General features: G+C 67.9%; 92 protein-coding genes, 5 pseudogenes and 1 riboswitch (2 of these 98 running past the window's edge). Of the genes and pseudogenes, 62 read left to right on the top strand and 35 right to left on the bottom strand.

Annotated features, from left to right (window positions below; genetic code table 11):
- The 4 genes from FBY35_RS05555 to FBY35_RS37955 form a co-directional block, all read left to right on the top strand.
- Positions 1-73: the end of a carbohydrate ABC transporter permease gene (locus FBY35_RS05555; RefSeq protein ID WP_142212707.1), read on the top strand. It extends 863 nt beyond the left edge of the window; the window shows 73 of its 936 coding nt (coding positions 864-936); the start codon falls outside the window, past its left edge; its stop codon occupies positions 71-73.
- Positions 70-969: a carbohydrate ABC transporter permease gene (locus tag FBY35_RS05550; RefSeq protein ID WP_142212706.1), complete on the top strand. Its 900-nt coding sequence runs from the start codon at positions 70-72 to the stop codon at positions 967-969. Before FBY35_RS05555 ends, FBY35_RS05550 begins: the two co-directional genes overlap by 4 nt.
- A gap of 96 nt (positions 970-1,065) precedes the next feature.
- The gene (locus tag FBY35_RS05545) at positions 1,066-3,903 is read left to right on the top strand and encodes a GH92 family glycosyl hydrolase (RefSeq protein WP_142212705.1); all 2,838 of its coding nucleotides are present in this window, start codon (positions 1,066-1,068) and stop codon (positions 3,901-3,903) included.
- 72 nt (positions 3,904-3,975) lie between these two features.
- Positions 3,976-4,260 (top strand): transposase, encoded by a 285-nt coding sequence (locus FBY35_RS37955; protein ID WP_222123107.1) that lies wholly within the window; start codon positions 3,976-3,978, stop codon positions 4,258-4,260.
- On the opposite strand, the gene FBY35_RS36360 is transcribed toward FBY35_RS37955, so the two are convergent.
- Positions 4,185-4,436 carry a hypothetical protein gene (locus tag FBY35_RS36360; protein WP_186357009.1) on the bottom strand — a complete coding sequence of 84 codons (252 nt, stop codon included), beginning with the start codon at positions 4,434-4,436 and terminating at the stop codon, positions 4,185-4,187. The two genes, FBY35_RS37955 and FBY35_RS36360, sit on opposite strands and share 76 nt — an antisense overlap.
- 366 nt (positions 4,437-4,802) lie before the next feature.
- Between FBY35_RS36360 and FBY35_RS36940 the strand changes: the two are divergent.
- From FBY35_RS36940 to FBY35_RS05475, 11 genes and pseudogenes are all read left to right on the top strand, one after another.
- Positions 4,803-5,193: pseudogene (locus FBY35_RS36940) on the top strand (hypothetical protein); the annotation flags it as partial.
- Positions 5,194-6,854: 1,661 nt separating this feature from the next.
- The gene (locus FBY35_RS36040; protein ID WP_160159236.1) at positions 6,855-7,361 is read left to right on the top strand and encodes a helix-turn-helix transcriptional regulator; all 507 of its coding nucleotides are present in this window, start codon (positions 6,855-6,857) and stop codon (positions 7,359-7,361) included.
- 395 nt (positions 7,362-7,756) lie between these two features.
- Positions 7,757-8,728, top strand: a complete 972-nt coding sequence (locus FBY35_RS05525; protein ID WP_260848525.1) for a 3-oxoacyl-ACP synthase III family protein — start codon at positions 7,757-7,759, stop codon at positions 8,726-8,728.
- 2 nt (positions 8,729-8,730) lie between these two features.
- Complete coding sequence (locus FBY35_RS05520; protein ID WP_260848524.1) at positions 8,731-9,699, top strand: hypothetical protein; 969 nt, start codon at positions 8,731-8,733, stop codon at positions 9,697-9,699.
- Positions 9,699-11,666, top strand: coding sequence for a fatty acid CoA ligase family protein (locus tag FBY35_RS05515; RefSeq protein ID WP_142212702.1), 1,968 nt, complete (start codon positions 9,699-9,701; stop codon positions 11,664-11,666). The genes FBY35_RS05520 and FBY35_RS05515 overlap by 1 nt, the downstream gene beginning before the upstream one ends.
- On the top strand, positions 11,663-12,700 hold the full coding sequence (locus FBY35_RS05510; RefSeq protein WP_142214916.1) for an NAD(P)-dependent oxidoreductase: 1,038 nt from the start codon (positions 11,663-11,665) through the stop codon (positions 12,698-12,700). The genes FBY35_RS05515 and FBY35_RS05510 overlap by 4 nt, the downstream gene beginning before the upstream one ends.
- A gap of 70 nt (positions 12,701-12,770) precedes the next feature.
- Positions 12,771-13,346, top strand: coding sequence for a GNAT family N-acetyltransferase (locus FBY35_RS05505; RefSeq protein ID WP_142214915.1), 576 nt, complete (start codon positions 12,771-12,773; stop codon positions 13,344-13,346).
- A 398-nt stretch (positions 13,347-13,744) separates the two neighbouring features.
- Positions 13,745-16,474: a non-ribosomal peptide synthetase gene (locus tag FBY35_RS05500; protein ID WP_160159235.1), complete on the top strand. Its 2,730-nt coding sequence runs from the start codon at positions 13,745-13,747 to the stop codon at positions 16,472-16,474.
- Positions 16,475-16,812: 338 nt separating this feature from the next.
- On the top strand, positions 16,813-17,049 hold the full coding sequence (locus FBY35_RS05490) for a hypothetical protein (protein WP_142212700.1): 237 nt from the start codon (positions 16,813-16,815) through the stop codon (positions 17,047-17,049).
- A gap of 760 nt (positions 17,050-17,809) precedes the next feature.
- The gene (locus tag FBY35_RS05485) at positions 17,810-19,483 is read left to right on the top strand and encodes a subtype B tannase (RefSeq protein ID WP_142212699.1); all 1,674 of its coding nucleotides are present in this window, start codon (positions 17,810-17,812) and stop codon (positions 19,481-19,483) included.
- Positions 19,484-20,178: 695 nt separating this feature from the next.
- Complete coding sequence (locus tag FBY35_RS05475; RefSeq protein WP_142212698.1) at positions 20,179-22,506, top strand: LuxR C-terminal-related transcriptional regulator; 2,328 nt, start codon at positions 20,179-20,181, stop codon at positions 22,504-22,506.
- A 339-nt stretch (positions 22,507-22,845) separates the two neighbouring features.
- Here the strand turns inward: FBY35_RS05475 and FBY35_RS05470 are convergent, their stop codons facing one another.
- The 4 genes from FBY35_RS05470 to FBY35_RS05455 all read right to left on the bottom strand — a co-directional run bounded on the left by FBY35_RS05470 (position 22,846) and on the right by FBY35_RS05455 (position 28,443).
- Positions 22,846-23,709 (bottom strand): carbohydrate ABC transporter permease, encoded by an 864-nt coding sequence (locus tag FBY35_RS05470; RefSeq protein WP_142212697.1) that lies wholly within the window; start codon positions 23,707-23,709, stop codon positions 22,846-22,848.
- Positions 23,706-24,563, bottom strand: coding sequence for a carbohydrate ABC transporter permease (locus FBY35_RS05465; protein ID WP_142212696.1), 858 nt, complete (start codon positions 24,561-24,563; stop codon positions 23,706-23,708). The genes FBY35_RS05470 and FBY35_RS05465 overlap by 4 nt, the downstream gene beginning before the upstream one ends.
- Positions 24,564-24,818: 255 nt before the next feature.
- Complete coding sequence (locus FBY35_RS05460; protein ID WP_142212695.1) at positions 24,819-26,129, bottom strand: ABC transporter substrate-binding protein; 1,311 nt, start codon at positions 26,127-26,129, stop codon at positions 24,819-24,821.
- 340 nt (positions 26,130-26,469) lie between these two features.
- Positions 26,470-28,443 carry a glycogen debranching N-terminal domain-containing protein gene (locus FBY35_RS05455; protein ID WP_160159234.1) on the bottom strand — a complete coding sequence of 658 codons (1,974 nt, stop codon included), beginning with the start codon at positions 28,441-28,443 and terminating at the stop codon, positions 26,470-26,472.
- Between the two features lie 152 nt (positions 28,444-28,595).
- On the opposite strand from FBY35_RS05455, the gene FBY35_RS05450 reads away from it, so the two are divergent.
- Both FBY35_RS05450 and FBY35_RS05445 read left to right on the top strand, forming a co-directional pair.
- Positions 28,596-29,654 (top strand): LacI family DNA-binding transcriptional regulator, encoded by a 1,059-nt coding sequence (locus tag FBY35_RS05450; protein ID WP_160159233.1) that lies wholly within the window; start codon positions 28,596-28,598, stop codon positions 29,652-29,654.
- A gap of 1,270 nt (positions 29,655-30,924) precedes the next feature.
- The gene (locus tag FBY35_RS05445) at positions 30,925-33,381 is read left to right on the top strand and encodes a hypothetical protein (protein WP_142212692.1); all 2,457 of its coding nucleotides are present in this window, start codon (positions 30,925-30,927) and stop codon (positions 33,379-33,381) included.
- Positions 33,382-33,452: 71 nt separating this feature from the next.
- Here FBY35_RS05445 and FBY35_RS05440 read toward each other — a convergent pair whose 3' ends face one another.
- From FBY35_RS05440 to FBY35_RS36930, 3 genes are all read right to left on the bottom strand, one after another.
- Complete coding sequence (locus tag FBY35_RS05440) at positions 33,453-33,650, bottom strand: hypothetical protein (RefSeq protein WP_142212691.1); 198 nt, start codon at positions 33,648-33,650, stop codon at positions 33,453-33,455.
- A 343-nt stretch (positions 33,651-33,993) separates the two neighbouring features.
- A complete protein-coding gene (locus FBY35_RS05435; RefSeq protein ID WP_142212690.1) occupies positions 33,994-36,330 on the bottom strand; it encodes a LuxR C-terminal-related transcriptional regulator in 2,337 nt (778 codons plus the stop codon).
- Positions 36,331-36,734: 404 nt separating this feature from the next.
- The gene (locus tag FBY35_RS36930) at positions 36,735-36,866 is read right to left on the bottom strand and encodes a hypothetical protein (RefSeq protein WP_260848523.1); all 132 of its coding nucleotides are present in this window, start codon (positions 36,864-36,866) and stop codon (positions 36,735-36,737) included.
- Positions 36,867-37,016: 150 nt separating this feature from the next.
- Here FBY35_RS36930 and FBY35_RS05430 point away from each other — a divergent pair.
- Positions 37,017-37,526: pseudogene (locus FBY35_RS05430) on the top strand (SigE family RNA polymerase sigma factor).
- Positions 37,527-38,052: 526 nt separating this feature from the next.
- On the opposite strand, the gene FBY35_RS05425 reads toward FBY35_RS05430, so the two are convergent.
- The 6 genes from FBY35_RS05425 to FBY35_RS05400 all read right to left on the bottom strand — a co-directional run bounded on the left by FBY35_RS05425 (position 38,053) and on the right by FBY35_RS05400 (position 44,539).
- Entirely contained in the window at positions 38,053-38,736 is a 684-nt protein-coding gene (locus FBY35_RS05425; protein WP_260848522.1) for an HAD family hydrolase, read from the bottom strand.
- A 50-nt stretch (positions 38,737-38,786) separates the two neighbouring features.
- Positions 38,787-39,593, bottom strand: coding sequence for a DeoR/GlpR family DNA-binding transcription regulator (locus FBY35_RS05420; protein ID WP_260848521.1), 807 nt, complete (start codon positions 39,591-39,593; stop codon positions 38,787-38,789).
- Positions 39,594-39,910: 317 nt separating this feature from the next.
- The gene (locus FBY35_RS05415; protein WP_142212687.1) at positions 39,911-40,945 is read right to left on the bottom strand and encodes a zinc-binding dehydrogenase; all 1,035 of its coding nucleotides are present in this window, start codon (positions 40,943-40,945) and stop codon (positions 39,911-39,913) included.
- A gap of 290 nt (positions 40,946-41,235) precedes the next feature.
- Complete coding sequence (locus FBY35_RS05410) at positions 41,236-42,132, bottom strand: carbohydrate ABC transporter permease (protein WP_142212686.1); 897 nt, start codon at positions 42,130-42,132, stop codon at positions 41,236-41,238.
- Positions 42,129-43,097 (bottom strand): carbohydrate ABC transporter permease, encoded by a 969-nt coding sequence (locus FBY35_RS05405; protein WP_142212685.1) that lies wholly within the window; start codon positions 43,095-43,097, stop codon positions 42,129-42,131. Before FBY35_RS05405 ends, FBY35_RS05410 begins: the two co-directional genes overlap by 4 nt.
- Positions 43,098-43,186: 89 nt before the next feature.
- A complete protein-coding gene (locus FBY35_RS05400) occupies positions 43,187-44,539 on the bottom strand; it encodes a sugar ABC transporter substrate-binding protein (RefSeq protein WP_142212684.1) in 1,353 nt (450 codons plus the stop codon).
- A 332-nt stretch (positions 44,540-44,871) separates the two neighbouring features.
- On the opposite strand from FBY35_RS05400, the gene FBY35_RS05395 reads away from it, so the two are divergent.
- A complete protein-coding gene (locus tag FBY35_RS05395; protein ID WP_142212683.1) occupies positions 44,872-45,858 on the top strand; it encodes a carbohydrate kinase in 987 nt (328 codons plus the stop codon).
- 141 nt (positions 45,859-45,999) lie between these two features.
- Here the strand turns inward: FBY35_RS05395 and FBY35_RS05390 are convergent, their stop codons facing one another.
- The 4 genes from FBY35_RS05390 to FBY35_RS05375 all read right to left on the bottom strand — a co-directional run bounded on the left by FBY35_RS05390 (position 46,000) and on the right by FBY35_RS05375 (position 50,925).
- Positions 46,000-46,503 carry an ATP-binding protein gene (locus FBY35_RS05390; protein WP_160159232.1) on the bottom strand — a complete coding sequence of 168 codons (504 nt, stop codon included), beginning with the start codon at positions 46,501-46,503 and terminating at the stop codon, positions 46,000-46,002.
- Between the two features lie 220 nt (positions 46,504-46,723).
- The gene (locus tag FBY35_RS05385) at positions 46,724-48,256 is read right to left on the bottom strand and encodes an FGGY-family carbohydrate kinase (RefSeq protein ID WP_142212681.1); all 1,533 of its coding nucleotides are present in this window, start codon (positions 48,254-48,256) and stop codon (positions 46,724-46,726) included.
- A 4-nt stretch (positions 48,257-48,260) separates the two neighbouring features.
- Positions 48,261-49,412 (bottom strand): NAD(P)-dependent oxidoreductase, encoded by a 1,152-nt coding sequence (locus tag FBY35_RS05380; protein ID WP_260848520.1) that lies wholly within the window; start codon positions 49,410-49,412, stop codon positions 48,261-48,263.
- A gap of 556 nt (positions 49,413-49,968) precedes the next feature.
- The gene (locus tag FBY35_RS05375; RefSeq protein ID WP_142212680.1) at positions 49,969-50,925 is read right to left on the bottom strand and encodes an FAD-dependent oxidoreductase; all 957 of its coding nucleotides are present in this window, start codon (positions 50,923-50,925) and stop codon (positions 49,969-49,971) included.
- A gap of 66 nt (positions 50,926-50,991) precedes the next feature.
- Between FBY35_RS05375 and FBY35_RS05370 the strand changes: the two genes are divergently transcribed.
- Complete coding sequence (locus FBY35_RS05370) at positions 50,992-52,017, top strand: oxidoreductase (RefSeq protein ID WP_142212679.1); 1,026 nt, start codon at positions 50,992-50,994, stop codon at positions 52,015-52,017.
- Between the two features lie 41 nt (positions 52,018-52,058).
- Here FBY35_RS05370 and FBY35_RS05365 read toward each other — a convergent pair.
- Positions 52,059-52,334: pseudogene (locus FBY35_RS05365) on the bottom strand (integrase core domain-containing protein); the annotation flags it as partial.
- A 390-nt stretch (positions 52,335-52,724) separates the two neighbouring features.
- Between FBY35_RS05365 and FBY35_RS05360 the strand changes: the two are divergent.
- The 7 genes and pseudogenes from FBY35_RS05360 to FBY35_RS36920 form a co-directional block, all read left to right on the top strand.
- The gene (locus tag FBY35_RS05360; protein WP_260848665.1) at positions 52,725-53,525 is read left to right on the top strand and encodes an alpha/beta fold hydrolase; all 801 of its coding nucleotides are present in this window, start codon (positions 52,725-52,727) and stop codon (positions 53,523-53,525) included.
- 62 nt (positions 53,526-53,587) lie between these two features.
- On the top strand, positions 53,588-55,957 hold the full coding sequence (locus FBY35_RS05355) for a ricin-type beta-trefoil lectin domain protein (RefSeq protein ID WP_160159231.1): 2,370 nt from the start codon (positions 53,588-53,590) through the stop codon (positions 55,955-55,957).
- Between the two features lie 97 nt (positions 55,958-56,054).
- A complete protein-coding gene (locus FBY35_RS05350) occupies positions 56,055-56,615 on the top strand; it encodes a discoidin domain-containing protein (RefSeq protein WP_260848519.1) in 561 nt (186 codons plus the stop codon).
- Between the two features lie 92 nt (positions 56,616-56,707).
- Positions 56,708-58,210: an SGNH/GDSL hydrolase family protein gene (locus FBY35_RS05345; protein WP_142212676.1), complete on the top strand. Its 1,503-nt coding sequence runs from the start codon at positions 56,708-56,710 to the stop codon at positions 58,208-58,210.
- Positions 58,211-58,426: 216 nt separating this feature from the next.
- Positions 58,427-58,555 (top strand): hypothetical protein, encoded by a 129-nt coding sequence (locus tag FBY35_RS36925; RefSeq protein ID WP_260848518.1) that lies wholly within the window; start codon positions 58,427-58,429, stop codon positions 58,553-58,555.
- Between the two features lie 95 nt (positions 58,556-58,650).
- Positions 58,651-58,974, top strand: coding sequence for a glycoside hydrolase family 3 N-terminal domain-containing protein (locus FBY35_RS36035; RefSeq protein ID WP_160159230.1), 324 nt, complete (start codon positions 58,651-58,653; stop codon positions 58,972-58,974).
- Positions 58,902-59,289, top strand: a pseudogene (locus FBY35_RS36920) (transposase); the annotation flags it as partial. The gene FBY35_RS36035 and the pseudogene FBY35_RS36920, both read left to right, overlap by 73 nt.
- Positions 59,290-59,320: 31 nt before the next feature.
- Here FBY35_RS36920 and FBY35_RS05330 read toward each other — a convergent pair.
- On the bottom strand, positions 59,321-60,472 hold the full coding sequence (locus FBY35_RS05330; protein ID WP_142212673.1) for a chromosome segregation ATPase: 1,152 nt from the start codon (positions 60,470-60,472) through the stop codon (positions 59,321-59,323).
- A 1,001-nt stretch (positions 60,473-61,473) separates the two neighbouring features.
- On the opposite strand from FBY35_RS05330, the gene FBY35_RS05325 reads away from it, so the two are divergent.
- The 3 genes from FBY35_RS05325 to FBY35_RS05315 all read left to right on the top strand — a co-directional run bounded on the left by FBY35_RS05325 (position 61,474) and on the right by FBY35_RS05315 (position 64,389).
- Positions 61,474-62,178, top strand: coding sequence for a SigE family RNA polymerase sigma factor (locus FBY35_RS05325; protein WP_142212672.1), 705 nt, complete (start codon positions 61,474-61,476; stop codon positions 62,176-62,178).
- A 544-nt stretch (positions 62,179-62,722) separates the two neighbouring features.
- Positions 62,723-62,890 carry a hypothetical protein gene (locus FBY35_RS36030; protein ID WP_160159229.1) on the top strand — a complete coding sequence of 56 codons (168 nt, stop codon included), beginning with the start codon at positions 62,723-62,725 and terminating at the stop codon, positions 62,888-62,890.
- 311 nt (positions 62,891-63,201) lie between these two features.
- The gene (locus FBY35_RS05315; RefSeq protein WP_142212671.1) at positions 63,202-64,389 is read left to right on the top strand and encodes a discoidin domain-containing protein; all 1,188 of its coding nucleotides are present in this window, start codon (positions 63,202-63,204) and stop codon (positions 64,387-64,389) included.
- A gap of 274 nt (positions 64,390-64,663) precedes the next feature.
- Here FBY35_RS05315 and FBY35_RS05310 read toward each other — a convergent pair whose 3' ends face one another.
- From FBY35_RS05310 to FBY35_RS05300, 3 genes are all read right to left on the bottom strand, one after another.
- Entirely contained in the window at positions 64,664-64,927 is a 264-nt protein-coding gene (locus FBY35_RS05310) for a hypothetical protein (RefSeq protein ID WP_142212670.1), read from the bottom strand.
- Positions 64,928-65,389: 462 nt separating this feature from the next.
- Entirely contained in the window at positions 65,390-67,777 is a 2,388-nt protein-coding gene (locus FBY35_RS05305) for a Tex family protein (protein WP_142212669.1), read from the bottom strand.
- Positions 67,778-67,906: 129 nt separating this feature from the next.
- Positions 67,907-68,770: an SCO6745 family protein gene (locus FBY35_RS05300; protein WP_142212668.1), complete on the bottom strand. Its 864-nt coding sequence runs from the start codon at positions 68,768-68,770 to the stop codon at positions 67,907-67,909.
- A 113-nt stretch (positions 68,771-68,883) separates the two neighbouring features.
- Between FBY35_RS05300 and FBY35_RS05295 the strand changes: the two genes are divergently transcribed.
- Together FBY35_RS05295 and FBY35_RS05290 are read left to right on the top strand one after the other, a co-directional pair.
- Complete coding sequence (locus FBY35_RS05295) at positions 68,884-69,846, top strand: GlxA family transcriptional regulator (RefSeq protein ID WP_142212667.1); 963 nt, start codon at positions 68,884-68,886, stop codon at positions 69,844-69,846.
- Positions 69,847-69,939: 93 nt separating this feature from the next.
- A complete protein-coding gene (locus FBY35_RS05290) occupies positions 69,940-70,581 on the top strand; it encodes a DJ-1/PfpI family protein (protein ID WP_142212666.1) in 642 nt (213 codons plus the stop codon).
- On the opposite strand, the gene FBY35_RS05285 is transcribed toward FBY35_RS05290, so the two are convergent.
- Positions 70,565-71,308, bottom strand: a complete 744-nt coding sequence (locus tag FBY35_RS05285) for an enoyl-CoA hydratase/isomerase family protein (protein ID WP_142212665.1) — start codon at positions 71,306-71,308, stop codon at positions 70,565-70,567. The two genes, FBY35_RS05290 and FBY35_RS05285, sit on opposite strands and share 17 nt — an antisense overlap.
- Before the next feature lie 205 nt (positions 71,309-71,513).
- On the opposite strand from FBY35_RS05285, the gene FBY35_RS05280 reads away from it, so the two are divergent.
- Positions 71,514-71,981 (top strand): ATP-binding protein, encoded by a 468-nt coding sequence (locus tag FBY35_RS05280; RefSeq protein ID WP_142212664.1) that lies wholly within the window; start codon positions 71,514-71,516, stop codon positions 71,979-71,981.
- A gap of 18 nt (positions 71,982-71,999) precedes the next feature.
- On the opposite strand, the gene idi is transcribed toward FBY35_RS05280, so the two are convergent.
- From idi to FBY35_RS05255, 5 genes are all read right to left on the bottom strand, one after another.
- Positions 72,000-72,602: an isopentenyl-diphosphate Delta-isomerase gene (gene idi / locus FBY35_RS05275; protein ID WP_142212663.1), complete on the bottom strand. Its 603-nt coding sequence runs from the start codon at positions 72,600-72,602 to the stop codon at positions 72,000-72,002.
- A 132-nt stretch (positions 72,603-72,734) separates the two neighbouring features.
- Positions 72,735-73,676 carry a cation diffusion facilitator family transporter gene (locus FBY35_RS05270; RefSeq protein WP_142212662.1) on the bottom strand — a complete coding sequence of 314 codons (942 nt, stop codon included), beginning with the start codon at positions 73,674-73,676 and terminating at the stop codon, positions 72,735-72,737.
- Between the two features lie 317 nt (positions 73,677-73,993).
- Positions 73,994-74,761, bottom strand: a complete 768-nt coding sequence (locus FBY35_RS05265) for an FAD:protein FMN transferase (RefSeq protein ID WP_260848517.1) — start codon at positions 74,759-74,761, stop codon at positions 73,994-73,996.
- Positions 74,754-75,197, bottom strand: coding sequence for an FMN-binding protein (locus FBY35_RS05260; RefSeq protein ID WP_142212661.1), 444 nt, complete (start codon positions 75,195-75,197; stop codon positions 74,754-74,756). The genes FBY35_RS05265 and FBY35_RS05260 overlap by 8 nt, the downstream gene beginning before the upstream one ends.
- 12 nt (positions 75,198-75,209) lie before the next feature.
- Positions 75,210-76,574 carry a ferric reductase-like transmembrane domain-containing protein gene (locus tag FBY35_RS05255; protein ID WP_142212660.1) on the bottom strand — a complete coding sequence of 455 codons (1,365 nt, stop codon included), beginning with the start codon at positions 76,572-76,574 and terminating at the stop codon, positions 75,210-75,212.
- Positions 76,575-76,744: 170 nt separating this feature from the next.
- On the opposite strand from FBY35_RS05255, the gene FBY35_RS05250 reads away from it, so the two are divergent.
- A complete protein-coding gene (locus FBY35_RS05250; protein WP_142212659.1) occupies positions 76,745-77,497 on the top strand; it encodes a response regulator transcription factor in 753 nt (250 codons plus the stop codon).
- Positions 77,494-78,915 (top strand): cell wall metabolism sensor histidine kinase WalK, encoded by a 1,422-nt coding sequence (locus FBY35_RS05245; RefSeq protein ID WP_142212658.1) that lies wholly within the window; start codon positions 77,494-77,496, stop codon positions 78,913-78,915. Before FBY35_RS05250 ends, FBY35_RS05245 begins: the two co-directional genes overlap by 4 nt.
- Positions 78,916-79,146: 231 nt before the next feature.
- Here the strand turns inward: FBY35_RS05245 and galE are convergent, their stop codons facing one another.
- Complete coding sequence (gene galE, locus FBY35_RS05240; RefSeq protein WP_142212657.1) at positions 79,147-80,130, bottom strand: UDP-glucose 4-epimerase GalE; 984 nt, start codon at positions 80,128-80,130, stop codon at positions 79,147-79,149.
- Between the two features lie 241 nt (positions 80,131-80,371).
- Here galE and FBY35_RS05235 point away from each other — a divergent pair, with 241 nt between their 5' ends.
- From FBY35_RS05235 to FBY35_RS37950, 18 genes and pseudogenes are all read left to right on the top strand, one after another.
- Positions 80,372-82,204 (top strand): DUF5941 domain-containing protein, encoded by a 1,833-nt coding sequence (locus FBY35_RS05235; protein WP_142212656.1) that lies wholly within the window; start codon positions 80,372-80,374, stop codon positions 82,202-82,204.
- Positions 82,201-82,938 (top strand): sugar phosphate nucleotidyltransferase, encoded by a 738-nt coding sequence (locus tag FBY35_RS05230; RefSeq protein WP_142212655.1) that lies wholly within the window; start codon positions 82,201-82,203, stop codon positions 82,936-82,938. Before FBY35_RS05235 ends, FBY35_RS05230 begins: the two co-directional genes overlap by 4 nt.
- Positions 82,926-83,987, top strand: coding sequence for an iron-containing alcohol dehydrogenase family protein (locus FBY35_RS05225; RefSeq protein ID WP_142212654.1), 1,062 nt, complete (start codon positions 82,926-82,928; stop codon positions 83,985-83,987). Before FBY35_RS05230 ends, FBY35_RS05225 begins: the two co-directional genes overlap by 13 nt.
- Positions 83,965-84,744: a CDP-alcohol phosphatidyltransferase family protein gene (locus FBY35_RS05220; protein ID WP_142212653.1), complete on the top strand. Its 780-nt coding sequence runs from the start codon at positions 83,965-83,967 to the stop codon at positions 84,742-84,744. Before FBY35_RS05225 ends, FBY35_RS05220 begins: the two co-directional genes overlap by 23 nt.
- A 41-nt stretch (positions 84,745-84,785) precedes the next feature.
- The gene (locus FBY35_RS05215) at positions 84,786-85,658 is read left to right on the top strand and encodes a glycosyltransferase family 2 protein (protein ID WP_142212652.1); all 873 of its coding nucleotides are present in this window, start codon (positions 84,786-84,788) and stop codon (positions 85,656-85,658) included.
- 99 nt (positions 85,659-85,757) lie between these two features.
- Positions 85,758-86,687 carry an ABC transporter permease gene (locus FBY35_RS05210; protein ID WP_142212651.1) on the top strand — a complete coding sequence of 310 codons (930 nt, stop codon included), beginning with the start codon at positions 85,758-85,760 and terminating at the stop codon, positions 86,685-86,687.
- Positions 86,680-87,465 carry an ABC transporter ATP-binding protein gene (locus tag FBY35_RS05205; RefSeq protein ID WP_142212650.1) on the top strand — a complete coding sequence of 262 codons (786 nt, stop codon included), beginning with the start codon at positions 86,680-86,682 and terminating at the stop codon, positions 87,463-87,465. Before FBY35_RS05210 ends, FBY35_RS05205 begins: the two co-directional genes overlap by 8 nt.
- A 435-nt stretch (positions 87,466-87,900) precedes the next feature.
- Positions 87,901-88,830 (top strand): squalene synthase HpnC, encoded by a 930-nt coding sequence (gene hpnC / locus FBY35_RS05200; protein WP_142212649.1) that lies wholly within the window; start codon positions 87,901-87,903, stop codon positions 88,828-88,830.
- An 8-nt stretch (positions 88,831-88,838) separates the two neighbouring features.
- Positions 88,839-89,777, top strand: coding sequence for a presqualene diphosphate synthase HpnD (hpnD, locus tag FBY35_RS05195; protein WP_142212648.1), 939 nt, complete (start codon positions 88,839-88,841; stop codon positions 89,775-89,777).
- A gap of 100 nt (positions 89,778-89,877) precedes the next feature.
- The gene (gene hpnE / locus FBY35_RS05190) at positions 89,878-91,248 is read left to right on the top strand and encodes a hydroxysqualene dehydroxylase HpnE (RefSeq protein WP_142214911.1); all 1,371 of its coding nucleotides are present in this window, start codon (positions 89,878-89,880) and stop codon (positions 91,246-91,248) included.
- Between the two features lie 38 nt (positions 91,249-91,286).
- Positions 91,287-92,363, top strand: coding sequence for a polyprenyl synthetase family protein (locus FBY35_RS05185; RefSeq protein WP_142214912.1), 1,077 nt, complete (start codon positions 91,287-91,289; stop codon positions 92,361-92,363).
- Positions 92,364-92,506: 143 nt separating this feature from the next.
- Positions 92,507-94,522 (top strand): squalene--hopene cyclase, encoded by a 2,016-nt coding sequence (gene shc / locus FBY35_RS05180; RefSeq protein ID WP_142212647.1) that lies wholly within the window; start codon positions 92,507-92,509, stop codon positions 94,520-94,522.
- The gene (locus FBY35_RS05175) at positions 94,522-95,178 is read left to right on the top strand and encodes a 1-hydroxy-2-methyl-2-butenyl 4-diphosphate reductase (protein WP_142212646.1); all 657 of its coding nucleotides are present in this window, start codon (positions 94,522-94,524) and stop codon (positions 95,176-95,178) included. The genes shc and FBY35_RS05175 overlap by 1 nt, the downstream gene beginning before the upstream one ends.
- A gap of 5 nt (positions 95,179-95,183) precedes the next feature.
- Complete coding sequence (gene hpnH / locus FBY35_RS05170) at positions 95,184-96,206, top strand: adenosyl-hopene transferase HpnH (RefSeq protein ID WP_142212645.1); 1,023 nt, start codon at positions 95,184-95,186, stop codon at positions 96,204-96,206.
- 4 nt (positions 96,207-96,210) lie between these two features.
- Entirely contained in the window at positions 96,211-97,377 is a 1,167-nt protein-coding gene (gene ispG, locus FBY35_RS05165; protein WP_142212644.1) for a flavodoxin-dependent (E)-4-hydroxy-3-methylbut-2-enyl-diphosphate synthase, read from the top strand.
- Positions 97,378-97,403: 26 nt separating this feature from the next.
- Positions 97,404-99,284 (top strand): 1-deoxy-D-xylulose-5-phosphate synthase, encoded by a 1,881-nt coding sequence (dxs, locus tag FBY35_RS05160; RefSeq protein ID WP_142212643.1) that lies wholly within the window; start codon positions 97,404-97,406, stop codon positions 99,282-99,284.
- Positions 99,281-100,666: an aspartate aminotransferase family protein gene (locus FBY35_RS05155; RefSeq protein ID WP_142212642.1), complete on the top strand. Its 1,386-nt coding sequence runs from the start codon at positions 99,281-99,283 to the stop codon at positions 100,664-100,666. Before dxs ends, FBY35_RS05155 begins: the two co-directional genes overlap by 4 nt.
- A 67-nt stretch (positions 100,667-100,733) precedes the next feature.
- Positions 100,734-100,901 (top strand): annotated as a pseudogene (locus tag FBY35_RS37950) (XRE family transcriptional regulator); the annotation flags it as partial.
- Here FBY35_RS37950 and FBY35_RS05145 read toward each other — a convergent pair.
- Positions 100,868-101,680, bottom strand: coding sequence for a tyrosine-protein phosphatase (locus tag FBY35_RS05145; RefSeq protein WP_142212641.1), 813 nt, complete (start codon positions 101,678-101,680; stop codon positions 100,868-100,870). The pseudogene FBY35_RS37950 and the gene FBY35_RS05145 sit on opposite strands and share 34 nt — an antisense overlap.
- A gap of 181 nt (positions 101,681-101,861) precedes the next feature.
- Between FBY35_RS05145 and FBY35_RS05140 the strand changes: the two genes are divergently transcribed.
- The 3 genes from FBY35_RS05140 (at position 101,862) to FBY35_RS05130 (ending at position 106,412) form a co-directional block, all read left to right on the top strand.
- Positions 101,862-103,982: an alpha-galactosidase gene (locus FBY35_RS05140; protein WP_142212640.1), complete on the top strand. Its 2,121-nt coding sequence runs from the start codon at positions 101,862-101,864 to the stop codon at positions 103,980-103,982.
- A 338-nt stretch (positions 103,983-104,320) separates the two neighbouring features.
- A riboswitch (cyclic di-AMP (ydaO/yuaA leader) is annotated at positions 104,321-104,479 on the top strand.
- Positions 104,480-104,481: 2 nt separating this feature from the next.
- Positions 104,482-105,447, top strand: coding sequence for a LysM peptidoglycan-binding domain-containing M23 family metallopeptidase (locus FBY35_RS05135; protein WP_142212638.1), 966 nt, complete (start codon positions 104,482-104,484; stop codon positions 105,445-105,447).
- Between the two features lie 173 nt (positions 105,448-105,620).
- Positions 105,621-106,412, top strand: a complete 792-nt coding sequence (locus tag FBY35_RS05130) for an SGNH/GDSL hydrolase family protein (protein ID WP_142212637.1) — start codon at positions 105,621-105,623, stop codon at positions 106,410-106,412.
- A gap of 46 nt (positions 106,413-106,458) precedes the next feature.
- On the opposite strand, the gene FBY35_RS05125 is transcribed toward FBY35_RS05130, so the two are convergent.
- The 4 genes from FBY35_RS05125 to FBY35_RS05105 form a co-directional block, all read right to left on the bottom strand.
- Positions 106,459-107,397, bottom strand: coding sequence for a carbohydrate kinase family protein (locus FBY35_RS05125; RefSeq protein ID WP_399208234.1), 939 nt, complete (start codon positions 107,395-107,397; stop codon positions 106,459-106,461).
- Between the two features lie 29 nt (positions 107,398-107,426).
- Complete coding sequence (locus tag FBY35_RS05120; protein WP_142212636.1) at positions 107,427-108,047, bottom strand: TetR/AcrR family transcriptional regulator; 621 nt, start codon at positions 108,045-108,047, stop codon at positions 107,427-107,429.
- A 364-nt stretch (positions 108,048-108,411) separates the two neighbouring features.
- A complete protein-coding gene (locus tag FBY35_RS05110; protein WP_142212635.1) occupies positions 108,412-109,593 on the bottom strand; it encodes a Glu/Leu/Phe/Val dehydrogenase dimerization domain-containing protein in 1,182 nt (393 codons plus the stop codon).
- A gap of 335 nt (positions 109,594-109,928) precedes the next feature.
- On the bottom strand, positions 109,929-110,507 hold the full coding sequence (locus FBY35_RS05105; RefSeq protein WP_142212634.1) for a carboxymuconolactone decarboxylase family protein: 579 nt from the start codon (positions 110,505-110,507) through the stop codon (positions 109,929-109,931).
- Between the two features lie 134 nt (positions 110,508-110,641).
- Here FBY35_RS05105 and FBY35_RS05100 point away from each other — a divergent pair, with 134 nt between their 5' ends.
- The 6 genes from FBY35_RS05100 to FBY35_RS05075 form a co-directional block, all read left to right on the top strand.
- Positions 110,642-111,079, top strand: a complete 438-nt coding sequence (locus FBY35_RS05100) for a PPOX class F420-dependent oxidoreductase (protein WP_142212633.1) — start codon at positions 110,642-110,644, stop codon at positions 111,077-111,079.
- Between the two features lie 56 nt (positions 111,080-111,135).
- Positions 111,136-112,320: an MBL fold metallo-hydrolase gene (locus tag FBY35_RS05095; RefSeq protein ID WP_142212632.1), complete on the top strand. Its 1,185-nt coding sequence runs from the start codon at positions 111,136-111,138 to the stop codon at positions 112,318-112,320.
- 281 nt (positions 112,321-112,601) lie between these two features.
- Positions 112,602-114,398: a sensor histidine kinase KdpD gene (locus FBY35_RS05090; RefSeq protein WP_142212631.1), complete on the top strand. Its 1,797-nt coding sequence runs from the start codon at positions 112,602-112,604 to the stop codon at positions 114,396-114,398.
- A 7-nt stretch (positions 114,399-114,405) separates the two neighbouring features.
- Positions 114,406-114,840 carry a roadblock/LC7 domain-containing protein gene (locus FBY35_RS05085; RefSeq protein ID WP_142212630.1) on the top strand — a complete coding sequence of 145 codons (435 nt, stop codon included), beginning with the start codon at positions 114,406-114,408 and terminating at the stop codon, positions 114,838-114,840.
- The gene (locus FBY35_RS05080) at positions 114,837-115,214 is read left to right on the top strand and encodes a DUF742 domain-containing protein (RefSeq protein WP_142212629.1); all 378 of its coding nucleotides are present in this window, start codon (positions 114,837-114,839) and stop codon (positions 115,212-115,214) included. The genes FBY35_RS05085 and FBY35_RS05080 overlap by 4 nt, the downstream gene beginning before the upstream one ends.
- Positions 115,192-115,343, top strand: the start of a protein-coding gene (locus FBY35_RS05075) for an ATP/GTP-binding protein (RefSeq protein WP_142212628.1). The gene runs 466 nt beyond the window's last position; only the first 152 of its 618 coding nucleotides appear in the window; it begins with the start codon at positions 115,192-115,194; its stop codon lies off the right edge, out of view. Before FBY35_RS05080 ends, FBY35_RS05075 begins: the two co-directional genes overlap by 23 nt.

Below are 115,343 nucleotides of genomic sequence, written 5' to 3'. Positions count from 1 at the left end.
GCTGTTCCTCGTGGCACTCGTGATCGTCCCTTACCTCATCTACAACAACCGGGTGGAGCGCCGCTCATCATGACCGCCAGTACCATCACCCGTACTCCGGCCGACCACGCGCCAGGACCGGCCCACGTTGCCCGATACGGACTGGGGCGCCGGTCGCCGATCGCGCGCTTCACCACCTTCGCCCTCCTTCTGTTCTTCATGGCCCTCGTGTTGATGCCGGCCTACGTCCTCATCGTGACGAGTCTCAAGTCCGGTCAGGAGATCGGCGTCAACGGCCAGTGGAACCTGCCTGAGCACTGGACGTTCTCCTCCTGGGAGAAGGCATGGACCTCGCTGCGGCCCTCGTTCGTCCGCACCTTCGAGCTGGCGGTACCGGTCGCTCTGATCTCCTCGTTGCTGGGCGCGGCCAACGGGTTCGTGCTGTCGCGCTGGCGGTTCCCCGGTGCGGATGTCGTGTTCACGCTGATCCTCTTCGGGATGTTCATTCCCTACCAGGCCGTCATGATCCCGCTGCGGCAGATAGTCCACGAGGTCGGCTTGCCACCGGGCATCCCAACGCTGGTCTTCGTCCACTGCGTCTACGGCATCCCGATCTGCACGCTGATCTTCCGGAACTTCTACGCGACGACGGTTCCGATGGAGCTGATCGAAGCCTGCCGGATCGACGGTGCGGGCCTGCTCCGCGCGTTCACCTCGGTCATCCTCCCGATCTCCGCGCCTGGCTTCGTCGTCACGGTCATCTGGCAGTTCACCTCAGCCTGGAACGACTACCTGTTCGCCATTTTCCTGTCGAACACGGGCAACGGCCCCATCACGATCGCACTCAACGCCCTGGCCGGCGCCCAGTCGCCGGACTATGCCGCCTCGATGGCCGGCGCCCTCATCGCCTCCCTCCCGACGCTGCTCGTATACATCGTCCTCGGCCGATGGTTCATCGGCGGCCTCATGGCCGGCTCGGTCAAGAACTGACTCTCTTGCCGGGGTGGGCGAAGTGCGCGGGTACTCCGGCGCTGACGCCCAGTCCCCGTGCATCTGACAACGTTGTCACACAGGAAAGGTAGCGCGATGTTCCATCGCCTCGCCCACCGTCCACAGGCAAAGGGTCTGAGATCACTCGGCCGTTCGTTCCTCGCCGCAGTGACCGGCACAGCCCTTGTCGCCTTGGCCCTGGCGGGAACAGGTACCCCGGCAGCCTCGGCGGCCGACGCGCCGCCGTACGATCTGACCACGGTGGTCAATCCCTTGATCGGAACCAAGACGGAGGGTAACACCTTCCCCGGAGCCACCCTGCCGTTCGGCATGGTGCAGGTCAGCCCCGACACCGGCTCGGGCGTCGGCTACAACTACGACCACACGAAGATCCGAGGCTTCTCCCAGACCCACCTGTCCGGTGTCGGCTGCAATGCCGGAACCCAGATCCCGTTCATGCCCACCACAGGAGCCGTCACTTCCGTCGACCCCTCCCTCTACGGACAGGCGTTCGACCACGGCAAGGAAAAGGCGACACCGGGTTACTACTCCGTTGACATGCCGAACAGCGTGAAGGCCGAGCTGACCGCTACCATGCGCACCGGCTGGCAGCGCTATACCTTCCCCGCAGGTGCTGCCGCGAACGTGCTCGTCAACACCGGTGAGGTCAAGGGCAATCGCAACGGGGCCAGCGACTCGAAGCTGTCGGTCGTCGGCAGTGACACGGTCGAGGGCTATGTCAGCACGAAGGACTTCTGCGGCAGCTCACCGGCCTACACGGCCTACTTCTCCGCGAAGTTCAGCCGGTCCTTCACCTCCTTCGGCACCTGGTCGGGGTCGACCCTCAACGCGGGCACCCGTGAGACGAGCGGTGCCGGCGCTCGGGGCGGCTGGGTGAGCTTCGGCACCGGAACGGGCGATGTCACGGTCAAGCTCGGCCTGTCCTACACGGGCATCGACGGAGCCCGCCGCAATCTGGCGACGGAGACTGACGCCTCGGGCTTCGACTTCACCAAGATCCAGCAAGCGGCCCACGACACATGGAACAACAAGCTGCACAAGATTGATATATACGGCGGCACCACCGACCGTCAGACATCCTTCTACACCGCCCTGTATCACTCACTCCTGCACCCCAACGTGCAAAGCGACGTCGACGGCCGCTACATGGGCTTCGACAAAACCCCTCACACCGCAGTGGGATACACCCCCTACCAGACGTTCTCGCTGTGGGACACCTACCGTGCCCAGAACCAGCTCGTCGCGTTGCTGGAGCCGACCGTCGCCCGCGACTACGGCCTGTCACTGCTCGCGGTCGACAAGGAACTCGGCTGGCTACCACGGTGGTCGCTGTACAACACCGAGACCAACACGATGACCGGTGACCCGGTCACCCCCTTCCTGGTGGACCTCTGGTCCCGCGGACTGCTCAGCGGCCACGAGGAAGAGGCGTACCAAGCATTGCTCAAGAACGCCACCGGCACACCGCCCAGTGGCATTGGCCTCAACGGCCGCAACGGCAACTCCTCCTACAAGTCGCGGGGATACGTTGCCAGCGGCATGACGTGCACCCCCAATAACGAATACGACAAGGACTGCGAACACCCCGCGTCGGCCACACTGGAGTACGCAGTCGCCGACGCAAGCCTGGCGATCATGGCCAGGGCTCTGGGGCACAGCGACGACGCCAACACCCTCGCCGCACGCGGCCAGAACTACCGCAGTCTCTTCGACAACTCCCTGGGATTCTTCCGGCCCCGCAACAGCGACGGCGCATGGGTCTCGCCCTACAACCCCACTGACGGGGCACACCAGTTCCACGAGGCCGGCGCCTACCAGTACCAGTGGCTGGTGCCGCAGGACCCGACGGGCCTGATCGGCCTCCTGGGAGGCAAGGCCGGCGCCAACTCCCGGCTGGACGAGTTCTTCGCCTACAACGACCTGCTGGCCAACCCGTCCCAAGCCGCCAGGACCAAGTGGGTCAACGGAGCCTACGACTACTACAGCTTCAAGACCTACAACCCCAACAACGAACCGGACCTGCTGGCCCCGTACATGTACCTGTACACCGGACAGCCGTACAAGACGGCCACCGTGACGCGGGCCGCCTTCACGCTGTTCACCAACGCCCCCGACGGCGTCACCGGCAACGACGATCTGGGCACCATGTCCGCCTGGTACGTCTTCTCATCCCTCGGCATATATCCGCTGATGAACGGCGCCAACTTCTACGGCATCAGCACCCCGCAGTTCGACCAGACGAGAGTCACGATCGGCTCGTACGGGGCCACCCAGGGCGGCAACCTGTGGATCAGCGCACCCAACGTCAGCGACACCAACCGCTACATAACGGGTGCGGTGCTCGGCGGCAACTCGTTCACCAAGACGTGGGTGTCTCACGCTGACATCGCCCACGGCGGCAACCTCGGGTACACCCTGTCCGGCGCACCAGGCACCTGGGGCACAGGTGCCGGCGACGCACCGCCCTCCGTCAACAGCGCAACAAAGCCTTCGGTAAACCTGGCGTTGAACAAGCCGGCGACCGGATCGGCTCCGTGCTCGGCCACGGAGACGGTGGACAAGGCATTCAACGGGTCGGTGTCCGGCGGGAACTCCGACAAATTCTGCTCCAAGGCATCGCAGTCCTGGCTTCAGGTGGATCTTGGATCCGTGCAGTCGGTCAGGAGCTTCACTGTCAGGCACGCCGGCGTCGGCGGTGAACCGGCCTCGTACAACACGCGGGCGTTCACGATCGAGACGTCGCCGGACGGCGTGACCTGGACGACAGCGGTGACGGTCTCGGACAACACCGCGGACGTCACCACACACCCGATCGCTGCCCGCACTGCCCGCTACGTCAGGTTGAACGCCGCTCCCACCCAGAGCAGTGACCCCGCAACACGTATCTATGAGCTGGAGGTATACGGCTCCTAGAGGGCGTCTGAAAAGCCTGTCATTGGGCATGTTGCCTGGTAGCGGGGCGGTGGCGCATTTTCGGGGGCTGGGGTGTGCGGGCTGCGTACCCGATACTCGACGGATCTTTCTGATGCGGAGTGGGGGATCCTGTTTCCGCTGGTTCCGGCTGTCAAGTCTGGTGGGCGACCAGCGAAGCACGCACGGCGGGAGATCCTCAACGCGCTGGCCTACTGGCTGCGAGCCGGCTGCGCCTGGAGACTCTTGCTGCATGATTTGCCACCGTGGCAGACGGTGGCAAACTACTGGCGGCGCTGGCAGAAGGATGGCGTGAGCGGATTGTGTCTCGTCCGTACAGGCAGCAGGCCCTCCAGCTGATCCTTTGCGATCTGCTGGAGGGCTTCGTCGGCCTTGTGCCGCACGCTGGTGCGGGTGCGTTGGAGCGTCCACGCAGGGCCGCCCAACGCGGCGCTCTCGTCCAACATTGCTTCCAAGGCGTCGAGGTCTGCCCGGGTGTCCTTCGGCGGCCGCCCGCTGCGGGACGCATCCGCCATGGCAGCGCGCCACCGGCCTCGAAGCGGTGCACCGCCGTGAGGACCGTCACCGGGTGAACCTCCAGGATCGAGGCAACTTCCGCGACAGTGCGCCCCTGACCCGCCAGTCGCACACACCCAAGACGCATCCGCGTCCCCGACAGATCCCGTCGGCACAACAGACCCTCAACGTCCCTCATCTGATCCGGGCGTAAGCTCCGGCATCACGCACGTTGCGGCAGAGTGGCCGCTGTTCAGGGCCCGGCAGCGGCTGGGTTCGGAGCCGCTGCGGGTGCTGTTCACCACGACAGCGAAGCCGATGGCTGAGTAGATCACTGATCTTGGAACGGCTGTGCGGACTGCGTATCTGGCGAACGTGTATGGCCCACCGCGGGCGACAATCCCGACCGGCTCCGCTCCGAGGCCGCGTTCGCAATGGTCTGCGGCGTCGCACCACTGACAGTTTCTTCAGGACGATTTACTCCTTCACCGGAGCGACCCCTGACTATCTGCTGAACTTCCGCACCCGCCACTCCGCTTGACTCACCGCCACCGCCTCAACCGGGGCGATGAGCGGGCCTCGAACGCAGCCCTCTAACGGATCGTGCTTTGCCACCTGCGCTGGGACCAACGCACCCGCGCCTACATGGAACGACGCACCACAGAGGGCCTGTCGAAGAAGGAGATCATCCGCTGCCTCAAGCGGTTCGTCGCCCGCGAGATCTACCACGTCCTGACCACCGCAGCAGCCTCGAGTCACCTCACAACAGCTGCTTGACATCCATAAGCGAAGCGGGTGCGTAGCCGCGGAGCGGGTAGTGGCACACGTACTTCCCCCCTGCCTATATCCCGGCCCGGCAACGAGGGTGGAGGAGCGCCGGATTCCAGGCAAGGGGGACGCTCAAGAACGGGCACCCGCGGGGGATCGGGCGCACCGTGTCCCGCCACTGCGCGACACGAGGAATTCGATCGTCGAACACGAGGAAAGATGGACACGGCCATGTCGGCAACCCAGCGACACCTGGGATCAGGACCAAACCGATGTGATCAAGCCCCAGCGGACCTGGAAATCCCTGTCCGAGGTCGAGTTGGCCACCGTCGTGTGGGTCGACTGGTTCAACCACTGACGCCTGCACAGTGAGATGGGCCCACGTCCCACCCGCAGAATTACGAGGCCGCCTACCACCAGCAGAACGCAAATCTCCAGGTCACAGTCACAACCTAAAGTCTCGATCAAACCCGGAACGGTTCATACCGATAGTGGACAGACAAGTGCTGGCGGTGTTGAGTGACGCTGCAAGGGACATAGCTGTACGGTCGCCTGATACGGCGGCGAATGTGTTGATCCGCACTCTGGGGCTTGTGGGAGCGGGGCACAGTGCTCGACCTCAACTACTTGCGGAAGCAGTGCGCCTGCTGTCATTTGCGGGGAGGCTCACTGAAGCCCGGCTGTTGGGGAGGTCCGCCTTGCGCCTTGAGATGGACACTGCAACGAAGGCGTCGATCGAAGCCGGCCTTGCTGAGGCGCTCATGTACACAGGTCGCGCGGACGTTGTCGTCGCCCGCGTGCGGCGGGCGCTTGCTTTAGAGGGCGTACCGGACGACGTGAGGGCTTCTCTGCTTGCTGTCGAAGCTCATGGCTTGTTGTATGCGTCCGACGTAGGTGCGGCTCGGTGTGCTGCGGATGCGGCCGCCGGCTTGGCGCGTTCTTGTGGTGATCGTGCTGCCATGGTGTTTGCGGTCCTCGCTCAGAGCGCGGTTGCCCGAGCTGAGGGGAGGCTTGAAGACTCCGTCTCGGCGGCCAGGGAGGCGCTGAGGTCCGGTGAAGAGGGCTGGGGGGTGGAACGGCATCGCCACCCTCGGTTGTGGGCGGCCAGGGCTGCCGCTGCTGTGGATCGGTTCTCAGAGGCTGAGTCCGCTCTTGAACGTGGTCAGCAAGAGGCCGAGTCCGCTGGTGCCTGTTGGTCTCTCCCTCTCTGGCACTGTTTTCGTGCCAAGTTGCGACTGTCGGAAGGACGGCTGGATCAGGCAGAAACTGAGGCCCGACTCGGCCTTGAAGGGGCATCTCGCCTCACTGCCCATGTGCGCAACGTCTGCATGCTCGGGGTGCTTTCCCAAGTTGCCGTGCATCGCGGGAACCTGGCTGATGCGACCAGATACATGCGCAGAGCTGATCGGCTGATGTCACAAGGCCTCAACGCTGTGGAAGATCAAGTGGGGTGGGACCTGGCGCTCGTATATGACGCATGCGGTGAGGACGAGCGGGCAGCGCGGAAGGCTGTCCAGTTGGCAGGAGTACTACCGAGCCGACTCCTACTGCTTACCGATGATCCGCCAGTAGGGCCGCAGATGGTGCGCATACTTATCAGGTCAGGAGCTGTCCGGGAGGCGGATCGTGTGTGCGCCGCGTTGGTCGGGCTTGCACAGGCTAACCGTTCCGTGCCATCTCTTGTCGGTGCTGCAGCCCATGCGCAGGGTTTGCTGGACTCTGACCTGGATGCGTTGCGGGTTGCGGTGCAGGCGTATCGGGGCAGCCCCCGGAAGCTTGCCGTTGCGTCTGCGTTGGAGGACGCCGCTAAGGCTGAGCATGCTGTCGGTCGCCGGAGTGCGGCATCTGTGTTCGGGCAGGAAGCCTTGGGCATTTACGACAGCCTGGGTGTAGTGCGTGCTGCCGAGCGGGTGAAGGCTCTTCTGCGCGGCGTAGGTGTGCGTCATATGACGCCGCGACCTGGCGACGATACCGGCTGGGGTGCGCTGACCCGGGCGGAGCGTCGGGTGGCTGAACTCGTGACACAGGGGATGACCAATCACGCAGTCGCCGCTGCTCTGTCGGTCTCGCCACACACCGTCGACAGTCACTTGCGAAAAGTGTTCAGGAAGCTTGGCGTCACCAGTCGAGTGGGGCTTACCCGTCTGGCGTTGCGCAAAGATCACGAGAAGTCGTGATGCTCAACCGCCTGCCGCGTCTGCATGATGAGTGAGCGTTCGCTTGGTGGCGATCTGGTGATCGGCTGGCAGTGACCCTGTATCAGCCGGCACGAGGGCTTCGTCATCGAGGGAGTGTATGGGGATCCCCCTTCTCCCGGCTCGAAATCGCAGCTGCTGGAGAGGGGTGGTCCCGGGATGTACCCACCTGAGCGGCCCTTGACGGCGTTCCCCGCTTTTCTCGAATCTCGAGAGTCCGGGGAATCTGTGTGAGATGGCGGCAGGGTCGTACTTTCGCCGCCGTGTTATTCGGGGCGACTATTCTTTGAGGGAGTGTTGTGAGTAGTAGCCGGTTAGAAGCCATCGGGGCCTATCTGCCCTCGACGGTTATGGGCACGGAGGAGCTTCTTGGGTGTTTGGAGAAGGCTCCGAAGTTCGACCTCGCGAAGATCACGGGAATGATGGAGCGGCGTGTAGCCGATGATGCTCTGGAGAGCCCAGAGGACAGCCTGACGATGGCTGTTGCGGCCGCCCGGGACTGTCTGGAGCGCTCGCGCTACGCCGCTGGGGAGATTGATGTTGTGATCTCCTGCTCTATCAGTCGGCTTGCGGATGGACGTCGTCTGCAGTTCGAGCCGTCATTCGCATTTCGTATTGCTGGTGAGCTCGGCGCGTTCAAGGCCATCCACTTTGATGTGTCCAATGCTTGTGCGGGAATGACGACGGGTGTTCTTCTGCTGGACCGGATGATTCGCTCCGGCGCCGTACGTAACGGGCTGGTGGTCAGCGGTGAGCAGATCACGCCCATTGCCTTCACCGCGGCGCGCGAGATGGAGGACAGCCGCGACGAGCAGTTCGCATCCATGTCGGTGGGTGATTCCGCTGCCGCTGTCGTGATGGATTGTGCCGTGGACGAGCGGGATATCATTCACGATGTTGAGTTGATGACGTGCTCTCAGTATTCGCACCTGTGTCTGGGGATGCCGAGTGATGATACGGGTGGCTTGGCGATGTATACGAACAACAAGGAGATGCATGCGCAGGACCGGCTTTCCTTGTGGCCTGCTTTCCATCGCGACCAGCTCGCCGAGCGGGGCAGCACATTTGCAGGCGAGGGATACGACTTCGTAATCCAGCATCAAGTGGGCAGCCGCTTCGTCGACTTCATCAATTTGGTGGGTAGGCGCCAGTTTGGAGTGCCCATGCCGCAGTCGTTGAGTGTCCTCGACAGGTTTGCGAACACTGCGACCACTTCCCACTACTTGGTGCTGCATCAGGCACTTGCGGAGGGTTGGATACCCAAGGGCTCGAAGGTGCTCATGGTGCCCGCCGCCTCGGGTGTGGTGACCGGTTTTCTGTCCGCGACCGTTTCCTCTCTGGAGGTATGATCATGGCGACCGTCATCACCTCGGCCGCGTTGGCCCCGACCGACGGCTCGGGCAGTTCGATCGGCCATGCGGCGGCCGCCGGTGTCCTGTGCTTGGGGCACGCTGGGATCACTGCAGCGGACGTCGACGTCCTCATCAACGTCGGTGTCTACCGGGACTCCAACATCGTCGAGCCGTCCGTCGCAGCGCTGATCCAGAAGCGGATCGGCATCCACCTCGACTACCTCCGCTCTGCCGACAAGCGGGCCGCGTTCTCGTTCGACCTGATGAACGGGGCCTGCGGCCTGCTCAATGCTGTCCAGGCGGCGGACGCCTTGTTGTCCACCGGCAGTGCCCGCCGGGTGCTGGTGGTGTCCTCCGACACGCATCCTTCGATGGACCCGTCCCGGGCTGGAACGGACACTTTCCCCTACGCGAGTACCGGAGCGGCGCTACTGCTGGAGCACACAACGGACGCCCGCGGCTTCGGCCGTGTCCACCATCGTTCGTCGGGTCTTGGCGGCTATGGGGTGAATGGCTATCTGCCGATGGGCGAGGTGGGTTCCGACGGTCGGAACACGGCAATTGTCGATCGTGACGACGATGCAGTTGAGCGGCTGCTGGGTCTCGCGGTCGATGCGGTGGATGTCGTCCTTGTGCGGGAGAGCGCCGCGGCTGCAACAGGGGCCAATGCCGGACATGGCTCTGGGGTGGAGTTGGATCGTGTGCTGCTCGTCACCTCACAGCCCTCACGCGAGTTCCCGACACAGCTCGCCAAGCGGCTGGGACTTGCGTCCGATGCCGTCATCACCGTCGAGGGCGTCCACGGCGACCCGCACACGTCGGCGCTCGTCCACGGGTACCGGCAGGCGCAGCTCGCAGGACGGCTCGCGGCATACGACGCGATCCTGTTCGTCGCGGTCGGCGCCGGACCGACGTCGGCGGCTTCTCTCTACCGGTTGACCGGCACCGCAGACGGAACCGCCCGCTGATGCCAGCCGGATCGCCACAGGCCCACCGGCAGACGTCACTGGCCGGGCTCCTCGCCCGGCACGCGGCCCGCACGCCGGACGCGCTCGCCATCATCCACCCCGACGGTGACCGCAAGGAGCCGTCGGGCCGGGCGGCCTACGCCTCGGTCGACTACGCCGAACTCGCCTCCCGGGTCGCGACCTGCTCGGCCGGGCTGGAGGCGCACGGCATTCGCCGCGGCACCCGTACCGCCCTGCTGGTACCGCCCGGCGGTGACCTGCTGACGCTGGTCTTCGCCATGATGCACCTCGGCGCCGTGCCGGTGGTGGTCGATCCGGGCATGGGGCTGAGCCGCATGCTCGACTGCTTCCAACGGGCGGAGGTGGAGGCTTTCATCGGTGTCCCGGCGGCACACGTGCTGCGACGGCTGCGTCCGCGCGCCTTCGCGGGGGTGCAGTCCCGGGTCACGGTGGGCCGCACAGACGGCTCGGGCCTCACGGAGCTGATCGCCCTCGGCACCGACCTGGGGGAGTTGCCCGCCGCGGAGACCGAGTCTGACGACCTCGCGCTCATCGCATACACCACGGGCAGCACCGGTCCGGCCAAGCCGGTGGAACTCACGGTCGGCATGCTGCGCGGCATGGCCGACAGCGCCGAAGAGGGCCACTTCACCGACGAGTTGACGACCACCCTGGTCACCATGCCCTTGATGGGGGTCTTCGACTTGATCGCCGGACGCATGGTGGTCGTCCCGAAGATGGACATGGCACGGGTCGGCGCCGCCGACCCGGCCGCCCTGACGGACGCGATAGGGCGCTTCTCGGTCACTGCCATGTTTGCCTCCCCGGCGCTGTTGGCACCGCTTGCCGCGCATCTCGCGATGGTCGGCACTCTGTTGCCCTCGTTGCGCCTGGTCATCTCGGGCGGTGCTCCGGTGAGCCCCGGTCTGATGCGCGAGCTGCGCGCCGTACTGACCGACGAGGCACGGGTGTACAGCACCTATGGGGCCACCGAGGCCCTGCCGATGGCCCAGTTGGAGAGCCGTGCGGCACTCACCTGGCTCGCTGAAGGGCCGGCCGCGGGACTCGGGGTGTGTCTGGGCCGTCCCGCACCGGGCATCACACTGCGCACCATCAGGATCACTGACGGACCCGTGCCCCACTGGACTCCGGACCTGCCGACTGCACCGGGGGAACCGGGCGAGATCGTCGCACGCGGCCCGGCGGTCAGCCCCCGGTACTTCAGGTCTCCCCAGGCGGACGCCGAGCACAAGATCCAGGACGGTGACGACCGCTGGCACCGCACCGGCGACGTCGGGTGGATCGATGCGGAGGGACGGATCTGGTTCTGCGGACGAAAGAGTCACCGGGTCCGTACCGCCGACGGCGATCTCCACACGGTGCTCTGTGAGAGCGCCTTCAACGCCCATCCTGCGGTGCAACGCACCGCCCTGGTGGGCATCGGACTGCACGGCCGGCAACAACCGGTGGTGTGTGTGGAGCTGGCGCCGGGCACCGACCCCGCACAATGGCCCCGGATCGAGCAGGAGTTGCGCGGCCTTGGTACGAGCAACCCCATGACCAAGCCGATCACCCATTTCCTTCCGCACCCGGGCTTCCCCGTAGACATCCGGCACAACGCCAAGATTCGCAGGGAGTTGCTGGCGGGCTGGGCCGAGGACCGCCTCACGGGACGACTCCGCCCGACGGCCGGGGACCTCGCGCTGCGTGCCCTGCCCCTGGCGGGCTGGGCCTACATCGGTGCCTGGCCGTTCCTGCCCTGGGACCATCCGGCACTCACCGCACTGTGGTGGGTCGACTTCTTCCTGAGCGTCGTCGCCCACGCGGCGCAGATACCGGCCGCCCTGGACGCGGAGCAGGAACTCGCCACCGGACGCACACCACGAGCGACCGCCGCTCTCACCATGATCTTCGGAGCGACGTGGTGGCGGACGGCCCTCCGCAGGAGAAAGGCCGCTTCGACATGAAGGTACTGGTGACGGGCGCGTCCGGATTCCTGGGCAGCCACATCGTCGACGCCAGTCAGCGCGCCGGTGACAAGGTGCGCGTACTGGTCCGCAGGGAAAGCGACCTGCGGTACCTGCGCACTGTTCCCGGCATCGAGTTCGCCTACGGAGACCTTCGGGACACTGCGTCGCTGCGTGCTGCGGTGGACGGCATCGAGGCGGTGCACCACAGTGCAGCCAGGGTCACCGACCAGGGCACCCGAGCCCAGTTCCGGGACGAGAACGTCGAGGGGACCCGGCGTCTTATGACGGCGGCCCGCCGGGCGGGAGCCCGCAGATTCGTCTTCATCAGCAGTCCCAGCGCTCTGATGGGCATCCGCGACGGCGACCGGCTCGGTATCGACGAGAGCGAGCCGTACCCCCGGCGCTTCCTCAACCTCTACTCGGAGACCAAGGCGGCCGCCGAGCGACTGGTGCTTGCCAGCGACCGACCCGATTTCACCACGGTCGCCCTGCGGCCCCGCGCCGTATGGGGCCCACGCGACCACTCCGGGTTCATGCCCCGTCTTCTCGCGCAGATGATGACCGGGAGCCTGCCGGACCTCTCCGGCGGGCGGCAGGTCCACGCCTCGCTCTGCCACTGCGACAACGCCGCCGCCGCCAGTGTCCGCGCCGCGCGTGCCGAAGGGATCGGCGGCAGGGCGTACTTCATCGCGGATCCCGAGCCGGTGGAGGTCTGGAGCACCCTGGCCGAACTGGCCTTGCGCTTCGGTGCCGTGCCGCCTACCAAGCAGGTGCCCCTCGGCCTGCTGCGCGCCGCAGCGTTCACGACGGACATGCTCTGGAAACTTCCACCACTGGCCCGGCGTTCGTCACCACCGCTCTCGCGCTACTCGCTGGCTCTGCTGACCCGCTCGACGACCTACGACACCTTCGCGGCACGGCGTGATCTCGTGGCACCGGAAATCGACCACGAAACCGGGATGACGCGGCTGACCGAGTGGATCGACAGCATCGGCGGCATCAACGAATACATCCGCAGAGTCAAGGCATGAACAGTCAACCGCGCCAGAGACGGTGCCCCAACCCGCATTGCAGTGATTCCCGTTGAGCGAATCCGGTTCGATGTATTTGGGTTGTGCAACCCATGGCGACAATTCTCCCAAGGACCGCACATTGGAAGCACCGGAGATTCGAGCAGGGGGACCAGACGACGCCCTTGCCACCCTCAACTTGCTGGACAGGGCTACCGCATGGCTGACAGCTCGCGGAAGAAGCGAGCAATGGGGCTCGAAACCTTGGTCCTCACGGCCCGCCTCTGTACGGCGCATCCGACGGTACACGACAAACATGACTGTCAGAGTCGCGGAACTCAATGACAGCTTTGCGGGCGTTTGTGTCCTGTCGGAAACGCCTCAGCCTTATGTAGCCCCTATGGAGGAGCGGGAGTTGTACATCATGCTACTCGTCACCGACCGCAAACTGGTCGGCCGGGGGATTGGTCAAGCTCTCGTTAGTGATGCCCACGCGCAAGCAGCCCGCCGCGGTATCGGTCTCCTCAGAACAGACTGCTACGACGGCGACGGCGCACTGGTCAAGCACTACCAGAAGCTAGGCTTCCACCCCGCGCAGTCGCTAGACGTCCACACGCCCGGCACAGACAAACCGTGGCCATGCAAGATACTCGAGAAGCGCGTCTGACGACGATCAAAATCCCGGCGGCTCACGAGCAGCGGCCAGTCCACCCGTACAAGTGCGGAATTAGGTCCCTCATTAAGTGTCTCCTGTGATGAAGGTTCTGCTTCTAGGCGGTACGCCGCAAAGGAAAGAGAATGACGAAACACCAGCCGCAGGGTTCTCCGCTGTCGGCATCGAAAGTATTTCGACGGCCTGTGTCTCCGAATGAGTGGGTCTATCTTGCGGGGGAGCGGTCGACGCCACCGTTTACCATCCAGATGGTCGTTGAGGGAACCGGCACTATCGGCGCCGGCAGGCTGACGGAGGCAGTTGCCCGTTCGGCAGCTGCATGCCCAGGGGTTCGGCTGGTACGGCGCGGCAGGGTGTGGGTGGATAGCGGGCGGGCGCCTGCAATCCGATGCGTGAATTCATTGGGTACGCAGACGTCGCGGGTGCTTGATGCGAGTGCCGCGGGCAGCTGCGAGGTAGTGCTGAGGGAAGGCGATCAGGCGGCGTTGCTCTTCCGTGCTCATCACGCGGTCATGGATGGCCGTGGTGTCCTCGATTGGATCCTGGACACCTTCCGCGCTCTGCGCGGCCAGGAGCCCCTGGGCGCCCCGTCTCCACTGTATGACCTGGCTCTTCTCGACGAGATGGGCACCCAGGGGCAGCGGCCTGCGCTGGTTCCCCGGTTCCGCTCGCCACTCGCCGCCAGGGCCGGTGGCCCTGGCCAGAGTTGGCTGCAGCGGAAAGTAGACGGTTCGCACACAGCAGTGGTCGCAAAGGCGGCCACCGCACTCACACACATCACCGGCGATGTCTCGCGCATCATGGTTCCGGTCGATCTGCGCCGACACCGCCCTGGTCTGCGCTCTACGGCCAATCTCAGCCTTCCGGTTTTCCTCGACGGTCAGCCCGGGGACAGGTGGGAGCAATGGCATGAGCGCCTGCTGCATGCTCTGGAGCACAACCATGAGCTTGCAAGGGGCAGTGAGGCCGCCGCGCTCAATATCCCGCTGAAGCCGCTGAGTGCCATCCTGGGCATGGCCGACAAGAGCACCCGTGTTCTGGGCCGCTATCCGTGTTCGGCCCTGATCACTCATCTCGGCCGCATCGGGGAAGAAGACCTGCAGGCACCGGGGTTCCAGGCCACCGATGTGTACACGCTGCCCCAGCAAGTCCCCTTCATACCTCTCAGCCTGGCCGCGACGGAGTTCCGCGGTATCACCCGGCTCACCATGGCCCGCCCCGCCGAACCCGGTGCTGCCCAGAGGGCTCAGAGGCTTCTCGACGCCATCACTGAGGAGCTGGTACCCACGGCTCGTCGCGGTCCGTCTGTCACGGGCCGGCAGATTCCACAGCCGCTGACGACCCTTACGCAGATGCTGGAACAGCAGATGAGGCGTACTCCCGACGCGACCGCTATCACCGGGTCCGACGGCCAACTCAGCTACGCGGAGTTGGACCGACGCTCTGATGCCATCGCCGCAGTGCTTCGACAACACGGCGCAGGACCCGGCTCCATCATCGGCATCCTCAGCCGAAGGACCGCTGCAGCGATCATCGGGCTATGGGCCGTACTCAAGGTCGGCGCCGCCTATCTCCCACTCGATGTCCACCACCCCCACGGCCGTACGGCTTCACTCCTGGCAGACGCGGACGCCGCCCTCTGCCTGGCCGGCCGCGATTCACAGGCCGCCGAGCTTCCCTGCCCCACACTCGTGCTAGAGGACCTCATCGACAGCTTCCTTGCACGGGAACTACACACGGACATCCCTTGCCCACGCCGCCCAGGGCCGAGCGACCTCGCATACGTCATCTACACCTCAGGGTCTACCGGCAGGCCCAAAGGTGTCATGGTCGAGCACACAGCACTCACCGACTACGCGCGCTGGGCCATACGTCACTACCGCATCGACGAAGACAGCCATTTCGCGGTCTTCACCTCGCTTGCCTTCGACCTCACCGGTACCGCCCACCTGCTGCCACTCCTGACCGGCGGCAGCATCACCCTCATCTCCGACGAACCCGACCACACCACCCTCACCGAACTGCTTACCACCTCAGGAATAAACTCACTCAAACTCACCCCCGCACACCTTGAGCTCATCACGAATCTCGGCCTCCGACCGCGAGGCTTCCGCCTCGTGATCGTCGGCGGCGACCAACTGCGAGGCAAACTGGCCGCCCGCGCCCAGGAGATGTTCGGCCCAGACTGCCGCATCATCAACGAGTACGGCCCCACCGAAGCAACCATCGGCTGCATCACTCACACCTTCAACCCTGAGCGTGACGCAGAACGCTATGCCGTCCCCATCGGCCTGCCGGCCGACAACACCGCCGTCCATTTGCTCGACCCCCGTGGCATCCCCGTCCCCCACGGCGAGCGAGGCGAGATACACCTCGCCACCGCCCAACTGGCGCGCGGCTACCTCGGCCGTCCTGAGCTTACGCGCGAACGATTTCGCAACCTCGCCGACGGCACCCGCGTCTACCGCACCGGAGACCTCGCCCGACACACACCCGAGGGACGCCTCGAATTCCTCGGCCGCAATGACGAGCAACTCTCCATCCGCGGACACCGCATCGAACCCCGAGAAGTCGAAGCAGCGCTCGAAACGCACCCCGACGTCACCCAGGCCATCGTGCTGGCCAAACCCATCCGCCACGACGGACCCCCCGTCCTCTGCGCCTACATCACAGGAGACACAGAACCCGCACGCATGCGGGAACACGCCGCGCAACTCCTCCCTCCGTATCTCGTTCCCGCAGCTGTCCGTGTCCTCGATAGTTTCCCGCTCACGGTGAACGGCAAGATCAACACCGCAGCCCTACCCGCACTCATCAGCCACGGCACGCTGAGACGAAAGGGGCGGCAGAGTTGCCAAGACTCAGTCGAACGGGCAGTAGCGGATATCTGGGCAAGAATACTGGAAATCGACATACTTACCCTCACGCCGGAGTCCGACTTCACGCAACTCGGCGGCGACTCGCTGGAACTGCTCACCATGATCAACCACGTCACACGCGACATCGTCGGCCATGAAGACAAGGCAGAATTTCAGGCTAAGATCCGCCAACTCATCAGCCAGCCCACCCTCCAACACATCACCCAGGCAGCCAAACCCAAGAATGCCAGAGGGACTGTGTAGCAAGCCCGGTAGAGAGTCGTCATGCATCTCTTGGTTTTGTCCAAGGATCGCTCGCGCTAATTGAGCAGACACGTGATTCAGCCCTCGCAGATGCGGCTGAAGCCGACGGGAAGTCTGAATCAGGTATAAAACTCCCTCTGCTTGGGGCCGATCGCTGTGAAGGATGACACCGATATCGCTCGGTATTCCGACGCACTTCGGCCGCGATGGTGAGCGACTGCCAGCTGTAAAGGACAGCGAACCTGTCCGCAGACTCCGCGTGCCAGTCGATTCTCCGGATGGAGACGGGGCCAACGACAACGTAAGTGTCGAGTAGGACTGTACATCGAAGGAAGATCTTGATTTACTGCGGCATCGACTGGATAGTGCGCACGGACAACGTCACCTTCGTCTACGACATCGGTTCGCTGCTGACCAGGCAGAATATCACCGACGATGCAGGCGGCTACCGAAATCTGCTGGATCTGCTGACGGAATACAGAAATTCTGAGGAGATGCCACTCCCGCCTTCGATAGAGGCATTTCGCGGCCTGCTCATAGTAAGCCTGACGGCCGCATTGTCGAGAGCATTCTAACGCCCTCGATCTCGGCATCATCAACGGAACTCTTCCATTCTGAGTAGCGTTTGAGATAGCCCCGCATTCGACGTCTTGGCCCGACCCGGGTGAAGCGCTCGCCCACCCGCAGCAGCGTCTCCAACTCAGCAGCCCACACGGCAGCTTCGACATCCGTCTCCATGCCAGTTCAACGCACCCCGATCAGGCGAGTAACCAACCACCGCCACCCTGACGGGACATCAGCCCACTGGATTCCAAGCACCAGCTCCTGACCACCGCAGCGGCAGCCAGTCACCTCACAACCCCTGCTTGACATCCATAAGCGCAGCGGTGCGTAGCCGCGGAGCGGGTAGTGGCACACGTACTTCCCCCCTGCCTATATCCCGGCCCGGCAACGAGGGTGGAGGAGCGCCGGATCAAGGCGAGGGGGCGCTCAAGAACGGGGCAGCCGCGGGCGATCGGGGCACCGTGTCCAGCGGCCGCGCGACACGAGGAATCCGATGGCTTTCCGACCAGCACAAATGGCGAACTGCTGCTGGAGTACGACGTGTCGGCCGCGGGTCCCCCTCGACCCTTCAGCCCTCTCTCAGATCGTTCAAATCACGTTCTCAGATTCGCTGGGGATGATCGTGGGGCGACGCACCCTTGCGTGGCGGGACCCTTGCCGTCGCCGTGGTGGCCGCGTCGGCCCACGGCCGAGCCACCCCGTGTGTCTCCGGAGCGTACGACAACCACCAGAGCGGCGGATCGACGCCTGCCGCGAACGAGGAGAAATTCAGTGAATCACAGGCCAGTGAATCGCAGGACCGTCATCGCGGGGATCGGCGTGACCGCAGGTGTCGCGGCAGTCGGCGGTATCGCCCTGAACGCAAACGCGTTCGGTTCGAGCGACTCGAAGTCCTCGGCTCCGAGCGGCTCGAAGTCCTCGGCGCCGTCGGGTGCCTTGGTCTTCGACAAGGACGACTACACGGAGCTGACGGAGACCATCACTGACGCGGCCGGCGACGACCACGAGGTGGTGTACCACTTCTACAAGCCCCGCAACTACGTCACCAACCCGTCTGACGACACTCACCAGAGCCTGGTCGTCAGCGTTCCCGTCAAGATCGACGGCAAGGCCGTCGACGCCACCCGCGCCCCCATCGTCCTCGCCAACGCGGTGGGCGCCTACATGCCGTCGAGCGTGGCAAAGGCCACTGGCGTGGGTCAGGCCGCGCTGGAGATGGGCGACATGGGCGGCGGGTCCGGCGGCGACGGTATGCCCGGCGGCATGCCGACCGACGGCAGTCTGCCGAGCGATATGCCGGACGGCGGCCCGTCCCACGATGGCGGCACGGGAGGTATCAACGGGATGGTCAACCTCGCTAAGCTGGCCTTGGCGGCGGGCTACGTCGCCGTCGAGCCGGGCACGCGGGGCCGCAGCCTCACCGACTCGGACGGCAAGTACTACGGCACAGCGCCGGCCGTCATCGTCGACCTCAAGGCCGCGGTGCGTTACGTCCGCTTCAACAAGGGCCGCATCCCCGGCAACACCAACCGGATCGTCTCCACCGGCACCAGCGCGGGCGGCGCCTCGTCCGCCCTGCTCGGCGCGTCCGGCGACAGCCCCCACTACGCCAAGTACCTCAAGGAAGCGGGCGCGGCCGACGCCAGCGACGCGATCTTCGCCACCGGCGCCTGGTGCCCCATCACCGACCTCGAACACGCCGACGGCGCCTACGAGTTCAACTGGGGCACCAACGTCACGCAGGCCACCGGCAAGGTCGTCGACCAGACCGTGTCCAAGGAGCTGCAGTCCCAGTTCGCCGAATACCAGGCTTCTCTCAAGCTGAAGGGCCTGAACGGCTACGGCCCGCTCACGGCGCGCAACTACGACGACTACCTGGTGAAGACCTACCTCCAGCCGGCCGCCACGAAGTACCTCGCGGCCCTGTCGGACTCCGCCCGCACGACCTACCTGGCCAAGAACACGTTCATCACGTGGTCCGGTGGCAAGGCGACCTTCACCTGGGCCGACTACCTCACCCACGTGGGCACGCGAAAGAAGTCCACGCCGGCCTTCGACGCCTTCGACCTGTCGGCGGGCGAGAACAACGAGTTCGGCGAGGGCACGACCAAGGCCCGCCACTTCACGGCGTACAGCCTCAAGAACGACACCACCGGCGTCACCAGCAAGCGACTCGCCGGCGACATCCCTGAGCTGCTCAATCTGATGAACCCGATGTACTTCATCAAGAGGCAGAACCCGAACAGGTCGAAGCACTGGTGGATCCGCCTCGGCACCAATGACAGCGACACATCGCTCACGGTCGCCGCCAACCTTGCCGCCGCCGTGGACAACCTGGGCGACGACGTCAACCACGAGTACTACTGGGACCAGGGCCACGCCGCCAACGTCGACCCCGGCGACTTCATCACGTGGGTCGCGAAGGTGACGGGCTACAAGGGGTGAACTGTTCCGGGTTCGGTGGGGACTCGATCATTTGAGAGGATCGGGTCATGGCACGTCCTCGCCTTACCCTCTTGAGCTGCGCGAGCGCGCGGTCCGTATGGTCGCCGCGGTACGGCCCGAGTACGACACCGAGTGGGCTGCGATGAAGGCAGTCGCCGCCAAGCTGGGGATCAGGACGACCGACACCGACGAGAGGCGGGGCCGCTTCGGTGGTGTCGAGCCGATCTGCGCCGTATCCCCTGCCCGCACAACGAGTGGTTCGCGACGACGAGTTGAAGATCGAGAACTGGGTTTTCGTGGCAGTCCCGTTGCGCCCGAGCTGCACGATCCAGTCCGTTGTCGGGTGTGCGGTGGCGCCCAGGTTCCGGATGCCCTCGTTGAGTGCTCGATGCCCGAGAAGACGTACAGGCGTGCCGCGTCGGAGTGCGGGCCTCGAAGAGATCGCGGGCGAGTAGGGCGTCGGCCTGGCTGCGTAGGAAGTCGGCCGAGGTGGTGCTGTGCGGTTCCGGCGGGGGTGGGATGCAGTGCTCGCGGAGGATTTCCCGGTGGTGGATGCGGCGATCTTGATGCCGTCCGCACTGGACCACGGGAACACAGCAAGGGGCCGACGATCATGCCAGAGATCGCCGATCACGGCTGTGACCTGGGCGGATGATTCATCGGTAACCGGCAGGCGTGCGGAGTAGTCTTGGATCATGAGTGGTGGTGTGCGGGGTGTGGGGGTGTTGCCGGTTGAGGTGACGGGTTTTGTTGGCCGGCGGGGTGAGGTGCGTCAGGTCAGGCAGCTGCTGTCGGGTGGTCGGCTGGTCACCTTGACGGGGGCGGGTGGGATCGGTAAGACCCGGTTGGCGCTCCGGTCTGCGGCGGAGGTGGGCCGTGCCTTTCCGGACGGGGTGTGTCTGGTGGAACTGGCCGCGCTCAGTGAGGGCAGGCTGCTGGCTCAGACGGTTGTGGATGCTGTGGGGCTGCGTGAGCAGTCGTCGCTGGCGCCGCTGGAAATCCTGCGTGGTTATCTGGCGGAGCGGAAGGTGCTGCTGGTCCTGGACAACTGCGAGCATCTGATCGATGCGTGCGGTGCGCTGGTGAGTGCGTTGCTTCAGGCGTGCCCGGGGTTGAATGTGCTGGCCACCAGCCGTCAGGTGTTGGGGGTGGCTGGGGAGAGTGTTGTGCCGGTGCCGCCGCTGGCGTTGCCCGCCCCTGACTGTGCGCCGCAGGCTGCGGCGCAGAGCGAGGCGGTGAGCTTGTTCATGCAGCGTGCGGCCTCGGCGCGTGCGGGGTTTGCGGTGAGTGAGGACAGGATGGGGGTGGTCGCCGAGATCTGTCGGCGGCTGGACGGGATTCCTCTGGCGATCGAGCTGGCGGCGGCGCGGGTGCGGGCTTTGTCGGTGGAGGAGATTCTGCATCGTCTCGATGACCGTTTCGCCCTGCTGACCGGTGGATCTCGCGCTGCTCTGCCGCGGCAGCGGACGTTGCGGGCGGCGATCGACTGGAGCTATGGGATGTGCTCCGAGCCGGAGCGGTTGCTGTGGGAGCGTTTGTCGGTGTTCTCCGGCAGCTGGGACCTGGAAGCGGCTAAGGCGGTGTGCTGTGGGGAGGGGATCGAGCGTGGGGCGGTCTTTGACCTGGTGGCGGGCCTGGTGGACAAGTCGGTCGTGGGGTGTGAGGAGAGCGGCGGGAGGATGCGCTACCGGCTGCTGGAGACGCTGCGCCAGTACGGGCAGGACCTGCTGGCCGCTTCCGGCCGGCAGCCGGCTCTGCGACGCCGGCACCGTGACTGGTACCAGCACCTCGTCAAGCAGGGTGAGACCGACTGGTTCGGGCCGGACGATCTGGACTGGCTGGCGTGGCTGCGGGTGGAGCGGCCGAACCTGCGTGCGGCGCTGGAGTACAGCCTGGACGAGCCCGGCCAGGCCACAGCCGCCATGGAGATGGCCGGCTGCCTGTGGGCGCCGTGGTACTCCGTCGGCACGTGGAGCGAGGCCCGTGGCTGGCTCGAGCGGGCGCTCGCGCTGGAGGTGGAGGACAGCCCGGAGCGGGCCAAAGCCCTGTGGGTCCTGGGCTGGTTCGCATACCGGCAAAAGGGTGACATGACTGAGGCGCTTCGTCTGCTGGTGGAATCCCGGGAGGCAGCCGAACGGATTGGTGACCGGTCCGCTCTGGCCTGGGCGACCCAGTTCACCGCTTCGGTCACCTTGGGCACGGGCGACATCGAGGGCGGGCTCGCGCTGGCCACCGAGGGACTTCAGCGGCAGCGTGCCCTGGGCGATTACGGTGGCATGGTGGTCTCGCTGATCATTCTGGCCGTGGCCTTGTCCCTGCTGGGCGACCCGCGTGGCCTCGAGTACGGGGAAGAGGCGGTTGCCCTGTGTGAGGAGAAGGGCTCCATCTGGGGCAAATCCTGGGCCCTGTGGGCTGTCGGCCTGGAGATGATCCGCCGGGGCAACACCCGCCGGGCCACGACGCTCTTGCGTGAAGGCCTGCGGCTCGGGCGAACCGTCGGAGACTATCTGGCCTGCGTGCACTGCGCCGAGCCGCTGGTCTGGATCGCCGCCCAGGAGGGCGAGCACGAGCAGGCAGCACGACTGCTCGGCGCGGTCAAGGTAATCACAGCGCCTCCGGATCAAAACCTCTCGGCATCGATCCTCGAGGGACCCCTCTTTGCCGAACACGTCCGGTGTGAGGCCTCGGTGCGTGGGGCGTTGGGTGAAGCTGCGTTCCAGGCCGCCTTCGCCTCGGGCGCAGAACTCTCGGTCGAGGATGCCTACGCCTTTGCCCTGGGTGAGAAGGCACCCGCAGCGGGCCCAGGCCCGGTCGCGTCCGCGGCACAGGAGGCGGTGCCGCTCACCCGGCGGGAACGCGAAGTGGCAGCCCTGATCGCGCAGGGACTCAGCAACAAACAGATCGCCACCAAACTAGTGATCTCCCCCCGCACCGCCGAAGGCCACGTCGAACACATCCTCGTCAAACTCGGCTTCACCTCCCGCGCCCAGATCGCCGCCTGGACCACCCAACAACCCCACTGAGCCCACCCCGCGCGACACCCCTGCCCCCGAGTACGACACCGAGTGGGCCGTGATGAAGGCAGTCGCCGCCAAGCTGGGGATCGGGACGACCGACATCGACGAGATGTGGGTCCGCTTCGGCGGTGTCGAGCCGGCCTGTGCCGTACTCCCCGCCCTCGCAACGAACGGTCCGCGACGACGAGTTGAACCAGGTAGCCCGCTGCACCGTCGAGCGGCTCATGCGGGAACTGGGCATCGGGTCACAGGCGGCGCTGCGCGGACCTTCTCCCGTCTATGAGCCCCACGCCCGTGCCACCCCTGGCGCCAACTGCAACCCGGTACAACTTCCCGGTCACAGCCCTACTTCACTCCACCAGCTGTCAGGCCTGCGACGATGCGCCTTTGGAAGATCAGGACAGCGAGTACCAGGGGGACCGTGACCAGGACACCGGCGGCCATCTGGGTGCCGTAGGGCTGGTCGAAGCCGTGGGCACCGGTGAAGCGTGAGACAGCGACGGTCGCGGTCTGCATGTCCTTTTTGTTGACCATGGACAGGGCGATGATGAACTCGTTCCACGCCGTGATGAACACAAGGATGGCGGTGGTGAACACGCCGGGGGCAGCCAGCGGCAGGATGACCTTGCGGAATGCCTGGCCACGGGTGCAGCCGTCGATCATGGCGGCTTCCTCTAGTTCGGCGGGCAGTTGGCGGAAGAACGCGGTCAAGTTCCAGACGGTGAGGGGGAGTGCGAAGGAAAGGCTGGGGACGATCATCGCCTGGTAGGTGTTGATCCAGCCGATGTCGGTGAAGATCCGCAGCAGTGGGACGACCAGGGAAATGCCCGGGAACATGGAGGTGGCGATGATGGCCGCCGCCGCAAGGTTCTTGAAGCGGAAGTTCAGGCGGGCCAGTGCGTAGGCGCACAGTGTGCCCAGGAGCAGGGTCAGCGCTGTGGTGCTGCCTGCGACCATCAAGCTGTTGAACAGGGCGCGTTGGAATCCGACATCGGGCTTGAAGACGGCCATGAAATTCGCCACCGACCATTGATGTGGCAGCACGGACAGGCTGAACTGGTCGGTGGGGCGCCGGAAGGCGGAGACTGTCATCCAGTAGAACGGTGCCAGGCAGTAGGCGGTGATGGCGACGATGCCTGCGTGCCGCAGGACGGTGGTAACGCCGGGGCGGCGGACTGGTTTCGTGGCGACAGGGAGGCAAGTGGTCATGTCGTTGCTGTCTTTCGTGAGCGCCGCGCGGCCGACCTGCGTCGGTGGCGGACACGACGGGTGGCTGCTTGCCCGATCACTTCGGCGCCGAGGAGTTTCACGAACACGAATGCCACTAGGACGACATAGCAGAACAGGAGTGTGGAGAAGGCAGCTGCGGGCCCGTAGCGCAGATTGCCGGCCTCGTTGAACGCGAGCATGGACAGGGTCTCCACCGAGTGTTTCTGGTTACCTATCAGCACATACGGAAGATCGAACATGCGCAGTACGTCGAGCATCCGGAACAGTACGGCGACCACCAGCACTGGCCTGATCATCGGCAGGGTGATGGCGCGGAATTGCCGCCAGGGGCCGGCGCCGTCGACGTGGGCGGCTTCGTAGAGCTCCTTGGGGATCAGTTGCAGTCCTGCGAGGACCAGCAGGCCGATGAACGGGGCGGTCTTCCAGGTATCGCTGATGATGACGGCGGCTTTGGCGGCCGGGCCGTCGGCGGTCCAGAGGATCTGACGGCCCAGCAGGGCGTTGGCCACGCCGTCGGCGTCGAAGATCCACCGCCACAGCAGGGCTGAGACGGCCGTCGGGATCGCCCAAGGGACCAGGATCGCCGCGCGCACCAGTGCTCGTCCACGCATTGCGCGGTGCATCACCAGGGCCATGGCCAGGCCGAGGATGATTTCGATGGCGACGGTGGTGAAGGTGAAGAAGGTGGTGTTGTCGAAGGCGTTCCAGAACAGGTCGGCTTGCTGGCCCGTGAAGACGTCACGGTAGTTGTCAAGGCCGACGAAGCGTTCGTCTTGGATGACGAATCCGTTGGCGTCGATTCCTTCTGCCTGCCGGTACAGCGACTCGCGCATGGCGGCGAGCAGCGGGTAGCCGACCACGAGGGCCAGGACAAGGAATGTCGGCGTGAGCAGTACTGCGGCCAGCCGGTTGTCGCTCAGGGAGAGCCGACGCCGTGCTGCTGGTCCATCCGGGGTGGCCGATGCCGTCGGCACGGGTCGGCGTTGTGGAGTGAGCACGGGAGGTGCCTTCCGATGCGGCGTAGGGGACGGTGCCCTCAGCCGGGCGCAGACTGCGTGTCAGGGTTTGCTGCGCCCGGCTGAGGTGCCTCACGGTGTCGTGATCTGCTCGAGCTTCTTCTGCAGCGAGGAGAGGGCCTCCTCGGGTGCGGCTTGTCCGGCGATCACCGGGTACACGGCTTCCTGGATGGCGGAGGAGACGTCGCCGTAGCGCACGACCTTCGGGCGCGGCACGGACTGATTGATGGACTCCTTCAGCGCGGGAAGATAGGGGAACTTCTTCTGCAGCTCCGGGTCGTCGTACAGCGAAGTCAGCGTGGGTGCTTGAGACGTGGCCAGGAGGTTGGCGCGCTGGGTTTCCGGGCTGGCGAGGTAGGTGATGAAGTCCAGCGCTGTGGCCTTGTTCTTGGTGAAGGAGGACACCGCGAGGTTCAGGCCGCCCAGGGTGGAAGAGCCGGGGCCGTTCTTGCCGGGCAGCGGGGCGACGTCGAATTTTCCGGCGACTTTGGAGGACCCGTCGGTCTTGTTGGCGAGGTCCCACACATAGGGCCATTGGCGCAGGAAGACGAGCTTGCCGTCCTGGAATTCCTTGCGACCGTTCTCCTCCTGGTAGGTGCGGGACTTGGCCGGGATCGTCTTGTCTTTGAACCGGTCGACGAGCCAGGTGAGCGCAGACTTGCTCTCAGCGGTGTTGACCGTCGGCTTGCCGTCCTTGTCGAACAGCTCGCCGTCGGCCGACTGCACGGCCTCGGCGAAGTTGACGACCAGGCCCTCGTACTTGTCGAACTGCCCGGCGTAGCAGCTGGCTCCCTCGGTATCCGGCAGCGCCAGTACCTTGGCGCAGTCGGCCTGCATCTCGGTCCAGGTGGTGGGGGCGTTGCTGATCCCTGCCTTGCGCAGCAGGTCGGAGCGGTAGAACAGCAGGCCGCCGTTGGACTGCCACGGTATGGCGTAGGTGGTACCGCGGTAGGTGGCACTGTCGATCGCTGAGGGGAAGGTGTTTGCCGGGATGATTCCGGTCGGGATCTTGTCGATCCAACGGTTGGCGGCGAACTCCGAAGTCCAGGTGATGTCGAGGGCCAGCACGGAGTAGGCGTCGGATTGCACCTGCGCGTTCTGCACGAGCTGCTGGAGCTGGCCGTCGGCGGCGGCGGGCAACTCGTTGATGGTCACCGTCTCTTTCGGGTGCTTGGCGTTCCAGCCGTCGACGAGCTTCTCCAGGTTTCCGGAGGTGTCCTTGCCGGTGGCCAAGGTGATCGGGCCTCGCGCCGCCGCAGTGGACGGGCTGGACGAGGGGGAGTGAGAGGCGGAGCCGCCGGAGCAGGCGGACAGGGACAGTGAGGCGACGACCAGGGCAGACACGGCGGTGGCTCTGGTGCCTGGATGCAGGTGGCGATTCATGCGCTGAACTCCTTTTGGATCAGGCTTGGCGGACCGAAAAGGGCTGGAGCAAACGGGCCATGGGAGAGGTCCCCGCCCTGACTTTTGAGCGTTCAAAATTGGTGGTCGCATCTTCGTCCGCCTCTGCCTCTGGCGTCAAGCTTTTGTACTGAAATTCGGTCTGGGAAAGAGCCCGTGGGCCAGTCGTGCGGAACGTCGAGGGGTGTGTGTTTGGCCGGGCGGGGTCGGGGACACGAAATGCTCGTCGCGGAGCCCGACTTGAGCAACGCAAGCCGCATCGCACAGCTCGGACAGTGCTCGCGAGACACGGTTCAAAGGGGAAGAGGTCGCGGTGGCTCCGTCATTCGGGCCGAGCAGCCGATTGGCCCCGGTCGCCGTCCGGGGTATCGGCGACCGCACCGTGCAGCTCCTGCCGTTGCAGATACCCGGCCAGGGCAACCGCACCGGCCGCCGCCCATGCCTGCGGCCGACACGCGGTCGGGTACGCCAGCACGGCCTCGCCACGCCGCCCGTCGGTACCCCCGTACAACTCGGGCAGCCGGTAGTCGAAGTGCTCCGCGGCCGTCAGGACCCCCTGGGCCAGGGACTGGGCGACCATGTGGTGTCCCTCGGCGGCCAGTCCCAGCACGGCGATCGCGGTGTCGTGCGGCCAGACACTGCCGCAGTGGTAGCTGAGCGGGTTGAAGGCCCGGCTGGAGGACGACAGAGTGCGCAGGCCGTAGCCGCAGTCCAGATCCGGGGCCGCCAGCCGGCGAGCGATATGGGCGCTCTCATGCGGCTCCAGCAGGCCGGTATCCAGAAGATGCGCCATGTTGGACGCGGCCCCGTCCACCGGCCGTTTGTTGCAGTCCAGGGCAATCGCCGGATAAGGCCCCACCTCGTCGACAAGCCAGAACCGCGACCTGAAGCGAGCGCGCAGCCCCTCGGCCCAGTGTCGCCACCGCTCTCCACTGCCTTCACCGAACGCTTCCAGCAGGTCTGCCCCGCGCACCGCCGCGGCGTAGGCATATCCCTGCGCCTCGCACAGCGCCAGCGGCGCCTGCGCGATCCGTCCATCGGCCCAGCGCACGGCCTGCGGCGTGTCCTTCCACCCCTGGTTGGCAAGCCCGCCAGGAGCACGGCGTCGGTACTCCACAAAGCCGTCACCGTCGGAGTCCCCCAAGGTGATGATCCAGTCCAGGGCCGAGCGCAGGTTCGGCAGCAGCTGGGCGACCTCTCCGTCGGGCATGCCCGCCCGCCAGGCGGCGTGCAGCAGCCGGATCCACAACGTGGTGGCATCGATCGACCCGTAGTACAACGGCGGGATGACCATCTCGCCCAGCCGCAGAGTCTGGCGCCGCACCTCGTGCAGGATCTTGCCGGGCTGCTCGTCGGCATCCGGGTTGAACGCGGTGCCCTGCCGGCGCGCGAGCACGCGCAGGGTATCGGCCGCCAGGTCGACGCTGTGCGGCAGCAGAAGCTGAGCCGACCACAGGGCATCCCGGCCGAACAGGGTGAAATACCAGGGACTACCCGCGGCCAGGAAGTGGTCCGCCGGCCGGCGTGGGTCCGCCAGGAGCAGCCCGCCCAAGTCCTCCAGACTCTGGTCGAGGAGCCGAGCCAGGCGCCGGTCCCCGGGCCGGACGTGGCTCGCAGGTCTCAGTCGGTCCACGGTTGCGGGCAAGAACGGCGGCTGCTCGTCAGCCGCGCTCCCGCCGAGGCCGGCCGTGACTACCAGCGACACCGAACGTGCCTCCCCCGGGGGCACATTGAGAGGGAACTCCAGCTCGGCCGCGTCACCACCCCCGCGGTATACGGCACCGGGATGCGGCTGGGAGGTCAGCTCGACCTCGTCGCCCTCAGCGTCGGTCCAGCGCAGCCTGCCCGCTGCGATCTGCGGCACCAGCGCCGCCACCGCCTCCCCGCCGCGCACCACGTGCACGGGCGCCAGGTCCGTGGCCACGCGTACGCGCATCTGCACGACTGCTGGGACCAGCCCGAAGTTCTCCAGCTCCAACACCTCCTCGAACCGATCGGCGTGCGCAATGCGCCGGCGGTGAAGGACGAGCGGGGCATCGGCGCAAACATCGTCGGCAAGCCGCACCAGGGCCGAGAAGAGGTGACCCGCGGCTGCTCCCTCGGCGCGTTGGCCGACCGGGGTCAGCAGGGCACCGTCCACCTCGACCTCCAGCACCGACAGCACACGGCGGTCCGCGCCGTAGAAGCCGGTGACGTCCCCGGCTCGTACCTGGCCGTTGGCCGCGCTCAACGCCACGCAGGGCGCCTTGATGACCGAGACGAGATCGTGCAGGGGCGGTTGCAGGTGGAAACTCACGAGGGCCTCCAAGGGCCGCGGCCCAGGGTTGGCAGAACTGAAGTTTGAGCGATAAAATGAAGGAGTGTGAGACGGTACTCCACGAGCCGGTCACACCGCCAGGCTGCGTGTTCCCATTCGAGGAACACCGAAGGAATGAGGCGAGGCAGAGCGTGACGGAGTCCGACCAGGCGCGCACCCGTAGGGGTGCGGCGCCGACCCTGGAGGACGTGGCCCGTGCCGCGGGAGTATCGCGTCAAACGGTGTCCAATGTCCTGAACGCCCCGCAGCGCGTCAGGCCCGACACCCGCCAGCGGGTCGAGCAGTTCATCGACCGGTTGGGTTACCAGCCCAACCGCATCGCCCAAGCCCTGCGAGCCAATGACTCACGCATGATCGGGTACCGGTTCAAGCCCCTCACCCACCATGCGCTGGCCTCGATCCACGACCGCTTCCTGCACGCCCTGTCGGAGTGGGGTGCTACCGCGGACCGGCACCTGCTGCTGTTCTCCGCCCCCGACACGGCCGCCGAGGTCGAGATGTGCGCCAAGCTGCGCCGCAGCGGTGCGGCCGAGGCCTTCGTGCTGTACGACATCGAGGCGGACGACGACAGGCCCACCGCGCTCCTGGAACGCGGACTGTCCTTCGTCGCCTTCGGCCGCACGGCCAGCGGCACCGACCAGTACTCCTGGGTCGATGTCGACAACACCGCCGGCATCGAGGCCGCGGTGGCGCACCTGGCCGAACGCGGCCACCGCCGAATCGGCTACGTCGGTCTACCCGAAGGGCACAACGTCGGCGGCCGCCGGGCCCAGGGCTGGCACAAAGCAATCGCCCGCCGAGCCCTGAACGGCAACGGACTCGACGTGCGGGGTCCGGACACCGTCGCCTCGGGCACCGAGTTGGCCTTCGGGCTGCTCGGACAGCCGGATCCGCCTACCGCGGTAGTGGCCGCCACCGACACCCTGGCCGTCGGCGTCATGCGCGCGGCCCTGCAGTGGGGCCTGGACGTGGGACGCGATCTCGCCGTCGTGGGCTTCGACGATACGCCCACCGCCGCGGCACTCGATTTGAGTAGTATCCGCCAGCCCATCGAGGATGTCGGCCGTGAGGTCATGTCCGTTCTTGCTACGCTCGGCCCGCGACCCGACGCGTTTGCCCCTGCGGCGACCCTGCTGACACCGAGCCTGACGGTCCGTTCCTCCAGCGCCAGTCGAGCCCCGCAGCGGTAGGCGGACCTCCGCCGACGGGTCACCGCCGGCCCGTTGCCCTGGCGCTCTGGCGCGCCCGGTGCCGCTTGGTGGCGGTGAAGATTCCCGTGGCGCGGCGGCCCCGGCAGGGACAGGGGTACCTCCCAAGCGGCGGCAGCCGGACAGCATTGCCAACACGTGACGCCCCGCGGCGTCTGCGGATCGCGCGGCGCCCCCCTTGCGCCGACGGCCGAGCCGGGCACCTTACCCGTGTTCCACGAGCTTGCGGACGGCTCCTACCTGCCCGTCCATGGTCAGCTCAGGACCACCCACCAACTCGGCAGGCGTCGCACCGCGCAGCGACCGCAGCCACGAGAACTCCTCCGGCCGGGCCGATCGAGCTCCTGGCGCCGGAGTGGCAATGAGGAGAACGTAGGTACCCAAATACGTGCTTTCACTGTCTCCTTATCCACGACAAAAGTGTCAGATATCTGCACCGCTGCTTTCGGCGGAGATCGAAGGTTCCGCCATGTGTGCACACCAGCCACCGTGCCCGCCCTGGGACGCTGTAGGTGCCAACAACCACGTCCGTACTGGCCACGCTGCATGTTTGTACTCGTGCAGGATGCCGCTGAGGCGATCGCGTCGGCGGTCCACACGGTGCGGCGGCGATCTTGATGCCGAGGGCGGCGATTCGCCGTGGATGCACCTGGTGGAGCAGGCCGACGGCGAGGCGCCCGTGGGTCGGGTCCCTCTCCGTCGGCCTCTGCCCGAATCGGAGTGGCGGCTTTCGCCGCATCCGGCGCTCCAGCGCTCTACTTCCGGGTGGTTGTCGCGGCCCGTCCGGCGTGGATGTTCTGGTGGCAGCATGCGCAGACCACGAGGCTTCTGCCCAGGTGCTTGGCCATGAGGCGGACCCACGTTGGCCGTTGAGGACTTCCTCGCTTGTTGAGATCGGCGAGTTTGACCAGGTCGTGGACGTGTGGTTCCGTGCGCACGTCGCCGAGCCGGCGTCGTCGGCAAACTCGTTGCAGCGCGGATGAGATTTTCGGCAAGGGCCGGGCTGCTCCCGGGACGTGATCACCAAAAGGCCGCGAAGCCCGGCGGGTTGACACCACGTTTCCCGTCGGTTACACCTGCAGCACAGGATTTTTGAGCGCTCATATACCTGCGATATGCAGACGGCTCGAGCAGAGCCAGTCCTGCCTTCTCAACCGTGCTTGTCCCCCTCGTCCCTTCCTTCCCCGGCAGGTGCTTCATGTCCTCCGAACGCAGATCCGCCAGAAGCCTCCCCCTGTGCCTAGGTGTCGTCATGGCCATGTTGTTGACGGCTGTGATCGCCCAGGTGTGGCACCCCGTCGGGGCCAAGGCCACAACACCCTCTACAGACATCAACACCGACATCATGCGGACCGACACCGCCAATATCGGCTGGGACGGTGACTCTTTCGGAGTCGCCGCCCACAGCGATGGCAGCTTCGACGTCCGGGAATATGGCAGGCCCGACAACAACAACAGGGCAATCGTCGTAAGGTTCGGCATCTACAACAACTATGACAGCAACGGCCGCCCTGCCACGCCCCTGCAGTGGACCAACGTGGGAGGCTACTACCCTGCGCTGCAGACCAAGTTCGAGCGGGACAACTGCACGGTGACCATCACGAACTTCGGCGACAAGGTCAAGGCGGGTGGCCACTCCTACGTAGCCATCTACTCTCGGGTTCAGATCACGAACCACGACACCGTCAGTCACACCCTCGACCCCGCGGTCTCCTCCATCGGGAACACCCAAGGCGCTGGCCTGGTGCCCCTGCAGGGCGGCAGCAACTCCGTCGCGCCGGGAACGAGCGTCAGCCACTCCTACGTCATCGCCGCGGACAAGATGGGCGCCGGCGATGCCTACGGCTGGCCCTCCTCCAGCGACCTCGCAGCGGCGCTCCCCGACGACGATAGCGGCTTTGTCAACAACCTCAACGTCAGCAGATACGACAATGCCTACACGCACATGACGCGGTACTGGGATGGCCAGCTCAGCAAGATAGCGAGTATCAGCGTCCCCGACTCCCGCCTCACCAATGCCTACAAGGCCGGCTTCATCTACACGCAGATGGTCAAGGACGGGACCCGCTACAACGTCGGGGAGAACGACTATGACACGGTCTTCGACCACGACGAGATCGGTATCTACGCGAACCTGCTCAGCCAGGGCTACCTGAGTGACCTCAAGGACCGTCTGTCGAACTCCCTGCTCAAAGACGTCGGTGCGACCGGCCTCGACTACATTGACGCTGGTTTCAAGTACGCCTGGCCTTGGGCTGTCTACCTGCTCAAGACCGGCGACACCGCGACGGTGCACGCCAACTTCGACACCATCGCTTCCCACTCCAGTGCCGACAGCATCATCAACAAAGAAGAAAAGAGCGGGGCATACCAGGGGCTTATCGTCCCAAGCAATAGCACGGACTCCAATGGCCACTGGCTGGTGGATGACCAGTCGGCGCTACTGGGCCTGCAAACCTACAGCTACATCGCGAGGACGTTGAGCTCCTCCTATACCGACCGGAATTACGGCCAAGAAGCCACAGCCGCCGATGCGGCATACGGCAACTTGCTGAACGCGGTGAACTCCAAGCTCAACAACACCATCACCAGTAACAACCTCAACTATCTGCCCTGTGATCCGGGCATCCCGAACACCACCAGCAGTGGGACTGCCAATAACGCCTGCGGGAAGACGAACAACGCGAACTGGGGCGCCATGTTCCTCTTCGGCCGCTGGAACTGGGACGGCTCCCTCTTCCCCGGGGCCCGGACCGGGCCGATGGTCGACAAGCTCGATGCGACTTACGACCACGGATTCGGCGCCCTCTCCGGTCTTCCCGCCCACACGTACGGGGGCTACCCCAGCACCATCAACAGCAGCGGGGGCTACAGCACCGCCTACAACGCCGGTTACGGCGAGGCCGCTCTGGCCAGTACCAACCACCGATCCGAAGGGATCTACGGCTACCAGTTCATGATCACAAACACGCAGAGCGGCCCGTTCTCCTGGTGGGAGGGAATCCCGACCGCAGGTTACACGTCCTGGACGCCCGGCCGTCACGCGACCGCGGGAACAGGTTCCAGTCCCCACATGTGGGGCCAGGCCAACGCCTCCCATGTCCTCCTGGACTCTCTGATCGCCGAGAAGTCGGACGGCACGATCATCGTCGGGGACGGTGTCCCCACAGAATGGGTGCGCCCCTCCTGGAGCACGGACATCACCGTTTCCAACTACCCGATCTCCGGTGGTCACCGGATGGGTATCAAAATCACCACCGCCGACACCGACGGCAAGAGAAGGGTCACGCTCACCCGGTCGGGCGACCAGCCCAGTGGCAAGATCGTCTTCAAGGTGCCGGCCTTCGTCAACAACATCGAAGCCGTTAGCACCGGCACCAAGGACGACGCCCAGGGCACCGTGACCGTCGACCCGGGCAATGCTTCGGTCACCGTCACCCTGAAGAGCGCCTCCTTCTACAACTCCCTCGGCGGACTCGACCTCGACGGCTACTGCAAGTCCATAGGCGAAACCGGCGGCGCCAGGCTCACCGGCAACATGAAGGCATATGACTGGAAGTGTGTAACCCCGTCCGGGCAAACGGTAGGCTTGAGCGTGGACGACGCCTGCACGTACGCCTACCCCGAGAACCCGTCCGTCTTCTCTCTCGCCGCCTCCGATGACCCCTACAGCTGGAAGTGCTACGCGAAGGCTTCCGGGCAGCGCTGACGCGCCAGCAAGGGTGCCTCCTTCAGGAGGCACCCTTGCCCCTGCAGTGGCGTCAAGCCCACAACCGGAGTTCATGCCCACCCACCCCGAACCAACAGATCACGTTCGGAAAGCGGATGGCTGGCGAACGGCGCGTCGGCGAACACCTCACCGAACGCGTCCCGCACCCGGGTCGCCAACACCCCTTTCGGGAACGCCGCCCGCACCACCTGAGCCGTCATTGCGGGAACCCATAGCCCGACCCCGGCCACAACGACATCACGGATCATCTCTTCGGATCCCGCGAACCGGTACCCGAGCTCACCGTCCCACCAGACCACAGATCACGGAGGCCCCCCACGTGAATGGACCAGCAGAGTCACGAAGGGAGTCACCTCAATCGCCAACAGCATCCCGAGCGAGACAGAGCCGAAGACCGTACAGACAGCGATCGGAAGGATCGGCTCCAGCACGGAATCCGAACTCGACGCCTTCCAGATCGCCTTCGAAGGCCGCCTGACCCCGAGCAACAACTGACCACTCAACAACCAAGATCAGCCGCTGAATTGATACACCGTCCACGCCCGGGTCGCCGCAGCGGGCAGCCGGGCAGGGGTGTCGCGCGGGGTGGGGTCAGTGGGGTTGTTGGGTGGTCCAGGCGGCGATCTGGGCGCGGGAGGTGAAGCCGAGTTTGACGAGGATGTGTTCGACGTGGCCTTCGGCGGTGCGGGGGGAGATCACTAGTTTGGTGGCGATCTGTTTGTTGCTGAGTCCCTGCGCGATCAGGGCTGCCACTTCGCGTTCCCGCCGGGTGAGCGGCACCGCCTCCTGTGCCGCGGACGCGACCGGGCCTGGGCCCGCTGCGGGTGCCTTCTCACCCAGGGCAAAGGCGTAGGCATCCTCGACCGAGAGTTCTGCGCCCGAGGCGAAGGCGGCCTGGAACGCAGCTTCGCCCAACGCCCCACGCACCGAGGCCTCACACCGGTCATGTTCGGCAAGGAACGGTGCCGAGTTGAGCGGTACGCGGTGGTTATGATCCGAAGTCTGCGGCGCCGTGTGCCGCATGAGGTTGACCGCGCCGAGCAGTCGTGCTGCCTGCTCGTGCTCGCCCTCCTGGGCGGCGATCCAGGCCAGAAGCTCGGCGCAGTACACGCAGGCCAGATGGTCTCCGGCGGCTCGCCCGAACCGCAGGCCTTCACGCAAGAGCGTCGTGGCCCGGCGGGTGTTGCCCCGGCGGACCATCTCCAGGCCGACACCCCACAGGGCGTAGGACTTGCCCCAGGTGGAGCCCTTCTCTTCGCACAGGGCAACCGCCTCTTCCCCGTACTCGAGGGCACGCGGGTCGCCCAGCAGGGACAAGACCATAGCCAGAATGATCAGCGAGATCAGCATGCCACCGTAATCGCCCAGGGCACGCTGCCGCTGAAGTCCCTCGGTGGCCAGCGCGAGTCCGCCCTCGATGTCGCCCGTGCTCAAGGTGGCCGCAGCGGTGAACTGGGTCGCCCAGGCCAGAGCGGACCGGTCGTCAAGCCGTTCGGCCGCCTCCCGGCATTCCGCCAGCAGACGAAGGGCCTCAGTCGTGTCACCCCCCTCGCGTGTGAACCAGCCCAGGACCCACAGGGCTTTGGCCCGCTCAGGGCTGTCCTCCACCTCCAGGGCGAGCGCCCGCTCGAGCCAGCCACGGGCCTCGCTCAACGCGCCGACGGAGTACCACGGCGCCCACAGGCAGCCGGCCATCTCCATGGCGGCTGTGACCTGGCCGGGCTCGTCCAGGCTGTACTCCAGCGCCGCACGCAGGTTCGGCCGCTCCACCCGCAGCCACGCCAGCCAGTCCAGATCGTCCGGCCCGAACCAGTCGGTCTCACCCTGCTTGACGAGGTGCTGGTACCAGTCACGGTGCCGGCGTCGCAGAGCCGGCTGCCGGCCGGAAGCGGCCAGCAGGTCCTGCCCGTACTGGCGCAGCGTCTCCAGCAGCCGGTAGCGCATCCTCCCGCCGCTCTCCTCACACCCCACGACCGACTTGTCCACCAGGCCCGCCACCAGGTCAAAGACCGCCCCACGCTCGATCCCCTCCCCACAGCACACCGCCTCGGCCGCCTGAAGGTCAAAGCTCCCGGAGAACACCGACAAACGCTCCCACAGCAACCGCTCCGGCTCGGAGCACATCCCATAGCTCCAGTCGATCGCCGCCCGCAACGTCCGCTGCCGCGGCAGAGCAGCGCGAGATCCACCGGTCAGCAGGGCGAAACGGTCATCGAGACGATGCAGAATCTCCTCCACCGACAAAGCCCGCACCCGCGCCGCCGCCAGCTCGATCGCCAGAGGAATCCCGTCCAGCCGCCGACAGATCTCGGCGACCACCCCCATCCTGTCCTCACTCACCGCAAACCCCGCACGCGCCGAGGCCGCACGCTGCATGAACAAGCTCACCGCCTCGCTCTGCGCCGCAGCCTGCGGCGCACAGTCAGGGGCGGGCAACGCCAGCGGCGGCACCGGCACAACACTCTCCCCAGCCACCCCCAACACCTGACGGCTGGTGGCCAGCACATTCAACCCCGGGCACGCCTGAAGCAACGCACTCACCAGCGCACCGCACGCATCGATCAGATGCTCGCAGTTGTCCAGGACCAGCAGCACCTTCCGCTCCGCCAGATAACCACGCAGGATTTCCAGCGGCGCCAGCGACGACTGCTCACGCAGCCCCACAGCATCCACAACCGTCTGAGCCAGCAGCCTGCCCTCACTGAGCGCGGCCAGTTCCACCAGACACACCCCGTCCGGAAAGGCACGGCCCACCTCCGCCGCAGACCGGAGCGCCAACCGGGTCTTACCGATCCCACCCGCCCCCGTCAAGGTGACCAGCCGACCACCCGACAGCAGCTGCCTGACCTGACGCACCTCACCCCGCCGGCCAACAAAACCCGTCACCTCAACCGGCAACACCCCCACACCCCGCACACCACCACTCATGATCCAAGACTACTCCGCACGCCTGCCGGCCCCTGGCTGGTCAGGCCCCTGGCCGTCGGGACTGTAAAGAGAACGGCCCTCTCACTGCACTGTTCCGGTTCGGTGGGGACTCGATCATTTGTGGGGATCGAGTCATGGCACGTCCCTAAGAATGTGAGGCGGTCCGGGAGGACCGGGTATGGCTGATGGCGCGTTGCCCTCGAGGGCTCGGAAGGCTTCCGCTTACCTCCTTGAGCTGCGCAAGCGCCCGGTGCGCATGGTCGCCGAGATGCGGCCCGAGTACCACACCGAGTGGGCCGCGATGAAGGCAGTCGCCGCCAAAGATCGCGCGGGTCAACTCCGGTGCGTCGCCCGCTGCATGCGCCACAGTTCGGGACTGCTGCAGGGTTGGGTGACAGCGGGGTTTATGCAGCCAGGGCTGCGGCTGCTTGAGTCTGGCCCCGCAGGAGAGCGAGGAGCCCGTCGACGATCAGGGCCTTGGCCCGGGCGGGACTCGGGGTGGTCTCGAGGGCGAGTGCCTGGTCGAGCCAACGCATCTTGACCCGCGTCCCTGACCGGCGCGGTTCGGAAGGGCCCGGCTCCGTTGTGCGGACGTGAACCAGTTCACAGGTCTGGGGTGCATAGCAGGGCGGGGGCCAATGCCTTTCTAAGGGTGTAGGCGCGTGTGGAGAGGAGGGACGTTGCTGATGGAGCAGTCTCGGACCGATGGGTTCGACCAGTTCGTGGTGGCTCGCTGGTCGGCGTTGTTCCATCTCACGCGTCTACTCACCGGCGGAGACCTACATCGGGCCGAGGATTTACTGCAAGAGGCGTTGGTCAAGCTCTGGTTCGCGTGGCCGAAGGTCGCTGAGCAGGCTCCGGAGGCATGTGTGCGCCCAGTCCTGGCGCGAGCGGCAGCGCGTTCGGCTCGGCGGCGTTGGTGGGGCGAGCGCCCCAGCGAGCACCTGCCCGACATAGCCGAGGTCGGCGATGAATCCGCCGTCGTGGACGAGCGGACTCGTCTGGAGGCCGCACCGGCACAGTGGCCGACGCGGCAGCGGGCTGCAGTGGTACTGCGCTAATACCAGGACCTGTCCGAGAGGCAGGTCGCGGAAGCGTTGGGCTGCCCAGTGGGCACTGCCCGCTCCCATGCAGTGTGCGGCGTGACAAGGCTGCGGCAGATCCTGGTCGCCGAGGTCATCAAGCCGGTGGGGTGAAGGAGAAGCGATGGATGACTTTGATAAGGAGCTGGCACGAATGATGCACGAACCTCAGGAAAACACCCCCTTCGAGCCGAGGGACCGGAACCGTCTGCAGGCCGGCGTGCGGGCTCGTCGCCGGGCTCGGACGGCATGGATGGCCGGCGGTTCCGTCTTGGCCATAGCAGGACTGGGCGTCGGGCTGGTCGTTCTGCCGAATGCCTTTGCTGAGGACCGGCCCCCCGCTCCTCAACACCGACCCGTCTCGACCACGAAGCCCGTGCCGACCCCGACCCCGACCGAGGCGCCGGTGCCGGTCCCCCCCGCTCCGCCCCAGACCACCGGCACGGTTCCGGCCCCGACCCGAACGTCCAGCTCGAGGCCGGTCCCGGTGCCGCCCCCGACCCGAACGTCCAGCTCGAGGCCGGTCCGGGTGCCGCCGACCGAGGCGCCGGTGCCGGTCCCCTCACCGACGCAGACTTCCGCCAGCTGAGGTAGAACGGCGGCCGCCCAATGTTCGGCTGCTGTCCTTGGGAGGGACGCCTCAGGTCACCAGGCGGAGAACGTCCGCAAGGCCTCGGTCACCGGTACGGGTTTCGGCCGGCAAGATGTAGCTTCGCAGTCCGCAAGCTGATGCGCCGCCGTCGCGCACCGGGTCGTCGCCGACCATGAGGGTGGCCCGGGGGTCGGTGCCGAGGCCGTCGCACGCTTTGAGGAACATTTGCGGGTCGGGTTTCTCGCGGCCTTGCTCGTAGGAGATGACGCAGCTGTCTACCAGGTGGTCCAGGTGGTGGTGGGCGAGATGGGTCCGCAGGTCCCAGGCGAAGTCGCTCACGATGCCGATGCGCAGTCCGCGGTCCCGGAGTGTGCGCAGGGTGGGCTCGGTGTCCGGGTAAGGCGTCCAGGCGTCCGGGGCTGTGAGTTCCCGGTAGGCCGTCGCTTCCACGCCGCGAATAAAGTCCACGTGGCGCCACCAGCCGAGCATGGCGCGGTGGTGCCGCTGGGGGGAGAGGTCTCGGCCCTTTTGGAGGGCGGCGGTGGCCGGCAGCCGGAAGGCTGTGCGCAGCTGCCGGGAGATTTCCGCCAGGGCGTCGTCGCCGTCCAGCAAGGTGAGGCGGCCGGAGGCGGCGCCGACCCGTTGCAGCCATGTCTCCAGGTCGATCATTTGGAAGATCGTATTGCTGAAGTCGAACAGCACGGCCTGCACCGGCGGCATGGGTGCCGCCATGTCGGTGTCGCTGGGAGTGTATGCGCTCGGTGTTTCGAACAGGCTGTGTATCACAGTGAAGGCTCTTCGGGGTTGACCGTTTCGACGGGTACTCCGAGGGCGCGGATGGCCGCGAGTTCCGTGTCGGGGACGGCGGTGTCGGTGATGACTGTTTGGTAGTTGGCGACGGTGCCGTAGGCGTATGTGGCGGTCTTGCCGAACTTGGAGTGGTCTGCCAGGAGCAGTGCCTGTTCGGCGGAGGCGAGCATGGCGAGTTTCACCTCGACGTAGTCGTTCAGGGGGTGGAACAGGCGGCCTTCCAGGACTGCGGTGGCGGACATGAGGGCGAGGTCGGAGTGGATCTGGGAGAGGGCGCGGGTGACGGCGGGGCCGGTGCAGGAGTTGAAGTCGCCGTGGTAGTGCCCTCCCAGCAGGGTGATGCTTATCCCTGGCGCGGCGCCGAGGCGCTGTGCCAGGCCGACGGAGTTGGTAACCACGGTGAGCTGGTCGAGCCGGGCCAGAAGGGGGACCAGGGGGAAAAGGGTGGTCGAGTCGTCCATGAGCACGGTGCTGCCCGGTTTGATCCGGTTGACCGCGGCCGCGCACAGTGCCGTCTTGGCGGCGAGGTCGCTGTGTTCACGGAAGCGGGTGGCGGTCTCCATAGTCAGTGCCGGGAAGGCGAGTGCACGGCCGCGCTCCTTGCGCAGCAGATGGCGGCCGGCGAGGTCGTCCAGATCCCTGTGCATGGTCATCAGGCTGACGTCGAAGCGTTGGGCGAGCTCGTCGATGCGGGTCTCACCGTTTTCGACGACGTAGCGCAAAATGGCCTGCCGTCGTTCCTGAACGGCGGCCTGCGAGGGTCGCGTACGGGCGGGCACAGCGCCTCTCCTTTCCCCTTCGGGTCGGTTTCTGCCCAACGGCATTGGATGAAAACCGGCCCCTGACGGCACCGCGGTTGCGGCGCCGCGACCTGTGGACGTTTCGTCTGTGCCGGTCACACTCCCGTGCTGCCTCATAGCCGGGTCCCTGGGCGGGCTGGGCAGGGACGAGGGTTCGCGTTGGTTGCGGCGTCGGATGGCAGTGGGCACTTTGGTCTCGCAGTCTCGCACACGGGCAGTTGGAAGCCGGAGGTTGTGCGGCTTGGGGCGGGCTACGCGCTGCTCCGGCCGGACGGCGGGTGCTCGGCTGCGAGGCGTTACGGACCGTTCACGGTGACCAGGACTTTCACCTGTTCCGGATCCGCGGAGGCGGTGAAAGCCTTGGCGGCGTCGTCCAGCCCGTAGCTGGCGGTGACGAGTTCGTCGGTGTCGACGGCGCCGGAGGCAATGAGGGACATGGCGGTGCGGTAGTCCGCAGCCGTGTACATGAGGGTGCCTTCGATGCGGATCTCCCGGTCTTGGACCAGGTCCAGGCGGATCGGAGTGGTGCCGGCGGCTCCCACTCCCACTACGACGATCTGACCGCCCTTGGCGACCAGGCCAATGGCCTGGGCCATGGAGTGCTCGCGAGTCACGCAGTCGAACACGACGTCGGGCGGACCGCCGAGTGCCGCGTGGGCCTGCGCGACCAGGTCGCGGGCGTCGGCGTGCAGGGCCCCGTCTGCGCCGAGGCGCAGCGCCCGGTCCCGCTTGCCCTGCAGCAGGTCGGTGACGACGACACGGGTGGCGTCCGCGTGCCGGGCTGCGACCAGGGTGAGCAGGCCTATGGGGCCGGCGCCGAGGATGGCGACGGTGCGGCCGCTGAGGTCGCCGGCCTTCGCCACGGCATGCACCGGGGTGGCCAGCGGCTCGATGAGGGCGGCCTGGAGATCGGTCATGGCGTCGGGGATGCGATGGACGCGGGCGGCGGGGATGGTGAACAGGTCGGTCATGGCGCCGGGTGTCTGGCAGCCGAAGACCTTCAGTTCCTGGCAGATGTTGTAGCGGCCGGAGCGACACTGGGTGCACCGACCGCAGTACAGGTTCGGTTCGACGACGACCCGGTCGCCGGGGGCAAAGTCCTCGGCCCCCTTCCCCGCCCAGGCCACAACACCGACCGCCTCATGGCCGGGGTAGTAGGGCAGGTCGATGAACGGATGGTGACCGGCTGCGGCATGGATGTCGGAGCCGCATACGCCAACGACCGTGGTGCGCACCAGAAGTTCGTCGTCCCCGGGGACTGGAGCAGGCACATGCTCGATGGCGATGTCGTCGCGGGAGCGGACGACAACGCGGCGGATCGTCTCGGTCATGGGGTTCCGTTCCATTCGGGCGTCCCCACGGTGGGGCAGCCGGGCTTGGCCGTTTGCCTCACGGCTGAGGCCGGTGGGGAAGCAAGCGATCGCATCCGGAAACGCGGCCGGCTGGAGGCGGCCGCATATGAGGACGTCCCGTCGTTGGTACACCCGCCATCGGGCAGGCCCGTGCAGGGGGCGCACTCGCGGGCGGTGACGAGCGATGGCCTGGGGCGTGTGCGTCTCCCGCAGCGCCGGGGCGCAGAGGGCGCCGGGTGCTGCCCGGCCTATCACGGCCGCCGCGGCACTCATTTGACGGCTCCCAGGGACAGGCCGCGCACCAGCTTGTCCTGGGCGGCGAAACCGGCGATGAGGACTGGCAGTGACACCAACGTGGCCGCCGCGCACAGCCGGGCCAGGAACAGGCCCTCGTTGGTGATGAATCCGACCAGGAACACGGGCGCGGTGGACGCCTGCGTCGCGGTGAGGTTCACCGCGAACATGAACTCATTCCAGCTGAAGATGAAGCAGATCAGCGAGGTGGCCGCGAGTCCTGGCATGGCGACGGGCGCGACGATCCGCAGCAGTACGGTGGGCAGGCCCGCGCCGTCGACCTCGGCGGCTTCCAGCATTTCCTTGGGGACCTCGGCGAGGAACGAGCGCATCATCCAGACCGCGATCGGGAGGTTCATGGCGGTGTAGAGGATGACCAGCGTCCAGATGTTGTCCAGCATTCCGATGTCCTTGACGATCATGTAGATCGGCAGCAGCGCGGCGATGAGCGGCAGGAACTTGGTGGACAGGAAGAAGAACATCACGTCGGTCCACTTTTTGACCGGCTTGATGGACAGTGCGTAGGCGGCCGGCACCGCCAGGGAGAGGACCAGCAGGGTCGACAGGACGCTGGCCATGGCCGAGTTGAGCAGAAACGGAGCGATGTCCCGGCCCAGCAGCAGGTCGTACTGGTGCAAGGTGAGCGGGGCAAACGGGCTGGGTGGGTTTGTCGCCGCATCCGATTCCTGGTGGAAGGAGGTGAGCACCATCCAGGCCACGGGGGCGAAGAAGGCCAGGGTGGCCAGCCACGCGATGAACGTCCACAGGGGCGACAGGCGGGGTGCCTGGCCGGGGTCGTCGCTCTGCTTGCGGCGGCGGTGCAGCCTGCGGATGCCGGTGCCGGCGGCCGCAGGCGTGGTGGTGGCGGTCATCGGGACACCTCCTCACGGAACAGGGAGGCCACGACCCGCAGGGCGAACGTGGCGATGACGATCGAGCCGATCACCACGACGACGCCGGCGGCCGCGGCCTGGCCGTACTCGAACTTGCGGAACATGGTCAGGTAGATCTCGTAAGGCAGGTTGGTGGTCTGGGAGCCGGGCCCGCCCTGGGTGATGGTGTAGACGGCATCGAAGGTCTGCACGACGAAGATGCTGCCGAGCACGACGCCCAGCTCGATGTACTGCCGCAGGTGCGGCAGCGTGACGAAGCGGAAGGTCTGCAGCGCGGAGGCCCCGTCGACCCTGGCAGCCTCCAGTACGTCACCGGGCTGGGCCTGCAGGCCGGCCAGCAGGATGAGCATCATGAACGGTGTCCACTGCCACACCAGCGCGATCACCAGGGCCGGCATGGGGAAGGTGGAGACCCAGTCGACGGTGGGGCCGTGCTCGGCACCGAAGAGCTGCCAGACAGCGTTCAGGGTGCCGTTGAGGAGCCCGTAGTCGGGGTTGTAGAGGGCGTGCTTCCACAGCAGCGCTGCGGCCACAGGCATCACCAGGAACGGGGCGATCAGCAGAGTGCGTGCAAGGCCCCGGCCCAGGAAGCGGCGGTCGAGCAGCAGAGCCAGGCCCAGTCCGAGCAGCACGCTGACGACCACCACGGACGCTGTGAGGACGACGGTGTTGAGGACCGCATGACGCAACCGCTCGTCGGTGAAGACGAACGCGTAGTTGGACAGGCCGGTGAAATGACGGTCGCCCGGCCGCAGGATGTTCCACTGGAAGGTGGAGATGACGAGTGTGGCCACGAACGGCAGCTGCGTGACGATGACCGTGAATACCAGCGCCGGAAGCAGCGGGAAACGGCGCCGCCACTTGCTATCGCCTGAGCGTCGTCTGACCGGGCGGGCAGGCGGCCCCGTGGTCTTCGTTCGGAGGGGATGGTTGAGCGTGGGCATGGGCTTTCTTTCGCCGTCGGCGGTCTGGGGGCGTGCTGAGCGGGGAAGCTGCTCCGGCCGGGCGCGGACTCCGGCCGGGGCAGGGCGGCTCACTTGTAGTTCTTGGCGACGTCCTCCGCGAGCTTCTGACCGTCATCGAGTGCCTTGTCCACGCTGGTCTTGCCGGCGATGGCGGCGGAGATCTCCTGCGTGGCCTTGGTGCCGAGGTCCTGGAACTCGGGGATGGCGACGAACTGGATGCCGACCGTGGGCCGCGGCTGGACGCCCGGGTTGGACGGGTCGGCCTGCTGGATGGACTTCAGGGTGATGTCGCCGAACGAGGCGGCAGCCTTGTTGTACTGGGGAATCAGGTAGGTGCTGGCGCGCTTGCCGGCGGGGACGCGTGGCCAGCCCAGACGATCTCCGACGAGCTTCTCGTACTTCTTGCTGGACGCCCACAGCATGAACTTCGAGGCGGCGTCGGCCTTCTTGGTGGTCTGCGGCATCGCCCACGCCCAGGCCCACAGCCAGCCGCTGCTGGCGGTCTTCTCCACTGGCGCGTACGCGTAGCCGATCTTTCCGGCGGCCTTGCTGGTGCTGGGGTCTTCCAGCGAACCAGCCGCGCTGGTGGCGTCGTACCACATGGCGACCTTGCCCTGACTCATGGCGTTCAAGCACTCGGTGAACCCGGCCTGGGCCGCGCCGGCCTCACCGTGCTTGCGGACCAGGTCGACGTAGAACTTCGTCGCGTCCTTGAAGCCGCCGGTGTTGACCTGTGCCTGCCAGTCCTTGGTGAACCAGGTGCCGCCGAAGGTGTTGACCATGCTGGTCAGCGGCGCCCCGAGCTCGCCCCAGCCGGGCAGGCCGCGCAGACAGATGCCTCTCATGCCGGGCTCGGCGCCGTCGACCCGGGCGGCGAGGTCTCCAACCTGCTGCCAGGTGGGATGCTCGGGCATCTTCAGGCCCTTCTCGGCGAAGACATCCTTGCGGTACATGAGGAAGGAGGACTCGCCGTAGAACGGCAGGGCATAGAGCTTGCCGTCCGAACCGGACAGCGACTGCACCATCGGCTTGAGCAGGTCGCTCTTGTCGAAGCTCGCGTCCTTGTCGGCGTAGGACCCAAGCTCGTGCAGCCAGCCGTTCTTCTCCCAGATGGGGACTTCGTAGGCGCCGATGGTGGCGACGTCGTACTGGCCGGCATGGGTGGCGATGTCCTGGGTGACTTTGTCGCGCAGCTCGTTCTCGGGAAGGATCGTGAAGTTGACCTTGATACCGGTCTCCTTCGTGAACGTGCTCTGCGTCAGCTTCGCGATGTCCTCCATCTGAGGGTTGCCGACCATCAGCACATTGATGCTCTTCCCGCCGCCGGAGGACCCGCCGGCCCCGGCTCCGGAGCAGGCGGCGGTGGCTAGCAGCGCGGTGGCGGCGGTGCTGGCGAGGATGGCGTATCTCATCGATCGCATGAAGGGGACCTCTCGTACAGATGGGGCGGGAAAGTGGCCGGCGGCTCCCACGGTGGCGCCGCGCGTCAGCCGCTCGGCGGCGGAGCCTCGTCGGACCTTGACTGAGATTCGGCTGAGAGGGGGGATGTCGATGCCTCCCTGGGGTGTCGGGAGCGATATCGATGGCTGAATTATTAGCAGGAGACGACGCCATTGTTAACATATCTTGCGAGAAAATCTCTGGGAATCTATCGTCGTGACGTCTTGCAAGAGGTGTCGTGCCCTTCCGCCCCGGGCGGACGGCCGAACAGCACCCAGCCCCCGACCGCGCCGTTCGTCCCCGAGGAACCCGTATGAGCTCCATACCAAAACCCGCAGACCAGCCCGCTGTCATTGTCGCCGGAGACGCGCTGGTGGACCTGACGCCCGCGCGCACGGCCAACGGTGACGCGGCCTACCAGCCACGCCCGGGAGGCTCCTGCCTGAACGTCGCTGCCGGCCTCGGACGCCTCAGCGTCCCTGCAGCGCTGCTCGCACGTCTCTCCGACGATCATTTCGGCGACCTGCTGCGCAGACACCTCGCGGAATCCGGCACACACCTCACGCACGTGCTGCGGACGCCGGACCCGACCACGCTCGCCGCCGTGCACCTGGGCGATGACATGTCGGCCGTCTACTCCTTCCACGCCAACGGCACCGCCGACCGCGGCCTGCAGCCGACGCATCTCGCCGCGCTGCCGGACGACGGGAGACTTCCCGAGGCAGCGGCGCTGCACGTCGGCTCGCTAGGACTGCTGCTGGAACCACTGGCCTCGACTCTTGATGGACTGCTGCGCCGGGAGTCGGGCCGGCGGCTGGTGTCACTCGACCCGAACGTGCGCCCGGGCCTGGTCACCGACCGTGCAGCCTATCTCCGCCGATTCACCGACTGGGTTGCACTCGCCGACGTGGTGAAGGCGAGCGAGGAGGACCTGGCCTGGCTCCACCCGGGCGAGCCGTACGAGGCGGTGGCCGACCGCTGGCTGGCGTCCGGGGCAGGGCTCGTATTGATCACGCTCGGTTCCCGGGGCGCCTGGGCTGCGGGCCGAACCGCTTGCGTGCATGTGCCCGCCCCGGCGGTCGAGGTAGTCGACACCGTGGGAGCGGGTGACGCCTTCACCGCAGGGGCGCTCGCCTACCTGCACCGGACGAGCCGGCTCAGCCGAGGGGGCGTCGCTGGGCTGACCGCCGAGGAGCTCGAACGGCTGCTTGCGTACGCGGTGGAGATCGCTGCGGACACCTGCACCCGCGCCGGCGCCCAGCCGCCATATCGACGCAACAGCGCGCCGGTCCTGACGTAACTCGCCTGCTGGACGCGCGGCCGGCAGCAAGCCGGGCGGCTGCCCGAGGAAGACTCTCGGGCAGCCGCCCGGGTGCGGCGGCGCTGATGCGGTGGGTGGGGGAGCGCGGCAAGAGGGGAGATGGTCGCAGTGGCGCCGGGGTCAGTCGGCTCTCGTCTGGTTGGTCGTGGCGGCCAGCCAGGCCACGACGAGTGTTCCATGATCATCGTGATGCAGGTCGACTCGGAAGGAGAGGGCGTGGACGATGCCCAAGCCGCGGCCGTGCTCGTCCGGATCGCCGTCGGCGCCTCGGACGTGCGGCTCGGTAGGCTCTCCTTGATCACTCACGACGATACACAGCGCGCCCGGATCAAGGGTCAGGCACAGCGACATCTCGGTTCGCCCGTGCGTGGCCGCGTTGGCGGCGAGTTCTCCCACGACCAGGACAGCCGCCTCACGCTCGTCGTCCGAGAGGTTCCAGAGGGTCAGTACATGGGTGGCGGCGTCGCGGAAGCAGCCGACCAGCGCCTTCTGTGCCGGAAGGGTGAACTGGGCCTTCGGTGAACGGCGCGGGGCCAGGGTCTTCAGTCCCGGTCGCGTGATGTCGACCCATGGGGCGAGGGGCGGGGGGCCGAGGGAGGCCGGGCGGGCCGAGTAGGGAGACATGGCCGGAGCTTTCAGGCTGTGGAAGGAATCCGGTGCCACCCCAGGTGGCGGGTGACCAGGTCCCGGACTGCGGGGCAGGCCGCGAGAGGTGTCGTCATGTCTTATATATGCTCCCGCCGGAGCCATTTGCAATAGATTTGCCCAACAAATCTCATAAAATCCAGTAACTCGACTCGGGCTCTAACGTTCCTTGTGTGATCTAGGGGCTGCAGGGCGGTCCTCAGGGTGCCTCGCACTCGGCAGTCCCGCACGCATCCAAACGCGCCCATACCGGGCCCAGAGCGTCCATGGCCTCCCGGTAGACCTGGTAGGCCTCCTCGAGCACAGCAACCCGCTCAGCGGCCGGCTCATGCCGCCTGAGCAGGGCGGCACCGGCGCGTGGGTCGGCGACGCCGTCAATGAGCCCGACAGCGGTCGCGGCCAGCAGAGCCGCCCCCCGCGCAGCGCTTTCCTCGACATCGGCCACTTCGACCGGCCGCTGCAGTGCGTCTGCGAACATCTGGCTCCACACCTCGCTGTGCGCGGCGCCGCCCGTCAGCTGGGCCGGCCCGGTCACTGAAAGTCGCGAGCCAAGCGCGTCGACATGCCAGCGGTGGTTCAGGACGATGCCTTCCATCAGAGCCCGGAGCAGGTGACCGCGATCGTGCCAGCCGCGCAAGCCGAGAAACGTGCCGGACGTGGCCCCCTGGTGAGGCGAGCCATAGACGAACGGGTGGAACAGCACCTCCGACGGACCGGGCAAGCATGCCTCGACGTCCCGACCAATTGCCTCGTGGACGCTGTCACGGTGTTCGGCCAGCCCGATGACCTGCAGGAACCACTCCAGGTTCGCCACCGAAGTCGGTGAGGTGGACATGGTCATCCACTGCCCCGGGTGGACGAACCGGCGGACCTGCCAGCGGGGATCGACGACGGGGTGCTCAGTGACCACCTCGTTGATGCTGAACGACCCGGCTATCAGGCACAGTTGACCGGGCGCCGCGCCGCCGATCCCTAGCGCGGCCGCGTCCACGTCGTGGGCGCCGGTAACCACGGGGGTACCAGCGGCGAGCCCAGTGAGCGCCGCGGCCTCGCGGGTCACAGTTCCAACGACGGTGTCACTGGCCAGGACGGGCGGTAGCTTGTCGGCGAGCGCGCCGAGCCCGTACAGGTCCAGCAGCTCCGGTGAGTAACCGCCCCGTCGCATGTCGGTGAACGAGGCGCTGGCGTCCGTGGGATCAGTGGACACCTCGCCCGTCAGCCGCAGGCGCAGCCAGTCCTTGCAGGAAAGCAGCCAGCGGGCCTGCTGCAGCGTCTGTGGCTCATGGCGCTGCAGCCACACCAGCAACGCGGCAGGCGAACCCGCGAAGGGCACCGTGCCCGACAGCGCGAGGGCACGGGACCAGACCGGTGTGTCCTGCCAGGCATCCAGCACCGGCTTGGCGCGCGTGTCCATCGCGACGATCGCGGCCCGAACCGGTCGGCCTTCCCTGTCGACGGGGTACAGGCCGTCGCCGTGCCCGGTCATCCCGACCGCGGCGACGGCCCGCCCCGCCCCTGGCCCCGCTTTGGCGAGACAGGCACTGATGGCCCGGTGCGCGGACTGCCATGCCTCGTCCATGTTCCGTTCGACCCAGCATGGGTGAGGGGTCTCCAGCGACAGCGTGCCGCTGCCCTGTGCCAGCTGCCGGCCGGCAGCGTCGAACAGCACGGCCTTGGTCATGGTGTGTCCCGCATCCACACCGAGCACCAGGTCAGGCCTGAGCGGAGTCATTCCGTTACACCCATCCCAGTTCACGGGCGTTGACCGCGGACGCGCACCGGCCGGTCTTCGCCAGTTCAACGACGGCTTCGGCGACGAGCCGCGCCGACCGCCGCGTCGTGGTCGTCGTGTCACCGGCGCTGTGGGTCGTGATTGTGACGTTGTCCAGCACGCGCCAAGGACTGTCCACAGGAAGGGGCTCCTCGTCCTGCACATCCAGCCCGGCCCCGGCGATCCGCCCGGCTTCCAGACAGTCATACAAAGCGCCGGTGTCCACCAAGCGGCTGCGTGCCGTGTTGATGAAGTAGGCAGTCGGCTTCATCAGCGCAAAGTGGCGTGCGCTGATGAACCGCTCCGTCTCGCCCGTCAGCCGAGCGAACAGCTGGACGAAATCCGACTCCCGGAAGATCACGTCCAGATCATCGGCCCGCGCGACCGAGCACCGAGTCAGCACCTCATCGGACACGTAGGGGTCGTACGCGAGCATACGGGCGCCGAAGCCGCGCAACCGCTCTGCGAACGTGCGCCCCACATGCCCCATGCCGATCAGGCCGACTGTGCTGTCACCGATCTCGCGGCCGGGACGGCCGAAATCCTTGCGCCACCCACCGGCCTTGACCGAGGCATCTGAGCGAGCGATGTCCCGCGCCTCTGCGAGCATCAGGCCGACAGCAAGCTCGGCGACGGCCGATGCATTGCGGCCGAACACCGGCACAACAGCCACCCCGCGGGCGGTCGCGGTGGTGACGGCGACGTTCTCCAGCCCCGTGCGGGCCACACACACGGCCCGCAGCTTCGGGGCGGCTCGGAGTACCGCCGAAGGAACCGGAGCGAAGTGCACCGCCAGCACCTCGGCCTCGCCCACCGCGGCCAGGATCTCATCGGACACCCCCACCTCGGGCCCCTGCCATTCCATGGCCTGCTGCGCCGCGTGCTGCTCCGCCTTCGTCCCCGGCCAGTCGATGCTGTCGAGCGGGCCAAAGGGGGAAGCAGGGACCTCCGCCAGAGCGTCCGCGAAATACGCGGCAGGGATGAAACGATCACCGATGATCAGAACATGCAATGTGGTCACCTCGAGTGTCGGCTTCGGCCAGAGCTCCGCAGACTGTCGCATTGTGGCCTCGGGTGACGGCCGCGACACACATTGGATGCCTTTGTCCCGTGCCACCCCTTACCCGCAGAGCTCACCTCCGTCCACAGGGCAAGCCGATCGGCCGGGTAACAGCGGCAGCTGCTGGCAAGCCATTGCCGGAGGCGGTGCTCCTCAACGACGATGATCCCACCTCACGGGTCGGCGCGCCCAGCCATCAAGCCCGTCCGTCAGCGCGGCTACCGGCCGTCCCTCGGGGCAGCAGGCGGACCCGCAAACGGTCATCCGCGGCGATCCGCTCCCGCCACGTCTGCGGGTGCCGACACATCATCCGCCCAGGTCACGGGCTTGATCGCGTGACCGCAAGCCGCGCCCCCGGTCTTCTCGCGGACCAGCACGGTCGGCCGCCTTCGAAGTGCTGCGCCTGCTGCCGGTGAGCGACCGTGACAAAGACACCCCCCTCAACGGGGGCGCACGGCCATGCACTTGGAGTTTGAGATGCGCCGTATCACCACTCTCGCCGTGACCGCCGCGATGGCCAGTGGGCTGCTGTTCGCCGCCGCGCCCGCGCAGGCCGTGTCCGCCGCCCAGTCGGGCGCGCTGACCCGACGCGTCAGCGATGCCCCCTTTGCGGTCATCGCCCGGCCAGCGCCGCCGCCGATTCCGCGCAGCCCCAGGCGACCGTCACACCGGCGCCGCCGTGGCCGTAGTTGTGGACCAGCAGCCTGCCGCCCGGTAGTTCCTCGGCCTCGATCCGCACGCCGCTTGTCCGCACCGGACGCAGTCCCGCGCGGTGTCCGAGGATGCGCGCCCCCGCGATCTGCGGGCGGATACGCGCACACCGCTCGACGATCTCCTCGGCCGCCGCCGGATCCGGCGTGAGCCGCCAGTCGTCCTCCTCGGCCGTGCCGCCCAGAATCAGCCGGTCCGGCTGAGGGAAGAAATACGTCGTCTTCGCCGACGCCCGGTCGGCCGCGGTGAACCACTGGTCGATGCCCGGATTCTCCACCAGCACCAACTGCCCCCGTACCGGCTTAAGCCGGGTGTCCGCGACCAGCTCGCGCGCGCCGAGCCCGGTGCAGTTGACCACGACCCGCGCCCATTCCGACGCCTCGGCCCAGCTCTTCACCGTACGCGTCACGACTCTGCCGCCCGCGGCCTCCAACCGCCGTCGCAGCCAGCCCAGATGAACCGGCATGTCGATCAGCGGAAGCCTGGCCCACAGCCCGTTCCGGTACCCCTCGGGCAGCTCCTCGGCGCGGGCCTCGCGCAGACCCGCCACCTCGGCGGCCCACGGCCCCAGATCCGACAGCCGCTCATGGGCGTGTACGCCTGCTACCAGGCGTACCCCCGTCTCCTGCGGGCGGGCCGCGAGCTGCTCGTACACCCGCAGCGAGGCCAGCGACCATGCGCCGACGAACCCCAGCGGCTCGACGCGGTACGGCCACCACAGCGCGCCCGCCATCGCGGATGTCGTCTCCTGCGGCGCGTCCCGCGTCCACACCTGTACGCGGCGGCCACTCTCCGCAAGCACGATCGCCGTCGTCAGCCCTATGACCCCGCCACCCACCACCAACACGTCGCCGCTCATGACGGGACCGTAACCCAACGGCGGACGCTGTGCTCAGAACGGGTCATAGGTGGGGATACTCAGGACATGTCTGCCGTGTACGCGACCTTCGAGCTGGAGCCGGCGATGCGGGTCGGGGGAGTCCTCGCGGATGGTGGCCACCAAGTGCACCGGGACTTCATGGACTTCGTCGTCGACCGGCGGCCGCTGCTGTTCCAGCTCTGCGACCTCGATGCCGTCTCTCCGCTGGCCTCCGACGTACCGCCGGCGATACTCACCGCCCAGCTGCGCACCCTGATGCTGGACGCGCCGGCGCCATTGGCGGACGGGCGCTGCGTGATCTACGGCTGCCCCGAGTGCGAGTCCATCGAATGCGGCGCGGTGACGGCCGTCATCGAGTGCGACGGCGACGACATCGTGTGGCGGGACTTCGCCTGGCAGACGTCCGGGGCGGCGGACCTGGAACGCAACGGCTACCGCGGGATTGGGCCGTTCCGCTTCCGCGGCGATGCGTACCGCGCCGAGCTCGAACGCCTGCTGCCGGACGGCGAGGCCCCGCCACGGCGCCGGCGGGTCCTGCTCATCGGCGCGCGCGTCGCCCTGCTGGCCAAGCTCGCTGCGGCTCTTCGGACCATCGGCATCGGTGCGGACATCACCCAGGACGGGACCGAGGTCCACGCGGACGAACTCCTCGGCTACGGCGCCGTCGCCTTCGGCCACGCGGTCGCCGAACCCGAACGCGCGGCGGTGCGTGCGGCGTTCGAGGCGGCGGGCGCGGACGCGGCGTTTGTGGACGGGCTCGCCCCCATCATTCCCGTGCTGGTCGCCCAGATAGAACACGCCCTGGACCGCAGCCCGCCGCAGCGCCGGAGGCTGGTCGGCCTGACGTCGTCGGCGGGGGTGGCACACGTGGAGGTGACCTCGACGTGTCGGGTACGGCTCGTCGCGTACCGTCTGGACCGGCTGTACCGCACATACACGAGGGAGGTGTTCGACGGGGTGCTGGAACCGGGTGAGCACCGGGTTCCGGTTGAGGGGCGGGCGGTGAGGGGGCGGTCGTTCCTGGTGGGGCGGACGTTGGGGGGCGTGGTGGTGGCGCCGGTGGTGGGGTGAGGTCGTTTCTGAGGTTGATGCCCGGGGGCGGACACCGGGTTTCATGCGACGAGTGACAGCGTACGTGACGTGATCAATTGCTGTTCATACTCGCCTGGCGCGAGGTGGCCGAGGGCGGAGTGGCGGCGGCGCTGGTTGTAGTACGACAGCCACCCGAACAGCTCCAGCCGTGTCTGCGCCTTCGAGGTCCAGCGACTTCCGTGCAGCAACTCGCGCTCGAGGCCCTGGAAGAACGATTCGGCGATGGCGTTGTCATACCTTGAGCCGACGCGGCCCATGCTGCGGCGGATGCCGTGCCTCACGTCGGTGCACGACGCGGTGTGACCGGCCCGCGCCAGATCAGCCTGGAGATGGACCCTGCATGTAGTCGCCGAGAGGGAAGTACCCGTGCAGGTATTTTCCCGGTGTCCACAGCCGCCCCCTTGACTGGATACTCGGCCAACGCTCTCACAGAAAGTTATGGGAACCGGGAAGGGACGTCGACACTGACGGCCGCCACGGTGCCCCACAGGAGGGAGGTGTTGGACATAGCGTACGGACGCACCGGCTGGGAACGCCTGCCCTCACCTTATGCATGCGGCGCTCGCGCAGCCCACTTCTCCTGCCAGTCGTCCGATCATGGCTGAACCGAGACGAGGCCGGCAGGCCACAGCCTATCCCCCTCGGTTCAGCACCCCACACCCCGTACGTGAAGGCAGGCATTGCCCATGGTGGCCACTATTGTGCTGGTGCATGGCTTGTGGACCGATGAGTCGATCTGGAATGAGGTCACGCCGATCCTTCGGGGATCGGGATACTGGGTGAACACCGTGCAGCTACCCCTGACTTCGCTGGTCGACGACATCGCCGCCACCCGGCAGGCACTGGAACAGTGGCCCGCACCGGTCGTCGTGGCCGGATGGTCCTACGGCGGGGTGGTGGTCACCAACGCGGCGCTGCAGGCGCCGAACGTGACAGGGTTGGTATACGTCGCGGCGTTCGCCCCTGATGAAGACGAGAGCATCGCCGACATCACCAGCCGCTTCCCTCCCACTGCGCTGGCCTCCGCCATGCGCCCCACCGAGCGTGGCGACATGGCCCGCATCGACCACGACCTCTACTCGCGGGTCTTCGGCTCCGATGCCCCGCAATGGCGAGTCATGAGCATGGCCAGAACACACAAGCCGGCCTCGCTCCGCTGCCTGCACGCGCCGTCGGGCAAGCCCGCCTGGCTCCACACGCGCTCCTGGTACCAGATCTCCGAACACGACCACGCCCTCAACCCACGGGCCCAGCGGTGGATGGCCGAACGGATCGGCGCCACTACCGTCAGCCTGCCGACCGGCCACAGCTCGCCCCTGTCGCGTCCAGAGGAGGTCGCCGCCCTCATCACCGCAGCCGCAACCACCTGCCACACCCCGGGGACAGCTCGGCCGCCGACCGCCCTGACCCGGCGGCCGAGCGTTTCGGACACACCTCATTCCAGCGGTGGACCTCTTACTCAGCGTGGTCCGGCCCACCAACCGTGAACCATCCGCTCACGCGCAAGATGCACAAGAGAAACAAGATGCACAAGAGAAAGGAGAGTGCCATGAACCGACCAAGATTGTCGGCTGCGTGGGCGGTGCCCGTCGCAATGGTTGTTGCGCTGGTTCCAACGCTGGCTGCCCCGGGGTGGGCCGCGGAAGGCGATCCGGCGCCGACGTTGGGCACGCCGTTCAACTACATCAATGACGCCTACAGCAAGGCTGTCCAGGATATCTGGAATGATAAATCCAACGACGTGCAGGGCACAGGTGAGGTGTTCAACTTCGGTGGCATCTCCCATTTCCACGCCGGCAAGCATTGGGACCAGGCTTGGCTGCGCGACACCTCGTTCTCTGCTGACCTCGGTCTGGCGATCCCGTACCCGGACATCGCACGGAAGACCATCTCCAAGATGGTCCAACAGGATCCCAATAATTCCAATGCCAAGGTGTGGTACCAGGACCAGTCCGGACACTTTCCCAAGTGGCCGGACTTGACGGACTCAATCGTCGGAGCGGTCGGGGCCTGGTCTATCTACCTCACCGAGGGAAATACCGCAGACTTCAACGGCACTCAGTCGTTCCTGGATTGGAGCTACGAGCTGACACAGAACACCTTGAAGCGGGCAGAGCGCGAAGTCCAGGACTCGACCGGGCTGTTCAAAGGATGTTCTGTCTTCATGGAGTCGTTCAGCGCCTACCCCTCGAAATATTGGGAGGACGAGAGAGCGGGCTATGATTCGGCCGGAAAGAAGACCATGGCGCTGAGCACCAATCTGCTCTACTATCGCGGCTACCAGATCGCGGCCAAGATGGCAACCAAGTTGGGGAAAGCGACGGATGCGCAAACCTACACCAACAAGGCCGCAAATTTGAAGGCAGCCATCAATGGCAACCTATGGGATCAGGATAAGGGATACTACGCCTACTACGTCGAAGTAAAGAACACCGTAACTCGCGGCATCACGTCAGTAGGCGCCAAGTCAGACCGGATAGAGGGACTCGGAGAGGCACTTGCGATCTTGTGGGGGGTGGCGGACGACAATAAGGCGGCGAAGGTCCTGCAGAACGTACCGCGGATGACCGGCTTCCCGTCGGCGGGGATGCCCACCCTCTGGCCCAAATACCCCGAATGGGAAGGCAACGAAAGCGGCACAGACACCTCGCAGTACTACCACAACGGCATGATCTGGCCGTTCGTCCAGGGATATTGGGCCTGGGCCGCGGCATCGCAAGGCGACGTGGACACCTTCCACTCCGAACTGCGCAAGCTGCTGTCACTGCAGCACCAGACCGACACCTTCCAAGAGTTCTACAAGGACGACGGGAACCCCAGGCTCCCCGACGGCAGCCTCCGCGGCTCAGAACGCCAGTTGTGGAGCGCCTCGGGCTTCCTGGCCATGATCTACCACGGCCTGTTCGGGATGAACCTCACGGAGAACGGACTGGAATTCCGCCCCACGGTACCGGCCAACTTCAACGTTTCGGCCGCCAGGCTCGATAGCATGAAAATCAAGTACCGCAACGCGACTTTGGATATCTCCATCCTTGGGGCGGGCAACGCGATCAAGGAATTCAAGCTGGACGGCGCAAACCACGCCCCGATCATCCCCACCGACCTGACGGGTCAACACACCGTCCAGATCGAGATGGCCGGCAGCAGGATCGGACCGGTCACGGGCCTTGCCGGCAAATGCATCGACGTGCGTGGGGCCAATCCAGCCCAGGGAACGCCGATCCAGCTCCAACAGTGCAACGGCACGCCCGCTCAGCGAGTGACCGTTACCTGGGACCAATCGCTGCGCGTCCTCGGCAAATGCGTGGACGTGACGGGAGGAGGAATGAGTGACGGCACCAACATTCAACTCTATCCGTGCAACAACACCGGCGCACAACGTTGGGAGCCCACTTCTTCGGGAGGGATCCGAAACCCCCAATCCGGTCTATGCCTCGCCGTACCCGGAACCACAAGCGACGACGGAACCCAGTTGCAGATCAAGCCCTGCGTCAATGGCAGCGATCGGCAGAAATGGACTCTACCTGTACCGCGGGGCCCGATCAACCTCACCAATACTGCTGGACCGTGCATCGACGCGGCCGGCTCCAAGAACAACAACGGCACAGCGGTGCAGCTGTTCACCTGCAACGGCACAGATGCTCAGGTGGTCTACCAAGACGGAAGCAGCCTGCGCCTGTTGGGCAAGTGCATGGACGTGGCCGGCGGAAAGACGGACAACGAGACCAAGGTGCAGCTGTACGACTGCAACGGCACCGGCGCGCAGGTCTGGGAGGTCCAGTCCAACGGCGCGCTGCGCAACCCGCAGTCAGATCGCTGCCTGGACGACCCCGACGCGTCCCCGACGCCGGGCACTCAACTGCAGATCTACGACTGCAACGGCACCGACGCCCAGAAATGGTATCGGTCGTTGTTGTAGCCGACGAGTTCGGACGTGACGCCTTGTAAGGCGTCAGCGAAATGTACGTAAGCGTGCATCTCCGCTCGCAACGCTCGACTGAGGATGCTGCTCCAACGTGTCGACAGCCCGTCCCGGCCCTCGACACGTTGGAGCAGTTGAGGCCAGTGCGCACCGTCGGCGACGATGCCGACCACCCCGGCTGCTGGCAGGCAAGGCGAGTCGCGGGTCGGCGAATTGGATTGGTGTACTGCGACCCGCGGTTCAAGCGGCTGATCACCGCGATCCCACCACGCGCTGGTCCGGCCGGTTCTCCGACGCGCAGTGGCTCCAGGACGACCTCGGCTCGATACAGCCGGTCAGCCACGTACTCCTCAGCTGGGAGAACGCATACGGCAAGGCGTACCAGATCCAGACCTCCAACGACGCCACCAACTGGTCGACCATCCACTCCACCAGCAACGGATCCGGCGGCGTAGAGAACATCACAGGCTGTCCGGCTCGGGGCGCTACTTACGGATGTGCGGCACGGCCCGAGGCATGCAGCGGGGCTACTCGCTCTACTGCCTGCAGTTCTTCAGCAGCTGAACCCTTGGCCTCGGCCCTCCCGAGTGCCGCGGCCGGTGCTACCGCTGCTGTTCACCGCGGTCATCCGCCCCAGATTCGGAGACACCTGTGAGACGCATAATCGCTGTTCTGGGGCTGCTCCTCGCAGCCCTCACACCGACCTTCGTACTGTCGCAGCCAGCCGGCGCAGCCACGATCGGGGCGGTGACCGGCTATAAGGGCATGTGCCTGGACGTGCGCTCGTCAAACAACAACAACGGCACAGCGGTGCAGCTCTACACCTGCAACGGCACCGGCGCGCAGCAGTGGACCGCGCAGTCGAACGGGACGTTCCGGGCACTGGGCAAGTGCATGGACGTGGCCGGCGGAGCGAAGGACAACGGCACCTTGGTGCAGCTGTACGACTGCAACGGCACCGGCGCGCAGGTCTGGGAGGTCCAGTCCAACGGCGCGCTGCGCAACCCGCAGTCAGGGCGCTGCCTGGACGATCCCCTCGCGTCCCCGACGCCGGGCACTCAACTGCAGATCTACGACTGCAACGGCACCGACGCCCAGAAATGGCAGTTCTCCAATCCGGGCTGGAAAGGCGCCTGGGCCGCCGCTCCCTGCTCCAACGGACCCGCCTTCACCAACCAGACCATCCGCATGGTCGTTCACAGCACCACGGCAGGTTGGGGGGCGCGCGTGCGGCTGACGAACCGGTACGGGACCGCGCCGCTGGCTGTCGGCGCCGTCACTATCGCGACCCGGTCATCGGGCGGCACGGTGGCCTACAGCCAAACCGTCTTTTTCAACGGCGCGACCAGTGTCTCCATCCCCGCCGGCGGCGACCGGACCAGCGACTTGATCGGCGAGGTGTTGGACGCCGATCAGAGCCTCCTGGTCAGCATCTACCTGCCCGGATCCACCGGTCCCTCCACCTGGCATCCAGAGGCCCACGAGACCACCTACATCGCCTCGGGCAACCATGTCAACGACACCTCTACCGCCAACTACTCCGGCACCAGCACATCCTGGTACTTCCTCGACGGCCTCGACGTGTTCTCGGGCTCGCAAGACAAGAGGACCCTGGTCGCGGTGGGCGACTCCATCACCGACGGATCAGGATCGACCACCGGCGCCGAGGCACGCTGGCCCGATGACCTCGCCCGGCGACTCAACGCGAACGCGACACCGCTCGGCGTCGTGAACGCCGGCATCGGCGCCAACCGCGTGCTGACGTCCACGGCCACACCCGTCGGCGGTGGTCAGCAGGACAGCCTGGTCACCCGCTTCTCCCGGGATGTCCTCGACCAGCCGGGCGTCAAGTCGGTGATCCTGCTGGAGGGCATCAACGACATCGGCAACTCCCAGGTGACGACGCAGAACACCACCATCCCGTCCGCGCAGGACATCATCGCCGGCTACCAGAAAGTGATCGGACAGGCACACGCGGAGGGTATCAAGATCTACGGCGGGACGATCCTGCCCGACAAGGGCTCGGGCTACTACAACGATGCCCGTGAAACCACCCGCCAGGCGGTCAACACCTGGATCCGCACCCCCGGCAGCTTCGACGGCTTCGTGGACTTCGACGCCGCGATCCGCGACCCCAGCAACCTCAAGCAGATGAAGCCCGCCTACGACAGCGGGGACCACCTGCACCCCAGCGACATGGGCTACCAGGCCATGGCGAACGCGGTCGACCTGGACATGATCACCCGCTGATACCACCCGCAGGGATTACGCACCGGCTACTCGGCAACACCCAGATCGCCGCCGAGTAGCCGGTGCCACGTCGGCCGGCAGTGCGACGCGACGCCCGAACACCGGGTCCATGCCCCTTCGCGCATGGAAAAGAACGGAAGGAGACACGAGGACAACGACCCGGTTCAGGCGACGCGAGCGGGGTGTGGTCACCCGACTCGTCGCTGCCGGGACGCTTTGCGTCGCGGCGCTGTCGATCTCGCGGCGCAGGTAGCCGCCACCGCGGCGGGTACGGATCCGCTCGAGCAGCGCGTGACCGTTCTGCTGAGCCAGATGACCATCGCGGAGAAGGCGACGCTGCTGTAGGGCGTCATGCGCCCGCCCGGGGAGCCTGCGGTGGGGTACGTCGCCGGGGTTCCCCGGCTGGGTATCCCGCAGGGTTCACGGACGGTGCGGCCGGGGTGGGCGACGGGCAGGAGGCCACGGCGCTGTCGGCGCCGGTGTCGCTGGCGGCCAGCTTCGACACGACGCTCGCCGGCGGGTACGGCAAGGTGATCGGGCAGGACGAAGGCGCGCGCGGCTACCCAGTCCCGTACGCGCCGATGGTCAACATCGTGCGGCTGCCGCAGGGCGGGTGCGATTACGAGACGCTGGGCGAGGACCCGCAGTTGGCCGGCGCGATGGCGGTGGAGAACATCAAGGGCATCCAGAGAGACCAAAGACGCCGCGGATGGCAGGACGCCTGGCCGAGGACATATTCACCGCGCTGGACGAGCGGAAGGTGACCGTGCCAGGCACGGCAGCCGCATCGACGATCGTGCCCTCGCTCGCCGGCCAGCTGTTCGCCGTGCTCCATGCTGGAAGCCCAGATCAAAGACCTGCTGGAGGCCCACCCTCTTTCCCAGCTCCTGATGTCGCTGCCCGGCGTGGGCATCAGGACCGGTGCCACCCTGCTGGTCACCATCGGCGACGGCTCGACCTTCGCCACCTCCGGGTACCTCGCCTCCTTCGCCGGACTCGCCCCGGTCACCAAGTCCTCCGGCAGCTCGATCCGCGGCGAACGCGCACCCCACCGCGGAAACCGGCAACTGAAGCGCGCCAGGGAGGACTCCAGCGTTTTCACACTCGGGTTCATTGCACTCGCTCCAGCGCACCTCGCGTCTGCAAGGGTTGTGGTGCCGACGTGACAACGCCTTGGGTGAGTTGATCGATTTGACGGTGTGCGCGGTCGACTTCCGCGCGAGCCGCCTCAAGTTCTGCGGACAACGTGGCCAATATTTTCTGCTGCTTGGCCAGGCGCTGGTTTGCATGGCGTGCGTTCCTCTGCGTCTCGTGGACATGGGCGGTGAGCTGGTCCCGCTCTTCAGTCAACCGATGCACCGCCGACAGAGCGTCGTCGCATTGCCGTTTCGCCTGCTTGAACCCGGCCTGCGCCTCGTCACGGGCCTGGCCGGCCGCGGAGAGTGCGGACTCGGCTTCCTGCCGGACGGTCAGGGCATAGCGCTTCTCCTGTTCCGCCTGTTCCAACTGCCTGCGTAGCTCTTCGATCTCGTGCGCCGAGGCACTTGCCTGGTTCTGAGCCGCCTGGGCCGCCGACAGTGCCTCGGCCGACCTGGCGTGCATCGCCATCATCTCGGCGCGAGTCTGCTCCAAAACCTTGGTGAGCTCCCCGTTCTGGGCAACGAGCCGGTCGCGTTCGGTGACTGCTGCAAGCCGCAGCGCGGCGTCGTTCTCCGATGCCGCAGCAGCCGCGTCGTACGCGGCGCGGATCCTGCGGTACTCGGCTACCTTCCCCTGGGCCCGTTGTTCGGCTTCGGCAGCGTGGCGTTCGGCGGTCTCTGCCCGCTTCTGGTCCTCGGCCGCGCGTGCCCACGCGTCTGCGGTTACGCGCTGGGCGCTTTCGCGTTCGGCCTGGGCAACCGCAATCTCTGCGGCGGCCTCCGCCCGGATACGAGCCAAGGTCTCCTCCACACCCGCCACGCTGAGGCCCGTCGTCAACGCTTGCGCCAACATACAGCTCGCCTGCTGAAGCTGATCAACGATGTCCCAGGTTGCTGCGACCTGGCCCGTAAGTCCGCCTGCCTGTCGGTTGCGCTCCCGCTGCTGGGCAGCCGCCGCCTGGCACGCTCCGTCGTTGTCTCGGCAATACGGGTAGAGAATACCTCCGTTGTCCTGGTAAATCCCCCGGCCACAGTATGCGCAGCGGGTCATCTGTTCCTCGAAGGGGTGCTGTTCCTTGTGGCCCTCGTGTGTGCCGTCCTGGCCTTCGGCAGCGCCGCTCATATTGCGTCTCCGCTCATCCCTCCCGCCGGCATGCGTACGGGTGCCTTTGCCCACCGGATAGGCGACGGTAAAACCCTATGCCGCTCAGCACGTCCTAATAAGGTTCGATCACCTGAATCAGGCTGCCTTAAGGATGATTTGAGGGTCCGTTTAGATTTACACAACAACCTTTCAGAATCAAGTTGAATGAAAAACAGCCCGCTGTTCCGTGATGCTGCGGGGGGCTTGATGTGAAGAGCGTGGAGGTGAGTGTTTCCCACCCAGACGCTAACCATCTGCAGAGCGCGAGTGTGCGAGATTGCGCTCAGATGTGCGTCGTCAGCATTTCTCCTATGTGTCAGCCGATCCACATCGCCGTTCGGAGTCAACCTCCGCATGAAAAGATGCGGTCACGTCACGCCGTCGAAGAATTCTTTGATCGCGTCGCGGAGGCCACGGCGGCAGGTGGTATTGCCGGGCTCGTGATCTCGGCGTCCGCGCCGCAGTCATGTATCCGATGTCCTTGACTGGTGGTTGAGCAACGCTTCGCTGGACGGTGCGGCACCACCACGCCCCCGGTCCGACCCAGGGCGTTGTGACACAGATCACTCATCGCGCCTGCTGAAAAAGTCGACCCCACCCGCAACCCGGAGGTAAGCCGAACGTCTGTGGGGGTAGAGGCACGCCTCTTCCCCCAAGGGTGTCCGTCACGGGTAACCACCCGTGACGGACACCCGACTGATCCATCATCATCCGCGTTCAAGGATCGGTATGACTGCACTCCCCGCCAAGTCATCGAGCCTCAGCCCCGGCAGGATACGCACGGTTCTGGGAACGTCCGCCGTCGCTGCCGGGCTGGCCATCGGCTTCGCCAACGCTGTCGGCGGCGGTTCCAAGACCGCTGCCGACACGGCACTTGCGTCGCCGCCCGCTCTCGCGTCGGAAGCCCCTGCGGTATCGGCGCCCGTAGAGCCGGGCTCGCACGCAGCTCCTGCGGCGCCGCCGACGCCGCCAGGAGCTCCATGAGGACGGCGACAACCCCGACCGTCCCAGCCGGGGTCGGTGGTCCGCCGTCGGCTGCGTACAGGCCGGGGCTGTTCTTTGTCGGCGTCTCCGGCAGCGTGCTGAGCCGAGCATGGCACCGTCTGCTGCACGGCTCGTCGGACAGGCACAACTCATTCGGAGGCGAGCCTCCCCAGGCGCGCTCCATTACCACGTCCACGACGCCGGCCGCCCTGGGCAAGCCCCGCATCGACGAGCTCTACCACCACCGCAGACTGGGCCTGGTTCGTCTGGCGCTGCTCTTGGTGGACGACCTTCCAACAGCGGAAGACGTGGTACAGGACGCCTTCGCAGCGCTCTACCATCGCCACGGGGACCAACTTGCCCGCCTGGACGACCCGGAAGCCTATCTGCGCACCAGCGTCCTCAACACCGCCCGCTCGGTCCTGCGCCGCCGCCGGACAGCGCGTGCCCACACTCCCGAACGGGTGGGACACGCACCACCGGCCGAAGAAGCCGTACTCCTGCGCGAGGAACATCGCGAAGTCCTCCACGCTCTTCGACGTCTCACCCAGCGTCAGCGCGAAGTGCTGATCCTGCGCTACTGGTCCAACCTCACCGAGGCCGAGATCGCCGACGCCCTGGGACTGTCCCGCGGAACAGTCAAGTCCACCGCCAGTCGCGCCCTCGATGCCCTCAGCCGGCAGTTCGAAGCCGAACAATGAACGATCAACACTCCCATCGTGTCGAAGGCCCCCTGGAACGACGACTGCGGGCCGCACTCCAGGCCCGAGCCAACGCCGTTGACCTGCACGACCTTCGGCCCGCCTCCCCGCCACTTGGTAGCGCGGCGGTCCGGGGCTTGGTCCGGCGCGCGTTCTTGGCGCTGTTCGGCCTGGCGGCGGCAGCCGCCTGCGTCCTGCTCCTCATGAGACAACAAGAGACACCGACACCGGTCAAACCTTCGCAGACCCCCTCGGTGTCCCACCTCCCGAACCCGACATCGCCCCCCGCCCCCGCCCCGGCCCCCGGCCCCGACCCGCCACCGGAGATCCCGAACACCACAGGAACCAAGGGCATCCACGACGGCACGCTCACTCCCACCGCGCCAAGCCCGAAGGCCAACTCCCGCACAGCCGACACAGACCCGACACCCCGCCGGACGCCCCCCGAGGCCCACAAACAACCCTCCCCCATCACCACACCCACCCCGGCGTCTCCCCTCGAGCCATAGCCCAAAGGCCTGAACCGCCTGCGGCAGAATCCGCATTGCGCGCGCTCGTCGCCGTCCGCCGGCAGGTCCGCTTCTGGCGTGACGAACTGAAGCACGCGTCGCGGATGCGTGTGGCCATGGTCGAAACGGTAGTGCTCAGCGCGTCGATAAGGCGCCTCGTGGCGCACAAGGTCCGCTCGATCACCCACCGCTCCGGCAGGTGAGGGCGACCGGGCGGCAACTCCCGACTCATTGTGACGGACGTCACTGATCTGCTGTTGGAAAGCGTACTGCGACCCGCAACCAGGGCGCAGGCCGCACGTCTATGGGGGAAAGAAGCACCTCCCCAGAGGATGTTCCGTAGGGGAATCCCCCCGCGGCGGACGTCCGACCAGTCAATCAACACCTGGCCCCACCCGCGACATTGACACACCGCCGCACCGGCCCATCGCCTGCCTGCGACAACGCGGGACAGTTCCGCCACCCCACGCCGATCCACTCGTCGGCGGACCCATCTCAAGGACAAGGACGAGCAGTGACCCACCCGCGACAGCGAACAACAGCAGGGCTCCTGGCGCTGACCGCCGCACTCACCACATCAGTAACGACCGGTGCCACCACGGCCCAAGCGCGGCACGCAGGGTCAAAGGAAGATCAAATCAAAGACGCGGTCGAGCTGTGCAACAACCCGTCAGGGCTAGAAGCCAGGCTTACCATGAACCAACAGCTTTTTGGCTTTGGCCGAGGGTGGTGCGAGTTTGTCACAGAGGGAAAGCAGCAGTACATCAAGCGCGACAGTAAAGTGGTCGATCCTCTCTTCAACTGCACCAGCCAGCCCCAGACAAATCAATATGCGCAGGCGCACGCGGTTGCGAATGGTTTCTCCTATACATTCACTTGGGGGGCCAGTCTCGACTTGGGTGTGGTCAAGGCGTCGGTTCAGCACTCTCTCGGCTTCTCTGTCACGGAGACCGAAACCACAACCATCACAAAGGGCCTGACCGTAGCGCCCGGCCATGTCGGCTGGCTTGAGGCCAGGATCCCGATGGTGGAGCTGAAGGGGCACTTTGTGCTGCACCTGAGAGACTCGTTTGACGTATCCGACAACTTCCCTGATCTGAAGAACAATGGCAACCAGAAGAACACGGGTTATGACCAGGATTGGGTAATTCCCCTGGAGGGCACCGTGAACGTGGATGTGCTGGACAAACCGCAGCTCGACGACGGCAAGGTCAATGCCGTCGTCCAGGGGCGCACGATGAACTTCGACGAACGTTTGAGCAGATGCGATGAATCCGGGTTCGTGGACGTGGCGCAGGGCAAGAAGGGTAGCGCGTCCTCGAACCCCGAGGCGGCTCCACAGGCGCTCGACGACAACCTCCAAAGCTGGTGGTGGTCGGCGGGAAACGCGAATACCCATGCCGACGGGGAATGGATATCGGTAGACCTCGGTAGCCCACGGAAAGTCCAGTTCGCCCGTATCTGGTGGGGCGACAACCAATGCTACAACTACGAGATCCAAGCCAAAGTCAACGGTGAGTGGAAGACCACCAAGGAAGTCTTCGACGGGTGGTCAAACCCACATATCCTGGAACTGGACGAGCAAACAGCCGCCTCCAAGTGGCGGGTGTACTGTACCCGAACCTGGAACCCCGAGCGGACAGACGGGTACTGGAACTTTTCGATCAAGGATCTGGAACTGTACCCGGCCATCGATGGGTGACACCTGCCTACGTCACGACCAGGCGATGGCAGGTCACTGATCCCGCCGTGACGCGATACGTCTCTCAGCGGCGCGACATGCCTCGCTGGGCAACGAAGCTCCGGTCCGGTGAAGAGTCCACGCACGGACACCCCACCGCCGGAGCTTCGTTGTCCAGCCGCGTCTTCACGGTACGGGTACCCGCAGCTGCCCTGTCACACCTGCTCAAGAAGACCCGGTTGCCCCACGGATACGCCCACACACTGAACTTTTTGGCTGATGGCTTGACTTGGGCTCAGGATGGTAGTGACGGTCGCCCATTCGGGCGGGTCGCCTCATAGGGCGCAAAACGTTGTTCGCCGAACTCGGCCTGCGCTGCCGTGCTCATGCCCCGCCAGTATTGGAGATTGAATGCCGTGCCGTCATCGACCGACGCCAGTGCTGCACGGTGTTTCTCGCTGCCGGGGTAGACGTGCGGATCACGATGGTGTCGGCCAACGGCCCAGACGATCATGAAAACGCCTTGGGTCAGTACGAGCGCGGCGGTGAGGTAAATCAAGGCCAAAACTCCAAGGGCACTGTGGAATCGTGAGGGCACGCACGAGTGGTTGATTCGGCTGTCCAGCCAGATGGTCTCGCCGAGGCTGAACAGACCGGCTCTCCGCCTCGCGCCGGAAGAGGTGGCTCGGGGCAGGCAAGTAACAGGAGCCATTCGTTTCGTCTCAACGTGCCGGAGGCGAGACGGGACTGATCCCACTATGGGAGCGATCCTGCGACCGTAAAAGAGTTCTGCAATGAATTAAGGGAACTTTCATTGTTCTGGACTGGTCATTAGCATTCCGTGGATTGCCATTGGTTGGTGGCCCTGGGTGTCTCGGCTCACCGAGGATACTTTGGCCGTGCGTTTTCAACTTGCGGTGCTCTCGGCAGCCGTTACTGCGTGAAGAACCAAGAAGAGGGCCCGGACGGTACGCAGACCGTCCGGGCCCTTATGAGGACGGTGACCCGCCCTGATGCCTCGTCAGCGACGTCGGCCGGGATCCGCGAGACCCGCGCGACGCAGCGCGTCAGCCATCGCGCTGTTCGCGGGCGGCGGAGCCTGGCGGTCGCCGCCCCGCTCGCCGCTGCGGTCCCCGCGCCCGCCCTGCCGGCGGCGCTGTTGCTGCGGCGGACGGCCGCCGCGCTCACCCCGCTCCCGCTGCTTCGGACCGCCGCCGCCCGCCTCCTTGGGCGCGGCCTCGTCGTCGAGGCGCAGCGTGAGCGAGATCCGCTTGCGCGGGATGTCGATGTCCAGGACCTTCACCCGCACCACGTCGCCCGGCTTCACCACGTCGCGCGGGTCCTTGACGAACGTCTTCGACATGGCGGACACATGCACCAGGCCGTCTTGGTGAACACCGATGTCCACGAAGGCACCGAAGGCCGCCACATTGGTGACCACGCCCTCCAGGATCATCCCGGACGCCAGGTCGCCGATCTTCTCGACGCCCTCCTTGAAGGTGGCCGTCTTGAACGCGGGCCGCGGGTCGCGCCCCGGCTTCTCCAGCTCCCGCAGAATGTCGGTCACCGTCGGCAGACCGAAGGTGTCGTCCACATAGTCGGCCGGCTTCAGCGAGCGCAGCACCGGGGCGTTGCCGATCAGGGATGCGACCTCCTCGCCCGCCGTCTTCACCATGCGCCGCACGACCGGATACGCCTCCGGGTGCACGCTGGAGGCGTCCAGCGGGTCGTCGCCGCCGCGGATCCGAAGGAAGCCGGCGCACTGCTCGTACGCCTTGGGGCCGAGCCTCGCCACGTCCTTCAGCGCCTTGCGGGAGCGGAAGGGGCCGTTGGAGTCGCGGTGCGCCACGATATTCTCGGCGAGTCCGGTGCCGATGCCCGAGACCCGTGAAAGCAGCGGCGCGGACGCGGTGTTGACGTCGACTCCGACGCCGTTCACACAGTCCTCGACGACCGCGTCCAGCGAGCGGGAGAGCTTCACCTCGGACAGGTCGTGCTGGTACTGGCCGACGCCGATCGACTTGGGGTCGATCTTGACGAGTTCGGCCAGCGGGTCCTGGAGGCGGCGGGCGATGGACACGGCGCCGCGCAGTGAGACATCGAGGCCGGGCAGCTCCTGCGAGGCGAACGCGGACGCGGAGTACACCGAGGCGCCCGCCTCGGAGACCATCACCTTGGTGAGGCTCAACTCCGGGTGTTTGGCGCACAGTTCAGCGGCAAGCTTGTCGGTCTCGCGGGAGGCCGTGCCGTTGCCGATCGCGATCAGATCGACCGAGTGCTCCTTTGCGAGCCGCGCCAGCCTGGCCAGGGACTCGTCCCACTTGTTGGCGGGAACGTGCGGATAGATCGTGTCGGTGGCGACGACCTTGCCCGTCGCGTCGACCACGGCGGCCTTCACACCGGTACGGAATCCGGGGTCGAGTCCGAGCGTGGCCCGGGTGCCGGCCGGCGCGGCCAATAGCAGATCCCGCAGGTTCGCGGCGAAGACCCGTACCGCCTCGTCCTCGGCCGCCGTGCGCAGCCGCAGCCGCAGATCGATGCCCAGGTGCACCAGGATCCGCGTCCGCCATGCCCAGCGAACCGTGTCGGCGAGCCACTTGTCGCCGGGACGGCCGCGGTCGGCAACATCGAAGCGCCGGGCGATCATCGACTCGTAGAGGGAGGGGCCCGGCTGCTCGGACGGCTCCTCGGGCTCCAGGACCAGGTCGAGTACTTCTTCCTTCTCGCCCCGGAACATGGCCAGCACCCGGTGCGAGGGCAGTTCCTCGAAGGGCTCGGCGAAATCGAAGTAGTCGGCGAACTTGGCGCCCGCCTCCTCCTTGCCCGCGCGTACCTTCGCCGCCAGCCGCCCGCGCGTCCACATCCGTTCACGCAGCTCGCCGATGAGGTCTGCGTCCTCGGAGAAACGCTCCGTCAGGATGGACCTCGCGCCCTCCAGCGCCGCCGCGGCGTCCGCGACGCCCTTGTCGGCGTCGACGAAAGCGGCGGCGGCCGCGAGCGGCTCCACCGACGGATCGGCGAGCAGCCCCTCGGCGAGCGGTTCGAGACCCGCCTCGCGCGCGATCTGCGCCTTGGTGCGCCGCTTGGGCTTGAAGGGCAGATAGATGTCCTCGAGGCGCGCCTTGGTGTCGGCCGCCCGGATCTGCTCCTCGACCTCGGCGGTGAGCTTGCCCTGCTCGCCCACGGACTGAAGAATCGCGGCCCGCCGCTCCTCCAGCTCCCGCAGATAGCGCAGCCGCTCCTCCAACGTGCGCAGCTGCGCATCGTCGAGCATCTCGGTCGCTTCCTTGCGGTAGCGCGCGATGAACGGCACGGTCGACCCGCCGTCGAGCAGCTCGACGGCTGCCGTCACCTGCCGCTCGCGTACGCCGAGCTCCTCGGCGATCCTGCCTTCGATGGACGTCGTCACGGTTCCCCGACTCGCCTTCTCATGCTGGTCGTGCTGGCTGTGCTTGAGAGTGCATTGTGCCGCGTGGCCGGGGCCCGTGTCGCGCGCCGCCTCGGACCCGATCCGGCCGTCGGGCCGCACCGGCGGGCGTCAGTCCTTGCTGCTGAGGTCCGCGGGGAAGGCGCCGGCAGCCACGGCGAGGCTCAGCAAGCCGCGCGCCAGTTCGGTCAGCCGCTCGACGCCCGCGGCGCCCAGATGCTCGTACGGAGCCTTGTCGATGCGGTCCGTGTGGTCTTCGAGCCCGGCCCGAAGCTGAGCGCCCGCCTCGGTCAACTCGCCCTCGGCGTCCAGCAGTCCGCGCTCGCGCAGCCGCTCCTGCGCGGCCTGCCAGTCGGTGCGCCGCCAGCCGCGGGTGGCCAGGATCCAGCGCGGCGCCGCACCCTTCCCGGTCGCCGTGTGGCTCACCATCGCCTCGAGGGGATCGAGCCCGGCCGAGAGCAGGGCGGCGAGATGGCCGTCGCCGCGGTGCTCGCGCAGCAGGGTCGCGGCGTGCCAGTACGCGAGATGGGGCTCGGCGGGCACGGGCAGATCCGCGTGCGCGGCGTACAGCGGCCGGGCGTGCCGCGTGCAGGCCTCGGTGGCACGCAGCGCCAGCTCGGCGGCCTCCGCCAGTTCCCTGGAGGCGATCACCTCGTCGCCGAGCAGCCGCCTCAGGGTGCGGTCGGCGATGCGCAGCCGGGCGTCGAGCACCGCCTCGGGTGAGGCGGTGGCCCACACGGCGGGCAGATGCTGCGCGATCAGCTCATGGCTGAAGTTGTAGAAGGTGGCCGCGACCGTGCCCTGGCCGACTGCCCCCATCGCGGCCGCGCGCGCGGCGAAGTAGGCGGCGCGCTCGTCCCCGATACCGAGCCGCGCGTACTCCGCCGTGAAGTCCGGCGAGAAGTAGAGCGTCGAGTGCAGGGGGTTGAGGGCGTGGTGGCAGTGGCGGCCGGAGCGCGCAGGCAGAGGACTCATACGAATGACGTTACCGACTGGTCGGTACGTCGTGAACCCCTGGGTCCGTCATGGCAGGAAAGGTGGGGTGCTCGTCATTGCGGACGGATCGCGGCCCGCGAAGGATGAGAGCCATGACAGAGCGATCCGTGCTCGTCGTCCTGTTCGACGGCGTGCAGAGCCTTGATCTCACGGGCCCCGTGGAGGTCTTCGCGGGCGCCGCCAAGGCCGTCGGCGACCCGGCTGCCTACCCGGTCCGCACGGCCTCGGCGGACGGTGCCGCCGTACGGACGTCGAGCGGGCTCACGATCGTTCCGGACACCTCGCTGGCCGCCGCTCCGTGGCCGCACACACTCCTCGTCCCGGGCGGTGAGGGCACCCGCCGTCCGGAGCCCGTGCTGATCGACTGGCTCCGCGAGAACGCTCCGCGCGCCCAGCGCCTGGTCTCCGTCTGCACCGGGGCCATGCTGCTGGCCGAGGCAGGCCTGCTCGACGGCCACCGGGTCACCACCCACTGGGCCACCTGCGACCATCTCGCCCGCGCCTATCCGGCCGTCGAGGTCGACCCGCACCCGATCTTCGTACGCGACGGAAAGCTCGCCACATCCGCGGGCGTCACGGCGGGAATCGACCTCGCGCTCGCCCTGGTCGAGGAGGACTGGGGCCGGGACGTGGCGCTCACCATCGCCCGCCACCTGGTCGTCTTTCTCCGGCGCCCGGGAAACCAGGCGCAGTTCAGTGCCCAGCTGTCCGCGCAGACAGCCCGCCGTGAGCCGCTGCGTGAGGTCCAGCGGTGGGTGACCGAGCATCCCGCCGACGATCTGTCGGTCGAGTCACTGGCGGCGCGCGCACGGCTGTCGCCGCGGCACTTCGCCCGTGCCTTCCAGGCGGAGACCGGCATGACCCCGGGTCGGTATGTCGAGCGCGTACGCCTCGAACACGCGCGACGACTGCTGGAGGACACCGCCGACGGGGTCGAGGAGGTCTCACGGGCGTCGGGCTACGGCACGCCCGAGGCCATGCGCCGGGCCTTCGTCAAGACGCTGGGCGCGGCACCGGCGGAGTACCGCCGCCGCTTCCACGCACCTGTCGGATGAACCCACTGACTTCCACTGTCATCCGCTGACATCCACTCACATCCACTCACATCCACTCGAATTCACCGAGCATCCGCTGAAAGGGACCACTCGATGCAGATCGCGATCCTTCTCTACGACCGCTTCACCACCCTCGACGCCGTGGGCCCCTACGAACTCCTCGGACGGCTGCCGGGCGCCGAGACGGTCTTCGTCGCCAAGGAGGCAGGTCCCGTACGAGGCGACCAGGGCAGCCTCGCACTGATCGCCGACCGCACCCTCGCCGAGGTGCCCACCCCGGACATCGTCCTGATCCCGGGCGGCCCCGGCTCGCGCGAGGCCATGCGCGACGAGGCGATCCTGGACTGGGCCCGTACCGCCGACGCGACCAGCACCTGGACCACCTCCGTGTGCACCGGCTCGCTCGTGCTCGCCGGCGCCGGACTCCTCAGCGGCCGCCGCGCCACCAGCCACTGGCTCGCACTGGACGAGTTGGTGCCGCTCGGTGCCGAACCGACGGGGGAGCGGGTCGTCTTCGACGGCAAGTACGTCACGGCGGCGGGCGTCTCGTCCGGCATCGACATGGCCCTGCACCTGCTCGGCCGGATCGGGGGCGACGAGGCCGCCCAGACCGTACAGCTGCTCACGGAGTACGACCCGCAGCCGCCCTACGACGCCGGCTCGCCGGACAAGGCGCCGTCGAAGATCGTCGACTACTGGCGCGGCCAGGCCGAGAGGGTCACACCGTCCAGGTGAAACGGGGCGCCCGGCGCTCCAGGAAGGCGGCGACCCCTTCGGCTCGGTCGCCGCCGGAGCGCGCCTGCTCCTCCCAGTAGGCGTCCCGGTCGGTGCGGCCGGTCGCGAACTCCTTCGCGGCGGCCTGGGTGAGCTGCGAGCGCGACGCGACGATCCGCGTGAACTCCGCGACCCGCTTTCCCAGTTCGCCCTGCGGCAGCACCTCGTCCACCAGCCCGGTGCGCAGCGCCCGCTCCGTATCGATCAACTCGCCGGAGAACAACAGGTACTTGGCCGTCGCCGGGCCCACGAGCGAGACCAGCCGCCGGGTCGTCGAGGCTGGATAGACGATCCCGAGCTTCGCCGGGGTCACCCCGAACAGCGCGTCCTGTTCCGCGAACCGCAGGTCGCATGCCGCGGCGAGCTGGCAGCCGCCGCCCACGCAGTAGCCGCGCACCGCGGCGAGCGTTGGCTTGGGGAACGCGGCCAGCGCCTCCTCGGCCCGTACGGCCAAGATCTGCGGGGCCTCGCCGGGCTCCCGCAGCGAGGAGATGTCGGCGCCGGCGCAGAAGGTCGGGCCCTCGCCGGTCAGCACGAGGGCTCGCACTGAATCGTCCGTGGCCAACTCCGCGAGCAGCCGGGGCAGCGCGCGCCACATCCCCGCGGTCATGGCGTTGCGCTTGGCGGGATTGCTGATGACGAGGGTGGCGACCCCGTCCGCGACGGTGCGTTCCAGCTGCGGTTCCATGCGCGGATGCTATCCGTCGCCCCGAACCCACCAATCAGCCAGAAGAAGATCAGGAACGGTCGCGCGACTGACGGTGTCATACCCACTCGGTCAGAAAGCGTCGATAGGTGGTGATTTATGTTCAGCTATCGGGTCCGGACCAACGAACGCCAACACTGATTACTCGATGGTCAGTCGCAGTCGAGCCGAGGGTGGGTGCCGGACTATGGAGATCCGCGGGAGCGTCCCGGCCCGGCCCCTCGCCTACGAGGGCGTCTGGCGATTCACCGCTCCAGCGGTCGATGTGTCCGTACCCCAGGCCCGGCACGCCGTTCGGGATCTGCTCAATCGTCAGGGCGTCCCCGTTCAGGACGACCTCGTCCAGGGACTGCTGCTGATCGTCTCCGAGCTGGTCACCAATGCCGTACGGCACGCGGCCCTGCTCTCGCCCCAGGTCGCCGTCGAGGTCGCCATCGGTGCCGAGTGGATCCGGGTGTCCGTGGAGGACAACCATCCCTACCGGCCCAAGGCACTGGAGACGGACTACGCGCAGACCGGCGGCCGCGGCCTGCTTCTCGTCCGCGAGATCACCCGGGAGGCCGGCGGATCCTGCGACGTCGAGCACACCGCGAGCGGTGGCAAGATCATCTGGGCTGCGCTGCCGCTGAGACCCAGCGGCTCCGTGGCCTTCTGACGCTCCGCGCGCGTCCGGTCACCAGCCGCCGGAAGGGCCGGTCAGCTCCCTGATCGCCGGGCGCGCCGCGTCGAGCACGGTCATGAACCACGCCGAGAAGGGACCCTCGGCATGCCTCGCCTGAAGCTCCGTCGGCGACACAAAGGCCGTCTCGCCCACCTCGGCCGGGTCCGGCCGCGGCGGAGTCTGCACGAGTCCCACGAAGAGGTGGTTGTACTCCTGCTCCACCAGGCCCGAGTCGGGGTCGGGGTGGTTGTAGCGGACCGTGCCCGCCTCGGCGAGCAGCGAGGGCGAGAGCCCCAGCTCCTCGTGCGTACGCCGGGCGGCCGCCGCGAACGGGGCCTCGCCCGGGTACGGGTGCCCGCAGCAGGTGTTCGACCAGACACCGGGGGAGTGGTACTTGCCCAGCGCCCGGCGTTGCAGCAGCAGCCGCCCGTGCTCGTCGAAGAGGAACACGGAGAACGCCCGGTGCAGCAGCCCGGGCGCCTGATGGGCGGCGAGCTTCTCCGTGGTGCCGATGGTGTTGCCGTGCTCGTCGACCAGTTCGAGCAGGATCGCTTGGGGGCTTCTGCTCGGCGAACTGGACGAACTGTTCGTCGCGGTGGCTGGTGAGGTCGGCATAACCATCCTTCGCATCGGTCCTCGGCGGCCCTGGGTGGCCTGCCCAGTCTGCCGTACAAAAGCGGCTTGTCCGCACTTCGGCAGTCCGGGCATGCCGCCTGCACTAGCCCGGACGGCCCAGAGCCGAACCCCTCAGTGACACAGCCTCGCCTCGTGCTCGGCATGGCCGACCGGTTCGAGCTGGAAGGTGCAGTGCTCCACATCGAAGTGATCACCGATGCACCCCTGCAGATCATGCAGCATTTTCTCGTGCCCGACCGCGTCCAGGACATCCTGGTGCACCACCACATGCGCCGAGAGCACCGGCATTCCCGAAGTGATCGTCCAGGCATGCAGATCGTGTACGTTCTCGACTCCGGGCAGCGCGAGGATGTGCGCCCGCACCTCACCCATGTCCACGCCCTTGGGGGCCGCTTCCAGCAGCACATCGAGCGTCTCGCGCAGCAGCTTCCAGGTGCGCGGCACGATCATCAGGCCGATGACCAGGGACGCGATGGGGTCCGCCTGCTGCCAGCCGGTGGCGAGGATGATGCCCGCCGAGACCAGCACGGTGAGGGACCCGAGTGCGTCGGCGAGGACTTCCAGGTACGCCCCGCGGACGTTCAGGCTCTCCTGCCGGCCCCGTACCAGCAGGGAGAGCGAGACCATGTTGGCGACCAGGCCGACCGCGGCGAACGCGATCGTCAGTCCGCCCCTGGTGTCGGCCGGAGTGATGAACCGCTGCACCGCCTCGTACAGCAGGTAGCCGCCGACGCCGAGCAGCAGCAGACAGTTGGCGAGCGCGGCCAGGATCTCCGCCCGCGCGAAGCCGAAGGTGCGGTTCGCCCCCGCGGGCCGGTTGGCGAAGTGGATCGCGATCAGAGCCATGGCGAGCCCGACCCCGTCCGTCGCCATATGGGCGGCGTCGGCGATCAGCGCGAGCGAGTCGGACAGGATGCCGCCGACGATCTCCAGGGCCATCACGCCCAGCGTGATCGACAGGGCGATGCGCAGACGTCCCTTGAAGGCCGATGCCGCGGTGCCGGTCGGCGGCGCTCCGCCGTGCGAGTGCCCGTGGTCGTGCCCAGCCCCCATGTAAGACGCCTCCTGGTTCGTCGGAAGTGACTGCCGAGACCTCAGTGAACTACGGGCGGGGGGTATCGGGCAACACGGGACTGAACACCGTTGTCATATCGCCTGACCTGCGAAAACGGCCTACAGGACGAAGGTGGGACGACCCGCAGGTCGGCCCTGTTCTCGTAGAGCTACGGCCGGGTGGCGTGTAGCACTGAGTAACTGCTTGAGGCTGCGGTCGGTCGCGCTGCTGAAGGGCCGAAATGGGGCGAGCAGGGTGTGAGGGCGAGAGCGTGCGCTGAGGGGTGGCCCTCGTTCCTTGCGGGCAGTGCCCCGCCTCATGATCCGTATCGGCGGAATCCTGAGGTTCGCCATTCCCGGCCGTCGGGCAGGATCGCGAGCGCTTCGTAGCCCTCCATTGCCTCCAGCCAGTGCCGGGCGCCGTCGCCCATGGCGAAAGCGGCGGTGGCGTACGTGTCAGTCATGGTCAGGTGCGGACCGACGACGGTGAGGGAGGCGAACGGGGTGACAGGGGTGCCGTGGTGCGGGTCGAAGATGTGGGCGCCGCGTTCGGCGGTGCCGGAGGTCGCGATGGCCAGGTCACGGTGGGCCGTGACGACGGTGGCGAGGTCGCCGGCCCGCAGTGGGTGGGCGATGCCGATGCGCCAGGGGGTGCCGGGGGCTGCCTGGCCGCGGAGTTGGAGGTCGCCGCCGGCGTTGACGCAGGTGTGGTGCGCGCCGGCGTTGTGGAGGAGTCCGGATGCGGCTTCGGTGGCCCAGCCTTTGACGAGGCCCGAAGGGTCGAGGGCGCCGGCGGGAACGATGCTGAACCAGCCGTTGCTGTCGTGGGTGGCCCGTGCGCACAGGGACAGGACCTCGTGAACCTCGGGTGGGCAGTCGGCCAGATGGATGTCTCCGCGGTTGAGGCGGCTGATGTGGCTGTCGGGCCGGTAGGTGGAAAACACGGCGTCGACCCGGTGGAGGTGGCGTACGGCCTCGGCGAGGGCGCGGTGGATGGCGGTGGTGGGCTTGTCCCGGATGTCGAAGGAGAAGACCGTGCCCATCACGTGCTCGACGTGGCGCAGCGCGTGTGCGATGTCAGGCATGGGCCTGGTCCAGGGCGCTCTGCAGGGACTGGATGTAGCCCTGACTGGTGTAGCTGGCACCGGATACGGCGTCGATCTGCGCGCTCTGGGCGCCGATCGCCTCCTGGGTGAGGCGGGGCACCGCGTAGTCGGTGATCTGCTGGTCACGGCCGTTCTGGTCCGGTGCCTGGAGGACCTTCACCGCGCTGATCTTCCCCTTGGCGAGGGTGACGGCGACCTGCACGGTTCCGTACTGGGTCTCGACGGGATTCCCGGTGAAGGTGCCCGTCCCCGTGGACGACCCCGGCGGCGTGCCCGCGGGGATGGGCGCGGAGGCCGTGGCCGAGGGCGTCTGCGGCGCTCTGCCTGCGAGCCCGGGGAGTTGGTGGGGTTTGAGGGAGAGCAGGGCGACGACCAGGGCGCTGATTCCTGTGGTGGCGAGAATGGCTCGGCGCATGGCGGGTTCTCCTCAGAACGCGAACGACTCGTGGTGGATGCGCCGTGCGGGTACGCCGGCTTCCCGCAGGGCGTGGGCGGCGGCCTGCGCCATACCGGGCGGCCCGCACAGGTACACGTCGTGCGCGGCAAGGCCCGGAACCAGAGCGCTGAGGCTCCGAGCAGTGAGGGGAGAGGAGCAGTCGGCGGGTTCGTCGAGTATGTAGTGCACGGTGGCCCGTCGGCGGGCGGCTATCGCGTCGATCTCACCGCGCAGGGCGAGGTCCTCGACGCGGCGGGCGCGGTAGACGAGGGTCACGTGTCCCGGCAGCGTCTCGAAGAGCGTGCGCAGGGGGGTGATGCCGACGCCGCCGGCCAGGAGGAGCACCTGGGGAGCGGTGCGGCGCATCGCGGTGAAGCTTCCGTAGGGCCCTTCGGCCCACACCCGGGTGCCGGGTGCCAGGCGGGCCAGCGCGGCGCTGTGGCCGCCGACGGTCTTCACCGTGATGCGCAGGTGGTCGGGGTGCGCGGGAGCGGAGAGGGAGTACGGGTTGGCGGTCCACCACAGCCCGCGGGCCATGAAGCGCCAGCGCAGGAACTGCCCCGGCTCGCCGCCCAGTTCGTCCAGGTGCTCGCCGGTGAGGTGGACGGAGACCACGCCCGGAGCCTCGGGGTGGATCGCGGTGACGCGCATGCGGTGGCGCAGTCCGCGCCGTACGGGGACGGCGAACCGGAACCAGGCCAACAGCGCGGCGACGCCGAGAAACAGGGTGTACCAGGCGATCTGGGCGAGCCGGTTGCCGACGAAGTCGGCTCCGTTGGAGAGCTGGTGGCCGAACGTGAGGAAAACGGCCAGGTAGGTGGCGAAGTGCAGATAGTGCCAGGCCTCGTAGCTCATCCTGCGGCGGGCCGCGCGCGCCGAGAGGATCCCGGTGAGCAGGAACAGCAGAAAGCCGATCGTGCCCTTGAGCAGGTCGGGGTAGTGGAAGACGAGAGTGGACGTCTGGCCGACCACGCTCGTATGTGAGGCCAGGGAGTAGCCCCAGATGATGAGCAGGGTGTGGGCCAGGGCCAGCGAGATGGTGCAGCGCCCGCCGAAGGCGTGCCAGCGGGCGAGCCGGTCCGTGCCGATCCTGTGGTCCAGGAGCGGTACGCGGGCCATCAGGGCCAGCAGTACGGCGCAGGCGTAGCCCGCCAGCAGCCCGGTGATCCGGCCCGCGCCGGTGAGCCAGCCCGCCGGGCCGACCACCGCGTTCGTGTCGCTCCACCACAGGGCCAGCACGCCCGCGGCACCGGCCCAGATCACCAGCGGGACCAGGAACGGCACAGGGCTGCGGCGTGGACGCCGGTGCCGCATGCCACGGGTCGCATACGTGGTGCTGGTGAACATCGTGGTCATGCGGCACCTCCCAGTCGGGCTCGCTCGGGCGAGGGGCCGCCAGCCTCACAGCCCAACTTCTGTGAACCCTCTGAAACCCTCCCGCCGACCGCCCTCAGCGCCGATTCATAGGAAACTCAAAGACACGGCTCGTCCTGCGACGGCGTGCTCCGGGGGATGCTGGAGGAACCATGGACGAGCCGCGCACGACATCCCAGCTCCACCGCCCCGACGGAGAGCCCGTACGGATCCTCGTCGTCGACGACGAACCCGACGTCACCGACGTCCTGGCGGGTGTGATGGCCGGCGAGGGCTGGCAGGTCCGCACTGCCGCCGACGGCGCGAGCGCACTCGCCACTGCGAGAGACTTCCGACCCGACGCGGTGGTCCTGGACTGGATGCTGCCCGACTTCGACGGCCTGCAGGTCCTGCGCGCCCTCAGACGCGAGGCGCCCCGTGTGTGCGTCCTGTTCCTGACCGCCCGCGATGCGGTCGAGGACCGTATTGCCGGCATCACCGCGGGCGGCGACGACTACGTCACCAAGCCCTACAGCCTCGAAGAGGTCCTGGCCCGGCTGCGCGGACTGTTCCGGCGGGCCGGTGTGACCGCCGAGGCCGAGCCGGATACGAACCGGCTCACCGTCGGTGACCTCACCATGGACGAGGAAGCAAGAGAAGTCCGCCGCGCGGGATCTGCAGTGGACCTGTCGCGCACCGAATTCGAACTCCTGCGGTTCCTGATGCGCAACCCGCGCAGGGTGCTGTCCAAGGACCAGATCCTCGACCGGGTGTGGGCGTACGACTTCGGCGGGCGCGCGCACATCGTCGAGCTCTACATCAGCTACCTGCGCAAGAAGATCGATGCCGGACGGACCCCGATGATCCACACGGTGCGCGGCGTCGGCTACGTACTCAAGGCGGACCTCAAGCCGGACGCCTCATGAGGCGCCTGCCGCCCCGTACGCTGCGCGGACAGCTCACCGCCGGGCTCGTCACCCTGCTCGCACTCGCCTGCCTCGCCGTCGGGATCACCACCGCCCTCGCACTGCGGGGATTCCTGATGGGCCGCTTGGACGAGCAACTCACCGCCTCCGGCGGCCGGTTTGCCGCGAGCCTGGAACACGAAGCGAAACCCGACGGGGACAACCGTCCCGACACCCGGGGACAGGCCGACTCCACCTTCGGGGCCCGCCTGCTGAACGGGACCATCCAGGCCGCCGTCGTCGACGACACGACAGACCGCCCCTTGTCCCTGTCCCCCACGGATCACCGCGTCCTGGCGCGGATTCCCGTGGACGGACACGGACACAGCATCCGCCTCTCCTCTTTGGGGCCCTATCGCGTCACAGCCGTCCACGGCGAAGACCAGGACACCATGATCACCGGCCTTCCCCTGCACCCGGTGGAAGAGACCGTGCACCGCCTCGAAGCCGTCGAAGCCTCCCTGTTCGCCGCCGCACTGGTGATCACCGGCATCGCCGCGGCCCTGTGGGTACGCATCTCCCTCCGCCCCCTCCAGCAGGTCACCGCCCGGGCGGCGGAGGTGGCCGGACTGCCGCTCGCCAGCGGCGAGATCGCCATGCCGGGGCCCCTTCCCGACACCGACCCCCGCACCGAGGTCGGCCAGGTCGGCAGCGCCCTCAACCACATGCTCGGCCATGTCGAGGACGCCCTCACCCGCCGCCAGGCCAGCGAGGAACGGCTCCGGCACTTCGCCGCAGACGCCAGCCACGAACTGCGCACCCCCGTCGCCAACATCCGCGGCCACGCCGAACTCGCCCTGCGCCACCACGAGCCCGTCCCCGCCCAGGTCCGTCATGCCCTGGAGCGCATCGACGGCGAATCGCAACGCATGACACTCCTCGTCGACGACCTGCTTCTCCTTGCCCGCCTGGACGCCGGGCGCCCCCTCGAACGCGAGCCGGTCGACCTGACCCTGCTGATCCTGAACGCCATGGACGACGCACGCGCCGCCGGCCCGGAGCACCGCTGGCTCCTCGACCTCCCCGAAGAACCCATCACCGTCACCGGCGACGCCCACCGGCTCCAGCAGGCCATCGGCAACCTCCTCGCCAACGCGCGCACCCACACCCCACCGGGCAGCGAGGTCACCATCACTCTCACCGTCGGCCAGGCCGACGTGTTGCTCAGCGTGAGCGACAACGGGCCGGGCATCCCCGAAGAACTCCAACCGGAAGTCTTCGGCCGCTTCGTCCGCGCCGACCACGCCCGCTCCCGCGCCACCGGAAGCACCGGCCTCGGCCTGGCCATCGTCCACGCCGTCATCACTGCCCACGGCGGAACCGTCACCGTCATCAGCAGCCCCGGACACACCACATTCCGCCTGACACTCCCCGCCTGACACTGTCCGGCCCGGCCACCGCACCGACAGGTCATGCCCGTGCGCAGCCCCGCATTACCGGCTCCCCCGCACCCGTGCTCCCTCACCCAACCAGTTGGATCACCGCAGCGTGGCGAGGCGGAATCGGAGCGAAGGTCAGAAGAACGCAACTGTTGCCAGAAGGCTACTCAGTGCTACACGCTACCTGGCCGCAGCTGTGCGAGAACCGGGCCAGGTCAGGCGCTCACAAGATCAGTTGGCCCGTGCCTCGGGGTGCCGGAGGCACCAGCCGTCCCAGGCCGACTCGACCATCTCGCGAACCCCGCGCGAGGCCTTCCAGCCGAGCTCCTGGGTGATCAGGTCGACCGAGGCGACGGCCCGGGCCGCGTCGCCGGGGCGGCGCGGCTCGATCACGGGCTCCTCGCCGTACCCCGTGACCTCGGCCACCAGATCGGCGAGCTCACGCACCGAGACCCCGGTGCCGCGGCCGATGTTGACCGTCAGATCTCCCGCTCCGTGTCGCTCCGCGAGCCTGCGGGCCACGGCGAGGTGGGCGTCGGCGAGATCCGCGACATGGATGTAGTCCCGAATGCAGGTGCCGTCCGGCGTCGGGTAGTCGGCGCCGAAGATCCGGGGAGCCTCGCCGCGGGTGATCCGGTCGAAGAACATCGGGATGATGTTGAACACCCCGGTGTCCGCCAGCTCGGGCCGCGCAGATCCGGCCACATTGAAGTAGCGCAGACAGGCCGTGGACATGGAGTGCGCCTTGCCGGTCGCCCGGACCAGCCATTCGCCCGCGAGCTTTGTCTCGCCGTACGGATTGATGGGCTCGCAGGGGGAGGACTCGGGGATCAGCTCCACCTCGGGCACGCCGTACACGGCGGCCGACGAGGAGAAGAGGAACCGCTTCACACCGGCCTCGACGACCGCGTCGAGGAGCACGGTCAGGCCGTGCACATTCTCCCGGTAGTAGAGCAGCGGCTGCTCGACGGACTGTCCGACCTGCTTCTTCGCCGCGAGATGCACCACACCGGTGACGGCGTGCTGTGCCAGCGTGCGGTCGAGCAGCTCCCGGTCCAGGACCGCCCCCCGCACCAGCGGAATCTCCTGTGGCAGCCGCTCGGCGACGCCGGACGAGACGTCGTCGAGGACGACGACCCGCTCACCCGCTGCCGTCATGGCCCGCGCGACGTGCGCTCCTATGTACCCCGCTCCACCTGTGATCAACCAAGTCATGACCGCCACCTTAGGGGTGTCCTGCGCGTCATGACGGGCCCGCGGTTTGTTGAGCGGGCCTCCGATCGACGATGATGATCTCGGCGGGGGACCCGGCAAGCCATGTCCATGGCGAGCGGGCCGTGAACGGCCAATGAACTCCCGCTTCCGCACATCCGATAGCCTCTGCCGACGAGCCGCCGCCCGTATACGGGCCGAGCCGCCGCGCATCCGCACCCTCAGCTCCAAGGAGTGAGTTCGTCTGTCGACCGCCATCCTCACCGGTCCGCCGGTACCCGGATCGTCGCTCGAGGGCGATCTGCGGTCGCTGGGTTTTGACGTACGGACCGCCTCCGGCGCCGAGGAGACCGCAGCGCTGGTCGCCGCCGTCCCGGCCGCCGACCGCGTCGCCGTCGTCGACCCCCGCTTCGTCGGGCACGTTCACTCCCTGCGGCTGGCGCTCACGGACCCCCGCTTCCCGGCGGCCGCGGTGCCCGGCGCGCTGACTGCTCAGCCCGGGGCGCGTGCCGCGCTGACCAGGGTCCTGCCGGCCGCGGGCAGCGGCACCCCCTCCGGCGCCGTCGACGACAGCGACACCCTGTCGGCCGTGGCGGCCGTGGTGCTGCCCGACGTACTCGCCGACGCGCTGGATGCCGAAGGCACCGCCGTGCACAGGCCCGAGCTGGGATCGCTTGTCGCGACCGTGCCCGGTGACCCCCAGATCCGTAACGAGGCACGGCAGGCCGTCACGGCGGTCGACGAGGAGGAGGTACGGCTGCGCTCGGCAGTGAAGGCCCGCGACGGCTTCTTCACCACCTTCTGCATCAGCCCGTACTCCCGCTATCTCGCGCGCTGGTGCGCACGCCGGGGACTGACCCCCAACCAGGTCACCACCGCCTCGCTGCTGACCGCGCTGATCGCGGCCGCCGCGGCGGCCACCGGGACCCGCGGCGGCTACATCGCGGCCGGCCTGCTGCTGCTGTTCTCCTTCGTCCTGGACTGCACCGACGGCCAGCTGGCCCGCTACTCGCTTCAGTACTCCACGCTGGGCGCCTGGCTGGACGCGACGTTCGACCGGGCCAAGGAGTACGCGTACTACGCGGGCCTCGCCCTCGGCGCGGCCCGCGGCGGCGACGACGTATGGGCGCTTGCGCTCGGAGCGATGGTGCTGCAGACCTGCCGCCATGTCGTGGACTTCTCCTTCAACGAGGCCAACCACGACGCCGTGTCCAACACGAGCCCCACCGCCGCGCTCTCCGACAAGCTCGACAGCGTCGGCTGGACCGTCTGGGTGCGCAGGATGATCGTCCTGCCCATCGGTGAGCGCTGGGCGATGATCGCCGTGCTGACCGCGGTGACCACGCCCCGGATCGTGTTCTACGCACTGCTCATCGGCTGCGCCTTCGCGGCCTGCTACACCACCGCCGGCCGCGTCCTGCGCTCGCTGACCCGCACGGCGCACCGCACCGACCGGGCCGCCCGGGCGCTTGCCGACCTGGCCGACTCCGGCCCGCTCGCCGAGGCCGTCGCGGGCGGCTTCACCAAGCGCGCGCGCCTCCCCGCCCTCGCTCCCTTCCTGATCGCCCTGGTGGGCGGCGTTGCCGTGGTGGCGACCGCCGCCCTGACCGACTACGGCTCGCCCTGGCCGGCCGTCGCCGCTGTGGCGTATGTCATCACCTCGGGCATCGCCGTCGCCCGCCCCCTGAAGGGCGCACTCGACTGGCTGGTCCCGCCAATCTTCCGGGCCGCCGAGTACGGCACCGTCCTGGCGCTCGCGGCTCGCGCCGAGGTGAACGGAGCCTTGCCCGCGGCCTTCGGCCTGGTGGCGGCCGTCGCCTACCATCACTACGACACGGTGTACCGCATCCGCGGCGGTACGGGTGCGCCCCCGCACTGGCTGGTGCGGGTCGTCGGCGGGCACGAGGGGCGGACCCTGGCAGTCGCAGTGCTGGCCGCCCTGGTCACGAACGCACACTTCACGATCGCGCTGACGGTCCTTGCTGTGGCCGTGGCACTCGTGGTGCTCGTGGAGAGCATCCGCTTCTGGGTGTCCTCCGGGGCACCCGCCGTACATGACGAAGGAGAACCCGCATGATCGGCCTCGTACTGGCAGCCGGTGCCGGACGGCGTCTTCGCCCCTACACCGACACGCTTCCGAAGGCCCTCGTGCCCGTCGACGGTGACACCACCGTCCTCGACCTCACCCTCGGGAACTTCGCCGAGATCGGTCTCACCGAGGCGGCCATCGTGGTCGGCTACCGCAAGGAGGCCGTCTACGAGCGCAAGGCCGCGCTGGAGGCGAAGTACGGGCTGCGGCTCACCCTCGTCGACAACGACAAGGCGGAGGAGTGGAACAACGCCTACTCCCTGTGGTGCGCGCGTGACGTCCTCAAGCAGGGCGTGATCCTCGCCAACGGCGACACCGTCCACCCCGTCTCCGTCGAGCGCACCCTGCTCGACGCCCGCGGCAACGGCCAGAAGATCATCCTCGCGCTCGACACGGTGAAGCACCTCGCCGACGAGGAGATGAAGGTCGTCACCGACGGCGACAGTGGTATACGGCGCATCACCAAGCTGATGGACCCGGCCACCGCCACCGGCGAGTACATCGGCGTCACCCTCATCGAGCCCGAGGCCGCCGACGAACTCGCCGACGCGCTGAAGACCACCTTCGAGCGCGACCCCGACCTCTACTACGAGGACGGCTACCAGGAGCTCGTGAACCGCGGCTTCACGGTGGACGTGGCCCCCATCGGCGACGTCAAGTGGGTCGAGATCGACAACCACGACGACCTCGCGAAGGGCCGTGAGATCGCGTGCCTGTACTGACCCGACTGATCCCGTCCCCGGTTGTCGTCGACATCAGCCGCGGCGCCTTGGACGATCTGGCCGGCCTCCTGGCCGACCAGCGGATCTCCTCATCCGGCAAGCTGGCCATCGCCGTCAGCGGCGGCTCCGGCCAGGCACTGCGGCACAAGCTCTCGCCGGTGCTCCCGGGCGCCGCCTGGTTCGAGGTCGCCGGCGGAACGATCGACTCCGCCGTCAGACTCGCCGACGACATCAAGGGCAAGCGGTACGACGCCGTGGTCGGCCTCGGCGGCGGCAAGGTCATCGACGTGGCGAAGTACGCCGCCGCGCGGGTCGGCCTGCCCATGGTCGCCGTCGCGACGAACCTGTCCCATGACGGCCTGTGCTCGCCGGTGTCCACCCTGGACAACGACAACGGCCGCGGCTCCTACGGTGTGCCAACCCCGATCGCAATGGTCATCGACCTTGACGTCATCCGCGAGGCGCCGGTCCGGTTCGTGCGCTCCGGCATCGGGGAGGCGATCTCCAACATCTCGGCGATCGCGGACTGGGAGCTGTCCCACCGCGAGACGGGCGAGGCCGTCGACGGCCTCGCCGCCGCCATGGGCCGCACCGCCGGCGAATCCGTCCTGCGCCACCCCGGAGGGGTCGGCGACGACGAGTTCCTCACGGTCCTCGCCGAGGCCCTCGTGCTCTCCGGCATCGCGATGTCGATCAGCGGCGACACTCGCCCCTCGTCCGGCGCCTGTCACGAGATCAGCCACGCCTTCGATCTGCTCTACCCCAAGCGGGCCGCCAGTCACGGCGAGCAGGTCGGCATCGGAGCCGCCTTCGCGATGCACCTGCGCGGTGCGCACGAGCAGTCCGGACTCTTCGCCGAGGTGCTCCGCAGGCACGGCCTGCCGGTGCTGCCCGAGGAAATCGGGTTCTCCACCGACGAGTTCGTCAAGGCCGTCCAGTACGCACCACAGACCCGTCCGGGCCGCTTCACCATCCTCGAGCACCTTGACCTCACCACCGACCAGATCAGGGACGCGTACGCCGACTATGCCAAGACCATCAGTAGCTGAACTCCGTCCGGTCGTTCACCCGGCGGGAGTGAAGGACCGGCGAAGCGGCGAGCACTGGGGCGGCCGCCTGTACATGCGCGAGATCTCCCTGCGCATAACCCGGCGCCTGGTCACCACCAAGGTCACGCCGAACCAGCTGACCTACCTGATGACCCTCTGCGGCGTCCTCGCGGCCCCCGCGCTGCTCGTGCCGGGCATCTGGGGCGCCGTCCTCGGCGTCGTGGCGGTCCAGCTCTACCTGCTGCTCGACTGCGTCGACGGCGAGGTCGCCCGCTGGAAGAAGCAGTTCTCGCTCTCCGGCGTGTACCTGGACCGCGTCGGCGCGTATCTGTGCGACGCCGCCGTGCTGGTCGGCTTCGGCTTGCGCGCCGCCGACCTGTGGGGCCCCGGACCGGTCGACTGGCGGTGGGCCTTCCTCGGCACCCTCGCCGCGCTCGGCGCGATCCTGATCAAGGCCGAGACCGACCTGGTCGGGGTCGCCCGCCATCAGGGCGGGCTGCCGCCGGTCAAGGACGCGGCGGCCGAGCCGCGCTCGTCCGGCATGGCACTGGCCCGCCGGGCCGCCGCGGCGCTGAAGTTCCACCGGCTCGTCCTCGGCATCGAGGCGTCCCTGCTCATCCTGGTGCTCGCCGTTCTGGACGCTGTCCAGGGCGACCTGTTCTTCTCGCGCCTCGGCGTCGCCGTGCTGGCCGGCATCGCGATGCTCCAGACGGTGCTTCACCTGGTGTCCATCCTCGCTTCGAGCAGGCTGAAATGACTGTGCTCTCCCGGGGGACGACCCCCGAATCCCCAAGGCCCATGAAGCTCGGGGCGGTCGTCATCACGATGGGCAACCGCCCCGACGACCTGCGTGCCCTCCTCGATTCGGTCGCCAAGCAGGACGGCGACCCGATCGAGGTCGTCGTGGTCGGCAACGGCGCTCCGGTGATCGATGTCCCCGAGGGTGTACGCACCGTGGACCTGCCCGACAATCTGGGCATTCCGGGCGGTCGCAATGTCGGCATCGAAGCCTTCGGCCCCTCCGGCTCCGACGTCGACGCGCTGCTCTTCCTCGACGACGACGGTCTGCTGCCCAACAGCGACACCGGCGAACTGGTGCGGGGGGCCTTCGAGGCCGATCCGGGGCTCGGCATCGTCAGCTTCCGCATCGCCGACCCGGAGACCGGGCTCACCCAGCGCCGCCACGTCCCGCGACTGCGCGCCTCCGACCCGATGCGCTCCTCCCGGGTGACAACGTTTCTCGGCGGCGCCAACGCCGTGCGTACGAAGGTCCTCGCCGAGGTGGGCTCCCTGCCCGACGAGTTCTTCTACGCCCATGAGGAGACGGACCTCGCCTGGCGGGCGCTGGACGCTGGGTGGGCGATCGACTACCGCTCGGACATGGTGCTGTTCCATCCGACGATGCCGCCGTCCCGGCACGCGGTCTACCACCGCATGGTGGCCCGCAACCGGGTCTGGCTGGCCCGCCGCAACCTGCCCGCGCCCCTGATCCCCGTCTACCTCGGCGTCTGGGTGCTGCTCACTCTGCTGCGGCGGTCCTCGCTGCCCGCCCTGAAGGCATGGTTCGGAGGTTTCAGGGAAGGCTGGCAGACTCCCTGTGGTCCCCGTCGGCCCATCAAGTGGCGTACGGTGTGGCGCCTGACCCGGCTGGGCCGCCCTCCTGTCATCTGACATGCTCGGTCCTGAGAGCATCGGGCGTACTCCCGGGACCTGGACGTCTGAAGCCTGCGCCCGACCGGCTGCGCATCTTGAACACGAAAGTTTCAACTTGTGAGTGACACAACCCATGACGGTGCGATTGTGACGAGCGCCCCGCCATCCGCCGATGAAGGCCTGACGCGGGCGCAGCTCGCCGACAAGTACGGCCTTTCGGTGAGCGGTGCCCGACCGGGTCTCGTCGAGTACATCCGTCAGCTCTGGGGCAGGCGCCACTTCATCGTGGCCTTCGCCTCGGCGAAGCTGACCGCCCAGTACAGCCAGGCCAAGCTCGGCCAGCTCTGGCAGGTGGCGACGCCACTGCTGAACGCTGCCGTGTACTACTTGATCTTCGGCCTCATCCTGGGGACCAGGAAGGGCATCGCCAACGATGTCTTCATCCCTTTCCTGGTGACAGGTGTCTTCGTCTTCACCTTCACGCAGACCTCGGTGATGGCCGGTGTCCGCGCCATCTCGGGCAATCTCGGGCTGGTACGGGCACTGCACTTCCCCAGGGCGGCACTGCCGATCTCCTTCGCCCTTCAGCAGCTTCAGCAGCTGATGTTCTCGATGGTCGTGCTCTTCGTCATCGCGGCGGCGTTCGGCAGCTACCCCTCGCTCAGCTGGCTGCTGATCGTGCCCGCGCTGGCCCTGCAGTTCGTCTTCAACATCGGCATCGCCCTGATGATGGCGAGGCTGGGCAGCAAAACGCCCGACCTGGCCCAGCTGATGCCGTTCATCATGCGCACGTGGATGTACGCCTCGGGCGTCATGTACTCCATCCCGGTCATGCTGAAGGACAAGCCGGCCTGGATCGCCGAAGTGCTCGGCTACAACCCCGCAGCCGTCTACATGGACTTGGTCCGCTTCGCGCTCATCGACGGGTACGGCGCGTCCAATCTGCCCTCGCATGTCTGGTTCGCGGCAGTCTTCTGGGCCGTTCTCTTCGGCGTCGCCGGCTTTGTGTACTTCTGGAAGGCTGAGGAACGATATGGACGTGGCTGAGGACATCGCGCGGCAGCGCATCCCCACTGTCATCGCCGACGACGTGCACATCGTGTACCGGGTCCACGGCGGCAGCGGCGGCAAAGGCAGCGCCACCGCGGCCCTGAGCCGGATACTCCGCCGCGACAAGGGAGAGTCCCGCAGTATCCGCAAGGTTCACGCGGTGCGCGGCGTCTCCTTCACCGCGTACCGCGGCGAGGCGATCGGCCTGATCGGAACCAACGGCTCCGGCAAGTCGACTCTGCTGCGCGCCATCGCCGGCCTGCTGCCGACGGAGAGCGGCAAGGTGTACACCGACGGTCAGCCCTCCCTGCTCGGCGTCAACGCCGCGCTCATGGGCGATCTCACCGGCGAGCGGAACGTCATCCTCGGCGGCCTGGCGATGGGCATGTCGCGCGAGGAGATCCGCGACCGTTATGAGGGGATCGTCGAGTTCTCGGGCATCAACGAGAAGGGCGACTTCATCACCCTTCCGATGCGCACCTACTCCTCCGGCATGGGCGCCAGGCTCCGCTTCTCCATCGCCGCCGCCAAGAACCACGACGTCCTCATGATCGACGAGGCTCTGGCGACGGGTGACCGAAAGTTCCAGATCCGCTCCGAGGAGCGGATCCGCGAGCTCCGCAAGGAGGCGGGCACCGTCTTCCTGGTCAGCCATGGCGCGAAGGTGATCAGGGACACCTGCGACCGCGTCCTGTGGCTGGAGCGGGGTGAACTCCTGATGGACGGCCCGACCGACGAGGTCCTGAGGGCGTACGAGAAGGAGACCGGCAAGTAGCCGGACCGAAGATCCCGGGAAAGGACTCCCGTCGGCGCATCCCGGCGGGGGTCTTCTGCGTCCTTGGGGGGACAGGCCCCGGTGGCGAACCGACCCGCGGGCCAGGGTCGTCGAGCCAAGGTCAATTCCCGAGCCGCCGGGGAAGGTTGGCCAGGATTGGAGTGTTCTTGTAATGCGCGCAACACCCGGACGTATCACCGCGCGTTGTACAACGTAAGCTGTACGGGTGCTGAATCGCGGCAATCGGGGCGATATGGCCGGACGGGAGATGTCGTGTCTCGTCCGCCGGGCGCTCTCCGCCGAGTCGGCTGTACCGGCGGCGTGTCCGAAATAGGATGGATTGGATCGGCAGTGTAGAACGGGAGATGTGACGGCAATGACGGAAAATCTCCAGCTCCGCGAGGCTTTCGCCGTCCCCGCACCGGGCAGTCCCGAATGACGGGCACCCGGCAGGCGCGCGCAGCAGCTCCGGCGGATCCCGCGCGCGCCACACTCGACAAGGCCGCGCACGAGAACTTTCCCGTGGCCCCCTTCTTTCTTCCGCGTGCCTGGCGCGACGACCTGATGGCGGTGTACGGCTACGCCCGCCTTGTCGACGACATCGGCGACGGCGACCTCGCGCCCGGCGGTGCGGACGCCCGCCACCTCGGCGTCGACGCCGCGAAGGCCGAAGACCGGCTGGTGATGCTGGACGCCTTCGAGACGGATCTGCGCCGCGTTTTCGCCGGGGCCGACGCCGACCCGCACCACCCGCTGCTGCGCGCCCTGCGGCCGGTCGTACGCCGCCACTCGCTCACCCCGGAGCCCTTCTTCAGGCTGATCGAAGCCAACCGCCAGGATCAGCTGGTGGGACGCTACAAGACGTACGACGAGCTCGCCGCGTACTGCGAGCTGTCCGCCGACCCCGTCGGCAGGCTGGTACTTCAGATCACCGGCACCACCAGCCCCGAGCGCGTCCGCCTCTCCGACTCGATCTGCACCGGGCTCCAGATCGTCGAGCACCTCCAGGACGTGAGCGAGGACCTCGGGTGCGACCGGATCTATCTGCCTGCCGATGACATGCAGCGGTTCCATGTCACCGAGGAGGACCTCGGCGCACCGACCGCGAGCGCGTCGGTGCGCGCGCTGATCGCATACGAAGCGGAACGCGCCCGGCAGCTCCTGGATGACGGTACGCCGCTGGTGGGTAGCGTCCACGGCAGGCTGCGGCTGCTGCTCGCCGGGTTCGTGGCCGGAGGGCGCGCCGCCCTCACCGCGATCGCGGCCGCGGGGCACGACGTCCTGCCCGGACCGCCCACCGCGACCAAGGCCGATCTGCTGCGTGAAGTGGGAGCAGTCTTGCGAAGAGCGCGTAGAGAGGGGTGAGCCGGACGATGGAGGGACCGACCGAGGCGTCGGCGCCGGTGCAGGCCGCGTACAGCTACTGCGAGGCCGTCACCGGCCGGCAGGCCCGGAACTTCGCCTACGGCATCAGGCTGCTGCCCACCGACAAGCGACAGGCCATGTCGGCGCTGTACGCGTTCTCGCGACGGGTCGACGACATCGGTGACGGCGAGCTCGCGCCCGAGGCCAAGCGGAACCGGCTGGACAGCACGCGGGACGTGTTGGAGCGGATCCGCCGAGACGCGGTCCAGGAGGACGACACCGACCCGGTCGCGGTCGCCCTCGCCGACGCGGCCCGCCGCTTCCCCCTGCCGCTCACAGGCCTCGACGAGCTCATCGACGGCGTCCTGATGGACGTACGCGGCGAGACCTACGAGACCTGGGACGACCTCAAGGTCTACTGCCGGTGTGTCGCGGGCGCGATCGGGCGGCTCTCCCTCGGCGTGTTCGGCACCCAGCCCGGCGCGCGCGGCGCCGAGCGCGCCGCCGAGTACGCCGATACGCTGGGGCTCGCCCTTCAACTCACCAACATCCTCAGGGACGTTCGGGAGGACGCGGCCAACGGGCGTACCTATCTGCCTGCCGACGACCTCGCCAAGTTCGGCTGCTCCGCGGGCTTCCACACCGCGACCCCGCCGCCCGGCTCCGACTTCGCGGGCCTGGTGCACTTCGAAGTACGGCGCGCCCGCACCCTGTTCGCCGAGGGCTACCGCCTGCTGCCCATGCTCGACCGGCGCAGCGGCGCCTGTGTCGCCGCTATGGCCGGGATCTACCGCCGGCTTCTCGACCGCATCGAACGCGACCCCGAGGCGGTGCTGCGCGGCCGCGTCTCGCTGCCGGGGCACGAGAAGGCGTACGTCGCCGTGCGTGGGCTGTCCGGACTCGACGCCCGCCACATCACGCGGCAGACCCTGAGGGGGCGGGTCTGATGCGGGCGCACAACCGGCGGGCAACCGTCCGCTCCGGCGCCGCGTCCCTGACTGCATCGGCTGGAGCGGGCCCGAGGGAGGTCGTGTGACGGACGACGACATGCGCTCCCGGCACGCGGTGGTGGTCGGCGGAGGGCTCGCCGGCATCACCGCGGCGCTGCAACTCGCCGAGGCGGGAATGAGCGTCACCCTGGCCGAAGGCCGCACCCGACTGGGCGGCCTCGCCTTCTCCTTCCGCCGCGGAGACCTGACCGTCGACAACGGCCAGCATGTGTACCTGCGCTGCTGCACCGCGTACAGCTGGTTCCTGGACCGGATCGACGGCGCTCATCTCGCCCCGCTCCAGGACCGTTTGGATGTGCCGGTCCTGGATGTGGCGCGCAGGCGCGGACCTCGCCTCGGCCGGCTGCGCCGCACCGCCCTGCCCGTTCCGCTGCACCTCGCGGGCGGCCTGGCCACCTACCCGCACCTCTCGCTCGCCGAGCGCGCCGCCGTCGCACGCGCCGCGCTCGCGCTGCAGAAGCTCGACCCCGCCGACCCGGCACTGGACGGCATCGACTTCGCGACCTGGCTGGGCCGGCACGGCCAGTCGCGGCGCGCCATCGAGGCCCTCTGGGACCTCGTCGGCGTGGCGACCCTGAACGCCACCGCGCCCCACGCCTCCATGGGACTGGCCGCAATGGTCTTCAAGACCGGACTGCTCTCCGAGCCGGGCGCCGCCGACATCGGCTGGGCCCGCGTGCCGCTCGGCGACTTGCACGACACGCTGGCCCGCAAGGCGCTGGACTCGGCGGGCGTACACACCGAGCTGTCGACTCGCGTCCGCTGCATCTCCCGTGCGGAGCTGGGGCGTTGGCAGGTCGAGGTGGACGGCGAACTGCTGGAGGCGGACACCGTCGTTCTCGCCGTACCGCAGCGCGAGGCCCATGCGCTGCTGCCCGAGGGGGCTCTGGAGGACCCCGACAGGCTGCTCGACATCGGCACCGCGCCGATCCTCAACATCCATGTGCTGTACGACCGCAAGGTCCTGCGCCGCCCGTTCTTCGCCGCGCTCGGCACGCCGGTCCAGTGGGTCTTCGACCGCACAGAGGCCTCAGGGTTCACCGGCGGCCAGTATCTTGCCCTGTCCCAGTCGGCTGCCGAGGACGAGATCGACACGCCCGTCGCCGTACTGCGCGAGCGGTATCTGCCCGAGCTGGAGCGGCTGTTGCCCGCCGCGCGCGGAGCGGGAGTCCGCGACTTCTTCGTCACCCGGGAGCGTACGGCGACCTTCGCCCCGAGCCCGGGCGTCGGCAGGCTGCGACCCGGTGCCCGTACCAGAGCACCAGGCCTGTACCTTGCGGGCGCGTGGACCGCCACCGGCTGGCCCGCGACCATGGAGAGTGCCGTACGCAGCGGCTTCAGCGCCGCCGGCGCCGCACTCTCCGCTCTCGGCCGTCCCCATGAACATCCGCTCAAGGAGGCGGCGTGAGCATCAGTACTGGAACAAGAGGAGAGACCGTGCCGACTGTGCCCTCGGCGAACCCGGCTGAAGACACCGCAGCCGGAGGAGAGAGCCTGGACATCCTTGCGCTGCTGGAGCGCGGCCGGACCATGTCCACCCCGGTGCTGCGTGCGGCCGTCAACCGGCTTGCGCCGCCCATGGACACTGTCGCCGCCTATCACTTCGGCTGGATCGACGCGCAGGGGCGGCCCGCCGACGGCGACGGCGGCAAGGCCGTACGCCCGGCGCTCGCGCTGCTGTCCGCCGAGGCCGCCGGGGCCGCACCCGAGGTGGGGATCCCCGGGGCCGTCGCCGTGGAGCTGGTGCACAACTTCTCGCTGCTGCACGACGACCTGATGGACGGCGACGAGCAGCGCCGCCACCGCGACACGGTGTGGAAGGTGCACGGACCGGCCCAGGCGATCCTTGTCGGCGACGCGCTGTTCGCGCTCGCGGGAGAGGTGCTGCTGGAGCTCGGCACCGTTGAGGCGGGCCGCGCCACCCGCCGGCTGACCACCGCCACCCGCAAGCTGATCGACGGTCAGGCCCAGGACATCTCCTACGAGCACCGTGAGCGGGTCACCGTCGAGGAGTGCCTGGAGATGGAGGGCAACAAGACCGGCGCGCTGCTGGCCTGCGCCTGCTCCATCGGCGCCGTGCTCGCCGGGGCCGACGACAAGATGGCCGACACGCTGGAGGCGTACGGCTACCACCTCGGTCTGGCCTTCCAGGCCGTCGACGACCTGCTGGGCATCTGGGGCGACCCGGAGGCCACCGGCAAGCAGACCTGGAGCGACCTGCGTCAGCGCAAGAAGTCCCTGCCGGTCGTCGCCGCTCTCGCGGCCGGCGGCCCGGCGTCGCAGCGCCTCGGGGAGCTGCTCGCGGCCGATGCCAAGAGCAATGACTTCGACAGCTTCTCCGAGGAGGAATTCGCCACCAGGGCGGCCCTGATCGAGGAGGCGGGCGGCCGCGAGTGGACCTCGCAGGAGGCCCGCAGGCAGCATGCGGTCGCGATCGAGGCCCTGAGCGGCGTCGACATGCCGGAGCAGGTCCGGGCGCAGCTCGTCGCGCTCGCGGACTTCGTGGTCGTACGAAAGAGATGATCGCTATCGCCTGCAGCATATGCGTGTCTTCTGGGGACTAGCCCCCAGACCCCCATGCAGTCGCCGGCCGGCGCTCGGGAGACCGTGCACCGGCCGACGGAGACCCCAGCACAGCAGAGAGCCACTGCAACGAAGGGGAAGCCATGACAGCGACGACCGACGGAAGCAGCGGGCCCGCGGGGCCCGGGGCGGCCGCGGCCAGTGAAACAACCGGCATCACACTCGAAGCCGGCGATGTCGTCCGGGCCGCGGCGCTGGCCGCGGAACGATCGGTCGAGCATCTGCTGGGTCGGCAGGACGCCCAGGGCTGGTGGAAGGGCGACCTCGAAACCAATGTGACGATGGACGCCGAGGATCTGCTGCTGCGTCAGTTCCTCGGTATCCAGGACGCCCGGATCACCGAGGCGGCGGGCCGCTTCATCCGGGGTGAGCAGCGCGACGACGGCAGCTGGGCCACCTTCTACGGCGGGCCCGGTGAGCTCTCCACCACGGTCGAGGCGTACGTCGCGCTGCGGCTGGCCGGTGACCGGCCGGAGGATCCGCACATGGCGCGCGCATCCGCCTGGGTCAGGGACCGGGGCGGTATCGCGGCGAGCCGGGTGTTCACCCGGATCTGGCTGGCGCTGTTCGGCTGGTGGAAGTGGGACGACCTCCCCGAGCTGCCGCCGGAGCTGATCTTCTTTCCCAAGTGGCTCCCGCTCAACATCTACGACTTCGGCTGCTGGGCCCGGCAGACGATCGTGCCGCTCACGGTCGTCTCGGCCAAGCGTCCGGTGCGGCCCGCGCCGTTCGCGCTCGACGAGCTGCACACCGATGCGCGGACGCCGAATCCGGTCAAGCCCCTTGCTCCTGCCGCGAGTTGGGACGGGTTCTTCCAGCGTGCCGACAAGGTGCTGCACGCCTATCACAAAGTCGCGCCGCGACGGCTGCGCAGGATCGCGATGAACGCGGCCGCGCGCTGGATCATCGAGCGCCAGGAGAACGACGGCTGCTGGGGCGGTATCCAGCCGCCCGCCGTGTATTCCGTCATCGCCCTGCATCTGCTCGGCTACGACCTTCAGCACCCCGTCATGCGCGCGGGCCTGGAGTCGCTGGATCGTTTCGCCGTCTGGCGCGATGACGGTGCCCGCATGATCGAGGCCTGTCAGTCGCCCGTCTGGGACACCTGCCTGGCCACCATCGCGCTGGCCGACGCGGGGCTGGCACCCGACCACCCGGCACTCGTCAGGGCCGCCGACTGGATGCTGGCCGAGGAGATCGTGCGGCCCGGTGACTGGGCCGTACGCAGACCCCGGCTCGCCCCGGGCGGCTGGGCCTTCGAGTTCCACAACGACAACTACCCGGACATCGACGACACGGCCGAGGTCATCCTCGCGCTGCGGCGGGTCAGGCACCCCGATCCGGAGCAGGTGGACGCGGCGATCGGCCGGGGCGCGCGCTGGACCATGGGCATGCAGTCCAGGAACGGCGCCTGGGCCGCCTTCGACGCCGACAACACCAGCGCGTTTCCCAACCGGCTGCCGTTCTGCGACTTCGGCGAAGTGATCGACCCGCCGTCGGCGGACGTCACGGCACATGTCGTCGAGATGCTGGCCCACGAGGGAAAGGCCCACCACCCCCGAACCCGGCGCGGCATCGAGTGGCTGCTCGCCGAACAGGAGCCCAACGGCGCCTGGTTCGGCCGCTGGGGCGTCAACTACGTATACGGAACCGGTTCGGTGGTCCCGGCGCTCACCGCTGCCGGGATGCCCTTCTCGCACCCCGCGATCCGGCGAGCCGTGCGCTGGGTCGAATCCGTCCAGAACGACGACGGAGGTTGGGGCGAGGACCTGCGCTCCTACCGCGAGCAGAAGTGGATCGGCCACGGCGAGTCCACCGCCTCCCAGACCGCCTGGGCGCTGCTCGCGCTGCTCGCGGCGGGGGAGCGGGAGAGCAAGGCGGTCGAGCGGGGCGTGGCCTGGCTCGCCGAGACCCAGCGGGCGGACGGGTCCTGGGACGAGCCGTACTTCACCGGCACCGGCTTCCCCTGGGACTTCTCGATCAACTACCACCTCTACCGGCAGGTCTTCCCGCTCACGGCGCTCGGCCGCTATGTGCACGGGGAGCAATTCACCGACCGTGCGGGCGGCGACGCCCCCGACAGCCGCGAGGGGGGCTGATGGACCGGTCCCCGGAGCCGTCCGGCTCCGCAGCGCCGGCGCTGCTGATCGCCTGTGCGCTCGGCATCGAGAAACTCGCCCTGCGCAGTGGCGACCGCGGCGGCGCCCGCGGTCCGGTGACCGTGCTCCGCAGCGGCATGGGTCCGCACAACGCGGAACGTGCCGTGCTGGAGGCGCTGCGTGAAGGGCCACTGCGGGACGCGGCGGTCGTCGCCTCGGGCTTTTGCGCCGGGCTCGCCCCTGGGATGCATCCCGGGGACCTGGTGGTCGCAGACGAGACCCGTCACGCGCAGGGCTCCACGGTCTGTACGGAAACAGAACTGCTGGTCAAGGCGGTGGCCCGGGCTGTGCCCGGCCGCAGTGTGCACACCGGCCCGCTGACCGGCTCCGACCACGTCGTACGTGGGCACGAACGGGCCGACCTGCGCGCCACCGGGGCGATCGCGGTGGACATGGAGTCCGCGGCCACGCTTCGCAGCGCTCTGAGCACCGGGCCCCGTCCGGTTGCGGCCGTCCGGGTGGTCGTGGACGCTCCAGAGCATGAGCTTGTCCGAATTGGCACGGTACGCGGTGGAATATCAGCCTTCCGTGTTCTTCGTGCCGTCCTTCCTGCTTTTTTCGAATGGCACCGTTCTTTGCTGCTCCCCAGGAGGTGAGCTAGATGGCCATGCCGCTCCGTCAGACCATCAGGGTCGGGACGTACCTCTTTGAACAGAAGCTCCGCAAGCGTGAGAAGTTCCCGCTCATCGTCGAGCTGGAGCCGCTTTTCGCCTGCAATCTGAAGTGCGAAGGGTGCGGGAAGATCCAGCATCCGGCGGGGATTCTGAAGCAGCGCATGCCGGTCGCGCAGGCGGTGGGGGCGGTCCTGGAGTCCGGGGCGCCGATGGTCTCCATCGCGGGCGGCGAGCCTCTGATGCACCCTCAGATCGATGAGATCGTGCGCCAGTTGGTGGCGAAGCGGAAGTACGTCTTCCTCTGCACCAACGCGATGCTGCTGCGGAAGAAGATCGAGAACTTCACCCCTTCTCCGTACTTCGCGTTCGCCGTGCACATCGACGGCCTGCGCGAGCGGCACGACGAATCGGTCGCCAAGGAAGGCGTCTTCGACGAGGCGGTGGAGGCGATCAAAGAGGCCAAGAAGCGCGGCTTCCGGGTCACCACCAATTCGACCTTCTTCAACACCGACACCCCCCAGACCGTCATCGAGGTGCTCAACTACCTCAATGACGACCTGAAGGTGGACGAGATGATGATCTCGCCCGCGTACGCGTATGAGAAGGCGCCCGACCAGGAGCACTTCCTCGGCGTCGAGCAGACCCGCGAGCTGTTCAAGAAGTCCTTCGCGGGCGGCAACCGGCGGCGCTGGCGGCTCAACCACTCGCCGCTCTTCCTCGACTTCCTGGAGGGCAAGGCCGACTTCCCCTGCACGGCGTGGGCGATCCCGAACTACTCGCTCTTCGGCTGGCAGCGGCCCTGCTATCTGATGGCCGACGGTTACGTCCCCACGTACCGGGAGCTCATCGAGGAGACCGACTGGAGCAAGTACGGCCGCGGCAAGGACCCCCGCTGCGCCAACTGCATGGCGCACTGCGGCTACGAGCCCACCGCCGTCCTCGCCACCATGGGCTCCCTCAAGGAGTCCCTGAGGGCGGCGCGCGACACGGTCTCGGGAAACCGCGGGTGACGTGATGTCCCTAGGAGAGCCAGTCGCACTGGGACTCCCTGAGCTGCCGGTCCGGCCGATCGCGATGCGCCGCACCTCGCGGCGCATCCAGGTCGGCTCGGTGGCCGTCGGCGGGGACGCGCCGGTGTCCGTGCAGTCGATGACGACGACCCGTACCTCGGACGTGGGGGCGACGCTGCAGCAGATCGCCGAGCTGACCGCGTCCGGGTGCCAGATCGTGCGGGTTGCGTGTCCCACTCAGGATGATGCGGACGCGCTGGCGACGATCGCCCGTAAGTCGCAGATCCCGGTGATCGCGGACATCCACTTCCAGCCGAAGTACGTCTTCGCCGCGATCGATGCCGGGTGCGCGGCGGTCCGGGTCAACCCGGGCAACATCAAGCAGTTCGACGACAAGGTCAAGGAGATCGCCCGGGCGGCGGGCGAGAGTGGCACCCCGATCCGGATCGGGGTGAATGCGGGCTCGCTGGATGCCCGGCTGCTTGCCAAGTACGGCAAGGCGACGCCGGAGGCGCTGGTGGAGTCGGCGCTGTGGGAGGCGTCGCTGTTCGAGGAGCACGGTTTCCGCGACATCAAGATCTCGGTCAAGCACAATGATCCGGTCGTGATGGTCAATGCCTACCGGCAGCTCGCGGCGGCCTGTGACTATCCGCTGCATCTCGGGGTGACCGAGGCCGGGCCGGCGTTCCAGGGCACGATCAAGTCCGCGGTCGCCTTCGGGGCGCTGCTCGCCGAGGGGATCGGGGACACCATCCGGGTCTCGCTCTCCGCGCCGCCCGCCGAAGAGGTGAAGGTCGGTATCCAGATCCTGGAGTCGCTCAACCTGCGCCAGCGGCGGCTGGAGATCGTCTCCTGTCCGTCGTGCGGCCGGGCCCAGGTGGATGTCTACAAGCTCGCCGACGAGGTCACGGCGGGCCTTGAGGGTATGGAGGTGCCGTTGCGCGTCGCGGTCATGGGGTGTGTCGTCAACGGTCCCGGCGAGGCCCGCGAGGCCGACCTCGGTGTCGCGTCGGGCAACGGGAAGGGTCAGATCTTTGTGAAGGGCGAGGTCATCAAGACCGTTCCCGAGTCGAAGATCGTCGAGACCCTCATCGAAGAGGCGATGAAGATCGCCGAATCCATGGAGGACGCAGGGACGGCCTCGGGCCCGCCCGCCGTCACCGTGAGCTGAGACAAGCAAGTGAAGGGGGTCCGACCGTGACGATACTCGAGAACATCCGGGGGCCGCGCGATCTGAAGGCGCTGACCGATGCGGAACTCGAAGAACTCTCCGAGGAGATCAGAGAGTTCCTGGTCCAGGCGGTGGCGAGGACGGGTGGCCACCTGGGACCGAACCTCGGCGTGGTGGAGCTGACCGTTGCCCTCCACCGTGTCTTCGACTCACCCGTCGACCGCGTCCTGTGGGACACCGGGCACCAGAGCTACGTACACAAACTGCTCACCGGCCGGCAGGACTTCTCCAAACTGCGCGGCAAGGGTGGGCTCTCCGGCTACCCCTCGCGCGAGGAGTCCGAGCACGACGTTATCGAGAACTCCCACGCCTCCACCGTGCTGGGCTGGGCCGACGGCCTGGCCAAGGCGCATCAGGTGCTCGGAAGCAGCGGCCATGTCGTCGCGGTCATCGGGGACGGTGCGCTCACCGGTGGCATGGCCTGGGAGGCCCTCAACAACATTGCCGCGGCCAAGGACCGGCCGCTGATCATCGTCGTCAACGACAACGAACGCTCCTACGCCCCGACGATCGGCGGCCTCGCCAACCACCTCGCCACACTGCGTACCACCGACAGCTACGAGCGGGTGCTGGCCTGGGGCAAGGACGTCCTCCAGCAGACGCCCGTCGTCGGCAAACCGCTGTACGAATCGCTGCACGGCGCGAAGAAGGGCTTCAAGGACGCCTTCGCACCGCAGGGGATGTTCGAGGATCTGGGCCTGAAGTACGTAGGACCGATCGACGGTCACGACATCGCGGCCGTCGAATCGGCGCTGCGCCGGGCGAAACGCTTCCACGGGCCCGTCCTGGTGCACTGCCTGACCGAGAAGGGCCGCGGCTACCAGCCCGCGCTGGAGGACGACGCCGACCGCTTCCACACCGTCGGCGTCATGGACCCGCTGACCTGCGAGCCGCTCGCACCGTCGGGCGGTCCGTCCTGGACGTCGGTGTTCGGGGACGAGATCGCCGAGATCGGGGCACAGCGGCCGGACGTCGTGGCGATCACCGCCGCGATGCTGCACCCCGTCGGTCTGACGAAGTTCGCCGAGCGCTTCCCCGAGCGGGTGTGGGACGTCGGGATCGCCGAGCAGCATGCTGCCGTCTCCGCGGCCGGGCTCGCCACCGGTGGCCTGCACCCCGTCGTCGCCGTGTACGCCACCTTCCTCAACCGGGCGTTCGACCAGCTGCTGATGGATGTGGCCCTGCACAAGTGCGGAGTGACCTTCGTGCTCGACCGCGCGGGCGTCACCGGCGTCGACGGGCCCTCCCACAACGGCATGTGGGACATGTCGATCCTCCAGGTCGTCCCGGGACTGCGGATCGCCGCGCCACGCGACGCCGACCGGCTGCGCCAGGAGTTGCGCGAGGCCGTCGACGTGAGCGACGCGCCGACCGTGCTGCGCTTCCCGAAGGAGTCCGTGGGCGAGCCGGTCGAGGCGATCGGCCGGATCGGCGGGATGGACGTCCTGCACCAGGACATCGAGCCCCAGGTGCTCGTGGTGTCCGTGGGAGCGCTCGCCTCCGTCTGTCTGAAGGCCGTGGAACTGCTCCGGGGGCGCGGCATCGCGTGCACCGTGGTGGACCCGCGCTGGGTCAAGCCGGTCGACGAACAGCTGGCGCCGCTCGCCGCCCGGCACCGCCTGGTGGCCGTGGTCGAGGACAACAGCCGCAACGGCGGCGTCGGTTCGGCGGTCGGTCAGTCACTGCGGGACGCGGACGTCGATGTGCCGCTGCGTACCTTCGGCATTCCCGAGCAGTTCCTCGCGCACGGCAAGCGCGGTGAGGTGCTGGCCGACATAGGGCTCACGCCGGTGGAGATCGCGGGACGGATCAGCGCTGCCCTGGCAGTCAAGGAGAACGGGCTATGAGCAAGGAGTTCGATCTGGCCGAGCTGCTCGCCGAGCGCGGGAGCGAGCGCTACGAGCTGCACGCCAGACATCTCAACCACCAGCTGCCGCGCATGCTGCACACGATCGGCTTCGACAAGGTCTACGAGCGGGCCGAGGGAGCCTACTTCTGGGACTCGGAGGGCAACGACTATCTCGACATGCTCGCGGGCTTCGGAGTCATGGGGCTCGGCCGGCACCACCCGGTCGTACGAAAGGCGCTGCACGACGTCCTGGACGCCTCGCTGCCCGACCTCACCCGCTTCGACTGCCAGCCGCTGCCGGGACTGCTGGCCGAGAAGCTGCTGGCGCACAGCCCGCACCTGGACCGGGTGTTCTTCGGGAACAGCGGTACGGAAGCGGTGGAGACCGCCCTGAAGTTCACCCGGTACGCGACAGGGAAGCCGAGGATGCTCTACTGCTCCCACGCCTTCCACGGGCTCACCACCGGGTCCCTGTCGGTCAACGGCGAGGCTGGGTTCCGGGACGGATTCGAGCCGCTGCTTCCCGACACGGCGATCGCGGTGGGCGATCTGGGCGCGCTGGAGCGGGAGTTGAAGCGCGGCGATGTGGCGGGCTTCGTCGTGGAGCCCGTTCAGGGCAAGGGAGTACAGGCCACCCCGCCCGGATTCCTGTACGCGGCCCAGGAGTTGCTGCACCGGCACAAGGCGCTGCTGATCGCGGACGAGGTGCAGACCGGCCTCGGCAGGACCGGCGACTTCTACGCCTACCAGCACGAGGACGGGGTCGAGCCTGATCTCGTCTGTGTCGCGAAGGCGCTCTCGGGCGGTTACGTGCCGGTCGGGGCCACCCTTGGCAAGGACTGGATCTTCAAGAAGGTCTATTCCTCGATGGACCGGGTGCTTGTGCACTCGGCGAGCTTCGGATCCAACGCGCAGGCGATGGCAGCCGGGCTCGCGGTGCTGTCGGTCATCGAGGACGAGCAGATCGTCGCCAACGCCAGGGTGACCGGAGACCTGCTGCGCTCCCGTCTTGCCGCACTCGTGGAGCGTTATGAGCTGCTGCACGAGGTGCGCGGGCGCGGCCTGATGATCGGCATCGAGTTCGGCCGGCCGGACTCGATCAAACTGCGCAGCCGCTGGACCATGCTGCAGGCCGCCCGCAAGGGTCTGTTCGCGCAGATGGTCGTGGTGCCGCTGCTGCAGAAGCACCGGATCCTCACTCAGGTTTCCGGCGACCACATGGAAGTGATCAAGCTGATTCCGCCGCTGATCATCGGTGAGCGGGAGGTGGACCGGTTCGTGGAGGCGTTCACGGCGGTGATGGACGATGCCCAGGGCGGTGGCGGGCTGATGTGGGACTTCGGCAAGACCCTGGTCAAGCAGGCCGTTGCGAATCGCTGAGCTTTGGCCGCTTTGCCTCTGAGGCAAGGAATTTGCCTCAGAGGCGTACTCCTGGCGCAATGGACGCATGACCATTCCTGCCGGAGGGGCCGCTGACGAACTGCCCGACGTCGCACCACGGCTGCGAGATCTGCGCCGCAGCCGCCGGCTCACCCTGGAGGCCGCCGCCCGGCGCCCTGACAAGTCGGCCGGCGCGGGCCCTCACGCCTCGTCGAGGAGGCGCTCGCGCAGCCGTTCCCGGGTCTCGGAGCTCAGCTTCAGGCCCTCGCTGAGGTAGCGCTCGGTGTCGCCCCAGGTTTGTTGGATCGTGTCGAAGGCCGCGTTCAGATACTCGGTGCGCGCGTCGAAGAGCGGGGCGAGCAATTCCATCACTTCGGGTGACATCCCGGCCGGTGAGTTGTCGCTCCGGCGGACCAGGTAACGGCGGTGCGGGTCATTGGACTGGAGGTAGTCCGCCTCGATCGCGTCCCGCTCGACACCGACCGCGAGCAGCGATACGGCTATGGACAGACCGGCGCGGTCCTTGCCCGCCGCGCAGTGCATCAGGGCCGGGACGCTGTCCTCGGCCAGCGCGTGGATGACCCTGCTGTGCTCGGCGGTGCGCTGCTTGATGATCATCCGGTACGACGCCGACATCCGGCCGGCCGCCTTCCCGTCCGCCAGGATCGAGCGCAGCTGGTCGAGATCGCCTTCCCGGACCATCCTCCAGAACTCCGCCCCGTCGGCCGGGTCGGTGAGCGGCAGATTCACATTGCGCACGCCGGGCAGCTCGACGTCCGGGCCCTCGAGGCGCATGTCGGACGCATTGCGGAAGTCGAAGATCGTGTGCAGACCGAGGCCGGCGAGAAATGAGGCGTCCGTCTCGGTGGCGTGGGCCAGGTGGCCGCTGCGGAAGAGCCGTCCGTGCCGCACCCGCCTGCCGTCAACGGTCGGCAGTCCGCCCACATCACGGAAATTGCGCACTCCGGTCAGCTCGGGCTCTGTCGAGGGGGCCTGCGGCAGCTGCTGCGTCACGTGGGCTCCTGAAGTGACTGCCGTCGGCGCTCCTCGCCGACGATGGCGCTTTCCAGACGATACGACATTGCTTCAGCGGACAATCATTTCGATCTGTCCCGTCAAGGGCGTTGCACGGGCGCCGACTCCCGCCGGATGATGTTCGGGTCTGTGCGGACCTGTGAGTATCTGAGGGGTCGGGATGATCGAGAGCGTTGGCAACGGACGTACGTGGGTTCTCTCCGGACCGGCAAGCAGTTATGCACTGCACCTCACGGACGGCGACGAGCTGCTGCATCTGCATTGGGGGCCACGGATCTCCGGCGCCGACGCCGAGGCGCTTGCGGCGCAGGGTCCGCCGCCGTACTGGCCGTTCGAGTCCCCGCTCGACGGACATGAGGAGTATCCGGTTGAGGGCGGCCCCCGCTTCGTACGCCCGGCGCTGTCCGTCCGTACGGCCGAGGTGCGCGGAACCGAATGGACCTTTGCCGGGGCCGCTGTGGACGGCGACGAGCTGCGGCTGCGCTTCGTCGACGCCGTGCACGGACTCGGTCTCACCCTGCACCACCGGATGCGCGACGACGCCGATGTGATCGAGCGCTGGGTCACCGTCGCCCATGAGGGCGAGGGACCCGATCTCGAGCTGCTCAGGGCCGATGCGGCAGCCTGGACACTGCCGCTGCGCGGCGGCTGGCGGCTCAGCCAGCTGCACGGCCGGTGGGCCGCCGAATCCCTGCTCGTGCGGTCGGAGCTGACGTACGGGGAAAGGGTGGTGGGCAGCCGCCGCGGCCACACCGGACATCAGCACCTGCCGTGGGTGGCTCTGGACGCCGAGTCGGCCACCGAGGAGCGCGGCGACGTGTACGCCGTGGCGCTCGGCTGGTCCGGATCGTGGCGGATCTGCGTACAGCAACTGCCCGACGGACTGGTGCAGATCACCGGCGGAGCGGGCCACGACGACTCAGGACTGCTGCGGCTCGCGCCCGGTCGGTCCTACACCTCGCCCGTCTTCGCCGGGCTGTGGAGCGACGGCGGCTTCGGCGGGGCCAGCCGGGCCTGGCATGCCTGGCAGCTGGCGCACGTCATTCCGGACGCAGCTTCCGAACGGCCGGTCCTCTACAACTCCTGGGAAGCCACCGGCTTCGACATCTCCGAGGAGCAGCAGCTGGCGCTCGCGCAGCGGGCCGCGGCCATGGGTGTCGAGTTGTTCGTCGTCGACGACGCCTGGTTCGGGCAGCGCACCAGCGACCGCGCCGGACTGGGCGACTGGACCCCCAACGCCGAGCGCTTCCCGAAGGGCCTCGGGCCGCTCGCCCATGAAGTGCACGCGCTGGGCATGCAGTTCGGGATCTGGGTCGAACCGGAAATGGTGAACGCCGACAGCGATCTGTACCGGGCGCATCCCGACTGGGTGCAGCACCATCAGGGCCGCGCCAGGACCGAATTCCGCAATCAGCTGGTGCTGAATCTCGCCCGCGAGGACGTACAGGACTATCTGTGGGAGCAATTGGACGCCCTGCTGACCAATGCCCCCATCGACTATGTGAAATGGGATTTCAACCGCTGTTTCACGGACGCGGGCTGGCCCGGCGAGGAGTACCCGCAGAAGCTGTGGGTGGAGCATGTCCACGCGCTGTACGCACTGCTGGACCGGCTTCGGGCCGCGCATCCCACCGTCGCCTTCGAGTCCTGCTCGGGCGGCGGCGGCCGGATCGACCTCGGCATCCTCTCCCGTACCGATCAGGTGTGGACCTCGGACAACACCGATCCGCTGGACCGGCTCGCCATCCAGCAGGGCTTCACCCAGCTGCACCCGGCTCGGGTCATGGCCGCCTGGGTCACCGACAGCCCCAACGTCCAGCTCAACGGCCGTGTCAGTACGCTGCGTTTCCGCTTTGTCAGCGCGATGGCCGGGGTGCTCGGGATCGGCGGCGACCTCACCGAGTGGACCGACGACGAGCTCGCCGAGGCGCGCGGCTGGGTGGAGCTCTACAAGAAGATCAGGCCGCTGGTGCAGCACGGCGAGCTGTACCGGCTGCGCGCGCCCGACCGCGGGCTCAGCGCCGTCCAGTACGTGCGCGGCGAGGAGACCGTCGTCCTCGGCTGGCTGCAGGCGCAGCACTACGGCGAACGGCCGCCGCGGCTCAGGCTTCGCGGTATCGATGCGGCAGCTGTGTACGAGTGCCTGGACACCGGAGCCGTGCACCGTGGGTCCGTCCTGCTGCATCACGGGCTGCACACGGGGCTCAAGGGCGACCTGGACGCCACGGTGATCCGGCTGCGGCGGCGGCAGCCCCCGCAGGCGTCAATTTCTCATCAATGACAAATCTGGGGCAAAAGTGGACCCCTTCGGTCGATAGTCATTAAATGACTCTTCTGTCCGGATTGGGCGATTAGATATGGCGTGCCCCGTCTGTAATGGAGGCCGGGCGCGCCTCGTGAGCAGGATCATATTCGTGACGGTGTGTGGCGGTGTGACGGATATGGATTCCGTTGCCTGAAAGGGCTGGGAAGATCATTGATCCACGGAGCGTAACGGGAATTCTCCGGCGATATCACGCCGACTCGTGATCCGTAATTGGGGTTGGCTTGTTCCGGTCGGCTCGGCTCGTTTACTTTCACGGCAATCCGGACGGACCGCCTAATCCTGCCGCCGCCCGGAATTCGAACCCACCCACGTGTGGCAGGAGCGGGGGACCCAGGTAGTACGCCGAATCCGCACTTTCCGGAACGGCTCGGGGTTAAGTCGCGCAACTGCGCGGCCGGGCATCTCCAGCCCGAACCCGACAGCTCACCTCGCCGGCGCCGGAGAGGAAAGCGCCATGCCCGCAAAGGGTAAGCATCGCCGTCCCAAGACCAGCCCGATCACCCGCGGTTTCCTCGCAGCGGGCACGAGTGGCGCCGCCATCGCGATCCCGCTGATGGGCGCCACCGGGGCCCACGCCGCGGGCAAGACCGCCCCCGTCGCGACCTCGTCGCACACGGCGGTGACCGCCGCCGCGGCCCCGGCCGCGTTCAGGGCCCCGCACAAGCCGGCCGCAGCGCCGACCACGTACTCCGTCGTCGCCGGCGACTATCTCTCCAAGATCGCTGAGGAGCACAACGTCCGCGGTGGCTGGAAGAAGCTGTACGCGGACAACCGAGAGCAGGTCGGTGACAACCCCTCGCTGATCCACCCGGGCCTCAAGCTCACCCTCGGCGCCAAGTCGAAGGCGACGGCTCCCGAGAAGTGGAAGCACAGCAAGAAGAGCCAGCACCGGTCCGCCACCAAGACCGCCGCCAAGGCCGCCTCCAAGACCGCCGCCAAGGCCGCCTCCACGACCGCGGCCAAGGCCTCCACGGACTCCGGCCCGGCGAAGAGCGCCCCGCAGACCAGCAGCTCCGGCTTCACGACCCCCGTCGACGGCGCGACCGTCATCACGCCGTACCACCTCGCCGGCTCGATGTGGTCCAGCGGCTACCACACCGGTGTCGACTTCGCGGCCTCCACCGGCACCACGGTCAAGGCCGTCGGCCCGGGCACCGTCGTCTCCGCCGGGTGGGGTGGCGCGTACGGCAACGAGGTCGTCATCCAGCACAGCGACGGCACCTACTCGCAGTACGCCCATCTCTCCTCCCTGGCCGTCTCCGCGGGCCAGAGTGTGAGCGGCGGCCAGCAGATCGGCCTCTCCGGCTCCACCGGCAACTCCACGGGACCGCACCTGCACTTCGAGATCCGCACCGGCCCGAGCTACGGCTCGGACATCGACCCGCTGGCCTACCTGCGCCAGCACGGCGTCACCGTCTGACGCCCGTCGACCGGCGCCGCCCGTCTCACCGCCCTCCCCTCGTGCCGCAGCCCGCGGCCGGGGGGACTCGGTGTATTCCCCGTGGGTGAATCCTGAGCGGTGGTAAAGATCACTCCCCGTCAACCCCTCCTTACGGTCGCGTAGGTCACATCTGCAGGGGAGGATTAGCTCTCGTGGCAGACGATTCGAGAACAGAGAGCAGCTGGGGATTCGGGTCGTACGCGGCGATCGGTGACAGCTTCACCGAGGGCGTCGGCGACCCGGGTCCCGACGGGATGTACGTCGGCTGGGCGGACCGGTTCGCGGTCCTGCTCGCCGACCGGATGCCGGAGCACACCTTCAGGTACGCCAACCTCGCCGTGCGCGGGCGCCTCCTCGACCAGATCGTCGGGGAACAGGTGCCGAGGGCGAAGGAACTCGCCCCGGATCTGGTGACGTTCTGCGCGGGCGGCAATGACATCATCCGGCCCGGCACCGACCCGGACGACGTGGCCGAGCGCTTCGAGCGCGCGGTCGCCGACCTCACCGGCGCCGTCGGGACGGTCATGGTGACCACCGGCTTCGACACCCGCGGGGTGCCGGTGCTGCGCCATCTCCGCGGCAAGATCGCCACGTACACCGCGCATGTGCGGGCCATCGCCGACCGCTACGACTGCCCCGTACTCGATCTGTGGTCGCTCAGGTCCGTCCAGGACCGCCGGGCCTGGGACGCCGACCGGCTCCATCTCTCACCCGAGGGGCACACCCGGGTCGCGCTGCGCGCGGCCCAGGTCCTCGGTATCGAGGTGCCCGCCGACCCCGACCAGCCGTGGCCGCCGCTGCCGCCCCGTGGCACGCTCGAGGTGCGCCGCGACGACATCCAGTGGGCGCGCGAGCATCTGGCGCCCTGGATCGGCCGGCGGCTGCGCGGCGAGAGCTCCGGCGACCATGTGGAGGCCAAACGGCCGAACATGCTGCCCCTGTGACAGTGGCTGGGCGAAGAGCCCACCGGCTCGGTTCGGCGGCCGGGTGTCACCTCTCTGCCGCCAGGAGTTCCGCCGAGCCGATCAGTGCCGTACTGCCCTCGCCCGTGCAGGCGTGCGCGCCCGCCAGCGCGCCGAGCCGGGCGCTCTGTTCCAGTTCACGGCCCGCCAGCCGCCCGTACAGAAAGCCGCAGACGTACGCGTCGCCCGCGCCGTTGGAGTCCACCACCCGGGCGGGCGGCGCCACCGCGGGGACCGGGCGGGGGGTGCTGCCGCCGTCGCGGGTCAGGAGATACGAGCCTCCCGCACCGGCCGTCGCGATCACCGCTTCGGCCCGTCCGTCGCGCAGGATCTCCCGCATCACCGACGCGATCCGCTCGCCGGCGCCCGCCGCACTGAGGAAGACCAGGTCGGAGCGGAGCGCGAACTCCCGTTGATGGTCGGCCAGTCCGTCCCAGTCGTGCAGATCGGTGGAGACCGGGACGCCCAGCTCCTCGATGTCGTCGTACAGGAACCGAGCGAAGTTCACGATCGACAGATGGACATGTCGGGTCCGGCGCAGATGGGGAAGGTAGACGTCGCGCGGCATGCGCAACTCGCCCGGATCGCGGGCGTCGTAGAAGGACATCCGGCGGCCCGAGGGATCGACGAGATTGACAGCACGCCGGGTACCGGCGGGCGAGAGGAGCGGCTCGAAGTGCACTCCGCCGGCGGCGAGCCGTTCCTGGACCTGGCGTCCGGGCCAGTCGTCGCCGATGTAGTCGAGGAGCGTGACCTCAAGCCCCAGCGCCCGGCAGCCGAGTGCCACGTTGCCGCCGGTGTGGCCGGGCCATTCGCGGATCGGGCCGACGCCCACGGAGTCGGCGAGCGGGACGGGCAGGGAGCCGACGCGTACGACCGTATCGACGCCGCTGCCGCCGACGACGAGCACATCCTGTGTGTTGTAGGGGAGTTGATCGGTCTGCTGTTGCTGCGACAGGTGAGACACAGTCGCCCAGTATGACTGCCGGCGCCGGATCAGCGTGCGGCGGCCGTCAGCGCCTCGCGTTCCACGCCGAGCTCACGGGCGAGCGCCTCGTCGGTCCACTCCAGCATCGCGGCTCGCGAGAGCGAGCCCGCGTACGAGGTCATCTGCACGGCGAGCCCGTCCAGAAAAGCCGTCAGCCGCCAGGCCGTTGCCGCCGGGTCCTCGCACGGGAACTCGCCCGCCGCCGCCCCCTCCGCGATGACCTCGGTCAGTGCGGCCTTCCACTGCTGGTCGAGATCGCGGGCCACCTCGCGCAGGGCGGGCTCACGCAGGGCGGCCGCCCAGCCCTCGATCCACAGGCGCCAGCCCTTGGCCGTCCCCGTCGGCGCGTACCAGCGGACCGCGGCGCGCAGCCGGCGCAGCGCGGTGGTGCGGCGGCCCAGCAGTTTGCCCAGATGGGCGAGATCGCTGTCGGCTGCATACGCGAAGGCCGCGGCTACGAGCTTCTCCTTGGTCGAGAAGTGGTAGAGGACCAGGGCGTTGCTCACCCCCAGCGCGGAGGCGACATCGGCGATCCGTACGGCCGCCACTCCGTGCTCCTCGATCTGTTCGACGGCGGCGCCGAGCAGCTCCTCACGCCGCTCTGCCACGTTCAACCGGACTCTGGCCACGTTCTCACCCTACACAGTCGATCTTGGGCGCGGTTCGGTCAGCTCTGGATGTTCGGCGGCGGCCCGGGAGAGGTCGCACAGGGCGGCCGCGGCAGCCTCCAGGTGTACGGGCGGAGCACCGCGCCAGCCGGTCAGCAGGGGGCTTGCCGCAGCGAGAGCAGCAGGGCCTGGGCCCGTTCGTGGGTGAGCGGGCAAGGGCTACGGCCGTGTTCGCCAGGAGTTCGGCACTGACTCCGCCGACAGCGGCGAGGGGCGCGCCCGGCGAGCGCCCCGGCCGCGAGCCGGTAACCCCACTTCTCCCGGTTGGCCGAGGCACCGACGACGGCGACCGACCGCGGGTCGAAGAGGGCATCGAGAGATGCCGTCATCTGTACCGGCCGAAGCGCTCGGCGATAACGGGCAGGCGGTCGGCGACGATGGCGTGGGCGGCTGCGCGCGGGCTCGTCCCGTCCGCCTCGGCTCGCGCCAGCATCTGGCCGATCAGCGCCCGCATCGACCGGCGCGTGCAGGCGAACGCCTCGTCCGAGTCGGCCTCGATGTCCCCGAACAGCGTCCACCACCACCACGCGTTGGTACCGGAGTTGACGACGACATCGGGCAGCACGGTGATCCCGCGCCGGGCCAGCATCTCCTCGGCGTCCGGCAGTACCGGCATGTTCGCGGCCTCGACGATCCAACGGGCGGTGATCTGCGCCTGGTTGGACGTGTCGACGGCGTACGAGACGGCCGCGGGAACCAGGACCTCCGCCTCGACGGACAGCCAGGCGTCGCCCGGCAGTTCCAGATCACCGGGCCGAAGGGCGGCCCGGTCGACGGTGCCGTACGAGTCCCGCGCGGCCAGCAGCGCGTCGATGTCCAGGCCGTCCGGGTTGGCCATGGTGCCCTTGATGTCGGCGGCGGCGACGATCTTCAGCCCGGCGCGGGCGAGGAAGCGGGCGGTCGCGCCGCCCATGGTGCCGAGCCCCTGGACACAGACACGCGTTCCTTCGTGCGGCACACCTTCCCGGTCGAGTGCGACGAGGACCGACTCGGCGACGCCGCAGCCGCCGACGAGTTCGTCGAGGCCGACGCCGTCGACCTCGACGGCGAAGGCGTCCGCGAGTCGCTGCCGCGCGGAGGCCTCGTCGTCGAGGAGGGGGTAGACGGCCTGGATGGAGGAGACGAGACCGGCCTCCCGGGCGGCGCGGTCGACGACGTCCTGGGTGAGGCCGAGATCATCGCCGGTGGTCCACATCGTCTCGATGTACGGCCGCACGGCGCGCAGATAGCGCACAAGGATCCCGTACGCACTCGGGTCCTGAGGGTCGCAGTCGATGCCGCCCTTGGCGCCGCCGAGCGGGATGTACCGCCCGTCGGGGTTGTAGTGCAGGGCTTCTTTCATCGTCATCCCCCGGGCCAGCCCGGTCACCTCCTCCAGCGTGCAGCCCTCGCGCATGCGCAGGCCGCCGCTGGACACCCCGCGCACGAGCCGGTCGATCACCAGATGGCCCTGGCGCCCGGTGACATGGTCGGTCCAGGTGAGCGACAGCAGGGGAGTGGTGGTCATCTGGCGGACTCCTCGGGAACGGTGATCACGGTGGGACCGGGGGTGGCCAGTGCCCGGACGACTGCCTCGCCGCCCGTCACGGCCGTCGACGCCACTCGCGGGCGAACGCGCGGCTGAGGTCGACGATGTCGCGCTGTTCGGTCGTGAGCGGGACCAGCTCGGTGGGGAGCTCGGACATGGTGCCTCCAGGCACGACGAAGACGGGGTAACTGAATCGTCAGTCAGTATCTGGAGGCGTGGGCTCCCCTGTCAACGTGATCGTCAGCATGTCCGCGCGGAGGTCCGCCCTCCGGTCAGGCGCGGAGGTCCGCCCTCCGGTCAGGCGCGGAGCGGGGTCAGGCGGATACGGACCCGGGTACGGCTCCGCGGGCCGGAATCTCGCACTGGTCCTTGAACCCCTGGCTGCTCAGACCGAGCGCCGCATTCATCCGCGAGCGCAGGTTCTCCACCGCCACGATCGCCGTGAGCTCGACGAACGCCGCCTCGCCCAGCGAGGTGACCAGCCGCTCGGCCTGCTCGTCCACGACCTCGGGCGGATTGGCGGTCATCGCCTCCGCGTACTCCATGACATCGCGCTCCAGCGGGGTGTAAGCGTCGCTGTCGCGCCAGACCGGCACATCGAGCACCTTGCGTACGTCCATGCCGCGCTGCCGACTCACCCAGTGGCCGAAATCCATGCACCAGCTGCAACCGATCGACGCGGCCGTCGCCATCTCGGCCAGCGCCTTCAGATCGGCGTCGAGGTGCTTCCACTTGGCCACCGACTGCTCGAAACGCAGGTCGCTCCAGAGCACCCGGGGGTTGTGGGCCAGCGCCCGGGCGGGGTCGAGCACCTTTCCGTACACGCGCTTCGAGTACCACTCGGTGAAGCGGAAGAGCAGCGAACGGCGCGGGGCGAGGGAGATACGGGCCATGACGGGCCTCCTGAGCTGTGGACGATGTCCTTTCACGGGTACGACGGACGGGGTGCGGCCGGATGTGACATCACCGGCCGCGGCCGGGTAAAAATCTTCAGGAACACCCGCATCAGGAAGCGCGTTGCCTGGTCATGACGGAAAGCGCGAAGCAGGACGCCTTGCTCAAGCTCGTCGCCGAATACGGCGGCGGGGTGCTGGTCACCCTCAAGCGGGACGGCAGGCCACAGCTCTCCAATGTGAACCACCACTACTACCCCGACGAGCGGACGATCCGGGTGTCGATCACGGACGACCGCGCCAAGACCGCGAATCTGCGCCGCGACCCCCGTGCCTCGTACCACGTCACGAGCCAGGACCGCTGGGCCTGGACCGTCGCCGAGGGCACGGCCGAGCTCTCCCCGGTCGCGGCCGACCCGTACGACGAGACGGTCGAGGAACTGATCACGCTCTACCGCGACGTCAGCGGCGAGCACCCGGACTGGGACGACTACCGCCGTGCCATGGTCCGCGACAAGCGCATCGTGCTCAGGCTGCGGGTGGAGCGGGCCTACGGCCAGCCGCGAGGCTGAGCGCTGTCGGACGTCACGCACATAATGAAGACACCACACCGACCCCAGGAGGTGCCGTGACTGGCACTGGCCCCCACAATCCGCTGCGTACCCGGCTGCGCGCACTGCGCCCGGCCGCGTTCGGCGCCGACCCGTCCGGTGAGCGGTGGGAGCGGATCAAGCGCTCGCCGAACTTCTCCGACGGTGTCTTCCAGAACCCCGTGGGAGCCAGGACCAGGCCGTCCGGCGGTTCCATGATCGAGTTCGCCAAGATCTACTTCCGCAAGGAGGCGCGGGCCCGCCGCTCCCCGGTCGGGCTGGTGCCCCTGCACACCACGACCCTCGCCGACCTTGCGAGAGAGCCGGCTTCCGGGCTGCGGCTCACCTGGATGGGACACTCCAGCGTCCTGGCGGAGATAGACGGGCGACGGGTGCTCTTCGACCCGGTCTGGGGCGAGCGCTGCTCCCCCTTCCCCTTCGCCGGTCCCAAGCGGCTGCACCCCGTGCCCGTCCCGCTGGCGGCCCTCGGCCCGGTCGATGTCGTCGTGATCTCCCACGACCACTACGACCACCTCGATCTGCCCAGCATCCGGGCGCTGGCCTCCACCGACACGGTCTTCGCGGTGCCGCTCGGCGTCGGTGCGCACCTGGAGCACTGGGGCGTGCCCGCCGACCGGCTGCACGAGCTGGACTGGAACGAATCGGCGCAGGTGGCGGGCCTCAGGCTGACCGCGACCCCGGCCCGGCACTTCTGCGGCCGCGGCATCCGCAATCAGCAGCACACGCTCTGGGCGTCCTGGGCCGTCGCGGGCCCCGAGCACCGCGTCTACCACAGCGGCGACACCGGATACTTCCCCGGCTTCAAGGACATCGGCGCCGAGCACGGCCCCTTCGACGCCACCATGATCCAGATCGGCGCGTACAGCGAGTACTGGCCGGACATCCATATGACGCCCGCCGAGGGCATGCGCGCCCACCTCGATCTCCAGGGCGGCGAGCCGTCCGGCGCGATGCTGCCGATCCACTGGGGCACGTTCAACCTCGCGCCGCACCCGTGGGCCGAGCCCGGGGAGCACACGGTCGCCGCGGCCGCGGCGGAGGGCGCCCCTGTCGCGCTGCCGAGGCCCGGCGAGCCCTTCGAGCCGACGGCCGAGCGCGTTCCCTCCGAGCTGTGGTGGCGCGCGGCGGCGCCCGCGCCCGCCCAGGGCCGGGCGACCTCAGGCGACAAGGGCAGCAGCCCCGAGGTGGCGCCGACCGCCTGATCCCCGACGCGTCCTTGGGGCCCTCGGCCCGCTGCGGCCCCCGCCGACACACCCGGCGGGGGCAAGGCCGCGTTATCGGCCTGCCGTGCGAAGCCTCATACCAGAGCGCGATGAATGTCGGGCAAGTTTGTCAACTGCCCTCCGCACGTGCCCGCTTGGCGACTACCGTGTGTCCCCGGTGATCCACGATGGGCTTTTTTGCGCACGCAGAGCCTATCGTTGAGCCGAAGCTGACCACTTGCAATGCGCCGATTCCTGGGGCCCCCGTACCAAGGACGCTAATGTCTCAACTTCGCGCACCCGCCGCGCGGCCGGACCGCCGGGAGGGAGGGCGCCATGGACGGCCAGGCGCCCGCTCCCTGTCGTCAGCCGGAAGGTCGCAACCCGTGCCGCCGTCGCCGGACGCCCGTATACGCCCTCAACTCCTGCGCACCGCAGTGCTTCCGGCGATTGTCGCCGCCCTCAGCGGAGCCACTGCCGTGTTCTTCACGATCCGCACCGCCGGGCTCCGGCCCGGCGTCGGCCTCTGGTCCTTACTCGGCGGTGCCGCCGTGCTCGCCCTCGCCGCGGTCGCCGCGGCGTTCATCGGCGCGGACCGCACCTCCAAGTCGGTACTGGACCGCTGCGCGGCCCTGCGCCACTCCTCCGCACGCGGACAGGCCGACCTGCAGATGGTCGTCGAGCAGCTCAGAAGGGGAGAGGGACCGCCCCCACGCCGTGCCCCCACGCCGGCGCCCCTCGACGCGGACGAATTCGACCTGCTGACCCAGGAGCTGAGCCGCTCGCACGATGCCGCCGTGGCGGCTGTGGTGCAGGCCTCCCGGCTCTCCAGCAGCGTCGGCAACGAACAGAAGGTCGAAGTCTTCGTCAACCTGGCCCGGCGGCTCCAGTCGCTGGTCCACCGGGAGATCCAGCTCCTCGACGAGTTGGAGAACGAGGTCGAGGACCCGGAGTTGCTCAAGGGCCTCTTCCATGTCGACCACCTCGCCACCCGCATCCGCAGGCACGCGGAGAACCTCGCCGTCCTCGGCGGCGCGATCTCCCGGCGGCAGTGGTCCAACCCGGTCACCATGACAGAGGTGCTGCGTTCCGCTATCGCCGAGGTGGAGCAGTATCCCCGGGTGAAGCTGGTGCCACCGATCGACGGCACCCTGCGCGGCCACGCCGTCGCCGACGTGATCCACCTGCTCGCCGAACTGGTCGAGAACGCCACCCTGTTCTCCGCCCCGCACACCCAGGTGTTGATGCGGGCCCAGCACGTCACGGCCGGACTCGCCGTCGAAGTCGAGGACCGCGGCCTCGGCATGCCGGTGGGCGAGCAGAACAAGATGAACGCCCTGCTCGCCGACCCGGACCAGGTGAACGTCGCCCATCTGCTGCAGGACGGACGGATCGGTCTCTTCGTCGTCTCGGCACTGGCCCGCAGGCACGGCATCGCGGTACGCCTGCAGTCCAATATCTACGGCGGCGTCCAGGCCGTCCTCGTACTCCCGCAGGGCCTCCTCGGCGCCGAGTCCGACGCACTCCAGCAGCACGGTGCGGCCGCCGCGTCCGAAGCCGCGGCCCACCCGCGGGGAGAGACGGCAGTCACCCGGGCGACCTCGGTTCGTACGCCGGTTCACCAGCAGCCCCACTCCCCGCCACAACTGCCGCAGCAGCAGGGGCCACCGCAGCGGGAGCCGGTGCACGCCACGCTCGGCTCCAGCTCTCTCCCCGTACGAGGAGAGCACGCCGACCGCCCCAACCCGGCGGAAGCCTCCCCCCGTGCCGGTCACCCGGGCGACTTCTACGCCGACGCCAACTACACGACGCCCGCGCCGAGTTCACCCCCCGAAGCCGCGCCTGTGGTGCGCGGCACCACGGGCCGCCCCCAACTGCCCAAGCGCCGCAGCCAGGAACACCTCGTCCCCCAGCTGCGGGACGCCCCGGCGCCCCGCAGAGACGAGGAACACGCGGTCCACGATCCGGGCCTCATGGCTGCCTTCCAGCGAGGCATCGGTCTGGCCGAGTCCCAGCCCCTCGCGGACAGCGCGCCGCTGCCTGACCCGCAGCGTCACGACAACACCCCCAAGGAGTAGATGCACCATGGTGAGCGACGTGCCGAACGGCCATACCTCGGACCTCGACTGGCTGCTCAGCGGTCTGGTCCAGCGTGTGCCGTACACCCGGAACGCGGTCCTGCTCTCCTCCGACGGGCTGGTGAAATCCGTGCACGGCCTGGACCCCGACAGCGCCGACCACATGGCGGCGCTCGCCTCCGGCCTCTACTCCCTGGGCCGCAGCGCCGGAGCGCGCTTCGGCGACGGGGGAGAGGTGCGCCAGGTCGTGGTGGAGCTGGACTCGACCCTGCTGTTCGTCTCCACCGCGGGCTCCGGCACCTGTCTCGCCGTGCTCGCCGGGCGGGAGGCGGACGCCGCGGTCCTCGGATACGAGATGGCGATGCTGGTCAAGAGCGTACGGCCGTATCTGACCACACCCGCCAGACATTCGGCGGGGGCACCTAGTGCCGCGGGGCAATGAGCGTGCCGTCCCCCAAGGACGGGCCGCTGCTCGACGACGCGGCCGGCCGTCTCATCCGTCCTTACACGGTGAGCGGCGGCCGTACCCGTCCGACGGCCGCGCTGGACCTGCTCTCCCTTGTGATGGCCACCGGGACCGTGCCGCAGACGCACTTGGGCCCCGAGCACGCCACGGCGCTCGACCTGTGCGACGGGCCGACGTCGGTGGCCGAGATCTCCGCGCATCTCAGGCTCCCGGCGGTCGTCACCAAGGTGCTGCTCTCCGATCTCGTGGACTGCGGCGCCGTCACCGCACGGGCGCCGCGCTGCAACGACTCACTCACGGACCGTTCTTTGCTGGAGGCGGTGCTCGATGGCCTACGACGGCGGCTCTGACGTGGACGACCTCTTCCCGACTGCTCTGAAGATCCTGGTCGCGGGCGGATTCGGAGTCGGCAAAACGACGTTTGTGGGGGCGGTCAGCGAGATCGAACCCCTCAGTACGGAAGAACTGCTGACCCAGGT

This window comes from Streptomyces sp. SLBN-118 (assembly GCF_006715635.1).
Lineage (GTDB): Bacteria > Actinomycetota > Actinomycetes > Streptomycetales > Streptomycetaceae > Streptomyces.
This window is presented reverse-complemented; position numbering and strand designations above follow the sequence as displayed.

Excerpts from the sequence above, each read along its gene's own strand:
- FBY35_RS05360 (WP_260848665.1), top strand. The coding sequence starts at position 52,725 with ATGGTGGCCACTATTGTGCTGGTGCATGGCTTGTGGACCGATGAGTCG.
- FBY35_RS05440 (WP_142212691.1), bottom strand. The coding sequence starts at position 33,650 with ATGATCCGTGATGTCGTTGTGGCCGGGGTCGGGCTATGGGTTCCCGCA.
- hpnD (WP_142212648.1), top strand. The coding sequence starts at position 88,839 with ATGGAGGGACCGACCGAGGCGTCGGCGCCGGTGCAGGCCGCGTACAGC.
- FBY35_RS05395 (WP_142212683.1), top strand. The coding sequence starts at position 44,872 with ATGAGCTCCATACCAAAACCCGCAGACCAGCCCGCTGTCATTGTCGCC.
- ispG (WP_142212644.1), top strand. The coding sequence starts at position 96,211 with ATGTCCCTAGGAGAGCCAGTCGCACTGGGACTCCCTGAGCTGCCGGTC.
- FBY35_RS05510 (WP_142214916.1), top strand. The coding sequence starts at position 11,663 with ATGAAGGTACTGGTGACGGGCGCGTCCGGATTCCTGGGCAGCCACATC.
- FBY35_RS05230 (WP_142212655.1), top strand. The coding sequence starts at position 82,201 with ATGATCGGCCTCGTACTGGCAGCCGGTGCCGGACGGCGTCTTCGCCCC.
- FBY35_RS05285 (WP_142212665.1), bottom strand. The coding sequence starts at position 71,308 with ATGGAACCGCAGCTGGAACGCACCGTCGCGGACGGGGTCGCCACCCTC.
- FBY35_RS05385 (WP_142212681.1), bottom strand. The coding sequence starts at position 48,256 with ATGACTCCGCTCAGGCCTGACCTGGTGCTCGGTGTGGATGCGGGACAC.
- FBY35_RS05105 (WP_142212634.1), bottom strand. The coding sequence starts at position 110,507 with ATGGCCCGTATCTCCCTCGCCCCGCGCCGTTCGCTGCTCTTCCGCTTC.
- FBY35_RS05475 (WP_142212698.1), top strand. The coding sequence starts at position 20,179 with ATGAGTGGTGGTGTGCGGGGTGTGGGGGTGTTGCCGGTTGAGGTGACG.
- FBY35_RS05270 (WP_142212662.1), bottom strand. The coding sequence starts at position 73,676 with ATGGGGGCTGGGCACGACCACGGGCACTCGCACGGCGGAGCGCCGCCG.
- FBY35_RS05085 (WP_142212630.1), top strand. The coding sequence starts at position 114,406 with ATGGTGAGCGACGTGCCGAACGGCCATACCTCGGACCTCGACTGGCTG.
- FBY35_RS05090 (WP_142212631.1), top strand. The coding sequence starts at position 112,602 with ATGTCTCAACTTCGCGCACCCGCCGCGCGGCCGGACCGCCGGGAGGGA.
- FBY35_RS05410 (WP_142212686.1), bottom strand. The coding sequence starts at position 42,132 with ATGACCGCCACCACCACGCCTGCGGCCGCCGGCACCGGCATCCGCAGG.
- FBY35_RS05470 (WP_142212697.1), bottom strand. The coding sequence starts at position 23,709 with ATGACCACTTGCCTCCCTGTCGCCACGAAACCAGTCCGCCGCCCCGGC.
- FBY35_RS36930 (WP_260848523.1), bottom strand. The coding sequence starts at position 36,866 with ATGCGTTGGCTCGACCAGGCACTCGCCCTCGAGACCACCCCGAGTCCC.
- FBY35_RS05505 (WP_142214915.1), top strand. The coding sequence starts at position 12,771 with ATGTATTTGGGTTGTGCAACCCATGGCGACAATTCTCCCAAGGACCGC.
- FBY35_RS05405 (WP_142212685.1), bottom strand. The coding sequence starts at position 43,097 with ATGCCCACGCTCAACCATCCCCTCCGAACGAAGACCACGGGGCCGCCT.
- FBY35_RS05080 (WP_142212629.1), top strand. The coding sequence starts at position 114,837 with ATGAGCGTGCCGTCCCCCAAGGACGGGCCGCTGCTCGACGACGCGGCC.
- FBY35_RS05220 (WP_142212653.1), top strand. The coding sequence starts at position 83,965 with ATGCCAAGACCATCAGTAGCTGAACTCCGTCCGGTCGTTCACCCGGCG.
- FBY35_RS05370 (WP_142212679.1), top strand. The coding sequence starts at position 50,992 with ATGTCTGCCGTGTACGCGACCTTCGAGCTGGAGCCGGCGATGCGGGTC.
- FBY35_RS05545 (WP_142212705.1), top strand. The coding sequence starts at position 1,066 with ATGTTCCATCGCCTCGCCCACCGTCCACAGGCAAAGGGTCTGAGATCA.
- FBY35_RS05460 (WP_142212695.1), bottom strand. The coding sequence starts at position 26,129 with ATGAATCGCCACCTGCATCCAGGCACCAGAGCCACCGCCGTGTCTGCC.
- FBY35_RS05435 (WP_142212690.1), bottom strand. The coding sequence starts at position 36,330 with ATGAGTGGTGGTGTGCGGGGTGTGGGGGTGTTGCCGGTTGAGGTGACG.
- FBY35_RS05250 (WP_142212659.1), top strand. The coding sequence starts at position 76,745 with ATGGACGAGCCGCGCACGACATCCCAGCTCCACCGCCCCGACGGAGAG.
- FBY35_RS05515 (WP_142212702.1), top strand. The coding sequence starts at position 9,699 with ATGCCAGCCGGATCGCCACAGGCCCACCGGCAGACGTCACTGGCCGGG.
- FBY35_RS05245 (WP_142212658.1), top strand. The coding sequence starts at position 77,494 with ATGAGGCGCCTGCCGCCCCGTACGCTGCGCGGACAGCTCACCGCCGGG.
- FBY35_RS05355 (WP_160159231.1), top strand. The coding sequence starts at position 53,588 with ATGAACCGACCAAGATTGTCGGCTGCGTGGGCGGTGCCCGTCGCAATG.
- FBY35_RS05155 (WP_142212642.1), top strand. The coding sequence starts at position 99,281 with ATGAGCAAGGAGTTCGATCTGGCCGAGCTGCTCGCCGAGCGCGGGAGC.
- FBY35_RS05280 (WP_142212664.1), top strand. The coding sequence starts at position 71,514 with ATGGAGATCCGCGGGAGCGTCCCGGCCCGGCCCCTCGCCTACGAGGGC.
- FBY35_RS05375 (WP_142212680.1), bottom strand. The coding sequence starts at position 50,925 with ATGAGCGGCGACGTGTTGGTGGTGGGTGGCGGGGTCATAGGGCTGACG.
- FBY35_RS05290 (WP_142212666.1), top strand. The coding sequence starts at position 69,940 with ATGCAGATCGCGATCCTTCTCTACGACCGCTTCACCACCCTCGACGCC.
- FBY35_RS05445 (WP_142212692.1), top strand. The coding sequence starts at position 30,925 with ATGGCCATGTTGTTGACGGCTGTGATCGCCCAGGTGTGGCACCCCGTC.
- FBY35_RS05550 (WP_142212706.1), top strand. The coding sequence starts at position 70 with ATGACCGCCAGTACCATCACCCGTACTCCGGCCGACCACGCGCCAGGA.
- FBY35_RS05465 (WP_142212696.1), bottom strand. The coding sequence starts at position 24,563 with ATGCGCGAGTCGCTGTACCGGCAGGCAGAAGGAATCGACGCCAACGGA.
- hpnH (WP_142212645.1), top strand. The coding sequence starts at position 95,184 with ATGGCCATGCCGCTCCGTCAGACCATCAGGGTCGGGACGTACCTCTTT.
- idi (WP_142212663.1), bottom strand. The coding sequence starts at position 72,602 with ATGCCGACCTCACCAGCCACCGCGACGAACAGTTCGTCCAGTTCGCCG.
- hpnE (WP_142214911.1), top strand. The coding sequence starts at position 89,878 with ATGCGCTCCCGGCACGCGGTGGTGGTCGGCGGAGGGCTCGCCGGCATC.
- FBY35_RS05265 (WP_260848517.1), bottom strand. The coding sequence starts at position 74,761 with ATGCCTGACATCGCACACGCGCTGCGCCACGTCGAGCACGTGATGGGC.
- FBY35_RS05520 (WP_260848524.1), top strand. The coding sequence starts at position 8,731 with ATGGCGACCGTCATCACCTCGGCCGCGTTGGCCCCGACCGACGGCTCG.
- FBY35_RS05135 (WP_142212638.1), top strand. The coding sequence starts at position 104,482 with ATGCCCGCAAAGGGTAAGCATCGCCGTCCCAAGACCAGCCCGATCACC.
- shc (WP_142212647.1), top strand. The coding sequence starts at position 92,507 with ATGACAGCGACGACCGACGGAAGCAGCGGGCCCGCGGGGCCCGGGGCG.
- FBY35_RS05300 (WP_142212668.1), bottom strand. The coding sequence starts at position 68,770 with ATGAGTCCTCTGCCTGCGCGCTCCGGCCGCCACTGCCACCACGCCCTC.
- FBY35_RS05215 (WP_142212652.1), top strand. The coding sequence starts at position 84,786 with ATGAAGCTCGGGGCGGTCGTCATCACGATGGGCAACCGCCCCGACGAC.
- FBY35_RS05400 (WP_142212684.1), bottom strand. The coding sequence starts at position 44,539 with ATGCGATCGATGAGATACGCCATCCTCGCCAGCACCGCCGCCACCGCG.
- FBY35_RS05140 (WP_142212640.1), top strand. The coding sequence starts at position 101,862 with ATGATCGAGAGCGTTGGCAACGGACGTACGTGGGTTCTCTCCGGACCG.
- FBY35_RS05110 (WP_142212635.1), bottom strand. The coding sequence starts at position 109,593 with ATGACCACCACTCCCCTGCTGTCGCTCACCTGGACCGACCATGTCACC.
- FBY35_RS05330 (WP_142212673.1), bottom strand. The coding sequence starts at position 60,472 with ATGAGCGGCGCTGCCGAAGGCCAGGACGGCACACACGAGGGCCACAAG.
- galE (WP_142212657.1), bottom strand. The coding sequence starts at position 80,130 with ATGACTTGGTTGATCACAGGTGGAGCGGGGTACATAGGAGCGCACGTC.
- FBY35_RS05415 (WP_142212687.1), bottom strand. The coding sequence starts at position 40,945 with ATGACCGAGACGATCCGCCGCGTTGTCGTCCGCTCCCGCGACGACATC.
- FBY35_RS05325 (WP_142212672.1), top strand. The coding sequence starts at position 61,474 with ATGAGGACGGCGACAACCCCGACCGTCCCAGCCGGGGTCGGTGGTCCG.
- FBY35_RS05100 (WP_142212633.1), top strand. The coding sequence starts at position 110,642 with ATGACGGAAAGCGCGAAGCAGGACGCCTTGCTCAAGCTCGTCGCCGAA.
- hpnC (WP_142212649.1), top strand. The coding sequence starts at position 87,901 with ATGACGGGCACCCGGCAGGCGCGCGCAGCAGCTCCGGCGGATCCCGCG.
- FBY35_RS36360 (WP_186357009.1), bottom strand. The coding sequence starts at position 4,436 with ATGGCGGATGCGTCCCGCAGCGGGCGGCCGCCGAAGGACACCCGGGCA.
- FBY35_RS05425 (WP_260848522.1), bottom strand. The coding sequence starts at position 38,736 with ATGGCGGCACCCATGCCGCCGGTGCAGGCCGTGCTGTTCGACTTCAGC.
- FBY35_RS05295 (WP_142212667.1), top strand. The coding sequence starts at position 68,884 with ATGACAGAGCGATCCGTGCTCGTCGTCCTGTTCGACGGCGTGCAGAGC.
- FBY35_RS05390 (WP_160159232.1), bottom strand. The coding sequence starts at position 46,503 with ATGTCTCCCTACTCGGCCCGCCCGGCCTCCCTCGGCCCCCCGCCCCTC.
- FBY35_RS05175 (WP_142212646.1), top strand. The coding sequence starts at position 94,522 with ATGGACCGGTCCCCGGAGCCGTCCGGCTCCGCAGCGCCGGCGCTGCTG.
- FBY35_RS05255 (WP_142212660.1), bottom strand. The coding sequence starts at position 76,574 with ATGACCACGATGTTCACCAGCACCACGTATGCGACCCGTGGCATGCGG.
- FBY35_RS05260 (WP_142212661.1), bottom strand. The coding sequence starts at position 75,197 with ATGCGCCGAGCCATTCTCGCCACCACAGGAATCAGCGCCCTGGTCGTC.